The sequence below is a fragment of the Pantoea sp. Lu_F5_004 genome (assembly GCF_051136245.1).
In the GTDB taxonomy this organism is placed as follows: Bacteria; Pseudomonadota; Gammaproteobacteria; order Enterobacterales; family Enterobacteriaceae; genus Pantoea; species Pantoea agglomerans.
The window spans coordinates 2,804,258-2,918,828 of the sequence record NZ_CP194946.1 but is presented as its reverse complement, the minus strand read 5'-3'; the positions used below and the strand labels follow the sequence as shown (position 1 = coordinate 2,918,828).

The 114,571-nt window shown below is 57.0% G+C and carries 102 protein-coding genes, 3 tRNA genes, 1 other RNA gene and 1 riboswitch (1 of these 107 only partly in view); of the genes, 68 read left to right on the top strand and 38 right to left on the bottom strand.

The window, feature by feature from the left end:
* Positions 1-278 precede the first annotated feature (278 nt).
* Positions 279-1,562 carry a citrate synthase gene (locus tag ACR8BN_RS13555; RefSeq protein WP_010260725.1) on the bottom strand — a complete coding sequence of 428 codons (1,284 nt, stop codon included), beginning with the start codon at positions 1,560-1,562 and terminating at the stop codon, positions 279-281.
* Positions 1,563-2,195: 633 nt separating this feature from the next.
* Here ACR8BN_RS13555 and sdhC point away from each other — a divergent pair.
* The 23 genes from sdhC to ACR8BN_RS13440 all read left to right on the top strand — a co-directional run bounded on the left by sdhC (position 2,196) and on the right by ACR8BN_RS13440 (position 22,010).
* Positions 2,196-2,585, top strand: coding sequence for a succinate dehydrogenase cytochrome b556 subunit (gene sdhC / locus ACR8BN_RS13550; protein ID WP_029519433.1), 390 nt, complete (start codon positions 2,196-2,198; stop codon positions 2,583-2,585).
* A complete protein-coding gene (gene sdhD, locus ACR8BN_RS13545; protein WP_009091417.1) occupies positions 2,579-2,926 on the top strand; it encodes a succinate dehydrogenase membrane anchor subunit in 348 nt (115 codons plus the stop codon). Before sdhC ends, sdhD begins: the two co-directional genes overlap by 7 nt.
* Positions 2,927-4,693: a succinate dehydrogenase flavoprotein subunit gene (gene sdhA, locus ACR8BN_RS13540; protein WP_022626042.1), complete on the top strand. Its 1,767-nt coding sequence runs from the start codon at positions 2,927-2,929 to the stop codon at positions 4,691-4,693.
* Between the two features lie 14 nt (positions 4,694-4,707).
* Positions 4,708-5,424: a succinate dehydrogenase iron-sulfur subunit gene (locus tag ACR8BN_RS13535; RefSeq protein ID WP_434747022.1), complete on the top strand. Its 717-nt coding sequence runs from the start codon at positions 4,708-4,710 to the stop codon at positions 5,422-5,424.
* A gap of 200 nt (positions 5,425-5,624) precedes the next feature.
* Complete coding sequence (gene sucA / locus ACR8BN_RS13530) at positions 5,625-8,432, top strand: 2-oxoglutarate dehydrogenase E1 component (protein WP_010260738.1); 2,808 nt, start codon at positions 5,625-5,627, stop codon at positions 8,430-8,432.
* A 15-nt stretch (positions 8,433-8,447) separates the two neighbouring features.
* On the top strand, positions 8,448-9,671 hold the full coding sequence (gene odhB / locus ACR8BN_RS13525) for a 2-oxoglutarate dehydrogenase complex dihydrolipoyllysine-residue succinyltransferase (RefSeq protein ID WP_064704662.1): 1,224 nt from the start codon (positions 8,448-8,450) through the stop codon (positions 9,669-9,671).
* A 70-nt stretch (positions 9,672-9,741) separates the two neighbouring features.
* Positions 9,742-10,908 (top strand): ADP-forming succinate--CoA ligase subunit beta, encoded by a 1,167-nt coding sequence (gene sucC / locus ACR8BN_RS13520; protein ID WP_003853151.1) that lies wholly within the window; start codon positions 9,742-9,744, stop codon positions 10,906-10,908.
* Positions 10,908-11,783 (top strand): succinate--CoA ligase subunit alpha, encoded by an 876-nt coding sequence (gene sucD / locus ACR8BN_RS13515; protein ID WP_434747021.1) that lies wholly within the window; start codon positions 10,908-10,910, stop codon positions 11,781-11,783. Before sucC ends, sucD begins: the two co-directional genes overlap by 1 nt.
* Positions 11,784-12,356: 573 nt before the next feature.
* Complete coding sequence (cydA, locus tag ACR8BN_RS13510; RefSeq protein ID WP_010260749.1) at positions 12,357-13,928, top strand: cytochrome ubiquinol oxidase subunit I; 1,572 nt, start codon at positions 12,357-12,359, stop codon at positions 13,926-13,928.
* 11 nt (positions 13,929-13,939) lie between these two features.
* The gene (gene cydB, locus ACR8BN_RS13505; protein ID WP_010260752.1) at positions 13,940-15,079 is read left to right on the top strand and encodes a cytochrome d ubiquinol oxidase subunit II; all 1,140 of its coding nucleotides are present in this window, start codon (positions 13,940-13,942) and stop codon (positions 15,077-15,079) included.
* A gap of 15 nt (positions 15,080-15,094) precedes the next feature.
* Positions 15,095-15,199 (top strand): cytochrome bd-I oxidase subunit CydX, encoded by a 105-nt coding sequence (cydX, locus tag ACR8BN_RS13500; protein WP_010260755.1) that lies wholly within the window; start codon positions 15,095-15,097, stop codon positions 15,197-15,199.
* Positions 15,199-15,492 (top strand): cyd operon protein YbgE, encoded by a 294-nt coding sequence (gene ybgE / locus ACR8BN_RS13495; RefSeq protein ID WP_031593673.1) that lies wholly within the window; start codon positions 15,199-15,201, stop codon positions 15,490-15,492. Before cydX ends, ybgE begins: the two co-directional genes overlap by 1 nt.
* Positions 15,493-15,670: 178 nt before the next feature.
* Positions 15,671-16,075, top strand: a complete 405-nt coding sequence (gene ybgC / locus ACR8BN_RS13490) for a tol-pal system-associated acyl-CoA thioesterase (protein WP_010260759.1) — start codon at positions 15,671-15,673, stop codon at positions 16,073-16,075.
* On the top strand, positions 16,072-16,758 hold the full coding sequence (gene tolQ / locus ACR8BN_RS13485; RefSeq protein ID WP_010260762.1) for a Tol-Pal system protein TolQ: 687 nt from the start codon (positions 16,072-16,074) through the stop codon (positions 16,756-16,758). Before ybgC ends, tolQ begins: the two co-directional genes overlap by 4 nt.
* Positions 16,759-16,771: 13 nt before the next feature.
* Positions 16,772-17,200, top strand: a complete 429-nt coding sequence (gene tolR, locus ACR8BN_RS13480; protein WP_010260764.1) for a colicin uptake protein TolR — start codon at positions 16,772-16,774, stop codon at positions 17,198-17,200.
* 27 nt (positions 17,201-17,227) lie between these two features.
* Positions 17,228-18,529 (top strand): cell envelope integrity protein TolA, encoded by a 1,302-nt coding sequence (gene tolA, locus ACR8BN_RS13475; protein ID WP_434747020.1) that lies wholly within the window; start codon positions 17,228-17,230, stop codon positions 18,527-18,529.
* 115 nt (positions 18,530-18,644) lie between these two features.
* A complete protein-coding gene (gene tolB / locus ACR8BN_RS13470) occupies positions 18,645-19,940 on the top strand; it encodes a Tol-Pal system beta propeller repeat protein TolB (protein WP_010260769.1) in 1,296 nt (431 codons plus the stop codon).
* A 50-nt stretch (positions 19,941-19,990) separates the two neighbouring features.
* Positions 19,991-20,521 (top strand): peptidoglycan-associated lipoprotein Pal, encoded by a 531-nt coding sequence (gene pal, locus ACR8BN_RS13465; protein WP_010260771.1) that lies wholly within the window; start codon positions 19,991-19,993, stop codon positions 20,519-20,521.
* Positions 20,522-20,530: 9 nt separating this feature from the next.
* Complete coding sequence (cpoB, locus tag ACR8BN_RS13460; RefSeq protein ID WP_033766697.1) at positions 20,531-21,325, top strand: cell division protein CpoB; 795 nt, start codon at positions 20,531-20,533, stop codon at positions 21,323-21,325.
* A gap of 164 nt (positions 21,326-21,489) precedes the next feature.
* Positions 21,490-21,565 (top strand) — tRNA-Lys (locus tag ACR8BN_RS13455).
* Positions 21,566-21,635: 70 nt separating this feature from the next.
* Positions 21,636-21,711, top strand: a tRNA-Lys gene (locus tag ACR8BN_RS13450).
* A gap of 46 nt (positions 21,712-21,757) precedes the next feature.
* Positions 21,758-21,833, top strand: a tRNA-Lys gene (locus ACR8BN_RS13445).
* A 43-nt stretch (positions 21,834-21,876) separates the two neighbouring features.
* Positions 21,877-22,010, top strand: a non-coding RNA gene (locus ACR8BN_RS13440) — RtT sRNA.
* Between the two features lie 454 nt (positions 22,011-22,464).
* Here ACR8BN_RS13440 and ACR8BN_RS13435 read toward each other — a convergent pair.
* A complete protein-coding gene (locus ACR8BN_RS13435) occupies positions 22,465-23,940 on the bottom strand; it encodes an AlkA N-terminal domain-containing protein (RefSeq protein ID WP_031593676.1) in 1,476 nt (491 codons plus the stop codon).
* A 158-nt stretch (positions 23,941-24,098) separates the two neighbouring features.
* Between ACR8BN_RS13435 and ACR8BN_RS13430 the strand changes: the two genes are divergently transcribed.
* From ACR8BN_RS13430 to pnuC, 3 genes are all read left to right on the top strand, one after another.
* The gene (locus ACR8BN_RS13430; protein WP_010260149.1) at positions 24,099-24,641 is read left to right on the top strand and encodes a methylated-DNA--[protein]-cysteine S-methyltransferase; all 543 of its coding nucleotides are present in this window, start codon (positions 24,099-24,101) and stop codon (positions 24,639-24,641) included.
* A gap of 126 nt (positions 24,642-24,767) precedes the next feature.
* Positions 24,768-25,829 carry a quinolinate synthase NadA gene (gene nadA, locus ACR8BN_RS13425; protein WP_250327324.1) on the top strand — a complete coding sequence of 354 codons (1,062 nt, stop codon included), beginning with the start codon at positions 24,768-24,770 and terminating at the stop codon, positions 25,827-25,829.
* A 24-nt stretch (positions 25,830-25,853) separates the two neighbouring features.
* Positions 25,854-26,576 carry a nicotinamide riboside transporter PnuC gene (gene pnuC, locus ACR8BN_RS13420; RefSeq protein WP_010260155.1) on the top strand — a complete coding sequence of 241 codons (723 nt, stop codon included), beginning with the start codon at positions 25,854-25,856 and terminating at the stop codon, positions 26,574-26,576.
* On the opposite strand, the gene zitB is transcribed toward pnuC, so the two are convergent.
* The 4 genes from zitB to ACR8BN_RS13400 all read right to left on the bottom strand — a co-directional run bounded on the left by zitB (position 26,570) and on the right by ACR8BN_RS13400 (position 31,638).
* Complete coding sequence (zitB, locus tag ACR8BN_RS13415) at positions 26,570-27,553, bottom strand: CDF family zinc transporter ZitB (protein WP_122889089.1); 984 nt, start codon at positions 27,551-27,553, stop codon at positions 26,570-26,572. The two genes, pnuC and zitB, sit on opposite strands and share 7 nt — an antisense overlap.
* A complete protein-coding gene (locus ACR8BN_RS13410) occupies positions 27,531-30,575 on the bottom strand; it encodes an ATP-binding protein (RefSeq protein ID WP_434747590.1) in 3,045 nt (1,014 codons plus the stop codon). Before ACR8BN_RS13410 ends, zitB begins: the two co-directional genes overlap by 23 nt.
* 14 nt (positions 30,576-30,589) lie before the next feature.
* Positions 30,590-31,171, bottom strand: coding sequence for a response regulator (locus ACR8BN_RS13405; protein ID WP_434747019.1), 582 nt, complete (start codon positions 31,169-31,171; stop codon positions 30,590-30,592).
* 98 nt (positions 31,172-31,269) lie between these two features.
* On the bottom strand, positions 31,270-31,638 hold the full coding sequence (locus ACR8BN_RS13400) for a YbgS-like family protein (RefSeq protein WP_022626030.1): 369 nt from the start codon (positions 31,636-31,638) through the stop codon (positions 31,270-31,272).
* A gap of 287 nt (positions 31,639-31,925) precedes the next feature.
* Between ACR8BN_RS13400 and aroG the strand changes: the two genes are divergently transcribed.
* A complete protein-coding gene (gene aroG, locus ACR8BN_RS13395) occupies positions 31,926-32,978 on the top strand; it encodes a 3-deoxy-7-phosphoheptulonate synthase AroG (protein WP_031593826.1) in 1,053 nt (350 codons plus the stop codon).
* 202 nt (positions 32,979-33,180) lie between these two features.
* Here aroG and gpmA read toward each other — a convergent pair whose 3' ends face one another.
* The 6 genes from gpmA to modE all read right to left on the bottom strand — a co-directional run bounded on the left by gpmA (position 33,181) and on the right by modE (position 39,866).
* Positions 33,181-33,933 (bottom strand): 2,3-diphosphoglycerate-dependent phosphoglycerate mutase, encoded by a 753-nt coding sequence (gene gpmA / locus ACR8BN_RS13390; protein WP_033756988.1) that lies wholly within the window; start codon positions 33,931-33,933, stop codon positions 33,181-33,183.
* Between the two features lie 151 nt (positions 33,934-34,084).
* Positions 34,085-35,119 carry a galactose-1-epimerase gene (galM, locus tag ACR8BN_RS13385; RefSeq protein ID WP_010669659.1) on the bottom strand — a complete coding sequence of 345 codons (1,035 nt, stop codon included), beginning with the start codon at positions 35,117-35,119 and terminating at the stop codon, positions 34,085-34,087.
* Positions 35,113-36,261, bottom strand: coding sequence for a galactokinase (galK, locus tag ACR8BN_RS13380; protein WP_434747018.1), 1,149 nt, complete (start codon positions 36,259-36,261; stop codon positions 35,113-35,115). The genes galM and galK overlap by 7 nt, the downstream gene beginning before the upstream one ends.
* Positions 36,258-37,304, bottom strand: coding sequence for a galactose-1-phosphate uridylyltransferase (gene galT / locus ACR8BN_RS13375; protein ID WP_033756994.1), 1,047 nt, complete (start codon positions 37,302-37,304; stop codon positions 36,258-36,260). Before galT ends, galK begins: the two co-directional genes overlap by 4 nt.
* A 237-nt stretch (positions 37,305-37,541) precedes the next feature.
* Positions 37,542-39,014, bottom strand: coding sequence for a molybdate ABC transporter ATP-binding protein ModF (gene modF, locus ACR8BN_RS13370; protein WP_143990549.1), 1,473 nt, complete (start codon positions 39,012-39,014; stop codon positions 37,542-37,544).
* 69 nt (positions 39,015-39,083) lie between these two features.
* On the bottom strand, positions 39,084-39,866 hold the full coding sequence (gene modE / locus ACR8BN_RS13365; RefSeq protein WP_022626025.1) for a molybdenum-dependent transcriptional regulator: 783 nt from the start codon (positions 39,864-39,866) through the stop codon (positions 39,084-39,086).
* 136 nt (positions 39,867-40,002) lie between these two features.
* Here modE and ACR8BN_RS13360 point away from each other — a divergent pair, with 136 nt between their 5' ends.
* The 4 genes from ACR8BN_RS13360 to modC all read left to right on the top strand — a co-directional run bounded on the left by ACR8BN_RS13360 (position 40,003) and on the right by modC (position 42,820).
* Entirely contained in the window at positions 40,003-40,158 is a 156-nt protein-coding gene (locus ACR8BN_RS13360) for an AcrZ family multidrug efflux pump-associated protein (protein WP_010260183.1), read from the top strand.
* A 144-nt stretch (positions 40,159-40,302) separates the two neighbouring features.
* Positions 40,303-41,076 (top strand): molybdate ABC transporter substrate-binding protein, encoded by a 774-nt coding sequence (gene modA / locus ACR8BN_RS13355; RefSeq protein WP_039391185.1) that lies wholly within the window; start codon positions 40,303-40,305, stop codon positions 41,074-41,076.
* The gene (modB, locus tag ACR8BN_RS13350) at positions 41,073-41,762 is read left to right on the top strand and encodes a molybdate ABC transporter permease subunit (RefSeq protein ID WP_039391186.1); all 690 of its coding nucleotides are present in this window, start codon (positions 41,073-41,075) and stop codon (positions 41,760-41,762) included. The genes modA and modB overlap by 4 nt, the downstream gene beginning before the upstream one ends.
* Positions 41,762-42,820, top strand: a complete 1,059-nt coding sequence (gene modC / locus ACR8BN_RS13345) for a molybdenum ABC transporter ATP-binding protein ModC (RefSeq protein ID WP_434747017.1) — start codon at positions 41,762-41,764, stop codon at positions 42,818-42,820. The genes modB and modC overlap by 1 nt, the downstream gene beginning before the upstream one ends.
* Here modC and ACR8BN_RS13340 read toward each other — a convergent pair whose 3' ends face one another.
* Positions 42,821-43,639 (bottom strand): pyridoxal phosphatase, encoded by an 819-nt coding sequence (locus tag ACR8BN_RS13340; protein ID WP_434747016.1) that lies wholly within the window; start codon positions 43,637-43,639, stop codon positions 42,821-42,823. It lies immediately after the preceding gene.
* 155 nt (positions 43,640-43,794) lie between these two features.
* Here ACR8BN_RS13340 and pgl point away from each other — a divergent pair, with 155 nt between their 5' ends.
* On the top strand, positions 43,795-44,796 hold the full coding sequence (gene pgl, locus ACR8BN_RS13335; RefSeq protein ID WP_022626021.1) for a 6-phosphogluconolactonase: 1,002 nt from the start codon (positions 43,795-43,797) through the stop codon (positions 44,794-44,796).
* A 343-nt stretch (positions 44,797-45,139) separates the two neighbouring features.
* Here the strand turns inward: pgl and ACR8BN_RS13330 are convergent, their stop codons facing one another.
* Both ACR8BN_RS13330 and bioA read right to left on the bottom strand, forming a co-directional pair.
* Positions 45,140-45,616: a kinase inhibitor gene (locus tag ACR8BN_RS13330; RefSeq protein WP_143990550.1), complete on the bottom strand. Its 477-nt coding sequence runs from the start codon at positions 45,614-45,616 to the stop codon at positions 45,140-45,142.
* Between the two features lie 75 nt (positions 45,617-45,691).
* Positions 45,692-46,996, bottom strand: coding sequence for an adenosylmethionine--8-amino-7-oxononanoate transaminase (gene bioA / locus ACR8BN_RS13325; protein ID WP_109653385.1), 1,305 nt, complete (start codon positions 46,994-46,996; stop codon positions 45,692-45,694).
* An 85-nt stretch (positions 46,997-47,081) separates the two neighbouring features.
* Here bioA and bioB point away from each other — a divergent pair, with 85 nt between their 5' ends.
* The 4 genes from bioB to bioD are packed head-to-tail and all read left to right on the top strand — an operon-like array spanning position 47,082 to position 50,671.
* On the top strand, positions 47,082-48,113 hold the full coding sequence (gene bioB / locus ACR8BN_RS13320; protein WP_031593833.1) for a biotin synthase BioB: 1,032 nt from the start codon (positions 47,082-47,084) through the stop codon (positions 48,111-48,113).
* Positions 48,113-49,264, top strand: coding sequence for an 8-amino-7-oxononanoate synthase (gene bioF / locus ACR8BN_RS13315; protein ID WP_275102445.1), 1,152 nt, complete (start codon positions 48,113-48,115; stop codon positions 49,262-49,264). The genes bioB and bioF overlap by 1 nt, the downstream gene beginning before the upstream one ends.
* A complete protein-coding gene (bioC, locus tag ACR8BN_RS13310) occupies positions 49,248-50,003 on the top strand; it encodes a malonyl-ACP O-methyltransferase BioC (protein WP_031593835.1) in 756 nt (251 codons plus the stop codon). Before bioF ends, bioC begins: the two co-directional genes overlap by 17 nt.
* Positions 50,000-50,671, top strand: a complete 672-nt coding sequence (gene bioD, locus ACR8BN_RS13305) for a dethiobiotin synthase (protein ID WP_434747015.1) — start codon at positions 50,000-50,002, stop codon at positions 50,669-50,671. The genes bioC and bioD overlap by 4 nt, the downstream gene beginning before the upstream one ends.
* 128 nt (positions 50,672-50,799) lie before the next feature.
* On the opposite strand, the gene ACR8BN_RS13300 is transcribed toward bioD, so the two are convergent.
* Positions 50,800-51,522, bottom strand: coding sequence for an ABC transporter ATP-binding protein (locus ACR8BN_RS13300; RefSeq protein ID WP_010260222.1), 723 nt, complete (start codon positions 51,520-51,522; stop codon positions 50,800-50,802).
* An 893-nt stretch (positions 51,523-52,415) separates the two neighbouring features.
* Here ACR8BN_RS13300 and uvrB point away from each other — a divergent pair.
* Positions 52,416-54,437 carry an excinuclease ABC subunit UvrB gene (gene uvrB, locus ACR8BN_RS13295; protein WP_010260230.1) on the top strand — a complete coding sequence of 674 codons (2,022 nt, stop codon included), beginning with the start codon at positions 52,416-52,418 and terminating at the stop codon, positions 54,435-54,437.
* On the opposite strand, the gene ACR8BN_RS13290 is transcribed toward uvrB, so the two are convergent.
* Positions 54,421-55,344: a gluconeogenesis factor YvcK family protein gene (locus tag ACR8BN_RS13290; RefSeq protein WP_434747014.1), complete on the bottom strand. Its 924-nt coding sequence runs from the start codon at positions 55,342-55,344 to the stop codon at positions 54,421-54,423. The two genes, uvrB and ACR8BN_RS13290, sit on opposite strands and share 17 nt — an antisense overlap.
* Positions 55,345-55,548: 204 nt before the next feature.
* A riboswitch (molybdenum cofactor riboswitch) is annotated at positions 55,549-55,682 on the top strand.
* Between ACR8BN_RS13290 and moaA the strand changes: the two genes are divergently transcribed.
* From moaA to moaE, 5 genes are all read left to right on the top strand, one after another.
* Positions 55,672-56,658 (top strand): GTP 3',8-cyclase MoaA, encoded by a 987-nt coding sequence (moaA, locus tag ACR8BN_RS13285; protein WP_434747013.1) that lies wholly within the window; start codon positions 55,672-55,674, stop codon positions 56,656-56,658. It overlaps the preceding riboswitch by 11 nt.
* A gap of 14 nt (positions 56,659-56,672) precedes the next feature.
* Entirely contained in the window at positions 56,673-57,188 is a 516-nt protein-coding gene (gene moaB / locus ACR8BN_RS13280; protein WP_022626013.1) for a molybdenum cofactor biosynthesis protein B, read from the top strand.
* A 2-nt stretch (positions 57,189-57,190) separates the two neighbouring features.
* Positions 57,191-57,676, top strand: a complete 486-nt coding sequence (moaC, locus tag ACR8BN_RS13275) for a cyclic pyranopterin monophosphate synthase MoaC (RefSeq protein WP_109653371.1) — start codon at positions 57,191-57,193, stop codon at positions 57,674-57,676.
* Positions 57,669-57,914, top strand: coding sequence for a molybdopterin synthase sulfur carrier subunit (gene moaD / locus ACR8BN_RS13270; protein ID WP_022626012.1), 246 nt, complete (start codon positions 57,669-57,671; stop codon positions 57,912-57,914). Before moaC ends, moaD begins: the two co-directional genes overlap by 8 nt.
* A gap of 1 nt (position 57,915) precedes the next feature.
* Positions 57,916-58,368 carry a molybdopterin synthase catalytic subunit MoaE gene (moaE, locus tag ACR8BN_RS13265; protein WP_083068657.1) on the top strand — a complete coding sequence of 151 codons (453 nt, stop codon included), beginning with the start codon at positions 57,916-57,918 and terminating at the stop codon, positions 58,366-58,368.
* Positions 58,369-58,473: 105 nt separating this feature from the next.
* Here the strand turns inward: moaE and ACR8BN_RS13260 are convergent, their stop codons facing one another.
* Positions 58,474-59,259: an OBAP family protein gene (locus ACR8BN_RS13260; protein WP_311967159.1), complete on the bottom strand. Its 786-nt coding sequence runs from the start codon at positions 59,257-59,259 to the stop codon at positions 58,474-58,476.
* Between the two features lie 106 nt (positions 59,260-59,365).
* Here ACR8BN_RS13260 and ACR8BN_RS13255 point away from each other — a divergent pair, with 106 nt between their 5' ends.
* Both ACR8BN_RS13255 and ACR8BN_RS13250 read left to right on the top strand, forming a co-directional pair.
* The gene (locus ACR8BN_RS13255) at positions 59,366-60,460 is read left to right on the top strand and encodes a DUF1615 domain-containing protein (protein ID WP_311967158.1); all 1,095 of its coding nucleotides are present in this window, start codon (positions 59,366-59,368) and stop codon (positions 60,458-60,460) included.
* 246 nt (positions 60,461-60,706) lie between these two features.
* Positions 60,707-61,414: a Bax inhibitor-1/YccA family protein gene (locus tag ACR8BN_RS13250; protein WP_010260256.1), complete on the top strand. Its 708-nt coding sequence runs from the start codon at positions 60,707-60,709 to the stop codon at positions 61,412-61,414.
* 50 nt (positions 61,415-61,464) lie between these two features.
* Here the strand turns inward: ACR8BN_RS13250 and ACR8BN_RS13245 are convergent, their stop codons facing one another.
* The 3 genes from ACR8BN_RS13245 to ACR8BN_RS13235 are packed head-to-tail and all read right to left on the bottom strand — an operon-like array spanning position 61,465 to position 64,432.
* A complete protein-coding gene (locus ACR8BN_RS13245) occupies positions 61,465-62,430 on the bottom strand; it encodes a lysylphosphatidylglycerol synthase domain-containing protein (protein ID WP_031594393.1) in 966 nt (321 codons plus the stop codon).
* Complete coding sequence (clsB, locus tag ACR8BN_RS13240; RefSeq protein WP_031594394.1) at positions 62,430-63,674, bottom strand: cardiolipin synthase ClsB; 1,245 nt, start codon at positions 63,672-63,674, stop codon at positions 62,430-62,432. The genes ACR8BN_RS13245 and clsB overlap by 1 nt, the downstream gene beginning before the upstream one ends.
* Positions 63,671-64,432, bottom strand: a complete 762-nt coding sequence (locus tag ACR8BN_RS13235) for an endonuclease/exonuclease/phosphatase family protein (RefSeq protein WP_039387699.1) — start codon at positions 64,430-64,432, stop codon at positions 63,671-63,673. Before ACR8BN_RS13235 ends, clsB begins: the two co-directional genes overlap by 4 nt.
* 179 nt (positions 64,433-64,611) lie before the next feature.
* Between ACR8BN_RS13235 and ACR8BN_RS13230 the strand changes: the two genes are divergently transcribed.
* From ACR8BN_RS13230 to ACR8BN_RS13215, 4 genes are all read left to right on the top strand, one after another.
* On the top strand, positions 64,612-65,004 hold the full coding sequence (locus tag ACR8BN_RS13230; RefSeq protein WP_031594396.1) for a YbhQ family protein: 393 nt from the start codon (positions 64,612-64,614) through the stop codon (positions 65,002-65,004).
* 217 nt (positions 65,005-65,221) lie between these two features.
* Complete coding sequence (rhlE, locus tag ACR8BN_RS13225) at positions 65,222-66,601, top strand: ATP-dependent RNA helicase RhlE (protein WP_434747012.1); 1,380 nt, start codon at positions 65,222-65,224, stop codon at positions 66,599-66,601.
* Positions 66,602-66,603: 2 nt separating this feature from the next.
* Positions 66,604-67,554 carry a tRNA dihydrouridine(16) synthase DusC gene (gene dusC, locus ACR8BN_RS13220; RefSeq protein WP_434747011.1) on the top strand — a complete coding sequence of 317 codons (951 nt, stop codon included), beginning with the start codon at positions 66,604-66,606 and terminating at the stop codon, positions 67,552-67,554.
* A gap of 70 nt (positions 67,555-67,624) precedes the next feature.
* Positions 67,625-68,812, top strand: coding sequence for an MFS transporter (locus tag ACR8BN_RS13215; RefSeq protein ID WP_010260279.1), 1,188 nt, complete (start codon positions 67,625-67,627; stop codon positions 68,810-68,812).
* A 21-nt stretch (positions 68,813-68,833) separates the two neighbouring features.
* Here the strand turns inward: ACR8BN_RS13215 and ACR8BN_RS13210 are convergent, their stop codons facing one another.
* The 4 genes from ACR8BN_RS13210 to ACR8BN_RS13195 form a co-directional block, all read right to left on the bottom strand.
* On the bottom strand, positions 68,834-70,435 hold the full coding sequence (locus ACR8BN_RS13210) for an inorganic phosphate transporter (protein WP_052270825.1): 1,602 nt from the start codon (positions 70,433-70,435) through the stop codon (positions 68,834-68,836).
* Positions 70,436-70,622: 187 nt separating this feature from the next.
* Positions 70,623-71,744, bottom strand: a complete 1,122-nt coding sequence (locus tag ACR8BN_RS13205; RefSeq protein WP_010260287.1) for a L,D-transpeptidase family protein — start codon at positions 71,742-71,744, stop codon at positions 70,623-70,625.
* A 214-nt stretch (positions 71,745-71,958) separates the two neighbouring features.
* Positions 71,959-73,773 (bottom strand): glycoside hydrolase family 15 protein, encoded by a 1,815-nt coding sequence (locus ACR8BN_RS13200; protein ID WP_039387692.1) that lies wholly within the window; start codon positions 73,771-73,773, stop codon positions 71,959-71,961.
* Between the two features lie 231 nt (positions 73,774-74,004).
* Positions 74,005-74,586 carry a DedA family protein gene (locus ACR8BN_RS13195; protein WP_010260294.1) on the bottom strand — a complete coding sequence of 194 codons (582 nt, stop codon included), beginning with the start codon at positions 74,584-74,586 and terminating at the stop codon, positions 74,005-74,007.
* 205 nt (positions 74,587-74,791) lie between these two features.
* Between ACR8BN_RS13195 and ACR8BN_RS13190 the strand changes: the two genes are divergently transcribed.
* The 3 genes from ACR8BN_RS13190 (at position 74,792) to ACR8BN_RS13180 (ending at position 79,179) form a co-directional block, all read left to right on the top strand.
* Entirely contained in the window at positions 74,792-75,379 is a 588-nt protein-coding gene (locus ACR8BN_RS13190) for a Yip1 family protein (RefSeq protein WP_010260296.1), read from the top strand.
* Between the two features lie 178 nt (positions 75,380-75,557).
* Positions 75,558-76,505, top strand: coding sequence for a D-alanyl-D-alanine endopeptidase (gene pbpG / locus ACR8BN_RS13185; protein ID WP_434747010.1), 948 nt, complete (start codon positions 75,558-75,560; stop codon positions 76,503-76,505).
* Positions 76,506-76,731: 226 nt separating this feature from the next.
* Positions 76,732-79,179, top strand: a complete 2,448-nt coding sequence (locus tag ACR8BN_RS13180) for a DUF3772 domain-containing protein (protein WP_031591695.1) — start codon at positions 76,732-76,734, stop codon at positions 79,177-79,179.
* Between the two features lie 310 nt (positions 79,180-79,489).
* Here the strand turns inward: ACR8BN_RS13180 and ACR8BN_RS13175 are convergent, their stop codons facing one another.
* The 3 genes from ACR8BN_RS13175 to dld all read right to left on the bottom strand — a co-directional run bounded on the left by ACR8BN_RS13175 (position 79,490) and on the right by dld (position 85,581).
* Positions 79,490-82,141 (bottom strand): beta-N-acetylhexosaminidase, encoded by a 2,652-nt coding sequence (locus ACR8BN_RS13175; protein WP_434747009.1) that lies wholly within the window; start codon positions 82,139-82,141, stop codon positions 79,490-79,492.
* 48 nt (positions 82,142-82,189) lie between these two features.
* Positions 82,190-83,587, bottom strand: coding sequence for a chitoporin ChiP (gene chiP, locus ACR8BN_RS13170; RefSeq protein ID WP_208443125.1), 1,398 nt, complete (start codon positions 83,585-83,587; stop codon positions 82,190-82,192).
* A 290-nt stretch (positions 83,588-83,877) separates the two neighbouring features.
* Entirely contained in the window at positions 83,878-85,581 is a 1,704-nt protein-coding gene (gene dld / locus ACR8BN_RS13165; RefSeq protein WP_115758539.1) for a D-lactate dehydrogenase, read from the bottom strand.
* Between the two features lie 155 nt (positions 85,582-85,736).
* Between dld and bglX the strand changes: the two genes are divergently transcribed.
* From bglX to ACR8BN_RS13140, 5 genes are all read left to right on the top strand, one after another.
* Positions 85,737-88,034 carry a beta-glucosidase BglX gene (gene bglX, locus ACR8BN_RS13160; protein WP_434747008.1) on the top strand — a complete coding sequence of 766 codons (2,298 nt, stop codon included), beginning with the start codon at positions 85,737-85,739 and terminating at the stop codon, positions 88,032-88,034.
* Positions 88,035-88,130: 96 nt separating this feature from the next.
* Positions 88,131-89,003 carry an oxygenase MpaB family protein gene (locus ACR8BN_RS13155; protein WP_134160359.1) on the top strand — a complete coding sequence of 291 codons (873 nt, stop codon included), beginning with the start codon at positions 88,131-88,133 and terminating at the stop codon, positions 89,001-89,003.
* A gap of 242 nt (positions 89,004-89,245) precedes the next feature.
* Positions 89,246-89,659 (top strand): hypothetical protein, encoded by a 414-nt coding sequence (locus ACR8BN_RS13150; RefSeq protein ID WP_434747007.1) that lies wholly within the window; start codon positions 89,246-89,248, stop codon positions 89,657-89,659.
* A gap of 344 nt (positions 89,660-90,003) precedes the next feature.
* Positions 90,004-90,621 carry a hypothetical protein gene (locus tag ACR8BN_RS13145; protein WP_434747006.1) on the top strand — a complete coding sequence of 206 codons (618 nt, stop codon included), beginning with the start codon at positions 90,004-90,006 and terminating at the stop codon, positions 90,619-90,621.
* Between the two features lies 1 nt (position 90,622).
* Positions 90,623-91,120, top strand: coding sequence for a surface-adhesin E family protein (locus tag ACR8BN_RS13140; protein ID WP_434747005.1), 498 nt, complete (start codon positions 90,623-90,625; stop codon positions 91,118-91,120).
* Between the two features lie 254 nt (positions 91,121-91,374).
* Here the strand turns inward: ACR8BN_RS13140 and ACR8BN_RS13135 are convergent, their stop codons facing one another.
* Entirely contained in the window at positions 91,375-91,773 is a 399-nt protein-coding gene (locus ACR8BN_RS13135) for a TonB family protein (RefSeq protein ID WP_434747004.1), read from the bottom strand.
* Positions 91,774-91,954: 181 nt separating this feature from the next.
* Positions 91,955-92,398, bottom strand: coding sequence for an NUDIX hydrolase (locus tag ACR8BN_RS13130; RefSeq protein ID WP_031292560.1), 444 nt, complete (start codon positions 92,396-92,398; stop codon positions 91,955-91,957).
* Positions 92,399-92,705: 307 nt separating this feature from the next.
* Here ACR8BN_RS13130 and ACR8BN_RS13125 point away from each other — a divergent pair, with 307 nt between their 5' ends.
* From ACR8BN_RS13125 to idi, 3 genes are all read left to right on the top strand, one after another.
* The gene (locus tag ACR8BN_RS13125) at positions 92,706-93,815 is read left to right on the top strand and encodes a suppressor of fused domain protein (RefSeq protein WP_022625997.1); all 1,110 of its coding nucleotides are present in this window, start codon (positions 92,706-92,708) and stop codon (positions 93,813-93,815) included.
* Between the two features lie 191 nt (positions 93,816-94,006).
* On the top strand, positions 94,007-95,902 hold the full coding sequence (locus tag ACR8BN_RS13120; protein ID WP_039387674.1) for a methyl-accepting chemotaxis protein: 1,896 nt from the start codon (positions 94,007-94,009) through the stop codon (positions 95,900-95,902).
* A gap of 146 nt (positions 95,903-96,048) precedes the next feature.
* Positions 96,049-96,591, top strand: coding sequence for an isopentenyl-diphosphate Delta-isomerase (gene idi, locus ACR8BN_RS13115; protein WP_010254245.1), 543 nt, complete (start codon positions 96,049-96,051; stop codon positions 96,589-96,591).
* A gap of 136 nt (positions 96,592-96,727) precedes the next feature.
* Here idi and nadS read toward each other — a convergent pair whose 3' ends face one another.
* The 3 genes from nadS to ACR8BN_RS13100 form a co-directional block, all read right to left on the bottom strand.
* A complete protein-coding gene (nadS, locus tag ACR8BN_RS13110; RefSeq protein ID WP_010669711.1) occupies positions 96,728-97,021 on the bottom strand; it encodes a NadS family protein in 294 nt (97 codons plus the stop codon).
* Positions 97,021-97,332 (bottom strand): type II toxin-antitoxin system RelE/ParE family toxin, encoded by a 312-nt coding sequence (locus ACR8BN_RS13105; protein WP_010669712.1) that lies wholly within the window; start codon positions 97,330-97,332, stop codon positions 97,021-97,023. The genes nadS and ACR8BN_RS13105 overlap by 1 nt, the downstream gene beginning before the upstream one ends.
* Positions 97,333-97,510: 178 nt before the next feature.
* On the bottom strand, positions 97,511-98,986 hold the full coding sequence (locus ACR8BN_RS13100) for an MFS transporter (RefSeq protein WP_115764543.1): 1,476 nt from the start codon (positions 98,984-98,986) through the stop codon (positions 97,511-97,513).
* A gap of 306 nt (positions 98,987-99,292) precedes the next feature.
* Here ACR8BN_RS13100 and osmF point away from each other — a divergent pair, with 306 nt between their 5' ends.
* From osmF to ACR8BN_RS13080, 4 genes are read left to right on the top strand one after another with little or no spacing between them, the layout of a single operon-like run.
* On the top strand, positions 99,293-100,204 hold the full coding sequence (osmF, locus tag ACR8BN_RS13095; RefSeq protein WP_033766761.1) for a glycine betaine ABC transporter substrate-binding protein OsmF: 912 nt from the start codon (positions 99,293-99,295) through the stop codon (positions 100,202-100,204).
* A 3-nt stretch (positions 100,205-100,207) separates the two neighbouring features.
* Positions 100,208-101,383 carry an ABC transporter permease gene (locus tag ACR8BN_RS13090; protein WP_434747003.1) on the top strand — a complete coding sequence of 392 codons (1,176 nt, stop codon included), beginning with the start codon at positions 100,208-100,210 and terminating at the stop codon, positions 101,381-101,383.
* Positions 101,376-102,323, top strand: a complete 948-nt coding sequence (locus ACR8BN_RS13085) for an ABC transporter ATP-binding protein (protein WP_010254263.1) — start codon at positions 101,376-101,378, stop codon at positions 102,321-102,323. The genes ACR8BN_RS13090 and ACR8BN_RS13085 overlap by 8 nt, the downstream gene beginning before the upstream one ends.
* On the top strand, positions 102,311-103,042 hold the full coding sequence (locus ACR8BN_RS13080) for an ABC transporter permease (protein ID WP_010669716.1): 732 nt from the start codon (positions 102,311-102,313) through the stop codon (positions 103,040-103,042). Before ACR8BN_RS13085 ends, ACR8BN_RS13080 begins: the two co-directional genes overlap by 13 nt.
* A gap of 175 nt (positions 103,043-103,217) precedes the next feature.
* Here the strand turns inward: ACR8BN_RS13080 and ACR8BN_RS13075 are convergent, their stop codons facing one another.
* Positions 103,218-103,952 (bottom strand): MerR family transcriptional regulator, encoded by a 735-nt coding sequence (locus ACR8BN_RS13075; protein WP_010254274.1) that lies wholly within the window; start codon positions 103,950-103,952, stop codon positions 103,218-103,220.
* A 149-nt stretch (positions 103,953-104,101) separates the two neighbouring features.
* On the opposite strand from ACR8BN_RS13075, the gene ACR8BN_RS13070 reads away from it, so the two are divergent.
* From ACR8BN_RS13070 to ybiB, 4 genes are all read left to right on the top strand, one after another.
* Positions 104,102-104,665 (top strand): XRE family transcriptional regulator, encoded by a 564-nt coding sequence (locus ACR8BN_RS13070; RefSeq protein WP_033771214.1) that lies wholly within the window; start codon positions 104,102-104,104, stop codon positions 104,663-104,665.
* Positions 104,662-105,180: an N-acetyltransferase family protein gene (locus ACR8BN_RS13065; RefSeq protein ID WP_425012617.1), complete on the top strand. Its 519-nt coding sequence runs from the start codon at positions 104,662-104,664 to the stop codon at positions 105,178-105,180. The genes ACR8BN_RS13070 and ACR8BN_RS13065 overlap by 4 nt, the downstream gene beginning before the upstream one ends.
* Positions 105,181-105,384: 204 nt before the next feature.
* On the top strand, positions 105,385-107,553 hold the full coding sequence (dinG, locus tag ACR8BN_RS13060) for an ATP-dependent DNA helicase DinG (RefSeq protein ID WP_031591719.1): 2,169 nt from the start codon (positions 105,385-105,387) through the stop codon (positions 107,551-107,553).
* 26 nt (positions 107,554-107,579) lie between these two features.
* Positions 107,580-108,548 (top strand): DNA-binding protein YbiB, encoded by a 969-nt coding sequence (gene ybiB, locus ACR8BN_RS13055; protein WP_031591720.1) that lies wholly within the window; start codon positions 107,580-107,582, stop codon positions 108,546-108,548.
* A 1-nt stretch (position 108,549) separates the two neighbouring features.
* Here ybiB and ACR8BN_RS13050 read toward each other — a convergent pair whose 3' ends face one another.
* The 3 genes from ACR8BN_RS13050 to hutH form a co-directional block, all read right to left on the bottom strand.
* Positions 108,550-109,707, bottom strand: a complete 1,158-nt coding sequence (locus ACR8BN_RS13050; RefSeq protein ID WP_031591721.1) for a M20 aminoacylase family protein — start codon at positions 109,705-109,707, stop codon at positions 108,550-108,552.
* A 200-nt stretch (positions 109,708-109,907) separates the two neighbouring features.
* Positions 109,908-111,593 carry a urocanate hydratase gene (hutU, locus tag ACR8BN_RS13045; protein WP_022625986.1) on the bottom strand — a complete coding sequence of 562 codons (1,686 nt, stop codon included), beginning with the start codon at positions 111,591-111,593 and terminating at the stop codon, positions 109,908-109,910.
* A 15-nt stretch (positions 111,594-111,608) separates the two neighbouring features.
* A complete protein-coding gene (gene hutH / locus ACR8BN_RS13040) occupies positions 111,609-113,159 on the bottom strand; it encodes a histidine ammonia-lyase (protein WP_434747002.1) in 1,551 nt (516 codons plus the stop codon).
* 326 nt (positions 113,160-113,485) lie between these two features.
* Here hutH and hutC point away from each other — a divergent pair, with 326 nt between their 5' ends.
* Positions 113,486-114,241, top strand: a complete 756-nt coding sequence (hutC, locus tag ACR8BN_RS13035) for a histidine utilization repressor (RefSeq protein ID WP_083068617.1) — start codon at positions 113,486-113,488, stop codon at positions 114,239-114,241.
* Between the two features lie 171 nt (positions 114,242-114,412).
* Here the strand turns inward: hutC and ACR8BN_RS13030 are convergent, their stop codons facing one another.
* Positions 114,413-114,571, bottom strand: the final stretch of a protein-coding gene (locus ACR8BN_RS13030; RefSeq protein WP_031591725.1) for a HutD/Ves family protein. 405 nt of this gene lie beyond the right edge of the window; the window shows 159 of its 564 coding nt (coding positions 406-564); its start codon lies beyond the right edge, outside the window — the gene reads right to left on this strand; its stop codon occupies positions 114,413-114,415.

Here is a 114,571-nt window from a genome sequence, read left to right as displayed (position 1 = left end):
CTCAGGAAACACAGTCAGATCGGAAAGACGCAAAAGCCGTCATCCCTGACCTGCTCGGCCCGCGCGATTACGCACCTCATCCGTGAGGTGCGCCCGTAGCCGGGTAAACGCTTTGCGTTATTCAAAAACGCTCCCGGCGTTTTTGTCCATGGCGCGGGACGCTTTCCTCTTCTGACCGTGTTCCCTGCGCGTTAAACTTCTTCATTGCTGCCAGATGCGCCCTTATGTGGGCTTCTCAACTGGCTGAGCGGAGATCCCTCTCCGCTATCCACTGAACCTTACTTTTTCAGCTGTGAGCTGAATTCGCGCTCGGTATAACCGGTGTAGAGCTGACGCGGACGGGCAATCTTCATGCCTTCGTCGTGCATCTCTTTCCAGTGTGCAATCCAGCCAACAGTACGGGCCATCGCGAAGATCACCGTAAACATGGAGGATGGAATACCCATCGCTTTCAGAATGATACCGGAGTAGAAGTCCACGTTTGGATAGAGTTTACGCTCAATGAAGTACGGGTCGTTCAGCGCAATGTGTTCCAGCTCCATCGCCACTTCCAGCAGATCATCCTTCATACCCAGCTCATTCAGGACTTCATGGCAGGTATCGCGCATTACGGTCGCGCGTGGATCGTAGTTTTTGTAGACGCGGTGACCAAAGCCCATCAGACGGAAGGAGTCATTTTTGTCTTTGGCACGTTTAACAAATTCCGGAATGTGCTCAACGGTGCTGATCTCTTCCAGCATACGCAGGGTCGCTTCGTTGGCACCGCCGTGCGCCGGTCCCCACAGGGAGGCGATCCCGGCGGCGATACAGGCAAACGGATTCGCGCCGCTTGAACCAGCGGTACGAACGGTAGAGGTTGAGGCGTTCTGCTCATGGTCAGCATGCAGGATCAGGATGCGGTCCATGGCGCGTTCCAGTACCGGATTCACTTTGTACTCTTCGCACGGCGTGGCAAACATCATGTGCAGGAAGTTACCCGCATAGGAGAGATCGTTGCGCGGGTAGACAAACGGCTGGCCGATAGAATATTTGTAACACATTGCTGCCATGGTCGGCATTTTAGAAAGCAGACGGAACGCTGCGATTTCGCGGTGGCGCTCAATGTTTACATCCAGCGAATCGTGGTAAAACGCAGCCAGTGCACCAGTAACACCGCACATTACCGCCATCGGATGCGAATCGCGACGGAAGCCGTGGAACAGGCGGGTAATCTGCTCATGAATCATGGTGTGGCGCGTAACCGTGGTGCGGAACTCATCAAACTGTTTCTGGTTTGGTGCTTCGCCGTTCAGCAGAATGTAGCAGACTTCCAGATAGTTAGAGTGGGTCGCCAGCTCAGAAATAGGGAAACCACGGTGCAGCAGGATACCTTCATCCCCATCGATAAAGGTGATTGCAGATTCGCAGGACGCGGTAGACGTAAAACCGGGATCGAAGGTGAACAGGCCACTTGAACCCAGAGTGCGGACATCAACGACATCCTGGCCCAGCGTACCTTTCAGCACGTCCAGTTCAATAGATGTTCCATCTTGCAGGGTTAGCGTTACTTTTTTATCTGTCATTTTCGTCTCCATAGCGCCTTATGTAGGTAAGGATCTTTAGACACCTGAAACGCGTTCATGTTGCGGTTGGCAAAACTACACAGTATCACTCTGCGGGGATAAAACGGGTGCAGGGTACAGAGTGAGCGGCGCGTTCCCAGCGGGAACCGGTGAGCCATGGACATGCTGCATATCGCGGTTGTTAAAGATCCGGTCAGGACATAACTTCTTGGTAACCAATAACCTGATGCTTTTTAATGCTCATTATCGCAATGTTACATAACTTGCGCTTAGGGGAAAGTGTATCCCCATAACTTTTGCGCATCATAGGAATTTACAGGCTTAGTTTGTAACTGAATTGTTGAACTATTGTCAAATCAGATAATTAAAATTGTATCAATTGTGAAAATCGTGAGTAGGATCACTGTTCCACCTAAAATATACCAAAGAGTTTGTAGGGGAATTGTAATCAGAATGTGATCCTCCTATACTCCAGGCAGGTCTCCGGAACACCCTGACACCAGGAGCCACCCAGCGTTTACTACCGCGTCAATTAACACTGGATGTTGCTTTTTTGGTGACGGTTAAAGTCTGCCACGCGTTGTGATTAGACTCCGCCTCAGGTCCGGAGGAAGCAAAATAAAAAAGAGCTGTGTGGGCAAAACCGTGAAAAAACAAAGACCTGTCAACTTGGATCTCTCGACGATCCGGTTTCCCGTTACTGCAATATCGTCCATTCTTCACCGCGTTTCCGGCGTAATCACATTGGTTGCCATTGGCATCCTGCTGTGGCTGCTCGGTCTCTCTCTCTCCTCTCCTGAAGGTTTCCAGCACGCTGCGTCCATTATGGATGGCTTCTTCGCGAAGTTCATCATGTGGGGCATCTTAACGGCGCTGGCCTATCACGCGGTGAGCGGGATTCGTCATATGTTGATGGATTTTGGTTATCTGGCCGAAACGCTGCAGGTTGGTAAGCGTTCCGCTCATATGACTTTTGTGATCACTGTCGTGCTGGCAATTCTGGCGGGAGTCCTCGTATGGTAAGCAATGCATCCGCATTGGGTCGCAACGGCATTCAGGACTGGCTGCTGCTGCGGGCAACTGCAATTCTCATTACGCTCTACATCGTCTACATCCTCGGTTTCGTGGTGATGACAGACACGCTGACTTATGACCTGTGGCGTGGCTTCTTCGCTTCCGCATTCACCAAAGTGTTCACGCTGCTGACGCTGTTCTCCATTCTGATCCACGGCTGGATTGGCATGTGGCAGGTGTTAACAGACTACGTTAAATCACTGCCAACCCGCTTGTTGTTGCAGTTTGTGATTGTCGTAGCGCTGTTGTGGTATGCGATTTATGGATTTGTTGTGGTGTGGGGTGTGTAAATGAGTTTGCCAATCAGAGAGTTCGATGCCGTGGTAATCGGCGCAGGTGGCGCAGGAATGCGAGCCGCACTGCAAATCTCCCAGGGCGGCCAGAGCTGTGCCCTGTTATCTAAAGTTTTCCCAACCCGTTCCCACACCGTATCTGCGCAGGGCGGTATTACCGTTGCGCTGGGTAATACCCATGAAGATAACTGGGAATGGCACATGTACGACACCGTCAAAGGTTCCGACTATATCGGTGACCAGGACGCGATTGAATATATGTGTAAAACCGGCCCGGAAGCGATTCTGGAACTGGAACACATGGGTTTACCTTTCTCGCGTCTGGAAGATGGTCGTGTCTATCAGCGTCCGTTTGGTGGCCAGTCAAAAAATTTCGGTGGCGAGCAGGCGGCACGTACGGCGGCTGCGGCTGACCGTACCGGTCACGCATTGCTGCACACTCTTTATCAGCAGAACCTGAAAAACAAAACCACTATCTTCTCTGAGTGGTATGCACTGGATCTGGTGAAAAACGCCGATGGCGCAGTCGTGGGTTGTACCGCTATCTGCATCGAAACCGGCGAAACCGTTTATTTCAAAGCGAAAGCGACCATTCTGGCCACCGGCGGCGCGGGCCGTATCTATCAGTCCACCACCAATGCACACATCAACACCGGTGACGGCGTAGGTATGGCACTGCGTGCGGGCGTACCGGTGCAGGATATGGAGATGTGGCAGTTCCACCCAACCGGTATCGCCGGTGCGGGCGTGCTGGTCACCGAGGGCTGCCGTGGTGAAGGCGGCTATCTGCTGAACAAACATGGCGAACGCTTCATGGAGCGTTATGCGCCGAACGCCAAAGATCTGGCGGGCCGCGACGTGGTTGCGCGCTCAATGATGATTGAAATCCGTGAAGGTCGCGGCTGTGATGGCCCGTGGGGTCCACATCTCAAACTGAAACTGGATCATCTGGGTAAAGAGGTGCTTGAGTCACGTCTGCCTGGCATCCTTGAGCTGTCACGCACCTTTGCGCACGCCGATCCGATTAAAGAGCCGATTCCGGTCATTCCGACCTGCCACTACATGATGGGCGGTATTCCGACCAAAGTGACCGGCCAGGCACTGCGCGTCAATGAGCAGGGCGAAGATGTGGTGATTCCAGGCCTGTTCGCCGTCGGTGAAATCGCCTGCGTATCGGTGCATGGTGCCAACCGTCTGGGCGGTAACTCACTGCTCGACCTGGTGGTCTTTGGCCGTGCAGCGGGCCTGCATCTGCTGGCGAGTATTCAGGAGCAGGGCGACCTGCGTGATGCCACAGAAGATGAGATCGCCGGGGCGATGGCGCGTTTCAACCGCTGGGAAAATAACACCACGGGTGAAGATCCGGTTGAGATTCGTAAAGCGCTGCAACGCTGCATGCAGAATAACTTCTCGGTATTCCGTGAAGGCGAAGCGATGGCACAGGGTCTGGAAGAGCTGAAAGAGATTCGCCAGCGCCTGAAGTCAGCGCGTCTGGATGACCGCTCACCGGATTTCAACACCCAGCGTATTGAGTGCCTGGAGCTGGATAACCTGATGGAGACGGCCTTTGCCACGGCGGTAGCGGCTAACTATCGCACCGAAAGCCGCGGTGCGCACAGTCGCTTCGACTTCCCGGATCGTGATGATGAAAACTGGCTGTGCCACAGTCTTTATGTCCCGGAAACCGAAAGCATGACGCGCCGTGAGGTGAACATGCAGCCGAAACTGCGCGCGGCCTTCCCGCCGAAAGTGCGTACCTACTAATTTCGGAGACGATCATGAGACTCGAGTTTTCAATTTATCGCTACAATCCGGACGTCGATGACAAACCGCGCATGCAGGATTACACCCTGGAAGCGGAAGATGGTCGCGACATGATGCTGCTGGACGCACTGATTCGCCTGAAAGAGAAAGATCCGACCCTGGCGTTTCGTCGCTCCTGTCGTGAAGGCGTTTGCGGTTCCGATGGCCTGAACATGAACGGTAAAAACGGACTGGCCTGCATTACGCCCGTCTCGGCGCTGGGCAACGGCAAACAGAAAATTGTTATCCGTCCGCTGCCAGGTTTACCGGTGGTGCGTGACCTGGTTATAGACATGAGCCAGTTTTATGCACAGTATGAGAAAATTAAGCCTTTCCTGTTGAATAATGGGGAAAATCCACCAGCTCGTGAACATCTGCAGTCGCCGGATGAGCGTGAACACCTGGATGGCCTGTACGAATGTATACTCTGTGCCTGCTGCTCAACCTCATGCCCATCATTCTGGTGGAATCCTGAGAAGTTCATCGGTCCTGCTGGCCTGCTGGCCGCGTACCGCTTCCTGATTGACAGCCGCGACACCGAAACCGATGCGCGTCTCGACAATCTGAATGATGCTTTCAGCGTATTCCGCTGCCATAGCATCATGAACTGTGTGAGCGTATGTCCGAAAGGGCTGAACCCGACGCGCGCCATCGGCCATATCAAGTCGATGCTGTTGCAGCGCGGCGCATAAGCAGTTTCTGCCGGGAACCTCAGGTTCCCGGTGTTTTACGGAAGCCTTTGTAAGCGCGGTGATTACCACGTTTACAAAGGTTCCCTTACGGGCCACGCGCGCTGCGCAAAGTGCTCGTATCGCTGAACTCACTACGGCAAACCGCGAAAGCGGCAACAAATGAAACCTCAAAAAAGCATAGCAATGCTTAAGGGATCACAATGCAGAACAGCGCGATGAAGCCCTGGCTGGACTCTTCCTGGCTGGCCGGCGCGAATCAGTCTTACATAGAGCAGCTCTATGAGGATTTCCTGACCGATCCTGACTCTGTCGATGCAGTGTGGCGCTCGATGTTCCAGCAGTTACCGGGCACCGGAATGAAACCTGAGCAGTTTCACTCCACCACACGTGAGTACTTCCGTCGCCTGGCGAAAGACGCATCTCGTTACACCTCATCTGTCTCCGATCCTGAAACCAACTCCAAGCAAGTAAAAGTGCTGCAGCTGATTAACGCGTTTCGTTTCCGCGGTCATCAGCACGCCAATCTTGACCCGCTTGGTCTGTGGAAACAGGACCGGGTAGCCGATCTCGATCCCGCTTTTCACGATCTGACCGAGGCCGATTTTCAGGAAAGCTTTAACGTCGGCTCTTTTGCCATTGGCAAAGAGACCATGAAGCTGGCCGAACTGTTCGAGGCGCTGACTCAGACTTACTGCGGCTCGATCGGTGCAGAATATATGCACATCAACAACACTGATGAGAAACGCTGGATTCAGCAGCGTCTTGAGTCAGTCGCGGGCCGTGCAGCCTTCAGCAATGAAGAGAAAAAAGGTTTCCTGAAAGAGCTGACCGCGGCCGAAGGGCTGGAAAAATATCTCGGAGCGAAATTCCCGGGTGCCAAACGCTTCTCGCTGGAAGGCGGCGATGCACTGGTTCCGATGCTGCGCGAAATGATCCGTCATGCCGGTAAGAGCGGAACCCGTGAAGTGGTACTGGGTATGGCGCACCGTGGCCGTCTCAACGTGCTGATCAACGTGCTGGGTAAAAAGCCACAGGATCTGTTCGACGAGTTCGCCGGTAAGCACAAAGAGCATCTGGGCACCGGTGACGTGAAGTACCACATGGGCTTCTCCTCTGACGTGGAAACCGAAGGCGGCCTGGTTCACCTGGCGCTGGCGTTTAACCCGTCGCACCTGGAGATCGTCAGCCCGGTGGTGATGGGTTCAGTACGTGCCCGTCTGGATCGTCTGGATGAGCCAGCCAGCAATAAAGTCTTACCGATCACCATTCATGGTGATGCGGCCGTGATTGGCCAGGGCGTGGTTCAGGAAACCCTGAACATGTCACAGGCGCGCGGTTATGAAGTGGGCGGTACCGTTCGCATCGTCATCAACAACCAGGTTGGCTTCACCACCTCCAACCCGAAAGATGCGCGTTCGACCCCTTACTGCACCGATATCGGCAAAATGGTGCTGGCACCGATTTTCCACGTCAATGCTGACGATCCGGAAGCGGTCGCGTTTGTGACCCGTCTGGCGCTTGACTATCGCAACACCTTTAAGCGTGATGTGTTTATCGATCTGGTCTGCTATCGCCGTCATGGTCACAACGAGGCGGATGAGCCAAGTGCGACCCAGCCGCTGATGTACCAGAAAATCAAAAAACACCCGACGCCGCGTAAAATCTATGCCGACCGTCTGGAAGGTGAAGCCATTGCCACGCAGGAAGATGCGACCGAAATGGTCAATCTCTACCGTGATGCGCTGGATGCGGGTGAGTGTGTGGTGCCGGAATGGCGTCCAATGAGCCTGCACTCCTTTACCTGGTCACCTTACCTGAATCATGAGTGGGATGAACCTTACCCGGCTCAGGTCGACATGAAACGTCTGAAGGAGCTGGCGCTGCGTATCAGCCAGGTGCCTGAAGAGGTGGAAGTGCAGTCGCGTGTTGCCAAGATTTACAACGACCGTCGTCTGATGGCTGAAGGCGAGAAAGCCTTTGACTGGGGCGGCGCGGAAAACCTGGCATATGCCACGCTGGTTGATGAAGGTATTCCGGTACGTCTGTCGGGTGAAGATACCGGTCGCGGTACCTTCTTCCATCGTCACGCGGTAGTGCATAACCAGGCGAACGGCTCAACCTATACCCCTCTGCACCACGTGCACAGCGGTCAGGGCCAGTTCAAAGTCTGGGACTCCGTACTGTCAGAAGAGGCGGTACTGGCCTTTGAATATGGTTATGCCACCGCAGAGCCGCGCATCCTGACCATCTGGGAAGCGCAGTTTGGTGACTTCGCCAACGGCGCACAGGTTGTTATCGACCAGTTCATCAGCTCCGGTGAGCAGAAGTGGGGCCGGATGTGTGGCCTGGTGATGCTGCTGCCGCACGGTTATGAAGGTCAGGGGCCAGAGCACTCCTCTGCGCGCCTGGAGCGTTATCTGCAACTCTGCGCTGAGCAGAACATGCAGGTCTGCGTGCCGTCTACCCCTGCGCAGGTTTACCATATGCTGCGTCGTCAGGCGCTGCGCGGTATGCGCCGTCCGCTGATTGTGATGTCGCCGAAATCACTGCTGCGTCATCCGCTGGCGATCTCCACGCTGGATGAACTGGCTAACGGCAGCTTCCAGCCTGCAATTGGCGAAGTCGATGATCTGGATCCGCAGGGCGTGAAACGCGTCGTACTGTGCTCCGGTAAAGTCTATTACGACCTGCTGGAGCAGCGTCGTAAAAATGAGCAGACCGATGTGGCTATCGTGCGCATCGAACAGCTCTATCCGTTCCCGCATCACGCGGTACAGGAAGCATTAAAAGCGTATGCTCACGTGCAGGATTTTGTCTGGTGTCAGGAAGAGCCACTGAATCAGGGCGCCTGGTATTGCAGTCAGCATCATTTCCGTGAAGTTGTGCCGTTTGGTGCCACTTTACGTTATGCAGGCCGCCCGGCATCCGCCTCACCGGCCGTGGGTTACATGTCCGTACACCAACAACAGCAGCAAGACCTGGTTAATGACGCGCTGAACGTTAATTAATTAAAAGGAAAGATAATGAGTAGCGTAGATATTCTCGTTCCCGACCTGCCTGAATCGGTTGCCGATGCCTCTGTGGCAACCTGGCATAAAAAACCAGGCGATGCAGTCACTCGCGATGAAGTGCTGGTCGAAATCGAAACTGACAAAGTTGTGCTGGAAGTGCCAGCCTCTGCGGACGGTATCCTTGAAGCCGTTCTGGAAGAAGAGGGCGCCACCGTCACTTCCCGCCAGATCCTGGGTCGTCTGAAAGAGGGCAACAGCGCCGGTAAAGAGAGCAGCGCGAAGTCTGAAAGCAAAGAGTCTACCCCGGCTCAGCGTCAGACTGCGTCACTGGAAGAAGAGAGCAACGATGCGCTCAGCCCGGCTATCCGCCGTCTGATTGCAGAGCACAATCTTGATGCCTCGCAGATCAAAGGCAGCGGTGTCGGCGGTCGTCTGACCCGTGAAGATGTTGAAAAACATCTGGCCAACAAACCGCAGGCTGCCAAAGCCGCTGCACCAGTTGCTGATGCGGCCGCCGCGCAGCAGCCAGTGGCTAACCGCAGCGAAAAACGCGTGCCGATGACCCGTCTGCGTAAGCGTGTTGCCGAGCGTCTGCTGGAAGCGAAGAACAGCACCGCGATGCTGACCACCTTCAACGAAATCAACATGAAGCCCATCATGGATCTGCGTAAGCAGTATGGTGAGGCCTTCGAGAAGCGTCACGGTGTACGTCTGGGCTTTATGTCCTTCTACATCAAAGCGGTTGTTGAAGCGCTGAAACGCTATCCGGAAGTGAATGCTTCTATCGATGGTGAAGATGTGGTTTACCACAACTACTTCGACGTCAGCATTGCGGTCTCTACGCCACGTGGTCTGGTTACACCAGTCCTGCGTGACGTGGATGCGCTGAGCATGGCGGACATCGAGAAGAAAATCAAAGAGCTGGCAGTGAAAGGCCGTGACGGCAAACTGACAGTCGACGATCTGACCGGCGGTAACTTTACCATTACCAACGGCGGCGTCTTTGGTTCACTGATGTCTACCCCGATCATCAACCCACCGCAGAGCGCCATCCTGGGCATGCACGCCATCAAAGATCGCCCGATGGCGGTCAATGGTCAGGTTGTGGTGCTGCCAATGATGTATCTGGCGCTCTCCTACGACCACCGTCTGATCGATGGCCGTGAATCAGTTGGTTATCTGGTTGCAGTGAAAGAGATGCTGGAAGATCCGGCGCGCCTGCTGCTGGATGTCTGATTTTCACCGGGCGCGCCTTGCCGCGCGCCCAACCTCATTACTCTTTTCAGACCTGAATGGATAGAACATCATGAACTTACACGAATACCAGGCGAAACAACTGTTTGCACGGTATGGCATGCCGGCACCAACGGGTTACGCCTGCACTACACCACGTGAAGCGGAAGAAGCAGCCTCTAAAATTGGCGCAGGCCCGTGGGTAGTTAAATGTCAGGTTCATGCCGGTGGCCGCGGTAAAGCGGGCGGTGTGAAAGTGGTTAACAGCAAAGAAGAGATTCGCGCATTTGCTGAAAACTGGCTGGGCAAACGCCTGGTCACCTATCAGACAGACGCAAACGGCCAGCCGGTAAACCAGATTCTGGTTGAAGCGGCGACCGATATCGATCAGGAGCTCTATCTGGGCGCAGTGGTCGATCGCGCAACGCGTCGCGTAATTTTCATGGCCTCAACTGAAGGCGGCGTGGAAATAGAAAAAGTGGCGGAAGAGACCCCGCACCTGATCCACAAAATGGCGCTGGATCCACTGACTGGCCCGCAGCCTTATCAGGGTCGTGAGCTGGCGTTCAAACTTGGCCTGACCGGCAAGCTGGTTGGCCAGTTCACCAAGATCTTCATGGGTCTGGCGACACTGTTCCTGGAGCGCGATCTGGCGATGGTTGAGATCAACCCGCTGGTGATCACCAAACAGGGCGACCTGATCTGCCTGGATGGCAAACTGGGTGCCGATGGCAATGCCCTGTTCCGTCAGCCAGAGCTGCGCGAAATGCGCGATCCAAGCCAGGAAGATCCGCGTGAAGCCCATGCGACACAGTGGGAACTGAACTATGTTGCGCTGGAAGGCAACATCGGTTGTATGGTTAACGGCGCAGGTCTGGCGATGGGCACCATGGACATCGTTAAACACCACGGCGGTCAACCGGCCAACTTCCTTGATGTCGGCGGCGGCGCAACCAAAGAGCGCGTGACCGAAGCCTTCAAAATCATCCTGTCTGACGATGCGGTTAAAGCCGTATTCGTTAACATCTTCGGCGGTATCGTACGCTGCGACCTGATTGCCGACGGCATCATCGGCGCAGTCGCTGAAGTGGGTGTGAACGTGCCAGTTGTGGTACGTCTGGAAGGTAACAACGCCGAGCTGGGCGCCCAGAAACTGGCGGACAGCGGTCTGAACATCATTGCAGCAACCAGCCTGACAGACGCCGCACAGCGTGTTGTTGCTGCCGCGGAGGGTAAATAATGTCCATTCTGATCGACAAAAACACCAAAGTCATTTGCCAGGGTTTCACCGGTGGCCAGGGGACTTTCCATTCTGAGCAGGCGCTGGCATACGGCACCCAACTGGTTGGCGGCGTGACGCCAGGCAAAGGTGGCACGACCCATCTCGGCCTGCCGGTGTTCAACACCGTTCGCGAAGCGGTAGAAGCAACAGGCGCGACCGCCACCGTGATCTACGTTCCGGCTCCTTTCTGTAAAGATGGCATCCTGGAAGCGATCGACGCGGGCATCAAACTGATTATCACCATCACCGAAGGCATCCCGACCCTGGATATGCTGACCGTGAAAGTGAAGCTGGATGAAGCAGGCGTGCGGATGATCGGTCCAAACTGCCCAGGCGTTATCACCCCAGGCGAATGTAAAATCGGCATCATGCCGGGTCACATTCACCAGCCGGGCCGCGTCGGTATCGTGTCACGTTCAGGCACCCTGACCTATGAAGCGGTTAAGCAGACCATGGACATCGGCTACGGCCAGTCAACCTGCGTTGGCATCGGTGGTGACCCGATCCCAGGCTCTAACTTCATCGACATCCTGAAAATGTTCCAGGATGATCCACAGACTGAAGTTATCGTAATGATCGGTGAGATCGGCGGTAGCGCAGAAGAAGAAGCTGCAGCCTTCATTAAAGAGCACGTGACCAAGCCGGTTGTAGGCTACATTGCTGGCGTCACCGCGCCGAAAGGCAAGCGTATGGGCCATGCTGGCGCCATCATTGCCGGTGGTAAAGGTACAGCAGATGAGAAATTTGCTGCGCTGGAAGCGGCTGGCGTGAAGACCGTCCGCAGCCTGGCGGATATCGGTGACGCAGTTAAAGCCGTATTACCGGCTAAATAAGTCAGCGTCATCTGAGACTAAGCCACCTTCGGGTGGCTTTTTTTATGCCTGAAATGAGAGGCATAACGCAGGAAGCTAAAGAGAAGAGTGCGCGGTTAAATAACCGGCCCGCGGCTTATCACGTTAAGGAAAAGTGTCAAAGGTAAATTATTTCTTCGCGCTTTATTTCATTACTGACATCTCATTAACAAGAAACCTACCTGACCCTATCTGGAAACTTATTGCGTTAATCCAGATCAATTAATCGCGACTTATATCCAACTATATCTCTGGCAAAGCGCAACGCTAAGGGCGTAAATTGCGCTGCATCAATCCAGCCTTTTACACAAATTTTCAAACGTCTGCTCAACCCGGGATTACACCCGCTTTCCTCCTGTTAAAGCACGCGTTAATGAAAGCGCTGATTGACAATTTTCTGAGCTGCTTCATTCGCTACTCGCCTGTTCGGGCAGCTCACAGACCTGTTCTGCGGGTAATAAAAAACTGGAATCAATAAACAGCCGTTGCTGACTCTGATTGCGTTCGATCTGTTCGCGCGCGTGACGGAGGCAAAGCGAGGAGCAAGGAGTCCTTATGTTAGATATCGTCGAGCTGTCGCGGTTACAGTTTGCCTTAACGGCGATGTACCATTTTCTGTTCGTCCCTTTAACGCTGGGTATGGCGTTTTTGCTGGCGATCATGGAAACGGTATATGTCCTGAGCGGCAAACAAATCTATAAAGATATGACGAAGTTCTGGGGCAAGTTATTTGGTATTAACTTTGCGCTGGGTGTCGCCACCGGCCTGACCATGGAATTTCAGTTCGGGACTAACTGGTCATATTACTCTCACTACGTCGGCGATATCTTCGGCGCGCCGCTCGCCATTGAAGGTCTGATGGCGTTCTTCCTGGAATCCACCTTTGTTGGCCTGTTCTTTTTTGGCTGGGATCGCCTGGGCAAAGTGCAGCACCTCGCAGTCACCTGGCTGGTGGCGCTGGGCTCAAACATGTCGGCGCTGTGGATTCTGGTGGCTAACGGCTGGATGCAGAATCCGATCGCCTCTGAGTTCAACTTCGAAACCATGCGCATGGAGATGGTCAGCTTCTCAGAGCTGGTGCTGAACCCGGTCGCGCAGGTGAAATTCGTTCACACTGTGGCAGCTGGTTACACCACCGGTGCGATGTTTATTATGGGCATCAGCGCCTGGTACATGCTGAAAGGCCGTGATTTCGCCTTTGCTAAACGCTCGTTCGCTATCGCAGCCAGCTTTGGCATGGCGGCGGTACTGTCAGTCATCGTTCTGGGCGATGAGTCAGGGTACGAAATGGGTGACGTGCAGAAAACCAAACTGGCCGCTATCGAAGCGGAGTGGGAAACCCAGCCGGCACCGGCGTCGTTTACCCTGTTTGGCCTGCCCGATCAGGCAACTCAGGAGAACCGATACGCAGTACAGATCCCCTGGCTGCTGGGCCTGATCGCCACCCGATCAACCGATACGCCGGTCACCGGCCTGAAAGATCTGATGGCACAGCATGAAGTGCGCATCCGCAACGGCATGAAAGCCTATGCCCTGCTGAATGAGCTACGCGGTGGCAGCCAGGATCCGGCGGTGCGTGACGCGTTCAACAGTCATAAACAGGATCTCGGCTACGGTCTGCTGCTGAAGCGTTATACCGACAACGTGGCTGATGCGACCGAAGCGCAGATTAAACAGGCGACGCAGGACTCTATCCCGCGTGTCGCCCCGCTGTATTTCGCCTTCCGCATCATGGTGCTGTGTGGCGTACTGCTGCTGGGCATTATCGCACTGGCGTTCTGGAGCGTACTGCGTAACCGCATCGGTAAAAATCGCTGGTTACTGAAAGCGGCGCTGTTTGGTATTCCGCTGCCGTGGATCGCTATCGAATCAGGCTGGTTTGTGGCGGAGTATGGTCGTCAGCCCTGGGCTATCGGTGAAGTGCTGCCGACTGCGGTGGCCAACTCCTCCCTGACCGTTGGCGATCTGCTGTTCTCCATGATCCTGATCTGCGGACTCTACACAATGTTCCTGGTGGCTGAGATGTACCTGATGTTCAAATTCGCCCGTCTTGGGCCGAGCAGCCTGAAAACCGGGCGTTATCATCATGAGCAGATCACGGCAATCACCCAGCCGGTACAGGGATAAGGAGAGCGACCATGTTTGATTATGAAGTTCTGCGCTTTGTCTGGTGGCTGTTGATTGGCGTACTGCTGATTGGCTTTGCCGTCGCAGATGGTTTTGATATGGGTGTCGGGATGCTGACACGCATTCTGGGCCGGAATGATACTGAACGGCGTATCATGATTAACAGTATCGCCCCACACTGGGACGGTAACCAGGTCTGGCTGATCACCGCAGGTGGCGCGCTGTTTGCCGCCTGGCCGATGGTTTACGCGGCAGCCTTCTCTGGCTTCTACGTGGCGATGATTCTGGTGCTCGCGTCGCTGTTCTTCCGTCCGGTTGGCTTCGATTACCGCTCGAAGATTGAAGATAATCGCTGGCGCGGTGCCTGGGACTGGGGGATTTTCATTGGCAGCTTCGTGCCGCCGCTGGTGATTGGCGTAGCGTTTGGCAACCTGTTACAGGGCGTGCCGTTCCATGCCGATGAGTATCTGCGCCTGTTCTATACCGGTAACTTCTTCCAGCTGCTGAATCCGTTTGGTCTGCTGGCAGGTGTGGTCAGTGTGGCGATGATTCTGGCGCAGGGTGCAACCTATCTGCAGATGCGCACTACCGGCGAACTGCATCTGCGTTCACGCACCGCAGCACAACTTGCCGCCCTGGTGATGATGGTCTGCTTTATCCTGGCGGGCGTCTGGGTGAAATATGGTATCGATGGTTATGTGGTGACCAGCACCATGGATCACTTCGCTGCTTCTAACCCACTGGGCAAAACCGTGGTGCGCGAAGCGGGTGCCTGGATGGTCAACTTCCAGAACCATCCTGTGCTGTGGCTGTTCCCGCTGCTGGGCGCTGTGCTGCCGCTGCTGACCATACTCTGCTCGCGGGTTGAGAAGGGCGCCTGGGCATTCCTGTTCTCCTCACTGACGCTGGCCTGCGTCATCATGACAGCCGGCATTGCGATGTTCCCGTTCATCATGCCATCCAGCACGGTGCCGGGTGTGAGCCTGACCATGTGGGACGCAACGTCCAGCCTGCTGACGCTGCAAACTATGACCGTTGCCGCCGCTATCTTTGTGCCGATCATTCTGGCCTACACCACCTGGTGCTACTGGAAGATGTTTGGTCGTATCACCAAAGAGCATATTGAAAGCAACAGTCACTCACTCTATTAATTAAGGAGACGTCGCATGTGGTATTTTGCCTGGATTCTCGGCACGTTGCTGGCCTGTGCCTTTGGTATCGTGACCGCGCTGGCGATTGAGCACATTGAAGCGCAGGATGAGCCTCACTGATGCGAACGCCAATTCGGATGCTGTATGATCTGATGGATAAGGGCCCGTTACGGGCCCTTTCACTGCTGCTGGCGCTGCTGACCGCAGGCGGCGTGATGTGGGATCCGACACGCTTTGCCAGTCAGGCAGGCCAGTTACCGGCTCTGCAGGGTCTGGTGCTGATCTGGGCGGTCTGCAGTGGGGTGATCCACGGTGTGGGCTTCCGGCCACAGCAAACCCGATGGCAGGCGCTGTTTGCCCCGTTACCCGCCATGCTGGTGCTGTTTATTGCGCTTTACCGTTTTTATCTTTAAGACCCCGCCTCATCGGCGCTGTCAGTGAATTTTTGTCAGCGTCTGGTCAATTAATCTCCCTGAAATCGTTCCGTTTGTTACGGAGCGATAATTATTTTCGCCTGGCTCTGACGAGCCATTCCCAACCCCAATTCTCTTGCGTATAGTAACAACGTTTAAAACGAGGCCGGGATGTAGAGTGAGTACAACGCTGTTTCGCTGGCCGGTTCGGGTCTACTACGAAGATACTGATGCCGGTGGTGTGGTTTATCACGCCAGCTATATCGCTTTTTATGAACGAGCACGTACTGAAATGTTGCGACAGCACCATTTCAATCAGCAGACGCTGTTAGAACAGCAGATCGCTTTTGTGGTACGGCGTATATCGGTGGACTATCTGGCGGCGGCGCGTCTTGATGACCTTCTGGAGATCCAGAGCGAGGTCACATCAATGACACGGGCTACCATGACGTTCACTCAGCGTATCGTGAATACTGAAGGCAAAGTGCTCAATGAGGCAGAAGTCCTGATTGCCTGCATTAACCCACATCTAATGAAGCCGATTGCGCTTCCCAAGTCTATTGTCGCGGAGTTCAAGCAGTGACTGACATGAACATTCTTGATTTGTTCCTGAAGGCGAGCCTTCTGGTCAAACTTATCATGTTGATTTTGATCGGCTTTTCTATTGCCTCCTGGGCCATCATTATTCAGCGCACACGTATTCTGAATGCGGCGGGAAGAGAAGCGGAGGCGTTTGAAGACAAATTCTGGTCCGGCATCGAACTCTCGCGCCTCTATCAGGAGAGCCAGGAGCGCCGTGAAGAACTGGGCGGTTCGGAGCAGATTTTCTATTCTGGCTTTAAAGAGTTCGCCCGCCTGCATCGCGCCAACAGCCATGCGCCGGAAGCGGTCATTGATGGTGCGAGCCGTGCGATGCGTATCTCAATGAACCGTGAGCTGGAAGCGCTGGAAAACCACATCCCATTCCTCGGCACCGTCGGTTCTATCAGCCCTTATATCGGACTGTTCGGCACCGTCTGGGGGATCATGCACGCGTTTATCGCACTGGGTGCCGTGAAGCAGGCAACCCTGCAGATGGTTGCACCGGGTATCGCTGAAGCGTTGATTGCGACCGCTATCGGTCTGTTTGCCGCGATTCCGGCGGTGATGGCGTACAACCGTCTGAACCAGCGCGTGAACAAACTGGAGCAGGGCTACGACAACTTCATGGAAGAGTTCACTGCCATTCTGCATCGCCAGGCTTTCTCCAGCGATAGCGCTAAGTAAATAGAGGTTAATGATGGCCAGAGTACGTGGTCGCAAACGCCGCGACCTGAAGTCGGAAATCAACATCGTTCCGCTACTGGACGTCCTGTTGGTGCTGTTGCTGATCTTCATGGCAACGGCGCCCATTATTACCCAGAGCGTGGAAGTGGATCTGCCTGATGCGACCGATTCGAAAACCGTTGCCAGCGATGATAATCCACCGGTGATTGTCGAAGTGGCGGGCGTGGGTCAGTACAGCCTGGTCGTGGATCACGATCGTATGGATCAACTTCCGCCAGAGCAGGTAATCAGCGAAGCGCAGCGTCGACTGGAAGCGAATCCTAAGACGGTCTTTTTGATCGGGGGCGCGAAAGAGGTGCCTTACGATGAAATTATTAAAGCGCTCAACCTGCTGCACCAGGCGGGTGTTAAATCTGTCGGTTTGATGACGCAGCCGATTTAAAATCGAACCGTTTTTTGGGAACCGAGTGTGTCGAAGGCAACCGAGCAAAACGAGAAGTTAAAGCGCGCGATAATCATTTCGGTGATTCTGCATATCGTGCTGATCGCGCTGCTGATTTGGAGCTCGTTTAATGAGCACATTGACGCCAGCAGTGCGGGTGGCGGAGGCAGTGATATTGATGCAGTGATGGTCGATCCCGGTGCCGTCGTGAGTCAATACAATCGTCAGCAGAACCAGCAAAGTGACAGCCAGCGGGCTGAGCAGCAGCGTAAAAAGCAGGCGCAGCAGCAGGCTGAAGAGCTGCAACAGAAACAGGCTGCTGAACAGCAGCGTCTGAAAGCGCTGGAAAAAGAGCGTTTAGCCGCGCAGGAAACCGCGAAAGAAGAGGCGAAACAGCAGGCTGAGCAGCAGAAAGCTGCCGAAGACGCTGCTAAGCAGGCGCAGGAGCAGCAAAAAACGGCGGAAGCGACGGCTGCCAAAGCCAAAGCGGATGCAAAAGCTCAGGCAGATGCGCAGGCAAAAGCCGCGGCTGAGCAGGCGAAACAGGCCGCAGCCGAAGCAAAGAAGCAGGCTGATCAGCAGGCGAAAGCCGCCGCTGCCGCTGCAGCAAAAGAGAAAGCCGTTGCGGAAGCGAAGGCGAAATCTGAAGCGGATGCGAAAGCTGCGGCTGAGGCCAAAGTGAAAGCGGCGGCGGATGCCAAAGCCAAAGCGGCTGAAGAGGCTAAACAAAAAGCAGCTGAGGCCAAAGAAAAAGCCGCAGAGGCGGCGAAAGAGAAAGCCGCAGAAGCAGCAAAAGAGAAAGCGGAAGCGGCTAAAGAGGCCGCCAAAGAGAAGGCGGAAGCTGCCGCCAAAGCGAAAGCCGATGCCGCGGCGAAAGCCAAAGCCGATGCTGCCGCAAAGGCCAAAGCGGATGCTAAAGCGAAAGCCGCCGCCGATGCTGCCAACGACAGCGATGTCGATGATTTGCTGGGTGGACTCGCTTCCGGTAAAAATGCGCCGAAAAGCGGCACCTCTGGCGGCGCAGCAGGGCAGGGAAACCAGAAGAAAGCGGGTGCATCAGGCGCGGAAATCAACTCCTACATGGGTCAGGTTGTGAGTGCGATTCAGAGCCGATTCTATGATGCGGATCTGTATCGCGGAAAAACCTGTGATTTGCGGATTAAACTTGCGCCTGATGGCTTGTTGATTGATGTTAAGTCAGAGGGTGGCGATCCCGCGCTCTGTCAGGCCGCGATTGCTGCCGCAAAACAGGCACGTATTCCGAAGCCGCCTTCGCAGGCGGTCTACGAAGTGTTTAAAAACGCCCCAATGCGTTTTAAACCGCAATAATGCAGTAACGGGCGGCAAGTTGATCTATGTTTAGCGTGCCGTACTTAAGTTGTACTCGTGGTTTCCAGGAACAGTGCCAATTATCGTGGACTGAGGTTCAGATAAGGGAGATAAAATGAAGCAAGCTCTTCGCGTTACGTTAGGCTTTTTTATCCTGCTGTGGGCAGCCATGCTGCATGCAGAAGTTCGAATTGAGATCACCCAGGGTGTCAACACTGCGCGCCCGATTGGCGTGGTGCCGTTTAAATGGGCCGGTGCTGGCGCAGCGCCGGAAGATATCGGCGGCATCGTTGCAGCTGACCTGCGCAACAGTGGCAAATTTAATCCACTGGATCGCTCGCGTCTGCCACAGCAGCCTGCCAGCGCGCAGGAAGTTCAGCCTGCCGCGTGGAGTGCTCTCGGCATTGATGCCGTGGTCGTCGGTCAGGTCGCGTCTAACCCGGATGGCAGCTATCAGGTTTCGTACCAGCTGGTCGACACCGGCGGTGCACCAGGTACCGTGCTGGCACAAAACAGTTATAAAGTGACGAAGCAGTGGCTGCGTTATGCCGCTCACACGGCCAGTGACGAAACGTTCCTGAAGCTGACCGGCATCAAGGGCGCTTTCCGTACCCGTATCGCCTATGTGGTGCAGACCAACGGCGGCCAGTTCCCGTATGAACTGCGCGTTGCTGACTACGATGGTTACAACCAGTTTGTCGTGCATCGTTCACCACAGCCTCTGATGTCGCCAGCCTGGTCTCCGGATGGCAGCAAAGTCGCTTACGTGACCTTTGAAAGCGGCAAATCTGCGCTGGTGGTTCAGACGCTGTCGAACGGCGCTATCCGTCAGATCGCCTCCTATCCACGTCACAACGGTGCCCCAGCGTTCTCGCCGGATGGCTCTAAACTGGCGTTCGCGCTTTCTAAAACCGGCAGCCTGAACCTCTATGTGATGGATCTGGCCTCAGGTCAGACGCGTCAGATTACCGATGGTCGCTATAACAGCACCGAACCGACCTGGTTCCCGGACAGCCAGACGCTGGCTTACACCTCCGATCAGGCTGGTGCTCCACAAATCTACAAAGTCGGACTTAACGGTGGCGCGCCACAACGTATTACCTGGGAAGGTGGTCAGAACCAGGATGCGGATGTCGCAACAGATGGTAAGTCTATGGTGATGATTAGCACCAACGGTGGTGCTCAACACGTCGCCAAACAGGATCTGGAAACGGGAGCCGTTCAAACGTTAACGGACACGTTCCTGGATGAAACGCCGAGCCTGGCACCCAATGGCACAATGGTAATCTACAGCTCTACTCAGGGTATGGGTTCCGTGTTGCAGTTGGTTTCTACCGACGGCCGTTTCAAAGCGCGTCTTCCGGCAACTGATGGACAGGTAAAATTTCCTGCCTGGTCGCCGTATCTGTAATGTCTGACAGTTCAGACATCACAAACAATAAACAATAATGGGATTTTGAAATGCAACTGAACAAAGTGCTGAAGGGTTTGATGCTGGCTCTGCCGGTTCTGGCAGTAGCGGCTTGTAGCTCACACAAGAACAACAACAATGACCAGACTGGCATGGGCGCTGATGGCGGCGCTTACGGTGCAAATTCTGGCATGAACGGCAACGGCGGCAACATGTCTTCTGACGAGCAGGCTCGTCTGCAGATGCAGCAGCTGCAGCAGAACAACATCGTGTACTTCGGCCTGGACAAGTATGACGTTCAGTCTGATTACGCACAGATGCTGGATCAGCATGCAACCTTCCTGCGCAGCAACCCGTCATACAAAGTGACCATCGAAGGTCATGCGGATGAGCGCGGTACGCCGGAATACAACATCGCCCTGGGCGAACGTCGTGCTAACGCGGTTAAAATGTACCTGCAGGGCAAAGGCGTGTCGGCTGATCAGATGTCTATCGTATCTTACGGTAAAGAGAAGCCAGCCGTTCTGGGTCATGACGAAGCAGCCTATTCTAAAAACCGTCGTGCCGTTCTGGTCTACTAAGAGAATCACATGGTTAGTAACTTCAGACATCACCTGTTGAGTCTGTCGTTACTGATTGGCGTAGCGGCCCCCTGGGCCGCTAATGCCCAAGCGTCAATCAGTAGCGTTGGCTCCGGCTCGGTCGAAGACCGTGTCACCACTCTTGAACGAATTTCTAATGCCCAGGCTCAGCTGATGCAGCAATTGCAGCAGCAGATGAGCGATAACCAGCGTGATATCGACGCGCTGCGTGGGCAAATCCAGCAAAACACGTATCAGTTGAATCAGGTGGTTGAGCGGCAGAAGCAGCTTTACCAGCAGATTGACAGCCTGAGCAGCGCCAGCACCAGCGGCGGTCAGCAGGCAGCCGGCAGCAATGCCGCAGCGGATACCGGCGCAGCAGCAACCGCAGGCGCGGCAGCATCATCGGATAGCGCACCTGCGCAGACCGGTGACGCTAACAGCGATTACAATGCGGCTGTGGCGCTGATTCTGGAGAAGAAACAGTATGATCAGGCGATCAGCGCGCTCCAGGCGTGGGTAAAACGTTACCCGGATTCGACCTATCAGCCGAACGCCAATTACTGGCTGGGACAGCTGAACTATAACAAAGGCAAAAAGGACGACGCGGCTTACTATTACGCCACGGTAGTGAAAAACTATCCGAAGTCGCCGAAAGCTGCAGAAGCGTTGTTGAAAGTGGGCGTCATCATGCAGGAGAAAAAAGACACAGCGAAAGCTAAAGCGGTCTTCCAGCAGGTGATCAAACTTTATCCAGACACTGAATCTGCTAAGCAGGCGCAAAAACGTCTGACCAGTCTGTAATCTGTACGGTTCAGGCCAGATATCGTGTGATTTCTGGTCTTGCCGTATGAAAGGTAAGCAACTGAAGCATTTAGCAGAAATAAGAGTTGCGCTACCTCGCTAAATCAGTAATATATGCCGCCGTTGCCGGGACACATTGCAAAGTGTCTGGTAAGCCTGAAGATGGGTCGTTAGCTCAGTTGGTAGAGCAGTTGACTTTTAATCAATTGGTCGCAGGTTCGAATCCTGCACGACCCACCATCTTCCTCAGACGCGCTTTTACCGCGCAGTTTTAAGAAGAACACTTCAGCATTGCTTCACAACCTAAGATGGGTCGTTAGCTCAGTTGGTAGAGCAGTTGACTTTTAATCAATTGGTCGCAGGTTCGAATCCTGCACGACCCACCATCTTATCTCAGCCGCCTGGCGTGTTGAACGGTTGTAAGCCCCCAGCGGGTCGTTAGCTCAGTTGGTAGAGCAGTTGACTTTTAATCAATTGGTCGCAGGTTCGAATCCTGCACGACCCACCAATTAAGAAAAAAGCGCCCTCAGGGCGCTTTTTTCGTTTCTGCAGCACTGCGTTCCTCGTGCAGGGTGAGAACCTGCAGCAGGTTCGACTGAATCGCCAGGCGATTCAGGCTGATGCGACAGCATCACCCGAAGGGCGAGGCCCCGGATGGGCCGAGGCAATCCTGCACGACCCACCAATTAAGAAAAAAGCGCCCTCAGGGCGCTTTTTTCGTTTCTGCGGTATCTGATTACTTTTTCAAAGCAAAACGTCATTGGTTTTTGAAGTTGTGAGCAAACTCCGGCCCGTTACGCTGTGAGATCGAGCCTGCGCAGAGAACAGGGTCAGATCGGAAAGACGCTGAAGCCAATCCATGACATGCTCGGCCCGCGCGATTACGCACCTCATCCCTGAGGTGCGCCCGTAGCCGGGCCAACGCTCTGCGTTGTTCAAAAACGCTCCCGGCATTTTTGTCCCAGGCGCGGGACGCTTTCCACTTCTGACCCTGTTCCCTGCGCGTTGAGCTTTTTCGTTGTGGTCAGATTCAGCCGGGTGCGAGTTTGTAAGCAGTCTGGAAGAGGCTCTGCATTTTTAGTTTCTGCGATACCGACTATGCAGGTCAGGGCAGACTATCTGCATCCTTACATCAACCGTCACGGCTTTTTCTTTGCCTTTGCCACTGCCAGGCTCTCCCAGATATGCATCACCGCATAGCTGCGCCAGGGACGCCACGACTGCGATCGCGCCTCCGCTTCTTTCGATGACATGCCGCCCAGGTTATTCCGGATGGCAATATCCTCCTTGGGAAAGGCATCCGGCCAGCGCAGGGCGCGCATCGCGATATAGTGCGCGGTCCAGGGACCAATACCCGGCAGGCTGACCAGTTTTTTGATGACCTCGTCTGGCGCCTGAGCAGCGCTGAGACGCAGATCTCCGCTGGCGCAGGCATTTGCAAAGGCGATGATGGCGCGGGAGCGGGCGGCACTGACAATCCCCATCGGCGCGACATCGTCTACCGTCAGTCCGGCGATACGTTCAGGATGGGCGGTGTAGCGGGTCAGATCGGCGAACGGCGTCTCACAGGGTTCGCCAAAGGCGGCGGCAAAACGGCTGCTGACCGTGGTGGCCGCTTTGACCGTCACCTGCTGGCCGATAATGGCGCGCACGCCCAGCTCAAAGGCGTCGAATGCGCCAGGCACACGCAGACCCGGATGCGAGATCAGGCTGGGTGCCAGCAGGGGATCCTGAGCCAGACAGGCGGCGATACGCTGCGGCTGTGCGTCGAGATCGAACAGATCGCGCAGACGGCGCAGCAGCAGAGGCAGAACCGGCGTCAGCGAGGTTGAGAGTGTCACCTGCAGCGCATTCTTTTGCGGCAGATGCGAAACAGAGACCCAGCCCCGGCAGCGGCCCAGCGCCACGGTGCGTCGCCAGCTGCCATCTTCCACCGCCTCGACCTCCTTCATCAGATGCGTCTGCAAAAACCAGAGCATCGCCGCCCAGTCGTAGGGAGGGCGATAGGCCAGCCGCAGCGTCACGCGGTCGCCGGACTGCGCACACTGAGTGCCCGTATCGTCCCTGCGCAGCGCGCCTGGCGTCATGCGGTAACGGGCCTGGAAGACATCATTAAAGCGCCGCAGGCTGCCAAAGCCGCTGGCATAGGCAACGTCAATAATCGGCAGCCGGGTTTCGGTCAGCAGCTGTTTAGCCAGCAGCATGCGCCGCGTCTGCTTCAGCTCCAGCGGCGAGACACCCAGCTCCTGCTGCACGATACGGCGCAGCTGACGCAGGCTGATACCGAATTCAGCGGCAATCGCCTCCAGTCCTTCACGTTCCTCCAGCATGCCTTCCTCGATACGCTGAACCAGCCGCTCTGCCACACGGTGCGGCTGATCAACCGGTGCATTACCGGGTGCCAGTTCGGGCCGACAGCGCAGGCAGGGGCGAAAGCGGGCTTTCTCCGCCGCTTCGGCGCTGCTGAAGAAAAGGCAGTTCTTCTGCATCGGCGCTTTGACCGGGCAGACCGGACGACAATAGATACCGGTTGAGGTCACGCCAACAAAGAAAACGCCGTCAAAGCGGGTATCACGAGAGGTCAGCGCCTGATAGGCAATGTCGGGATCGAGCATGGCAGTTCTCCGGTAAATAAGCGCAGCCTACACCGGTGAATCCCGGCAGACTGGCTGTTTTCGGACAGCACAACAGTTTATCGCCATGACCGAAAACAGCCAGTCAGGCTGATGAAAAGTGCGATAATAGGCGACAGAACCGTGACGGGAGAATCACCATGTACTACTTCAAACCGATAGTCACCCCGGTGGGTGAACTGAAACTGGTCGCCAGCGATAGCGGCCTGGCGGGTATTTTGTGGGAAAACGACGATCCAAAACGCACCCGGTTTTTGCCGCAAACGCGCGATGACGATCATCCCATTCTGATCGAAACTGAGCGTCAGCTCAGCGAGTACTTCACCGGTGCTCGTCGCTGCTTTGAGCTGCCGCTCGATTTTGTCGGCACTGAGTTTCAGAAAAAAGTCTGGCAGGCGCTGGTGGCGATCCCGTTTGGTGAGACGCGCAGCTACAGCCAGATTGCGCGGGAGATCGGTCATCCGCTGGCGGTGCGTGCCGTCGGGGCGGCCAATGGGCGTAATCCGCTCTCGATTGTCGCACCGTGCCACCGCGTGATTGGGGCCAACGGCAAGCTGACCGGCTTTGCGGGCGGACTGGATATCAAAGCCTTTCTGCTGGCACTGGAAGCGCCGCAAAAACCGCTGGTACTGGCAGATGAAACGCAGCCCGGCAGGGTCGGCGCTGTGATGCAGACAGAATAAATATCGCACGACACAGCCAGGCTTTTCCGCTATCGTGTTTAGCATATAAAACACGATGGCGGATTCAACGCCATAAGTCGCCGGAACAGGCGATTTTCGTTAATTAGACAAAACGAGAGCTGTGTCATGAGTGTGATGTTCGATCCTGAAAGCGCCGTTTATCCCTTTCCGCCCAAACCCGCTCGCCTGAGTGACGACGAGAAGGCGTTCTACCGTGAGAAAATTAAAGCGCTGCTGAAGGCGCGAAACGCGGTGATGGTGGCGCACTACTACACCGATCCGGAAATTCAGGCGCTGGCAGAAGAGACGGGCGGCTGCGTTTCGGACTCGCTGGAGATGGCACGCTTTGGCAGCAACCATTCGGCGACGACACTGCTGGTGGCCGGCGTGCGCTTTATGGGGGAAACCGCCAAAATCCTCAGCCCGGAGAAAACCGTACTGATGCCGACGCTGCAGGCAGAGTGCTCACTGGATCTCGGCTGCCCGATTGAAGAGTTTAACGCCTTTTGCGACGCCCATCCCGATCGCACCGTGGTGGTCTACGCCAATACCTCGGCGGCGGTAAAAGCGCGGGCCGACTGGGTGGTGACCTCAAGCATTGCGGTCGAGCTGATTGAGCACCTCGACAGTCTGGGCGAAAAAATTATCTGGGCGCCGGATCGCCATCTTGGCCGCTACGTTACCCAAAAATCGGGCGCGGACGTGCTCTGCTGGCAGGGTGCCTGCATTGTGCACGACGAGTTCAAAACCCAGGCGCTGCAGCGTATGAAAGCGCTCTATCCCGACGCGGCAGTGCTGGTGCATCCTGAGTCACCGCAGGCGATTGTCGATCTGGCCGATGCGGTCGGCTCGACCAGCCAGCTGATTCAGGCCGCCAAATCCCTGCCGCATCCGCAGATGATTGTGGCGACCGATCGCGGCATCTTCTACAAAATGCAGCAGGCGGTGCCGGATAAAGAGCTGCTTGAAGCGCCGACCGCCGGTGAAGGTGCCACCTGCCGCAGCTGTGCTCACTGTCCCTGGATGGCGATGAACGGCCTTAAAGCCATCGCAGAGGCGCTGGAGTCGGGTGGGGTGGAACATGAGATTCAGGTGGATGAGGCGCTGCGTGAGGCGGCGTTACTGCCGCTTAATCGCATGCTATCCTTTGCAGCGGAACTTAAACTCAACGTGAAGGGAAACGCGTAAGCGTTTTCCGGACAGGTGCTCAGCATGGACTTCTTCAGCACACACAATATTCTGGTTCACATTCCTCTGGGTGCCGGAGGCTACGATCTCTCATGGATTGAGGCTATCGGCACGCTGGCGGGCTTACTCTGCATCTGGTTTGCCAGCCTGGAAAAAATCATCAACTATCCCTTTGGCCTGATTAACGTCACGCTGTTTGCGGTGATTTTCTTTCAGATCCAGCTCTACGCCAGCCTGCTGCTGCAGCTCTTCTTTTTTGCCGCCAATATCTACGGCTGGTACGCCTGGAGTCGGCAAACCTCCGATCATCAGGCGGCGCTGAAAATCCGCTGGCTGCCGCTGCCTAAGGCGCTGGCCTGGACGGCGGGCTGTGTGATTGCGATTGCGCTGATGACCCTCTATATCGATCCGGTGTTTGCGCTGTTAACCCGTGCGGCTGTCACGCTGATGAACGGCCTTGGTCTGTCGGTGGCGATGCCCGCGCTGCAGCCGGATGCGTTCCCGTTCTGGGACTCCTGCATGATGGTGTTGTCGATTGCGGCGATGGTGCTGATGACGCGCAAATATGTTGAGAACTGGCTGCTGTGGGTCATCATCAACGTGATTAGCGTGATGATTTTTGCCCGTCAGGGCGTCTATGCGATGTCGCTGGAGTATGTGATTCTGACGCTGATTGCGCTGAACGGCTCACGCATGTGGATCCGCAGCGCGCGGCAACAGGGTTCCCGCGCGCTGTCGGCTCAGTGAGTGTGCACTTCGCCTTTAGCGTGAGCATGCTTATGGTCGTGTGAATGGCTATGGTCATGGCCGGTGGCGGCAGCGCCGCTTAAACCGAGTTCACACTCGGCACCGGCACAGGGCTGATACTCCATCTGCACGGTTGCGTGCGCAATCTGATAGTGCTGGCGCAGATAGTCGTGGATACGATGCAGCAGCGCATCGTGATCGTAAGGTGGGATCACCTGCGCATGCAGCGTCAGCAGCGGCTTTTCGCCCACCTGCCACAGATGCACATGGTGAACATTGCGCACCTCTGCGATATTCAGGGTGAGATCCCGTATCAGCCGGTTCACATCCAGCGAACGCGGCGCCCCTTCCAGTAACTCCTGCAGACTCTCACGCAGCAGCGCCCAGGCGCTTCGCAGCACCAGCAGTGACACCAGCAACGACAGAATCGGATCGATTGGGGTCCAGCCGGTCAGCATAATAATCACCGCCGCGACAATCGCACCCACCGAGCCAAGCAGGTCGCCCATCACATGCAGCGCCGCGGCACGCACGTTGAGATTCTTCTCTTCGCTGCCGTGATGCAGCAGCCAGAACGACAGAATATTGGCCAGCAGGCCGCCAATAGCAATCCCCAGCATCAGGCCGCCGGTCACCGGTTGCGGGTCGGCAAAGCGGCGCACCGCCTCCCAGACGATCAGTGCGGTAATGCCCAGCAGCGCAATGGCGTTAACAAATGCGGCCAGCGTGGTCAGACGCAGCAGGCCGAAGGTGTGGCGTGCATTGGGTTTACGGCGCGAGAACTGCACCGCCAGCAGGGCCATCAGCAGCGCGGCGGCATCGGTCAGCATATGCCCGGCGTCCGCCAGCAACGCCAGTGAACCCGAGAGCCAGCCGCCAATCACTTCAGCCACCATAAAGACAACGGTCACCCCGAAGGCGGCCGCCAGACGCGTGCGATTACTATCCTGCCCGCTATGAGTGTGGGTATGTGCCATAAGATTCCAGTTTTTTCAGTAACCTGTTTGCTAATAATATCAGTAATTGCCACGTCTCAGACGTGTCCTGATGCTGTTTTGCCTGCTCCGCCAGTTGCTGGCTGAGCTGTGCGCCGTGCTCCAGTCCCACCAGTAACCAGCTTCCTTTCATCCGGTGCGCCGCTTCGGCGAACGGCATCCACTCCTCGCGCTCGCGTGCTTCGCGCATCACGGCCAGATCCTGCGTCACCGTGTTGTGCAGCGTCTGGCTCAGACGGCGGAGGAATTTCTCATTCTGCTGTGCCAGTTGCCACAAATTGTCATCCAGCGCCGCCAGCGGATCTTCCTGCCACTCTGCCAGCAGCGCGCTGAGATCGGCTAACTGCACCGGTTTTATCATTACCCTCTCCCGGGCCTCCAGCGGTCGTGACAGCAGCTGGGCATCAGCGGAGCAGAGCACCCGCATCGCCTGACGCTTCCGCTGACGGTCACGTCGCCGCAATATCCGCAGCAGCAGCGTGCCGTCAGGCCGCGGCATCATCTGGTCGATAAACAGCAGGTCATAAGGCTGCTGCGCATCGGCCTGCAGTAGTGCGCGTCCCTGCTCAAAGATGTCAGCCTGAATCGCAAAACGCGACAGCTGCTGCTGCATCACCAGCAGATTGGTCGGATGGTCATCGACAATCGCCACCCGCAGCGGTGGAAGGTCGGGAAGGGCGGTTTCATCAATGTGGTTTGCTGGTGCGCAGACCTCCAGTGGCAGCGTCACGGTGACCTGGGTGCCGTGACCGGGTTCAGAGGCGAGCCGGATGTCGCCGCCCATCCGCTGCACCATTTCACGGCAGATAAACAGCCCCAGGCCGCTGCCCTGTACCGAAACCGATTTACCGGACGGTGCCTGATACCAGGGATCGAACAGCTTCTGCTGTTCCTCTGGCGGAATGCCGCTGCCGCTGTCGCTCACCGTCAGAATCAGCTGTTGTTGCTGTGCGGCCAGCGTCAGGCGAATCGCGCCGTGGCGGGTAAATTTCAGCGCATTGGTCATCAGGTTGTTGACCACCTGCTGCAGGCGATCGGCATCGATCATCACGGCATCAGGCAGCGGCGTCAGCGCCTCGACGATCAGATGCGGGCCATCTTCGCGCATTAACGGATGATAAAAGTGCTGCTGCTGATTGAGCCACTGCGCCAGCGCCAGCGGACGGGGAGCCAGGGTAAAACTGTTGCTCTCGATGCGCGCATGATCCTGCAGATCATTCAGTAACGTCAGCAGCGATTGCGCACTGCTGTGCAGCAGCGTCAGGTTCTGGCTGCTGTGCTGCTGCTTCTCCAGCTCAAGCAGCCCCAGGATCGCCTGCATCGGCGTGCGCAGCTCATGGCTGACGGTCGCCAGGAACTGGCTCTTCATCGCATTGGCGTGCTCAGCCTGTTCACGCTGCTGACGCTCCCGGCGCTGCTGCCAGTAGCGGCGCGCCAGCAGCAACAGCAGCAGCGCAATGGCCGCACCTGCCACCGCCAGCACCATCATCGGCAGCGAACGCATCACCATCACGCTGCCGGGCTGTGGCGGGGTTGACCAGCTGTCGCGCATCTGGCTCTGCGTGTCAGCCGGGATCTGCTGCAGAGCGCGATCCAGCAGGGTGCGCAGCACCGGCTGTTCAGGCGTCACGCCCAGCGCGATCGGCCAGGCGATGTCGCTGGCAGCGAAGGCGAGATGGATGCGCGTATCATCGCGGCTGGCGATACGCCAGCGGGCGGAGAGCACGTTATCGACCAGCGCATCGATCTGCCCCTTTGCCAGCGCATCATAGAGGCTATTACGATCGGCAAACTGCTGCGGCTGCAGATCCGCAGGCAACAGACGCAGCGCCAGGTCATCCTGCAACACGCCGATACGCTTGCCGCGCAGGTCGCGCCAGTGCGCCAGCGTGTCGGGCTGCAGGCTGTAGATGCCCCACAGCGCGCGCCACACCGGCAGCGAGGTGCTCTGCATCGCATCGCCGTTCAGCGGCTGCATCAGCTGCAGCATCGCCTGCTGCTGGCCGATAAGCGTGTTCGCCTGACGCGGATTGCTGACCCACACCGGTTCAAACTGCAGGCCGGTACTCTGGGCTATCGCTTTCAGCAAATCCACGCCATAGCCTCTGGCGATCCCGCTGGCATCGCGATAACTCCAGGGATAGTTGTCCGGTTCGGCGGTGTAAGTAATACGCGGATGATCGGCAATCCAGGCGCGTTCAGTGGGGCTGAGCATCAGGGTCTGCGTATCCTGATAGCGCGGCAGGGTACTGCTCCAGCGCGCCTGCAGCGTGTTCATCAGTTCTGCTGGCAACTGACGCAGGCTCTGATTAATCCAGCTGATAAGCTCCGGATCGCGGGAGACCGCGCGCAGGTTGAGCTGTCCGGCCTCGATGTGTGAGGCGATCTGATAAATCTGGCCCTGTTGCAGCTGGCTCAGCAGAAATCCGGCGCTGGTTTCATCCGCCACCACATAATCATTCTGCTGATTCAGCAGGGTATAGAGCGCCTGCAGATCACTGCTGTAGCGTCGCCAGCTGTGGCGGGCCGCCAGCGCAGGCGGCAGTTGTGCCAGCGTGCTTTCGCTGATCGCCAGTTGGGCATTCTGGCTGTTAAACATCACGGCACGCTGGTTTTGCTGATTGCGGTAGACCCGAAGCGGACTGCTGTACCAGTTATCGCTGCTCAGGGCGCCGGCTGGCAGAGGGGAAATCCACATGCCAAGCGCAAAATCGATCTGGCCACTGTTCAGCGCCTGCATCAGATGCGGCTGATCGCTGTAGAGGTTGAGGCTGAATTGTGCGCCCGTCAGCTGCCGCAGGGCGGAAAGATAGTCGGCATTGATGCCATACAGATCGTTGCCGATGCGCATCGCCCAAGGGGCGTGGTTCTCTTCCAGCAGGCCAACACGCAGGATTTTGCCCTGCATGGTTTCCGCGTGCGTTACCGGCAGCATCATCGGCAGATTGATGCTGCTCACCGGACGCACCTCAGCCAGAACAGAGCCACACAACAACAGCAGCATCAGCAGGAGAGTTCTCACTGCTGCGCCTTCCACAGGTCAGCCAGTTCCACCACCGAACGGGTACCGGTTTTTTCCAGAATGTTCTTTTTATGGGTGCTGACCGTTTTGTTACTGATGTGCAACTGGGCGGCGATTTGCAGATTGGACAGGCCGCTGGCCAGCAGCGCCAGAATCTGACGCTCTTTCTGGGTCAGCGGAAGTTCCGGCTCATCATCCATCACCGGAAACGCCGTCTGACCGCCCAGCACCGCCAGGATAGCGCTAAGCAGTTGCGCCATGCGCTGGCTCTTCACCACATAACCGGCGGCACCCAGCGCCTTGGCACGACGCACATAGTGGCGGGTCTGCTGAGCAGAGTAGATCAATACCGGGCAGTCGGGCCGATGGATCTTCAGGCGACGCAGGAACTCCAGCCCATCGCTGTCCGGCAGGCCAATATCCAGCACGATGATGTCCAGGGGCTGCTGAAGCAGGGGACGGGCGGCTTTTTCACTGCTGGCAGAAAGGAGCTGAACCGGAAAGGGCGACTGGCTCAGAGCGGCTTCAAGTGCCACTTCAACCAGCGGATGATCGTCAATCAGAAGCAAAACGGCCATGAAGGATTTCCTGTAAATTTCACAGGATTAGCATAGCGGAAGAGTGGGGCAGAGGGGAGAAAAACCAGGAGAGCATCAGCTCTCCTGGTTAAACAGAATTACTGGGTGGTGCCGTCGGTTTTGGTATCTACGTCACCGCCGCCCACTTTAGTCTGAACTTTTTTATTGATGTTCGGACATTTACCATCTTTACACTGGGCGTTCTGGTCCATTTCGTTAGCAGACATATTACCATGGCTGGTGGTGCTGCCAGACGTTGCAGGATTCGTATCGTTGCCAGTGTTATTAATTTTGCTGTTATCGACATTATTTGGCGGCAGATTCTCTTTCGCTCCGCCCGCTGCTGCACCTGCACTGGCTGCCTGATTCGATGTACCGTTATTGCTGCTGCTGTCTGCAGCCAGTACCGCACCGCTGCTCAGTGTCATTGCTGCTGTCAAAAAGAGTAAGGCAAACTTTTTCATCATTATGCTCCCGTTAATAAATGAAGGTGCTTTAAGCCCAGAGGTGCAATTTCGGGTAATAAAATCCCTGACGAAATATAATTCGCCGGTTGGCTTAAACAGGGTGATTTAATCTGGTAAGCGGGACATTCCTCAGTGCTTACCATTAAAAAGTCTAGTCGCTAACCTGATTAATGCAAATATCACCCGCACATTTAACCCGCAGCGGGAATTTACACCCCTGGCGCTTCGGGCTACATTGGGCAGGTTGTGTCCGGCGGGCGCCGGGCCAGAAATAATATGGAATCAGTATGAATTACCAGAACGATGACTTACGCATCAAAGAGATTAAAGAGCTGTTACCTCCGGTTGCGCTGCTCGAAAAATTCCCTGCGACCGATCGTGCTGCACAGACCGTTTCACAGGCCCGTCAGGCGATTCATCAGATCCTGCAGGGCAAAGACGATCGCCTGCTGGTGGTGATCGGCCCCTGTTCGATTCATGACACAGAAGCGGCGAAAGAGTATGCCGACCGCCTGCTGGCGCTGCGTGATGAGCTGAAAGGCGAGCTGGAAGTGGTGATGCGGGTCTATTTTGAAAAGCCGCGCACCACGGTGGGCTGGAAAGGGCTGATCAACGATCCGTATATGGATAACAGCTACCAGCTCAACGATGGTCTGCGTCTGGCGCGTAAGCTGCTGCTGGATATTAACAACAGCGGTTTACCGGCGGCGGGCGAGTTTCTGGATATGATTACCCCGCAATATGTGGCTGACCTGATGAGCTGGGGCGCGATTGGTGCGCGCACCACGGAATCTCAGGTACACCGTGAGCTGGCGTCGGGTCTCTCCTGTCCGGTCGGCTTCAAAAACGGCACCGATGGCACCATTAAGGTGGCGATCGATGCGATTAACGCGGCGGGTTCACCACACTGTTTCCTGTCAGTGACGAAGTATGGTCACTCCGCCATTGTGGAAACCAGCGGCAACGGTGACTGCCATATCATTCTGCGCGGCGGCAAAGAGCCTAACTACAGTGCGCAGCATGTTGCAGAGGTCAAAGAGGGCCTGGCAAAAGCGGGTCTGCCACAGCAGGTGATGATCGATTTCAGCCACGCCAACAGCAGCAAGCAGTTCCAGCGTCAGATGGTAGTGGCAGACGATGTCTCACAGCAGCTGATTAACGGTGAGCAGGCGATTGTCGGTGTGATGATCGAGAGTCATCTGGTGGAAGGCAACCAGAGCCTGGAGAGCGGCGAGCCGCTGGTCTATGGCAAAAGCGTTACCGACGCCTGTATCGGCTGGGAAGATACCGACAAGGTACTGCGTCAGCTGGCAGCAGCGGTTAAACAGCGCCGCGGCTGAGTGGGATAACTGACAAGGTCTGACCCGGTTCGCTTTGAGGATTGTGCCTCTGACCGTGTTCCCTGCGCTTTGAGCTAATCAGTTGTTGCCAGGCTCATTGATCTCTTTATTCTGACAACGAACACAGTGCGCAGCGTTCACGCGCGCAGCCCAATAAAAAAGGCCAGACTTTCGTCTGGCCTTTTTGTATTTCAGCGAGAAATTACTTCGCTTTACCCTGATTCGCAACGGCTGCAGCTTTCGCGGCAATCTCGTCCTGGTCGCCCAGGTAGTAGCGTTTCAGCGGTTTGAAGTTTTCATCGAACTCATAAACCAGCGGTACGCCGGTAGGGATGTTCAGTTCGAGGATTTCATCTTCGCTCAGGTTATCCAGATATTTCACCAGCGCACGCAGTGAGTTGCCGTGTGCGGCAATGATCACTTTCTCACCGCTTTTGATGCGCGGCAGAATGGTTTCGTTCCAGTAAGGGATAACGCGGTCGATGGTCAGCGCCAGGCTTTCGGTGGTTGGCAACTGCTCTGGGGTCAGTTTCGCGTAACGCGGATCATGGCCCGGGAAGCGCTCATCTGAACGATCCAGCTCTGGTGGGGTAACGGCAAAGCCGCGACGCCATTGCTTAACCTGCTCATCACCATATTTGGCAGCGGTTTCCGCTTTATCCAGACCCTGCAGCGCACCGTAGTGACGCTCGTTCAGACGCCAGGTTTTCTCAACCGGCAGCCAGGCCTGATCCAGCTCATCCAGCACATTCCACAGCGTGTGAATGGCACGCTTCAGTACTGAGGTGTAAGCGAAATCGAAAACAAAGCCCTCTTTTTTCAGCAGCTGACCTGCTGATTTGGCTTCGCCACGACCTTTCTCAGAAAGGTCAACATCATACCAACCGGTAAAGCGGTTTTCGTTGTTCCACTGGCTTTCGCCGTGTCGCACCAGAACCAGCTTAGTTACAGCCATAGCTTAACTCCTTAATACTGTGATGTTTCTGTGAGATTGGAAACCTGCTGCTGCCCGCCTGACACGCGAGCTGATTGCGCCATACCATAACGGAAAAGCGGGCAGCGCGTAAGCCTGTGTGTGACGCACTGCGCGTTTTTCAGCCGGAGGCTCAGCGTGGCGTGAAGCGATAACGCGTCACGGATTCCCAGCGATCTCCCGGCTGCAGCCAGCAATCAGGCTGAGGCCACTCAGCATGATTAGGCGAATCCGGTAAAAATTCGCTCTCCAGCGCAATACCCTGAAATGCAGTATAGCTCGCCTGCTCGCGGGCACGGGTGCCCGCCAGGTAGTTGCCGGAGTAGAACTGCAACGCCGGTGCCGAAGTGGTCACGCTGAGCTGCAGTCTGCCATCTTCCGACCAGAGTTCTGCCGCAGGCTGAGTGTCGTCGCCTGCGCTGTTGAGCAGAAACGCATGGTCATAGCCCTTCACCGCCCGCTGGTCGTCGTCTGCCAGAAACTCCTGTGCCACGACTTTGGCCTCGCGGAAATCAAAACTGGTTCCGGCAACCTCTTTCAGCGGCGCATTCGGGATGCCTTCGCTGTCGACCGGCAGATAATGGTCGGCGTGCAGTTGTAAGCGATGCTGGCGAGCGTCGCCATGATGCGCATCAAGGTTAAAGTAGGCGTGGTTAGTCAGATTGACCGGGCAGGGCTGATCGCAGCGCGCTTCATAGCTAATGCTCAGGCAGTTCTGGTCATCCAGCTGGTAGCGCAGATCGGCAATCAGATTGCCGGGATAGCCCTGATCGCCATCAGGCGAATCAATGCGGTAGTGCACCTCACTGTCAGACTGGCTGACAATCTGCCAGCGGCGCTTATCAAAGCCTTCTGGTCCGCCATGCAGCTGATGTGCACCCTGGTTCGGCACCAGCTGGCGATTCAGTTTATTCAGTTTCGCCCCGGCGATGCGGTTAGCGTAGCGGCCGACCGTCGCGCCCAGATAGGCATCCTGATGCAGATAGTCAGAGGGCGTGGCGCAGCCAAGTAGCGCTTCACGCACCGTGCCATCCTGCATCGGCACGCGGGCGGAGAGCCAGGTTGCGCCCCAGTCCATAAAGGTGGCCAGCATGCCGTTGGCATTGCGCAGCACCGTTATGCGCCACGGCTGACCGTCGGGCGCATGGGAGTTGACGTCGTTCAGCATTGGCCGGCTCCTTCAGAGGCTTTGCAGACGTAGAAGGTCTCTTTGATGCCGGTCGCTGCTTCATACTGCTCCGCTACGGCGGCTTTAACCTGATCGACCAGATCCAGTGGCATCAGCGCGACGATACAGCCACCAAAGCCGCCGCCGGTCATACGCACGCCGCCGCGCTCACCGATCTGCGCTTTCACGATCTCTACCAGGGTATCGATCGGTGGCACGGTGATCTCGAAGTCGTCACGCATCGAGGCGTGAGATTCGGCCATCAGCTGGCCCATACGGGTCAGGTCGCCCTGAGTCAGCGCATCAGCCGCTTCCAGGGTGCGGGCGTTCTCGGTCAGGACGTGACGCACGCGTTTTGCCACCTGCGGGTCGAGCTGCGCATGTGCCGCTTCAAACTCGGCCAGTTCAACGTCACGCAGTGCCTTCTTATTGAAGAAACGCGCGCCCGCTTCACACTGCTCACGACGTGTGTTGTATTCGCTGCCAACCAGGGTACGACGGAAGTTGGAGTTGATGATCACCACCGCGATATCTTCCGGCATCGACACCGGACGCGTGCCCAGCGTGCGGCAGTCGAGCAGCATGGCGTGATCTTTCCGGCCCAGCGCTGAGATCAGCTGGTCCATGATGCCGCAGTTACAGCCGACGAACTGGTTTTCCGCTTCCTGACCATTCACGGCAATGGCGGCGCCATCCAGCGGCAGATTATAGAGCTGCTGCACTACGGTGCCGACCGCCACTTCCAGCGACGCAGATGAGCTGAGGCCCGCGCCCTGAGGCACGTTGCCGCTGATCACCATATCGATACCGCCGAAATCGGCATGACGCTGCTGCAGATGTTTCACCACGCCGCGTACATAGTTGGCCCACATCGGTTCCTGCAGGCTGACGATCTCTTCATCCAGCGAGAATGTGTCCTGCGCATTCTCATAATCCGCCGCGACCACCCGAATCTGGCGATCGTCACGGCGGGCACAGGCAATCACCGTCTGGTAATCGATAGCGCACGGCAGCACGAAGCCGTCGTTATAGTCGGTATGCTCGCCAATCAGGTTAACGCGGCCCGGTGCCTGAATAGTATGCGTAGCGGCGTAACCGAAGGTGTCAGAGAAAAGCTGCTGCGTGATGGTTTTTAAGCTCATTGTTGTGCCTCACGGAAGTGAACGTCGCTGACAGAACGCAGACGTTCTGCCGCCTGCTCCGCCGTTAAATCGCGTTGGGTTTCGGCCAGCATTTCATAGCCAACCATAAATTTACGCACCGTTGCTGAGCGCAGCAGCGGCGGATAGAAGTGAGCATGCAACTGCCAGTGATCGTTGGCTTCGCCGTTAAACGGCGCGCCGTGCCAGCCCATGGAGTAGGGGAATGAGCACTGGAACAGGTTGTCGTATCGGCTGGTCAGCAGCTTAAGCGCCAGCGCCAGGTCGGTACGCTGCGCCTCATTGAGGTCGGTAATTCGTTTGACGTGCGCTTTCGGCAGCAGCAGGGTTTCAAACGGCCAGGCGGCCCACCACGGCACAACCGCCAGCCAGTGATCGGTTTCCACCACGGTGCGGCTGCCATCCTGCTGTTCGCGAGCCAGATAATCGACCAGCATCGGCGAGCCATGTTTAGCGAAATAGTCGCGCTGATGATCATCTTCACGCTGCGCTTCATTCGGCAGGAAGCTGTTGGCCCAGATCTGACCATGGGGATGGGGGTTGGAGCAGCCCATCGCCGCGCCTTTGTTCTCAAACACCTGCACCCAGGGATAGTGCTGACCCAGATCGGCGGTCTGTGCCTGCCAGGTACGCACCACCTCTTCCAGTGCGTTCAGCGACATCTCCGGCAGGGTTTTGCTGTGATCGGGCGAGAAGCAGATGACCCGACTGGTGCCGCGTGCGCTTTCACAACGCATCAGGATATCGTCGCTCTCGGGCGCGTCTGGCGTGTCGGTCATCAGCGCAGCAAAGTCATTGGTAAAGACGTAGGTGCCTGCATAGTCCGGGTTTTTGTCGCCGGTGATGCGGGTGTTTCCGGCACACAGGAAGCAGTCCGGATCGTGCGCCGGTAACGTATTGACCGCCGGGGTTTCCTGCGCGCCTTGCCACGGACGTTTGGCCCGATGAGGTGAAACTAAAATCCATTGATCAATCAGTGGATTGTAACGGCGATGCGGGTGATCGACCGGGTTGAATTTTTCCATGTTAGATCCTGGTAAGCGTCAAAAGCCAAAGAGGCATTGGTAAAAAGTAGCACATCATCGCGCCCGAAAGCGTGATCAAGTCTGGATAAATGGTATCGCTTACACAAGCTGAATATTCTTATTTCGTGGCATTGTGTGCGGATATATGGCGTGAAAGGCGATGCCGAATGGTAGCGCTTACACAAGGGCGCTTTAAAACGCCGCAGCAGCGGCGTGGGGTGACCCGTTATAAGAGCCTTAGTGCAGATTTTCCTGCTGATAGTGAAAGCCGCCGTCATGGGCGATAAAGCTCAGGCGATGTGTGATGCAGGCGGGCGCATCTTCCGCGTGATGCGAAACAAACAGCAGCTGAGTCCGTCCCTCGCCAATCAGCACATCGACAAAGCGCCGCACCAGCTGGCGGTTAATCGGGTCGAGCCCCTGTAGTGGCTCATCCAGTATCAGCAGCGTCGGATGCTTAACCAGCGCGCGGGCAATCAGCACCAGCCGCTGCTGTCCCCATGAGAGCGAGTGGAACGGCGCATCGGCCTGTCCGTTATCCATCCCCAGCAGTGCCAGCCACTGCTGCGCCAGCGCTTTTTGCCGGTCAGAAGCTGCCTGATAGAGACCAATAGAGTCGAAAAAGCCTGACAGGATCACCGTGCGCACATTGGTGCTGACGCGATAATCGAGATGCAGGCTGCTGCTGACATAGCCAATATGCTGCTTGATATCCCAGATGGTTTCGCCACTGCCGCGACGGCGGCCAAACAGGGTTAAATCATTGCTGTAGCCCTGAGGATGATCGCCGGTCACCAGGCTAAGCAGGGTCGATTTTCCGGCGCCGTTCGGACCGGTGATCTGCCAGTGCTCGCCGGCGTTGACCTGCCAGTTCAGCCCCTGAATTACTGGCTTATCGTTATACGAGACGGTGCCGTTGCGCAGGATAACGCGCGGCGCATCATCCGCCAGCGATGGCAGCTGATCCGGCGCATCCGCCTCAGGTAACGCCATTCCCATCAGCTGTTCACTATGTGCCAGCTGCGCCACCAGCGCTTCTGTTAAAATGGCCTGGCGTGGCCCGCTGTGGGTGAGGGTGCACTCTGCCAGCACGCCAACCTGCTGAATGAAGTCGGGAATATCGTCAAAGCGATTGAGCACCAGCACCAGGGTAAATGTCGGCTGCTGCAGGCCGCGCAGCGTGTCGGTCAGGCTGGCGCGCGACGCCACATCCAGCCCGTCAAACGGCTCATCCAGAATCAGCAAATCTGGCTGGTTCATCAATGCCTGACAGAGCAGGGTTTTGCGGGTTTCGCCGGTAGAGAGATATTTAAAGCGGCGTGAAAGCAGCGCTTCGATGCCGAACTGCTGTGCCAGCTGCTCGCAGCGCTCGGGCTGCTGAACCTCCGCCTGAATCACCTCTGCCACGGTCAGCCCGGTATCCTCTTCACCTTCGCTGAGCATATCGGTGTTGTTGCGCTGCCACTCCTGCGCCACCAGGGTTTGTAGCTGCTCCAGCGACAGCCGGACCGGACGTCTGAAATCGCTGCTGACTGAACCGGCCAGCGGCGGAAGTTCTCCAGAGAGTGCGCGCGCCAGTGATGATTTGCCGCTGCCGTTGGCACCGACAAACGCCCAGCTTTCGCCGCGCTGCAGTTCCACCTGATTCAGGCTCAGTATCCGGGTATCGCTAAGACGAAATGTGCCTTGCGAAATGTGCAATGAAGCCATGATCTGTTCCATTTTTTGCATCGTGTTACTGAGTTGTAACCATTGCCCGTAATGAAGTCAAATCAACCGCTAGAGCAGGGTGGCGACGATGGCGTGTTCCGCATTGAAACTGGCGATCACGGCGTCGCCGGGCTGCAGCCTGAGTTGCTGTAGCTGATCGTTGCTCAGGGTCGCGCACAGGGTTTCGCCGCTGGCGAGCTTCATCAGCACTTCACTCATCTGCTCGCCGGGTTCGATGGCACTGACCGTCGCTGCCAGCTGATTGTCATCCTGTGCGGCGTCACGACTGATGCGGATCCACGGCGCTTTGATCAGTACCAGCACCTCTTTACCCGCGGCCAGTTGCAGGCGATCGGCGCTGCGCTGGGTCAGCGCCACATTAAGCTGCGTGACGCCATCGGCCAGTTGAATCAGCAGATGCTGGACCACCTGCTGCGCATCGTTACTGACGACGGTGCCAAACAGCTGGTTACGGGCGCTGGTCTGCAGCGAGAAGCGGGCGATGGCCGCCAGCAGACTGTCGAGCGGTAACGTATCCTGCTGCAGCGCATCAAAGGCTTTCTGCTGGATCTGCTCCATCAGCTGGAACAGCTGAATCAGGCGTTCACCGTAGCGGGTCAGCGTTGCGCCACCGCCGCCTTTGCCGCCGGTGGCCCGCTCTACCAGCGTTTCATCCGCCATCTGGTTCATCTCATTAATCGCATCCCAGGCACTTTTGTAGCTGATGCCGGCCAGCTTCGCACCCTGACTGATCGACCCGGTCTGCTGTACGCGTTTCAGCAGCTCAATACGTCGCGGATCGGCAAACAGTTTCTGTTGTAAACGGATATGAAGGGACAGTTCGGCTTCCATGGCAGCTCCGGCAAAGGGTTAAGGCGAAGGCCGATGATAGCGGCGTTTTGTGACCAAAGTAAAAGCACGAAAAGGGCTGCGCAAAATTTTGCTGACCCGTTACAATCTCTTTTTTGTTAGCAGAGTGAGACTCTCCATGCTGGAATTACTTAAAAGCCTCGCCGTCGCCATACTGATGGTGCCTGTGGTGATGGCGCTGATGCTGGGTATGATTTATGGCCTGGGTGAAGTGTTTAACGTCATCTCTAAAATTGGTCATCGCGAAAAATCCTCAGCCCGTTCGCACAATTAATTGCTGCCACGCCCGCCATCTGCGCGGGCGTGGTTGTTTTTAACTCACCTGATTTAACCTTTTGTTCCCCCTGCCGATAATTTACTGAACCTCACTGACATTGCGCTATATTATCCGCTACACAACGAATAGCCGGAGAAAATCATGTCATTTAAACACTATCGCTGGGGCGTCGCGGCCCTGATCACCGTTTCGCTGGCCGGACAGGCTGTGGCCGCCGACAACATTACTGTGTTTGCCGCGGCTTCACTGACCAACGCGATGCAGGATATTGCCAGCCGTTACAAGCAGGAAAAGGGGGTGACGGTGGTCTCTTCATTTGCCTCCTCTTCAACGCTGGCGCGCCAGATTGAGCAGGGTGCACCTGCCGATCTCTTTATCTCTGCCGATCAGCAGTGGATGGATGATGCGGTGGCGAAAAAAAGTGTGATTACCAGCAGCCGCTATACCCTGCTGGGCAACGATCTGGTGCTGATTGCGCCACGCAGTGCCGCAGCCAAAGCGGTGACGCTGGATCCGAAGACTGACTGGAAAACATTGCTGCACGGGGAGCGTCTGGCAGTCGGCGATCCGGACCACGTTCCCGCGGGCATCTACGCCAAAGAGGCGCTGCAAAAACTGGGTGCATGGGAAGGCGTTGCGCCTTCGTTAGCGCCAGCCAATAATGTTCGTGCAGCGCTGGCCCTGGTCGAGCGTAATGAAACGCCCTATGGCATTGTCTACGGTTCTGACGCGGTCGCCAGCGACAAAGTGCAGGTCGTCGGGCATTTTCCGGCAACCAGCCATAAGCCGGTGGAATATCCGATGGCGATAGTTAACGATCACGACAATGCCGCCGTTAAAGCGTTTTATGATTATCTGAAAGGGCCTCAGGCCGCGGCTATCTTCAAACATTACGGATTCACACCGACGAAATGATACTCAGCGATCCCGAATGGCAGGCGGTACTGCTTAGCCTTAAAGTCTCTGGCATAGCCGTGATGGGCAGCCTGCCGTTTGGCATCCTGATGGCCTGGATTCTGGTGCGCTGCCGTTTTCCTGGTAAAGCGCTGCTCGACAGCCTGATCCACCTGCCGCTGGTGCTGCCGCCGGTGGTGGTGGGGTATCTGCTGCTGATTAGCCTTGGGCGGCGCGGCATCATAGGCGAAAAGCTTTATGACTGGTTCGGCTTCAGCTTTGCTTTCAGCTGGCGCGGTGCCGCACTGGCCTCTGCCGTGATCGCCTTTCCGTTGATGGTGCGTGCCATCCGGCTGGCGCTGGAGGCGGTGGATAGCCGGCTGGAGCAGGCGGCGCGCACGCTGGGCGCCGGACGCTGGCGGGTCTTTTTCACCATCACGCTCCCGCTGACGTTGCCTGGCGTCATCGTCGGTACGGTGCTGGCGTTTGCCCGATCGCTGGGCGAGTTCGGCGCCACCATCACCTTTGTTTCCAATATTCCCGGCGAGACGCGTACGCTGCCGCTGGCGATGTTTACCCTGATAGAGACGCCCGGCGCGGAAGGGGCGGCGGCACGGCTCTGCGTCATCGCGATCGTGCTGGCGCTGGCGTCACTGCTGGCGTCGGAATGGCTGGCACGTGCAAGCCGTAAGCGGATGGGAAACTGATGCTATCACTCAACTTTATGCAGCAGCAGGGCGATCACGTGCTGGAGGTCGACCTGCAAATCCCGGCCAAAGGGATCACTGCTATTTTCGGTGTGTCAGGCGCCGGAAAAACCTCGCTGATCAACGCGATCAGCGGGCTGACTCAGCCGCAAAGGGGACGGATCCAGCTACACGATCGCCTGCTGTTAGATGCGGAGCAGAAGATTGCGCTGCCGCCGGAAAAACGGCGTATCGGTTATGTCTTCCAGGATGCGCGGCTGTTCCCGCACTATCGGGTCCGAGGCAACCTGCAATATGGTATGGCACCTAAGATGAAAGCGCAGTTCGACAGTCTGGTTTCACTGCTGGGTCTGGAGGCACTGCTGCCGCGCTTTCCGCTGTCGCTGTCGGGCGGGGAAAAGCAGCGGGTCGCGATTGGCCGTGCGCTGCTGACCGCACCGGATATGCTGCTGCTGGATGAGCCGCTGGCGTCACTGGATCTGCCACGCAAACGTGAACTGATGCCGTATCTGCAAAAGCTGGCGAAGCAGGTCGATATTCCGATGCTCTACGTTTCGCACAGTCTGGAGGAGATCCTGCAGCTGGCTGATAACGTGCTGGTGCTGGATGCGGGCAAGGTCAAAGCCTTTGGTCCGCTGGAGCGGGTATGGAGCAGCAGCGCGATGCGGCCCTGGCTGCCGGTCAGTGAACTGACCAGCGTGCTGCGGGTGCAGGTGCTGGAGCAGCATCCCGACTATCCGATGACCGCCCTGTCGCTGGGCGATCAGCACATCTGGGTCAGCCGGGTGAACCAGCCGGTTAAAACTCCGCTGCGTATTCGCATTGCCTCGGCCGATGTCTCGCTGGCGCTGCAACCGCCGCAACACAGCTCGATCCGCAACATTTTACCGGCACAGGTGGTGGAATTGCTGGAGGTCGGGGACCAGGTTGAGGTGAAGCTGCGCATCGGCATTAGCGAACTCTGGGCGCGCATCACGCCGTGGGCGCGGGATGAGCTGGGCATCCGGCCGGATCAGTGGCTCTATGCCCAGATCAAAAGCGTCTCTGTGACGCCCTGATTACAACACGTACTGATAGAGGGTATCGGCAATACCGGTTTCAAGGTTGGTGCCGATGACCATTTTCGCCCGCGCTTTAATCGCCTCATCGGCATTGCCCATCGCCACGCCCAGTCCGGCCGTTTCCAGCATGCTGAGATCGTTATAGTTATCACCGAATGCGATCACATCGGACATACTCAGCCCCAGTGATTCAACCCACTGCGCCAGTCGTTTGCCTTTGCTGTTGCCGCCTTTGGCGATATCCACCTGATCGTGCCACGACCATTCACAGGCCAGCCCCAGTTCCGCTTCCACCCCGGTGGCGAACTGCTGCAGTTCCGGGATGTTGTTGTGCGACAGGGCAAACTTCCAGATCGAACCGGCGTCGCGTGCCGCCTGGGCTAAGTCGGGCACCTTGCGGAACAGTGGACGCTGGTGGGCAGGCAGCGATTCGGCCCATTTCAGGGTGCGCATCACGTGGCCGGTCGGGGTCTGATAGAGCATCGCATCATCCACGTAGAGCAACCCGTGAATCTGCTGCTGATTCAGCATCTCAATTACCTGCAACGCCAGTTGCGGGTCGAGGGGATCGGACGCCAGCACCTTTTTCGCCTGGTAATCATACAAATAGGTGCCATTACAGCAGATTGCGGGTGTATCCAGCTGTAACGCCTGATAAAAAGGGTGGATAGCGCAGTGATGGCGTCCGGTCACGATAGCGACATGAACGCCCGCCTGGCGTGCCTGATTTAGCGCTTCGATTGACTGCGGCAGAATCGTTTTGGCTGGGGTCAGCAGCGTGCCGTCGAGATCGAGGGCGATTACACGGTAGCTCATTAATCCTCTCGTTTTTCCTGGTTTGCAGGGGCTGAAGTCTACACCTCACCACGGTCCGGAGACAAAAAACAGGGCACAAATGATCCCAGCGTAGGGCAATAAAACAGGCTACAGTGATTCACAAATCATGATCAGGCAGCAAAAAAGGAGAATGCATGAAACAAGTTGTCTACACCGCCAGTCCCGAGAGCCAGCAGATCCACGTCTGGCAGATGAATGATGAGGGTGGGCTGACGTTGCTTCAGGTGACCGATGTCGCCGGCCAGGTTCAGCCAATGGTGGTGAGTCCGAACCGCGATTTTCTCTATGTCGGTGTGCGTCCCAATTTCCGCGTGCTGGCGTTTCGCATTGCCGCCGATGGCACGCTGACCGAAGCGGGTCAGGCGCCGTTGCCCGGCAGCCCGACTCACATTTCCACCGATCGCCAGGGCAGGTTCCTGTTCTGCGGCTCCTACAATGATGCCTGCGTCAGCGTCAGCCCGATTGGCGATGACGGCATTCCGCAGGCCCCGCTGCAGGTGATCAGCGGACTTGATGGCTGTCACTCGGCCAACATCGATAATGACAACAAGACGCTCTACGTGCCGGCTCTGAAGCAGGACCGTATCTGTCTGTTTAAGCTGGGCGAAGACGGTCAGCTGACGCCGCGTAAACAGGCTCAGGTCACGACAGTAGAAGGCGCTGGCCCGCGTCATATGCAGTTCCATCCGGGCGGCCAGTACGCTTACTGCGTGAACGAGCTCGACAGTACGGTTGAGGTCTGGGCATTAAATACGGGCGAAGGTGAAGCAGAAAGCGTGCAGACGCTGGATATGATGCCGCCTGATTTCAGCGGTACGCGCTGGGCAGCCGATATTCATCTGACGCCGGATGGCCGTTTCCTCTATGCCTGCGATCGCACCAGCAGCACGCTGGCAGTCTTCAGCGTCAGCGACCTGGGCGATGAGCTGACCCTGGAAGGGTTCCAGCCGACGGAAACGCAGCCGCGCGGATTTAATATCGATCACAGCGGACGCTATCTGGTGGCGGCGGGACAGAAATCTCATCACATCGAAGTTTATGCGATTACCGAACCGAAAGGGCTGTTAAAGCCGCTGGGACGTTATGCGGTGGGGCAGGGCCCGATGTGGGTTGTGATTCATCAGTTACAGGCGTAACCCGCTACGAAAAACGCCTCTCCTGTCAGGGAGAGGTATGAGATAGTTGACGAAGTCTGCCACAGCCCAGCTGTGAGATCGAGCAGACACAGGGAATGGCGTCAAATCGGAAAGACGCAAAAACCGCCATCCATGGCACGCTCGGCCCCCGCGATTACGCACCTCATCCCTGAGGTGCGCCCGTAGCCGGGCCAACGCTTTGCGTTGTTCAAAAACGCTCCCGGCGTTTTTGTCCCTGGGCGTGGGACGCTTTCCTCTTCTAACGCCGTTCCCTGCGTTTTGAGCTAATACGTTGCTGCCAGGTCACCCAGCCTTGGGTTTGCCAGTAGTCTGTCGTGCTGAATTACTGATAATTCACGGTCAGCGAGGCGCTCGCCAGTGCGTGGAAATGCACATTAAAGCCGACCATTGCGCCACTGGCGCCTTCATCTACTTCAATCGTCTCCACATCCAGCGCATGCACGGTGAAAATGTAGCGATGGGTTTCGCCCTGTGGCGGTGCCGCGCCACCGTAGCCCGCCTGACCGAAATCGGTACGGGTCTGGATTGCGCCTGCTGGCAGTGACGCTTTGCCGGAGCCGGCACCCTGCGGCAGTGACGTCGTGCTGGCCGGAATATTCGCCACCACCCAGTGCCACCAGCCGGAACCGGTCGGGGCATCAGGATCGTAGCAGGTCACCACAAAACTTTTGGTGCCTTCCGGCGCTGCTTCCCAGGCAAGGTGGGGGGAGATATTCTCGCCCTGATAACCCATGCCGTTGAAAACATGCTTTTCAGGCATCTTATCGCCGTCATTAAAATCCTGACTAAAAACGCGCATCACATCTCCTTAATTGTCGATGAATAGCCTGCCATCATAACTAAAAGTGTCGCCAGTGCCAGCGGTCAGCCTGCTTCAGGCGGCAAAATGTTGAGAATGCTCCAGCGCGCCGCCAATCGCCTGCACCAGCCTGCTCAGCGCCTGTGGTGTGATGATGTAGGGTGGCATCAGGTAGATCAGCCGGCCAAAAGGCCGGATCCAGACGCCCTGTTCAACAAAGAACTGCTGCAGCGCCGCCATATTAACCGCCTGATGGGTTTCCACTACGCCAATCGCGCCCAGCACGCGCACATCGGCCACCTGCGGTGAACTGCGCAGCGGCAGCAGCTCAGCCCGTAACTGCTGTTCGATCGCCGCCACCTGGCGCTGCCAGTGACCTTCCGCCAGCATGGTCAGGCTCTCCGCCGCTACCGCACAGGCCAGCGGATTGCCCATAAAGGTCGGGCCATGCATAAAGCAGCCCGCCGCGCTGCGGCTGATGGTGTCCGCGACCTCGCGGGTAGTCAGGGTCGCCGCCAGCGTCATCATGCCACCGGTCAGCGCTTTGCCGACGCAGAGAATATCCGGGGTAATGCCCGCATGCTCGCAGGCAAAAAGTTTGCCGGTACGGCCAAACCCGGTGGCGATCTCATCCGCAATCAACAGCACGCCATAGCGATCACAGGCTTCCCGTACCTGCTGCAGATAGCGCGGATGGTAGAAACGCATGCCGCCCGCACCCTGCACAATCGGCTCCAGAATGACGGCTGCCAGTTGCCGGTGATGCTGTTCTATCAGCCTGGCAAAATCATCGAAATCAGGCTTGTGCCATTCATCATCAAAGCCGCAGGCCGGGGCAGCCGCAAAGTGATGCTCGGGCAGATAGCCGCGCCACAGGCTGTGCATCGAGTTCTCGGGGTCGCATACCGACATTGCTGCAAAGGTATCGCCGTGATAGCCACGTTTCAGCGTCAGGAACTGCTGGCGCGTCTCGCCACGCCCCAGCCAGTACTGCAGCGCCATCTTCATCGACACTTCCACCGCCACCGAGCCTGAGTCGGCCAGGAAGACGCACTCCAGCGCCTCAGGCGTCATCGCCACCAGCTGACGGCAGAGCGCTACCGCCGCCGGATGGGTAATGCCGCCAAACATCACGTGCGACATCTGTGTGACCTGCTCTGTCAACGCCCGGTTCAGGCGCGGATGGTTGTAACCGTGAATCGCCGCCCACCACGAGGACATCCCATCCACCAGCTCACGGCCATCGGCCAGCTGCAGCTGAAAACCCTGTGCGGCGACCACCGGATAGCAGGGCAGCGGATCCTGCATGGAGGTGTAGGGATGCCAGATATGCTGGCGGTCAAAGCGGGCATCGTCTGAGGAGAAAACGGGGATAGTCATCGGAGTTGTAAACCAAAATAAAAAAATATAGTTTACAAGTATAACCCTGCTTTTCGTCGGGATGACACCCTTTTTGGAGTAAGTAATGGCTCAACGCTGGACAATTGCACAGGCGCAAGCGCTGTTTGATCAACCTTTTCTTGAACTGATGTTTAACGCACAGCAGGTGCATCGGCAGCACTTCGATCCGCGCCAGGTGCAGGTCAGTACCCTGCTGTCGATTAAAACCGGCGCCTGTCCGGAAGATTGTAAATACTGCCCGCAGAGCGCGCGCTACAAGACCGGCCTGGAGTCGGAGCGGCTGATGGAAGTGGAAGAGGTGCTGACCTCAGCGCGTCAGGCCAAAGCCGCCGGTTCAACCCGTTTCTGCATGGGTGCCGCGTGGAAAAATCCGCACGAGCGCGATATGCCCTATCTGGAGAAGATGGTGGAAGGCGTGAAGGCGATGGGAATGGAAACCTGCATGACGCTGGGCACGCTCAGCGACGACCAGGCGCAGCGACTGGCGGGCGCGGGTCTCGATTTCTACAACCATAACCTCGACACCTCACCGGAATTCTACGGCTCCATCATCACCACCCGCAGCTATCAGGAACGTCTGGATACGCTGGGCAAAGTGCGCGACGCCGGCATCAAAGTCTGTTCGGGTGGCATTGTCGGCCTGGGCGAAACCGTTAACGACCGCGCCGGTCTGCTGGTTCAGTTAGCCAACCTGCCAACGCCGCCGGAGAGTGTACCGATCAACATGCTGGTGAAGGTTAAAGGCACGCCGCTGGCGGATAATGATGATGTGGAACCGTTCGATTTTATCCGCACCATCGCGGTGGCGCGCATCATGATGCCGACCTCGCATGTGCGCCTCTCTGCGGGCCGTGAGCAGATGAGTGAGCAGACCCAGGCGATGTGCTTTATGGCCGGGGCGAACTCGATTTTCTACGGTTGCAAACTGCTGACCACGCCGAATCCGGAAGAGGATAAAGACCGCGTGCTGTTCCGCAAACTGGGTCTTAACCCGGAGCATACTCACACTCAGCACGGCGATCAGCAGCAGGAGCAGCAACTCAGCGAGCAGCTATTCCATGCCGACACTGAACAGTTCTACAACGCGGCGCTGTAATGGGCTGGCAGCAACGTATCCGTCAGGCGCTGACGCAGCGCCGGGCGGCCGATGGCTGGCGGCAGCGACGGGTGATCGATCAGCAATCGACCCGCACGCTGCACAGCGGCGGCCGCAGCTATCTCCACTTCTCCAGCAATGATTATCTCGGCTTAACCCAGCATCCGGCGGTGATTGCGGGCTGGCAACAGGGCGCGGCGCGGGCGGGCGCAGGTGCGGGTGCTTCAGGGCATGTCACGGGTTATCACCGTCAGCACGCCGATCTTGAGGCGCAGCTGGCCGACTGGCTCGGCTACGACCGTGCGCTGCTGTTTATCTCTGGCTTTGCGGCCAATCAGGCGGTCATTCATCTGCTGGGCGAGAAAAACGATCGCATCCTGGCCGATAAACTCAGCCACGCCTCGTTGCTCGACGCCGCCAGCCATAGTCCGGCACAGCTACGACGTTTCCATCACAACGCGCCGGAGAGCCTGGCATTCCGGCTCGCCTCTCCCTGCGAGGGCGAAACGCTGGTTGTGACGGAAGGTATTTTCAGCATGGATGGCGACAGTGCGCCGCTGGCCGCCCTGGCGCAACAGACGCGACAGGCAGAGGGCTGGCTGCTGGTGGATGATGCACACGGCATCGGCGTGGTGGGTGAGCAGGGGCGCGGCAGCTGCTGGCAGCAGGGCGTTAAACCGGAACTGCTGGTTGTCACCTTTGGCAAAGCCTTTGGCGTCAGCGGTGCCGCGCTGCTGTGTGACGCAGCCACCGCCGACTATTTCCTGCAGTTCAGCCGACATCTGATCTACTCCACCGCGATGCCCGCGGCGCAGGCTAGCGCGCTGCAGGCGTCGCTGCGTGAAGTTCAGCAGGGCGATGCCCTGCGCCAGCAACTGCAACAGAACATTGGCCATTTCCGGCGCGGTGCGGCCTCGCTGCCGTGGCAACTGATGGACTCCGGCAGCGCGATTCAGCCGCTGCTGGTGGGCGAAAATGGCGATGCGATGGCGCTCTCCCAGCGGCTGGCTGAGGCGGGCTGCTGGGTCAGCGCGATCCGGCCACCGACCGTGCCGCCGGGGACGGCCCGGCTGCGCATCACCCTGACAGCGGCTCATCATCCTGAGGATATTGACCGGTTACTGGAGGCGCTGCATGACGCTGCGGGTTGACAAACAGGCGGTGGCACGCGCCTTTGGCCGGGCGGCCAGCCATTACGATGCCCATGCTGCGCTGCAACGCCTCAGCGGCGATGCCCTGCTGGCACTGGCGCCCGCACAAAGCGGTCTGCAGCTGCTGGATGCCGGTTGCGGCACCGGCTGGTATAGCAGGCTGTGGCGCGAACGTGGCAAACAGGTGACGGCGCTGGATCTCTCTCCGCAGATGCTGCAACAGGCGCGGGACAATGACGCGGCGCAGCACTATCTGGCCGGTGATATCGACGCGCTGCCGCTGGCGGATAACACGATTGACCTGGTGTGGAGCAACCTGGCGGTGCAGTGGAGCGAGGATCTGCCCGGCGCGCTGAGCCAGTTCCGGCGGGTGCTGCGGCCCGATGGCACGCTGCTGTTTTCCACTCTGGGCGACGGTTCGCTGCAGGAGGTTCATGAAGCCTGGTCCCATCTGGATGCGCTGCCTCACGCCAACCGCTTTCTCAGCGAGCCACAGATTGCGGCGGCCTGCCACGCAGAGCACCTGCGCTGTACCTCAGAGGTGGTGACCCTGCATTTTCCCGATGCGCTCAGCGCCATGCGCTCCCTGAAAGGGATTGGCGCGACCCATCTGCACCAGGGGCGTGACGGGCAGGTATTAACCCGACAACGGCTCAACCAGTTAGAGGCGCACTGGCCGCGCGATCGGCACGGCTATCGCCTGAGTTACCATTTAATCTATGGAGTAAGTGCATCATGAAATGCCTGTTTATCACTGGCACCGACACCGAGGTCGGTAAAACCGTGGCCAGCGGCGGGCTGCTGCAGGCCGCAGCCGCAGCGGGCTATCGCTGTGCGGGCTATAAGCCGGTTGCCTCAGGCTGTGAGATGACGCCAGAGGGCATCCGTAACAGCGATGCCCTGGCGCTGCAGCGCTACAGCAGCGTGCCGTTAACCTATCAGCAGGTCAATCCGCTGGCGTTTCTCGAGCCGACTTCGCCGCACATCGTCAGCGCCGAAGAGGGCAGGCCGATCACCCATCCGGCGCTGTCGGCGGGTCTGGCGGCGCTGCAACCGCTGGCAGACTGGATTCTGGTAGAGGGCGCGGGCGGCTGGTATACCCCGTTGTCGGAGACGCACACCTATGCGGACTGGGTGGTCAGCGAAAAGCTGCCCGTGATTCTGGTGGTGGGGATTAAGCTCGGCTGCATCAACCACGCTATGCTCACCGCTGACGCGGTGCGGGCAAGCGGACTGCCGCTGGTGGGCTGGATCGCCAACACCGTTGAACCCCCGGGTAAACGCTATCAGGAGTATCTCACCAGCCTGAAAAATAGGTTACCTGCCCCCTGTCTGGGCACCATCCCGTTTCTCACTGATGCGTCGCAGCAGGCGTCCTGTGGTCAATACCTGACGCTGCCGGAGTAACCGCCTGGCCTGGCTATTTTATTTGTCACGCTGAGTCCGGGCAGTGCTCACCAACCTCGCGCTGTGTATGCGCTCCGGTGGTTCTGCGCGCTCCATTTCCAGCCTGCCTGCAACCGTTACGCCCGGTGTCAGGCTACCGTCAGCCATTTATCGACGGTGTGGTCATCAAGCTGTTCCATGCTGCCCTGCGCCACATTGCGACCGCGGTGCAGCAGCAGAAAATAGTCCGCCACGCGACGGATCAGCGACAGGCGCTGCTCCAGCAGCAGGATGGTCAGCCCGTAGTCGAGGTTAAGCCGACGGATCAGATTGCCCATCTCCTCTTCCAGCCACGGCGACATCCCGTCGGTCGGCTCATCCAGAATCAGCAGTTTGGGCTGCAGCACCAGCGCGCGCGCCAGGGCCAGCTGTTGCTGCTGATCGATCGGCAGATCGCCGCTGCGCTGCTGGCGCAGAGAGTAGAGCGCCGGGAAGAGGTCGAACACCATTTCGGGAATGGCGCGATGGCGGTCGCGCTGGCTGGCACCCGCCAGCAGGGCAATCAGCAGATTATCTTCCACGCTCATCTGAGTAAAAATATGGCGGCCCTGCGGCACATAGCCAATCCCCATCTGCGCCCGTTGTTCAGCCGGTTGCAGCAGCAGATCTTCCGGCGGCGAGCCATCCTCTTTCCAGGAGATGGAGCCGCTGTTAATCGGCAATCTGCCCATGATGCAGTTCACCAGCGTGGTTTTACCCATGCCAGGACGGCCCAGAATGCCGGTGCAGGTGCCAGGCGACAGATCCAGGTCCACATCCCACAGAATATGGTTTTGACCGTAAAATTGATTTACCGAACGTAAACTCAGCATCTGACACTCTCCTTCCCGATCATTAGCCTGATTGCTTCCGCGCTCTGTCGTCTGGCAAACAAGTCATCAGCAACGGCAGCCTCGCCATTGCAGCACAGTGCGCATTCAGCGCGGTAACGCTACTGACTCCTGCAATTCCCAGGCCAGATCTAAAAACGGCCCTGTTTCCTGCCGGAGCGCCTCGTGTCAGGGAAGAAAGGTGAGAAAAACTTATCAATTCCCCACGGTGATCACGCGCCTGCACTTTTGCAGTGCCTCGGGGCGCTGTTTCTGGTGCAGACGTACTCTGACGTGGCAGCAAGTCCGATTAAGAATCTTAGTATGAGGCGTGAAAATTTGCGTACGGCACCCGGTGACAGATTAAAATTGCAGAATAATCCGGCAGCAGGCGACGCGAAATTTAACGCAAAAAAAATTATTTTCACGGTAGTGAGAAGGCAGGGAAAAATTATACACAGCTGATGGCGTCGGGGCTGCCATCACTTATCCACCATTCCTGTGGATAACCTTGTGCATTAGGTAATGAAAACCAGTTGGAAGCGAGGAAATACGCGGCCTGGTAACATAATGACGAGAATCTGGCCTCATAGCCTTATTTCAATAAAATCAGTTTGTTATCAAAAAACAAGCCTGAGAATTATCTGTCAGGTAACGGTACTGTAATTTTGTGACACTCTATTGACAAATGTTAAATCAGATCTCTGCCTGGGGATAACATTGCGCAACAAGCTGAGCGATAACGCTGCCAGCCTGCAGGGACAGCAGGTGCCATCCTGCTGGCGTTAACATTGCACCAATACTGTTTTTATATCCAGTATTATTTTCTGGCAAAATCACCATAGCAGAGTAAAATGAGTGCCTGCCCGCCGACTTCTCCAGCAGGAACTGCATTCATGAGCAAAGCCTTTAAATTGAACTCCGCCTTTAAACCTTCGGGCGACCAGCCTGAGGCGATACGTCGCCTGGAAGAGGGGCTGGAGGATGGACTGGCCCATCAGACCTTATTAGGCGTAACCGGCTCTGGTAAAACGTTTACCGTCGCCAACGTGATTGCCGACCTCAACCGTCCGACCATGGTGCTGGCGCCCAACAAGACGCTGGCCGCCCAGCTCTATGGCGAGATGAAAGAGTTTTTCCCGGATAACGCCGTCGAGTTTTTCGTCTCATACTACGACTATTACCAGCCAGAAGCCTATGTGCCGAGCTCCGACACCTTTATCGAAAAGGATGCGTCGGTGAACGAACATATCGAACAGATGCGTCTGTCGGCCACCAAGGCGCTGCTGGAACGGCGCGATGTCATTGTGGTGGCGTCGGTTTCGGCTATCTACGGTCTGGGCGATCCCGATCTCTATCTGAAAATGATGCTCCACCTGACCCGCGGCATGATTATCGATCAGCGCAGTATTCTGCGCCGTCTGTCAGAGCTGCAGTACACCCGCAACGACCAGGCGTTCCAGCGCGGTACCTTCCGGGTGCGCGGCGAAGTGATCGATATCTTCCCGGCGGAGTCGGACGACATTGCGCTGCGCGTCGAGCTGTTTGACGAAGAGGTTGAGCGTCTGTCGCTGTTTGACCCGCTGACCGGCCAGATCGATTCGGTCGTGCCGCGCTTTACCATCTACCCCAAGACGCACTACGTGACGCCGCGTGAGCGTATTCTGCAGGCGATGGAAGATATCAAAGTCGAGCTGGCGGACCGCCGCCGGGTGCTGCTGGAGAACAATAAGCTGCTGGAAGAGCAGCGCATTACCCAGCGTACCCAGTTTGACCTGGAGATGATGAGTGAGCTGGGCTACTGCTCCGGCATCGAGAACTACTCACGCTACCTCTCCGCACGCGGACCGGGCGAAGCGCCACCGACGCTGTTTGACTATCTGCCCGCCGATGGCCTGCTGGTGGTGGATGAGTCGCACGTGACCATTCCGCAGATTGGCGGCATGTATAAAGGCGACCGGGCGCGTAAAGAGACGCTGGTGGAGTATGGCTTCCGCCTGCCGTCGGCGCTGGATAACCGTCCGATGAAGTTTGAAGAGTTTGAGGCGCTGGCACCACAGACCATCTATGTTTCGGCGACGCCGGGCAAATATGAGCTGGAAAAGTCGGGCGACGAAGTGATCGATCAGGTGGTGCGTCCTACCGGTCTGCTGGATCCGATCATCGAAGTGCGTCCGGTCGGTACCCAGGTCGACGATCTGCTGTCAGAAATCCGTCAGCGCGTGGCGATCAACGAACGTGTACTGGTGACGGTGCTGACCAAACGTATGGCGGAAGATCTCACCGAATATCTGTCTGAGCATGGTGAGAAGGTGCGTTATCTGCACTCTGATATCGACACGGTAGAGCGTATGGAGATTATTCGCGACTTACGTCTGGGCGAGTTTGATGTGCTGGTGGGCATTAACTTACTGCGTGAGGGGCTGGATATGCCGGAAGTGTCGCTGGTGGCGATTCTCGATGCGGATAAAGAGGGCTTCCTGCGCTCCGAACGCTCGCTGATTCAGACCATTGGCCGTGCGGCGCGTAACATCAATGGTAAGGCGATTCTCTACGGCGATAAAATCACGCCGTCGATGGCGCGCGCCATTGAAGAGACCGAGCGCCGCCGTGAGAAACAGCAGCTGCACAACGAAGAGAACGGCATCGTGCCGCAGGGCCTGAATAAGAAGATCACCGATATTCTGGAACTGGGCAAAAACGTGGTGAAAACGCGCGGCAAAGCGAAACCAGCCCGCCCTGGCGAAGCCCAGGCGCTGGCCGATTTCCAGCTGTTAACGCCGCAGGCCCTGCAGAAGAAAATCCACGAACTGGAAGGGCAGATGCAGCAGCATGCGCAGAACCTGGAGTTCGAACAGGCGGCCAACGTGCGCGATCAGCTGCATGAACTGCGAACGCTGTTTATTGCGGCCTCGTAACGCCGTTAAAGCCCTGAATGGCGTGTTCCAGCGCCACCCGTAACAGCTGGCGGTCGTGACGATATTGGATATCGGCGGCCTCCAGCGGTTCACGGACAATCAGCCGGTTTTCAATGCCACGGGTGTCCACCGCCGGGCTGACGACCAGCGCATCAATCACGCGCTTGCCGATATAACGCTCCATCATCTGCAGCTTATCAGCCACTGACAGACTGGCGGCGGCAGGACTCAGCTCGCGGCCCAGATTGCCAATAAACACCATGGTGGCAGGCGTGCGACGCAAGGCCTGCGCCATCTCTTCCATCAGCAGAATCGGCATCAGGCTGGTGTAAAAACTGCCGGGTCCAATCAGGATCAGATCCGCTTCAGCAACCGCCTGCAGCGCTTCCCGCGTTGGCTGGACGTTGGGATGCAGCATCAGCTCCTGCGGCGGCTGCTTCATCTCGTCAATCGCCGTTTCGCCATAAACCATGTTGCCTTCAACATCCATCGCCACCAGATCCACCGGCTGCTCAGACATCGGAATTAAAAAGGCGTCGACTTTAAGCAGGTTACGGATGATGTTGATCGCTTCCAGCGGTCGAACGCTGAGATGATCCAGCGCCCGCAGCATCAGATTACCCAGGTTGTGTCCGGCCAGTTCGCCATTACCGGCAAAACGGTACTCAAACATCGCCGAGGCGACGCTGGGTTCAGCAATCAGCTGGTTAAGGCAGTTACGCATGTCGCCCCAGGCGATGCCGCCTTCTGAGCGACGAATACGGCCGGTTGATCCGCCGTTGTCGGTGGTGGTGACGATGCCGGTGAGACGCGAGCCCAGCGGGGAAAGGGCAGACATGACGCGGCCTAAACCGTGTCCGCCTCCCAGTGCCACAACGCGATCAAGATCGGCCAGTGTGCGATTCATACTTCTCCTTAATATCCCTTCGCGTGGCGTGGCTCTAATCGCTAAGCCCGCGCGGATGACTTACGTCAAAATCTGGATCGCATTTTAACGTATCCTGTCGCGAAAATGCGGTGAAAATTCGATATGTATAAGAATATATAGCGAAAACAGCAAATGGAAGAGTGGCGAAAATCACGCTACCATCATGCTTACCGCGCTGATCAACGGGTCAGCGTACACTCAAGCCTGAATGCCTACGTCTGCGGATAGGGGGTTCAGGCCGTAGCCATCGAGCTGCCAGGGTGCAGGAAGAAATGACTGCATCTCCCAATCTGGAAAGGTGTTCTGGTGTCACAATTTACTGATGCATACGCGCGTAAGTTCTATTACCTGCGCCTGTCGGTCACGGATGTTTGTAATTTCCGCTGTACCTACTGTCTTCCTGACGGCTACAAGCCGCAGGGAATTCGTAACAAAAGCTTTCTCTCGCTGGATGAAATCCGCCGCGTCACGCGGGCCTTTGCCGCTGCCGGAACGGAAAAAGTGCGGCTGACCGGCGGTGAGCCGTCGCTGCGCCGTGATTTCACCGACATCATTGCGGCGGTGCGCGAAAACGCCTCCATTCACCAGATCGCGGTAACCACCAATGGCTACCGGCTGGCGCGCGACGTGAAGCAGTGGCGTGACGCGGGGTTAACCGCACTCAACGTCAGTGTCGACAGTCTGGATGCCCGTCAGTTTCACGCCATTACCGGTCAGGATAAATTCCATCAGGTGATGAGCGGCATTGATGCCGCGCTGGACGCTGGTTTTCGCCAGGTCAAAGTCAACAGCGTGCTGATGCGCGATCTCAACAGCCGTAATCTGGCCACGTTCCTCGACTGGATCCGTACCCGTCCGATTCAGCTGCGCTTTATCGAACTGATGGAGACCGGCGACGGTGGCACGCTGTTCCGCGATCAGCACGTTTCCGGCATGGTCATCCGCGATCAGCTGATCGCCCAGGGCTGGCAGCGTCGTGAGAGCGGACGCAGCGACGGCCCGGCGCAGGTCTTTTACCATCCCGATTATGTCGGCGAGATTGGTCTGATCATGCCTTATGCCAAAGATTTCTGTGCCAGCTGCAACCGTCTGCGCGTTTCGGCGCACGGTAATCTGCACCTTTGCCTGTTTGGTGACGGCGGTGTGCCGCTGCGCGATCTGCTGGCGTCAGACGACCAGCAGGCCGAACTGCAGGCGCGCATCGCCAGCAGCCTGGGGCAGAAAAAGCAGACGCACTTTCTGCATCAGGGCAACACCGGCATCACACAGAATCTCTCTTACATTGGCGGCTAATTTCAGGAGGCAGTATGGGTAAACCAGCCAGCGAATTTCAGGCAGTGCAGATTGCGGTGATGACAGTGTCAGATCGTCGCGATGCCAGTGACGATACCTCCGGCGACTATCTGCGCGAAGCCGCCGCGGAAGCGGGGCATGAGGTGGTCGATCACGCCATCGTGCCGGATAATCTCTATCGTATTCGCGCCACCGTGTCGCGCTGGATCGCCAGTGAAGATGTCCAGGTCGTGATTATTAATGGCGGAACCGGCTTTAACCTGAAAAACAGCACGCCGGAAGCGCTGCTGCCGCTGTTCGACCGCGAGATTGATGGATTTGGCGAACTGTTCCGGATGATCTCCTATGAAGAGATTGGCGGTTCGACATTGCAGTCGCGCGCGATTGCCGGTCTGGCTAATCAGACGCTGATCCTGGCCGTGCCGGGTTCCACCAGCGCCTGCCGCACCGCCTGGGAACGCATTATCGCTGACCAGCTTGATGCGCGCACCGCGCCCTGTAATTTTGTCTCACATCTCAAGAAACGGTAAGTATGTCTCAACTCACACACATTAACGCCGCAGGCGAAGCGCACATGGTGGATGTCTCCGCCAAGGCGGAAACCGTGCGCGAAGCGCGGGCAGAAGTGCTGGTGCTGATGCAGCCGGAAACGCTGCAGATGATTATCGAAGGCAGCCACCACAAAGGGGATGTCTTTGCCACCGCGCGCATCGCCGGTATTCAGGCGGCGAAACGCACCTGGGAATTGATTCCGCTCTGTCATCCGCTGATGCTGAGCAAAGTGGAAGTGAACCTGGAGGCTGAAGCTGACCATAGCCGGGTTCGCATCACCACGCTCTGTCGCCTGACCGGCAAAACCGGCGTGGAGATGGAAGCGCTGACGGCCGCGTCGGTTGCCGCGCTCACCATCTACGACATGTGCAAAGCGGTGCAGAAAGATATCGTTATCGAACAGCTGCGCTTAATCAGCAAGAGCGGTGGCAAAAGCGGCGATTTCCAGGCGGTCTCGCATGATTAAGGTGCTGTTTTTCGCCCAGGTCCGTGAGCTGACCGGCACCTCATCGCTTGAGGTCGGTGCCGATTATCCGGATGTGGCCGCGCTGCGCAGTGCGCTGGCAGAGCGCGATGACCGCTGGGCGCTGGCGCTCGAGTCAGGCAAGCTGCTGGCGGCGGTTAATCAGACGCTGGTGCCGATGAGTCACCCGCTGCACGCCGGTGATGAAGTGGCCTTTTTCCCGCCCGTGACCGGAGGCTAAGATGGAAACGCAGATTCGCGTCGGCCCCGCGCCCTTTGATATGGCGGAAGCCTATCGCTGGCTGGCGGCCTGTGATGAAGATGGTGCGGTCGTGACCTTTACCGGCAAAGTCCGTAACCACAATCTGGGCAACGACGTCGCGGCACTGACGCTGGAGCACTATCCCGGCATGACCGAAAAAGCGCTGCAGGAGATTGTTGATGCGGCGCGCGAACGCTGGCCGCTGCAGCGCGTCACGGTGATCCATCGCGTGGGCGAACTGTTTCCCGGCGATGAAATCGTGCTGGTGGGCGTGACCAGCGCCCATCGCGGCAGCGCCTTTTCCGCTGCCGAGTTCATTATGGATTACCTGAAAACCCGCGCGCCGTTCTGGAAGCGAGAAGCGACAGAGCAGGGCGATCGCTGGGTGGATGCCCGCGACAGCGACCACCAGGCGGCTCAGCGCTGGGAGTAAGCTGCGTTAACGGCTCAGTGGGCAAAGGTGTCTGCGCCCGCTGAGCAGTTAACCGCATACATGCCGCTGCCCGCATCCCCAGACATCACGACGCTTAGCGCGGGATTAAGGCTGCTTTAGCTGCTCAGCCGCGCCAAACCCGGTCTGACCGTGGCTGTGTTCGCCGCCGCCGGCGGTGCGCTTCAGCTGAATGACCTGGCCCTGTTGCCAGGCGTTGGCACCTGCTGCGGCAGGATGCGCCACGATATCCGCACGCTGGGCGCGGATCTTTTTGCTGTCGATGTCAAAACGACGATCGCGGTCCGCCAGCAGTCGCGAGTCCATCTGACCATCCTCCGTAAAGCCCATCATCAGCGCCGGAATGCCGATCGGCAGCGTTTTGTCGCGATCGGTGTGCCAGGTGTGCCAGGTTTTCCCGTAGGTGTTCACAATGCGCTTCATCAGGGCGTGGTCGGCGGCTTCCGGTAAGCCTGGTGCAATCAGCGTGCCCGATTTCACCTCATACTGATGGCTGTGCCAGAGCTTCTTCTCTTCGGGCGGCAGGGTGTTAAACAGCCGTTCGCTGATAATGTACTCCACGCCCATCAGCCGTGCGTCGCGCGTGTTGCCGTCGTAAATCACCGCCTGCATCACATCGTCGTTCAGCACGGTGACATAGTGGTGCGCCTCCATCTGACCGTTCTTATCGCCGTTATAAAAATGGAATCCGTCGAGATAGGTGTTGATGGCGTCGATGGGCGGACGTGACTGCATCACGCTGGCGCCGGTCTCCAGCACCTTAAGCGAGGAGGAGGTGGGTGCGCCCGGCGATTTTACCTGGGCAGGCGTATTATTGGCGCCGCAGCCGGTTAATAACAGGCTGAACGCCGCAACTGGCCAGAGTTTAAACATCGTAAGTTCCTTTAACGGTAAAAAAGATAACCTTAGTTCAGTTCTCGCCTGCCTGTGAAACTCTGGCGATGGTAGAGTAGAGCTTTGGTTCATTCTGAGGACAGGCATGTCATCCACCCCGATTCTGCAACGTCTGACACTGGTCGCCGCACTGGTGCTGGCAGGTTGTAGCAGCAAGAAAACCCCTGAGGCGCCTGTGCGGCAGCCTGAAGATGTCAAAGCGCAGATCCAGCGGCTGCTGCCGTCGCACGTAAGCAATAAAGCGGCGTGGAGCGACGATATCTACACCACCTTCCGCACTCAGCAGATCGATCCCAGCGCCAGTAACCTCTGCGCGGTAATCGCCGTGACGGATCAGGAGAGCAACTTCAGCGCCGAGGCCGCCGTGCCGGGTCTGCCAAAAATCGCCTGGGGCGAGATCAACCGCCGTGCGGCGCAGGTGCACGTCCCGGCATTCCTGGTGCGTACCGCGCTGCAGATCAAATCGCCCACCGGTGAAAGCTACGCCGCCCGGCTGGACAAAGTGCGCAGTGAGAAAGAGCTGAGCGCTATTTTCGATGACCTGATTGATATGGTGCCGATGGGCCAGACGCTGTTTGGTAATCTCAATCCGATCCACACCGGCGGGCCGATGCAGGTCAGCATTGCGTTTGCCGAAGCGCATGCCAAAGGCTACCCGTGGCCGATCGATGGCACTATCCGGCGTGAAGTCTTTACCCGCCACGGCGGGATCTACTTCGGGACGATGCACCTGCTCGGCTATCCGGCTGACTACAGCCAGCCGCTCTACCGCTTTGCCGACTACAATGCGGGCTGGTATGCCAGCCGCAATGCGGCCTTCCAGGCGGCGGTGTCGCGCGCCACCGGCATGAAGCTGGCGCTGGATGGCGATCTGATTCTTTATGGATCGGATGCGGCGGGCGGCACCGAACTGGCGGTGCGCACGTTGTCGAAGCAGATCGATATGAGCAACAGCGACATTCGCCGCGATCTGGAGAAAGGGGAGAAAGCGTCGTTCAGCGACAGCGAACTCTGGAAACAGGTCTTTACCCTGGCGGATAAAATGGCGGGTCGAAAGTTACCGCGTGAAATGCTGCCGGGCATTAAGCTGGAAAGCCCGAAAATTACCCGTAATCTCACCACGGCGTGGTTTGCGCAGCGTGTCGACAGCCGTTATCAGCAGTGCCTGTCGCGACGTTAAGCGGCATGTTGTGGCACAGTTGAGCTGAGCTGTGCCACACTTAGAGCCAGTTCCGGACGACTTTTATTGTTATTCTGGCCCTGAACTGCGCGCATCCTCATAAGGCCGTACGGGCCCGTGGCGGTTGTGTCGCGCTGTCGCTGGCCACAGGGGCTGAAACAGAAACAACGTATGCCTGCCAGACCAGGTGATTCATCCGGTTCCCTGTGTGGAGCCGATCCTAATCCGTTTAACAAGAGGTGCATCATGGACCGATATCCACGAAATGATTCCATCGTTCAATCCGCATCTCGCGGTTTACAAGCCTATATGGCGCAGGTTTATGGCTGGATGACCTGCGGTCTGTTACTGACGGCGTTTGTCTCCTGGTACGCTGCACGCACGCCAGCGATCATGGAGCTGGTGTTTGCTAACCGCATCACCTTCTTCGGACTGATTATCGTGCAGCTGGGGCTGGTCTTCTTCCTGTCAGGTATGGTGCATCGCCTGAGCGGGGCCGTGGCAACCGGGCTGTTTATGCTCTACTCGGCGCTGACCGGCCTGACCATGGCGAGTATCTTCCTGGTTTACACTAACTCCTCGATCGCCAGCACCTTCTTTATCACGGCGGGGATGTTTGGCGCGATGAGCTTCTACGGCTATACCACCAAACGCGATCTCAGCCGTTTTGGCAGCCTGCTGTTTATGGCGCTGATTGGCATCGTGCTGGCGTCGCTGGTGAACTTCTGGCTGAAAAGCCCGGCGCTGATGTGGGCGATTACCTACATCGGGGTGGTGGTGTTTGTGGGGTTAACGGCCTATGACACGCAGAAGCTGAAAAATATCGGTGAGCAGATCGATGCCCGCGATACGGAAAACCTGCGTCGCTACTCGATTATGGGCGCACTGACGCTGTATCTCGACTTCATCAACCTGTTCCTGATGCTGCTGCGGATTTTCGGCAACCGCCGTTAAGTCTGAGGGAGTAGCGGGGGAGGCGCACTGTCTGCGCCTCCCCTTTTTTATTACGACTTCTGCAACTTCTGCTCATTCTTCTGGCGCAGATGTTTCGCCCGACTCTCCAGCCCCAGATAGAGCACCAGCGCTAGCAGCAGCGGCAGGATAAAGTAGAGCACGCGATAAGCCAGCAGCGCCGCAATGATAGTGCCATGCGAGGCGTGCTGACCGCTAAGCAGCGCCAGGAAGACCGCTTCCAGTACGCCAATGCCCGCCGGAATATGAATGATTACCCCGGCAATACTGCTGATCAGCAGCACGCCCAGCACCATCGGATAACCGACGTCTCGTCCCAGCAGCAGCCAGATAATCGCCCCCATCACCATCCAGTTGGCACAGGAAACCGCAAACTGCAGCAGCGCCATGCGCAGCGAGGGCAACTGCAGCGTCTGGCCTTTGATCGTCCAGCGACGCTGCTTTGAAAAGGCACAGGCCCAGAGGTAGACCGCCACCAGCACCAGCAGAGCGCCACCAATCAGCCGCAGTGTGGTTTCACCAATAAACCAGCCGCTGGGGATCGACACCATGCCCGCACTGAATACCACGCCCGCCAGCAGAATATAGCCCAGCCAGTTAGTGGCGATGCTCAGAGAGAAGATGCGGGTGATGGTGCCGCTATCCAGCCCTAACCGTGAATAGAGCCGGTAGCGCATCGCGACGCCACCTACCCAGGTACTCAGCGTCAGGTTGAAGGCGTAACAGATAAACGACACCAGCATCACCTGCCGCTTCGCCAGCTTATGGCCGCAGTAGGCGCGTCCAATCAGGTCATAGCAGCCATACACCAGGTAACTCAGCACCACCAGTCCGGCGGCGGTCAGTACCACAAAGCGGTTGTAGTTAACGATGACGTCATAAACATCTTCCCAGTTCACTTTGCGGGCATAGACCACCAGCAGAACCACCACCGCGATGAAAAAGAGCACGGTGAGGATTTTTTTCGCCAGTTGCCAGCGTGGATGTTTTTTTGCCATCAGGATTTTGCTCCCGGGTTATCAGTTTCAACGCGATCCTGCGTCTCCATTTCAGGCTGTACCGGCTCACCCACCTGGGCCAGCAGCGGCGTATGCGCCGGCAGCCAGCCAGCGATGGCCGGGAAATGGCGCAGGAAGTGGAATACCACCACGCTTTTACTCAGTTGCCACCAGTTGCGCGGCGGTAAGCGATCTTCCTGCACGCGCTGGCAATCGTTGGCCAGCAGCGCTTCCAGGTTATCACGCAGCGTCTGGTTAAACGGCCTGTCGTGGATGATCAGGTTGGCTTCAAGGTTAAGTGACAGGCTAAGCGGATCGAGATTGCTGGAGCCGACGGTGGCCCAGTAGTCGTCTTTTACCGCGATCTTGCCGTGCAGCGGGCGACGGATATATTCGTAGACTTCGACGCCGCCATCGACCAGATAGTTATAGAGCAGTTCCGCGCCCACTTTCACAATCGGCATATCCGGCTCGCCCTGCACAATCAGTCGCACCCGGACGCCACGCTGCGCGGCGTTGCGCATCTCACGCAGCAGCCGGTAACCCGGGAAGAAGTAGGCGTTGGCGATAATCACATCCCGCTTCGCCTCGCGCAGCATCTCCAGGTAGTGGACTTCGATGTCGTCGCGATGCTCGTCGTTATCGCGATAAACATAGAGCACCTGAGCATCGCCGGGCGTGGCGTTCACCGCCGGACGATGAGAGCGCGATCCCCACCAGCGGCGGGTATTCTGTTCGCTGCCAATCGCCTGTTGCAGATAGCGGGCGATGTCATCCACCACCGGGCCTTTGACCTGCACCGCATAATCCTGTTTGGCTTCCGGGCCATAATCGGTGTTGTGCTCGGCCGAGAAGTTAATGCCGCCCACAAAGGCCACCACGTCATCCACCACCACGGTTTTGCGGTGCAGACGGCGGAAAACGTTGGTGCGCATCCCCATCACCAGCGGACGCGGATCGTAATAGATGAAACGCACGCCAGCGCTGGTCAGGCTGTTAACAAATTTGTCAGAGAGTTCGGCAGAGCCATAACCATCGACCATCACTTCGACCCGCACGCCGCGCTGGGCTGCCGCCAGCAGTTCGCGGTGCAGGGCGTTGCCCACGTCATCCTCAAACAGAATAAAGGTTTCGATTAATACCGTACGTTCCGCCCGCTGGATCGCGCCAAAGACCCGCGGGAAAAACGCTTCGCCATTTTCCAGCAACAGCAGCCGGTTGCCTTCCTGCCAGCTAAAATTCATAGGTGAATCTCCACCGCCAGCGGCGCATGGTCGGAAAGATGGGACCAGGGCTTGCGCGGCAGCGCCCACGGATGACTGACGGTGGCGTTGCGGACATAGATGCGGTCGAGCCGCAGGATCGGGAAGCGCGCCGGGAAGGTGCGCGCCGGGCGTCCGGTTTTCATGCTGAATACCTCTTTCAGGCCTGCGCCATGTTTCAGGATAGCGTTAGCGCGTCGCTGCCAGTCGTTGAAATCGCCCGCCACCACCACCGGCGCGTCGGGCGGCAGTGAGTTAACCATTTCACATATTTTCTTCATCTGCGCGTGACGATGCGCCTCTTTCAGGCCCAGATGAACACAGATGACATGCAGCGTGCCGTGCGGCTCGGGCAGGGCGATCTGGCAGTGCAGCATGCCGCGGTTTTCACTGCCCGCCACCGAGATATCACGATTCTCATAGTCGGCGATCGGGAAGCGAGACAGCACCGCATTGCCGTGATGCCCCTCCGGATAGACCGCATTACGCCCATAGGCAAAATCGTTCCATATGGTGTCGGCCAGAAACTCATAATGAGGAGACTCGGGCCACTCCTCATGGTTAAGGGAGTGGATGGCATGCGTGCCCATCACCTCCTGCAGAAAGACAACATCCGCCTCCGTTGCGCGAACGGCGTCGCGTAATTCGGGCAGGATGAAGCGGCGATTGAAAGGGGCGAAACCCTTGTGTGTATTGATCGTCAGGACTTTTATTGAAAATCCTTGCTTGTTTTGTGGCATACTCGCGACGCACTCCTTTTCATCATCAATAGAATCAAAGTGTAGTCTTTGTCACAAATGGGTGGTGAAAGAGGGCGAAAATTAGGGCGTTATCCGAAAATTGTTTTACATTGAGGAAATCGTTTCCGGCTTGTGCCGGTAGCACTTGGGCGACCTGTTGGGTCTGCCAGGAGAACTGAATGAAATGGTCTAATCGTATTCAAATCATCACGGGTCAGACGTTGTTGCATATTGCTATGCATCTGCTGGTCATCGCTGCACTGATCTGGGGCTGGAAACACAAAGCGCTGGTTGATGTCTGCAGCACGCTGGTGGCGATGTACGCACTGGTTTTTGTTGCCATGCTGGTGACACAGCGCATTGCCCGTTTACGTACTCTCGGCGATTATCTTGAAGAAGCGACCACCACTTACTACTTTGGCGCCGCCATGATGACACTGTTCCTGGTGTCGCGGATTTACCACAACAACCTGCTGCTGGCGTGTCTCGGCGTAGTGATGTTGCTGGGTCCGGCGCTGGTCTCGCTGCTGGCGAAAGAGCCACCGCGACGAATCGAAAACAAACGTAGTTAAGTTGAAGGCCACCGGAAGGTGGCCTTCCTGTTTTCAGGCGGTTAAGTTGTGTCAGGAAATGTGAGCTATCTCGCACACTTCTCTTAAAGCTGTTACACTCGCCCGCTTACGCATCGTAGTTTGCGCCCTTTTCACGCGTCAGCCCTGGCTGGCGTCACTATCCCTCTGAAAACTACACCGTGAATCACGGTCAGAGCGGACCGGAGTAAATCACTTAATGTCTTTTGACTCTCTCGGCCTGAGTGCCGATATTTTGCGCGCGGTCGCCGAACAAGGCTACAGCGAACCCACACCTATCCAGCGCCAGGCGATTCCTGTTGTGCTGGCAGGCCGCGATCTGCTGGCGAGCGCCCAGACCGGCACCGGCAAAACAGCCGGCTTTACCTTACCGATGTTACAAAAACTCTCTGCCACTGCCACGCCCATCCGCGGTCGTCGCCCGGTGCGCGCCCTGATCCTGACCCCAACCCGTGAACTCGCGGCGCAGGTCGGCGAAAACGTCAGCGACTACAGCAAATATCTCTCGCTGCGTTCTATGGTGGTGTTTGGTGGCGTCAGCATCAATCCACAGATGGTCAAACTGCGTGGCGGCGTCGATATCCTGGTGGCAACGCCTGGACGCCTGCTGGATCTGGCACAACAGAATGCGGTTGACCTGTCACAGGTCGAAATTCTGGTGCTGGATGAAGCGGACCGTATGCTGGATATGGGCTTTATCCACGACATCCGTCGCGTACTGGCGCGTCTGCCGGCTAAACGTCAGAACCTGCTGTTCTCTGCCACCTTCTCTGATGAGATCAAAGGCCTGGCTGAAAAGCTGCTGACCAACCCGGAAATGATTGAAGTGGCTCGCCGCAACACCGCCTCCGAGCAGGTCGCGCAGCAGGTGGCTTTCGTTGATAAGAAGCGTAAGCGTGAATTGTTGTCGCAGCTGATTGGCGAAGGCAACTGGCAGCAGGTGCTGGTCTTCACCCGGACCAAACACGGCGCGAACCACCTTGCCGAGCAGCTGGGCAAAGATGGCATCTCCGCCGCCGCGATCCATGGCAACAAAAGCCAGGGAGCACGTACCCGCGCGCTGTCCGACTTCAAATCAGGCGGTATTCGCGTCCTGGTTGCCACCGATATCGCGGCCCGTGGCCTGGATATCGAAGAGCTGCCACACGTCGTGAACTACGAGCTGCCTAACGTCGCCGAAGATTACGTTCACCGTATTGGCCGTACCGGCCGTGCAGCTGCGACCGGTGTCGCACTGTCGCTGGTTTGCGTCGATGAGCATAAACTGCTGCGTGATATCGAACGTCTGCTGAAGCGTGAAATCCCGCGTCTGGCCGTTGAGGGTTATGAACCCGATCCGAGCATCAAAGCGGAGCCGATCATCAACGGTCGTCAGCAGCAGTCTCGCGGCGGTGCAGGTGGCGGCGGCGGCGGCCGTGGTCGCAGCCAGGGCGGACAGGGTGCAGGCGCATCGCGCTCATCTTCATCCGGCGAAAAGCGTCCTCAGGCGCGTCGTCAGAGCCAGGCCGCTCCTCAGGGCGATAGGCCCGCAGCCCGTCCGCGTCGTCCGGCAGCAGCGAAGCGTACCGGAAACGTCTGAGTATGAGGGTTTTACTGGCACCGATGGAGGGCGTGCTGGATTCACTGGTGCGCCAGCTGTTATCGGAAGTGAACGACTACGATCTCTGCATTACTGAGTTTTTGCGCGTGGTCGATCAACTGCTGCCGGTAAAATCTTTCTACCGTCTCTGCCCCGAACTGCATAACGCCAGCCGCACGCCTTCCGGCACGCGGGTGCGTATGCAGCTGCTGGGGCAGCATCCCGAATGGTTAGCCGAGAACGCCGCACGTGCGGTGGAACTGGGCTCATGGGGTGTGGATCTCAACTGTGGTTGTCCTTCTAAACTGGTCAACGGCAGCGGAGGCGGCGCAACTCTTCTTAAAGATCCCGATCTGATCTATCGCGGCGCGAAAGCGATGCGTGAAGCGGTGCCTGCAGATTTGCCGGTGACGGTGAAAGTGCGGCTCGGCTGGGACTCCAGCGCCCGCAGTCTGGAGATTGCCGATGCGGTGCAACAGGCCGGTGCCAGCGAACTGGTGGTGCATGGGCGGACCAAAGAAGAGGGCTATCGCGCAGAGGCGATCAACTGGCAGGCGATTGGCGATATTCGTCAGCGGCTGCGCATTCCGGTGATTGCCAATGGCGAAATATGGGACTGGCAAAGCGCGCAACACTGTATGGCGGTAACCGGCTGCGATGCGGTGATGATTGGCCGTGGCGCACTGAACATCCCCAACCTGAGCCGGGTAGTGAAATATAACGAGCCGCCGATGGCCTGGCCTGATGTGGTGCGGTTATTACAGAAATACAGCCAGCTGGAAAAGCAGGGCGATACCGGCCTCTACCACGTGGCGCGTATCAAACAGTGGCTCGGTTATCTGCGCAAAGCTTATGGCGAAGCCGATGGCTTATTCAGCGAAATCCGTGCGTTAAAATCGTCGGGCGACATTGCACAGGCGATTGATCGTCACGCGCATGTTCATGGTTTGTGATAAAAAATCAGGCGACCCCTTAGCGGCCTGACGGTATAGTGGGGAAAATTTCCTGGACCCCTTGCCTGCTATGTCTGACTCCGCTGTGTTGAGCAACAGCCAGCTCAACAAACGAATCCTCTCCGTTATTATCTTCACCTTCTTCTGCTATCTCTCTGTCGGACTGCCGCTGGCCGTGCTGCCAGGCTTCGTCAAAAATCATCTTGGCTTCAGCTCCTTTATCGCCGGACTGATTATCAGCATTCAATATTTTGCAACACTGCTCAGCCGTCCGCAGTCGGGCCGTCTGGCCGATCGCCTTGGGCCAAAGCGGGTGGTGATGCTGGGACTGCTCTGCTGCGGCATGAGCGGGGTGCTGACTATCGTAGCCGCACTGCTGAGCGGCTGGCCATGGCTGAGTCTGGCGCTGCTGGCCATCGGACGGCTGTTTCTCGGCGTAGGTGAAAGCTTCAGCAGCACCGGGTCAACCCTGTGGGGCATGAACATCGTCGGGCCAATGCAGACCGCGCGCGTGATCTCCTGGAATGGTGTTGCGACCTATCTGGCAATGGCCGTCGGTGCACCGCTGGGTGTGCTGCTGAACAGTGAATTTGGTATGAGTGGATTTGCCGGGCTGATTGCGCTGATGGGCGTGGCGGGCTATCTGATGGCCAGCCGCAAACCGGCGGTGACGGTCAGTGTGGGCGAGCGCATTCCGTTTCACCGCGTCTTTTCGCGCGTCTGGCTTTATGGCCTGGCGCTGGGCTTCGGCACCATCGGTTTTGGCGTTATCGCCACCTTTATCACCCTCTATTTTGCCAGCCGTGACTGGCAGGGCGCGGCCTATGCGCTGACGCTGTTCAGCCTGGGTTTTGTGCTGGTGCGTCTGGGGTTTGGTCGCTTTATTACCCGTTTCGGCGGGCTGCGCGTGTCGCTCTTCTCTTTCCTGCTGGAGTGCCTGGGACTGCTGATTATCTGGCAGGCGGACAGCGCCTGGCTGGTCGGGGCGGGCGCATTCCTCACCGGCAGCGGATTTTCGCTGGTCTTTCCGGCGCTGGGCGTTGAGGCGGTTAAACGGGTTGAGCGCCAGGATCAGGGCTCTGCGTTGGGCACCTATTCCGCTTTTCTCGATCTGGGCCTGGGCTTAACCGGCCCGGTGGCGGGATTGCTTATCGGACACTGGGGGATGCAGTCAGTCTATCTGGCGGCGGCGTTGATGGTGCTGGGAGCGCTGCTGATTACCCTGCGGCTTTACTGGCAGCAGCGGCTTATCGCCTGAATGACGATAAGCCGCAGACCGTTAAAAATGGCTGAACGCCCAGTAGAGCAGGGCAGAGAGCAGAATAGAAACCGGCAGCGTTAAAATCCAGGCGACGGCCAGGTTACGCAGCGTCGAGAGCTGCAAGCCGGAACGGTTCGCCGCCATGGTGCCCGCCACGCCGGATGAGAGCACGTGGGTGGTAGAAACCGGTAAACCGAAACCGTCTGCCGCGCCAATGGTCATCATCGCCACCAGTTCGGCGCTGGCGCCCTGGGCATAGCTCAGATGGGTTTTACCGATCCGTTCTCCCACTGTGACTACAATCCGGCGCCAGCCGACCATGGTGCCCAGTCCCAGCGCAATCGCCACCACCACTTTCACCCACATCGGAATAAAGCGGGTGGCGCTGTCGAGTTCCGTTTTCACTGCCTTGAGGTTGCGTTCCGTCTCCTGCGGCAGTCTGACCTCGGCGCTCTGCAGATGCTTGATCGATTCTGACGCCAGATACATCTGGTTGCGGGTATTGGTCACCGCCTGAGCTGGAATGTTTTCCATTGAACCGTAACGACGAATCTCATCGCCGACTTCGCGCAGCGTCATCGCCAGCGCGGGCAGCACGTCGGGATTCATGCTGTTGCTGCCAACAAAGCCGGTCAGTACCTCACGGGCCGGTGGAGGATTGGCTGACGCGGGCTGCAGTTGCAGCAGCTGATGGGCGGTCACTTCGTTCAGCGCCGCGACGCGCGGGATCTGATCGGGTGGCAGCGATCGGTTCAGGGCGTAGGCGATCGGCATGGTGCCCACCAGGATCAGCATAATCAGCCCCATCCCTTTCTGACCATCGTTGGAGCCGTGCGCAAACGACACGCCGGTACAGGTCAGGATCAGCAGGCCGCGGATCCAGACCGGTGGCGGCTGATTGCTTTCCGGCGCCTGATAAAGCTGGCGATTGCGGATAAACAGTTTCATCACCCACAGCAGCAGCCCGGCGCAGACAAAGCCGACCACTGGCGACAGCAGCAGTGCATAGCCGACCTTCAAGGCCTGATCCCAGTCAACCCCGCTCAGACCGCTGCGTCCGTGCAGCATCGCATTGGCAACGCCGACGCCGATGATTGAGCCGATCAGCGTATGGGACGACGACGACGGCAGCCCTAAATACCAGGTGCCCAGGTTCCAGATAATCGCTGAGAAGAGCAGCGCATAGACCATGGCAAACCCGCTGCCGCTGCTGGCCTGCAGGATCAACTCCACCGGCAGCAGTGAGATAATGCCAAACGCCACCACGCCGCTGGAGAGCAGCACACCCAGAAAGTTACAGAAACCGGACCAGACCACCGCGATGCCGGGCGTCAGCGAATGGGTGTAGATCACGGTCGCCACGGCATTGGCGGTATCGTGAAAGCCATTCACAAACTCAAAGCCGAGCGCAATCAGCAATGCCAGCCCCAGCAGAAAGAACGGCAGATAGCTGGTGACCGGCATATTGGTCTCTTCAACATCGCTGACCAGATTGAGGCCAGCGAACGCCAGTCCGGCAACCAGCAGAATAAAGAACAGCGGTTTACTGAAACGGCTATTTTTGCCGTTGAAATCGGGGCGACCTCGGGCTGATGAGGAGGAGAGACTGTTTTCGCTCATGGTGTACCTCTGGTGGCTGATGCCGGCTGCTGATTTGCACCGGGTCAACGCAGTGTGATACGCGCTTTATATGACAGATTAATGATCGTCGGACGGGGCATTCTGAGCGGAGTGAGCGGGAAAACGCGGAAACGCAGGCAATAAAAAAGCCAGCGACAGGCGCTGGCTTCTGAAAGCAGGGCGGCAATTACGAGCTGGTATTGGCCGCGGCTGCAGGTGCTGCTGGTGTTACCGGAGCGGCCGGAGCGGCTGGCTCAGTGGCCGGCTGCTGTGGCTGCGCGGCATCACTGTTTGCACCCTGAGAGGTGACCGGCGTCATTGGCTCTTCCTGTGGCACAGCCTGCGGGTTTTCCGGCATCGGAACTGGCGCAGTCTGGATGTTGTTCTCCACGCCGTTCACTTTTACTGGCATACCGGTACGGCCCTGAATCGCGCCATTAACCTGATCCTGATTGACGCTGGCATCAACCAGAACTTTGCTCACCGCCTGATTCAGCGTAATCGGCACCAGCTCACGCGAGTTGAACTGCTCTTCGGTGGTCGACAGCGGGTTATGCACTTCTACATAACGTGAACCGTCTGGCTCCACGGTCGCTTTTACCGGCTGATCAACGAACTGTACGCGCGTACCGACCGGCACGTTCTGATACAGCCATTTGATATCGTCAGCGCGCAGACGCACACAACCATGGCTCACGCGCAGGCCGATACCGAAGTTGGCGTTGGTGCCGTGAATCGCATAGAGGCGACCGATATAGAGCGCATACAGGCCCATCGGGTTATCCGGGCCTGGCGGGAAGACCGCTGGCAGGGTTTCACCGCGCGCCGCGTAATCCGCATGCATGCCTTTGGTTGGCGTCCAGGTCGGGCCATCTTTTTTACGTTCTACCGCTGTGGTCCAGTTAATCGGGGTATCTTTACCCAGTTCACCGATACCAATAGGCAACACTACCACGGTTTTGCTGCCTTTCGGATAGTAGTAAAGACGCATCTCCGCGCTGTTAATCACAATGCCTTCACGCGGTGCGTCCGGCAGGATCAGCTGCTGTGGGATGATCATTTTGCTGCCAGCCTTAGGCAGATAAACGTCAACGCCCGGATTGGCTTCCAGCATATTGCTGAGGCCCATCTGGTACTGCGCCGCAAAAGCTTCCAGCGGCAGTTTGCTGTCTTCAGGGACAGTAATTTCGATATTTTCGCCGATCAGACGGCTGTTGGCCGGCGGTAACGGGTAAACCACAGCAAAGGCTGACTGGCTGAAGGCCGCCAGAGCCAGTGCGATTGAAGCGAAAGCGCGAATGATTTTCATATTTTACAATTCTTTATCGCCATATTTCAGGCTGTTCAGTGTGTCGAATTCATGCTGGCCACTGTGACCTGCTGCGCATTATATGTTCATTAATCTGACGTTGTGAATCGGGATTTTAACCTGCCTGCAATACTTTACGTAAATTCACCGCGGATGTTAGCGCATTTCCGGAAAGCAGGGCGCTAAAAATGGGGCTTTCCGGGGTTATCCCTGACTAAGGTTGCCACTGCGTTTGTTCGCCGCTGAGTTTGCGGTTCAGGAAAAAGGCGGCACTGATTAACGCCAGATGGGTCAGCGCCTGCGGCGTGTTGCCCAGCGCATGGCCGTGGCTGTCAAACTCCTCCGCGTAGAGGCCCAGTGGATTGGCGTAGCTCAGCAACTTTTCAAATTCAAAATGCGCTTCCTGAATCCGGCCCGCGCGCGCCAGACACTCGACATACCAGAAGGAGCAGGCTCCGAAGGACCCTTCTGAGCCTTTCAGGCCATCGGCGGGCGTCTCATGCGTATTGTAACGGCGCACCATACCGTCGCTGACCAGATTAGTTTTGATCGCATCCAGCGTGGCAATCCAGTCCGGGTCGGTGGCTCCCACAAAACGCACCAGCGGCATCAGCAGCATTGAGGCGTCGAGATGTTCGCCATGACGGGTCGAAGAGAAGTGACCCCGCTCACTGTTCCAGAAGTTAGCCCAGATATCTTCGCGGATCTCCCGGCGCGCCCGATCCCAGCGTTCATAAGGCATCGGCAGCGATCGCTTCATGCCCAGACGCAGCGCGCGATCCATCGCAACCCAGCACATCAGACGTGAATGCAGGAAATGTTCCGGTTCACCGCGCATCTCCCAGATACCGGCATCAGGCTGATTCCAGTTGTCACACAGCCAGTCGATCATTTTGACGACATGTTCCCAGCCGCGCTGGGAGATCGCCTCACCATATTTATTGGCCAGATAGACCGCATCCATCAGTTCGCCATAGATATCGAGCTGGGTCTGCTGCCAGGCGTCATTGCCGATGCGCACCGGACGGGAGTCGGCATAGCCGGAGAGATTCAGCAGCTCCATCTCGTGTAGCTCGGTGCCGCTGTCCAGCCGGTACATGACCTGCAGGCGCATCTCATCGTGATGGCTGTTTTCAACGCAGCGACCAACCCAGTGGGTAAAGTGTTTGGCTTCATCGGTGTAGCCTAGCCGCATCAGGGCATACATGCTGAACGAGGCGTCACGGATCCAGGAGGCGCGATAGTCCCAGTTGCGTTCGCCGCCCAGCTCTTCAGGCAGGCCAAAGGTCGCTGCCGCCGCAATAGAGCCGTGCTGATGTGAAGTCAGCAGTTTGAGGACCAGCGCCGAACGCTGCACCATTTCGCGCCAGCGTCCCTGATAGTTACTGTGGGCGCTCCAGCGTCGCCAGTAGTTCAGCGTCTCTTCAAAGCAATGTTCGGTGGTCAGCGCTTCGATATGCGCATCATCCACGCTGCCAAATTCAAACTGCGCATGTTCACCGGGTTGTAACGTGAAGAGGGCGGTCGCGCTCTCATCCTCCAGCGTCATCACCACGCTGGCGGCGAGGCGTAGCGACGGCTGGCCTTCGGCATGAAAATCGATACAGCCGTTGTGCGCCTCTGCGCGGGTCTGCGCCCGGGCATAGTCGTGGCGCGGTGAACAGCGCAGGCTAAAGGTCGCGCTGCCGCGTACCATTTTGACCCGCCGGATCAGACGCGGCAGCTTGTCCTTGTCATCACAAATCGGCATGTAGTCGGTGATCTCCGCCACGCCTTCATCATCCAGCCAGCGGGTCTGCAGGATGTTGGTATCGGGCAGGTAGAGCTGCTGACGTCGCGCATTGGGCCAGTCCGGGGCCAGGGAGAAAAGCCCGGCATCATCGCTGTCGAGCAGGGCGGCAAAGACCGACGGGCTGTCGAGTTCCGGCCAGCAGAGATAATCAATGGTGCCATCATTCGCGACCAGTGCGCAGGTGCGCAAATCTCCGATCACGCCATGGTCTTCAATCTTACGTTTTACCTTACTCATCCTCATCTCCCTGTCAGTGTCCATCCTAACTATAGCTGAGCCATCTGATGCGGCTTCGTTTGGGCACAGATGGTTAACGTACGGTTGAATGAGGCAGGGAAGGGGTGAGGGCGGGTGAGACATGGGAAATCGCCAGCAGGGTCGCCTGGCGCTGCTCAGCGTCGGCGACCTGTGCCACCGGTCAGCTCTCTCTCATAGCCGGTGGCGTCTGCTGGCGAACCCGTGGTTCATTTATTCCTGGTCGGCACGACGGTTGTGCCAGCGGCGGATTACCCAGCGCAGCGCAAAGGCGAATACCACTGCGCCGACCAGCCACAGCAGATGCTTCAGATGTTGGTCGAGTTTATGCAGCCACGGCGCGATGATGCCGCCCGCGAAATAGCCCAGGGTGACAAAGATCAGCGCCCAGATGGCCGCCCCGATGACGTTAAGAATAAAAAACTTCATCGGATTGAGGCGGCTGGCCCCGATGATGATTGGGCCAATCAGTCGAAAGCCATACATAAAGCGCACGCCAATCACAAACAGGCTGGGACGGCGTTTAATCAGGCGGTTCGCCTTGACCACTTTATCCTGATGCTTTTTAAAGCGGCGCAGGATCTGCGTGCCCCAGCGGCGACCGACCCAGTAGAGCAGTTGATCGCCGACAATACCGCCACCCATGGCGGCCAGCACCACACCCACGTAATGCAGCAGCCCCTCATGCGCGGCGACGCCGCCCAGCAACGTAAATGTTTCCCCCTCGGCGATACAGCCAATAAAAAGTGCCAGATAACCGTACTGCGTAATTAATGCGTTGATATCCAGATGCAAAATGACCCTCCCTGTTCAGTGACTGTTTCTTCCAGTCTATACGCGATTTGGCTTCGCTTCCGCCCGTGCCTCACGGGTCCGTTTATTTATGCTGTTTTTTTGTCCGGTCACCACGAAAGTTTCGCTGCCGTTTATACTTGAGAGGACGCTGCCCCCAAAGACGGATGCATCATCGGGCGGCCCACTGCATCAGAGGAGTGAATCTATGAATCATGTCTGGGGTCTGCTGGCGCATCCGAATCAGGAAATGCGTCATATCAAGCAAGAGAATGAGAGCGTATCGCACCATTACACCCACCATGTTCTGCTGATGGCGGCGATTCCGGTGATCTGCGCCTTTATTGGCACAACTCAGCTGGGCTGGAATCTGGGCGAGGGGCAATATGTGCAACTCAACCTGTTAACCGGGATTGGGCTTGGCATTCTGTTCTATCTGATTATTCTGGGTGGCGTCGCAGTAATGGGACGCGTGATTCACTGGATGGCACGTGATTATCCGCAGCGCCCCGGCGTACAGCGCTGTACGGTGTTTGCGGGCTATGTGGCTACGCCGCTGTTTCTCAGCGGGCTGGTGGCGCTCTATCCGCTGGTCTGGCTCTGCGTACTGGCGGGCGCGCTGGCGCTGCTCTACACCGGTTATCTGCTCTATATCGGCATTCCACTGTTTCTTAATATCGACCGCGAAGAGAGTCTGCGCTTTTCCGGTTCAACGCTGGCCATCGGCGTGCTGGTATTTGAAGTGTTACTGGCATTAACCGTGGTGCTGTGGGGATATGGACCGCATCTGTTCTGACCGACCGCTGCCGCCGCTCTGGCGGCAGTTCTCTTTTTACGCCCGGAAACACTCTCACCAGGAAATTTCTTAACCTTACGGGTATGATATCGCCGCCAGCCCGCGCTCCGACCTCACTGAAGCGGGCGGCCTGTGTCGGTCTGACACAGTACATATTCATAACCGGGTTTTTTCTACGATGCCTGCAAAAATTCGTTCCACCCTGCTTTCGCTGGCGCTGCTCGTTTCAGGGCAGATTGTTTCACTTCCGGCGCAGGCGACGACGTCGCTGTCGCAACTGGCGCCTATTGCTCAGCCGCAGATCGCCTCTGGCAGTGCGATGATTGTCGATCTCACGACCAATAAAGTGCTGTTTTCCAGCCACCCTGATCGGGTCAGGCCCATTGCCTCCATCACCAAGCTGATGACCGCTATGGTGGTGCTGGATGCGCATCTGCCGATGAACGAGATGATAACTGTCGATGTCAGCCAGACGCCGGAAATGCGGGGTGTCTTCTCACGCGTTAAGCTCAATAGCCAGATTAGCCGCCGGAATATGCTGTTGCTGGCGCTGATGTCCTCGGAAAACCGCGCCGCCGCCAGCCTGGCTCATGCTTATCCGGGCGGCTATAACGCCTTTATCCGGGCGATGAACGCGAAAGCGCGGTCACTGGGCATGAAACAGACCCGCTACGTGGAGCCAACCGGCCTGTCGACGCAAAACGTCTCCAGCGCGCAGGATCTGGTTAAATTACTCAAAGCAACGCGGGAATATCCGCTGCTTGGCGCGCTCAGCACCACTAAAGAGGAGACGGCGGTTTTTGCCCATCCGAGCTATGTGCTGCCGTTCCGCAACACCAACCATCTGGTCTATAAAAATGACTGGCATATTCAGCTGACTAAAACCGGTTACACCGATGAGGCGGGTCACTGCCTGGTGATGCGCACCATGATTAATAATCGCCCGGTGGCGCTGGTAGTGCTGGATGCCTTTGGCAAATATACCCACTTCGCCGATGCAAACCGTCTGCGCAGCTGGATTGAGACCGGTAAAGCGGCTCCGGTGCCGGCCGCCGCGCTGGCGTATAAAAAACAGAAATCGGGCCAGGTTGCCAGTAATGGGGCCAGCAGCGCCGACGTTGAGTAGAAAATGGCCGGTGTTACGCGCTGCGGACACTGGCATTACCTGCAGGCTGAGCGGGTATCCGGGATGATGCAGGCAGAGGCGTACAGCGATTTTTACGTCTCTGTCTGTGCCGAATTAGCCCGAAAAATGCCCGTTATTCCTATATTGCCATCCCTTGCAAAGCCCTACACTACGCGCGACTGGCGAGGGACGATCGCCTGATTTAAGCTGCCGGAATCTTACTCATATGTTTAAGCTACGATCCTTTTTTGCATTGTTAATGCTGGCGCTGGTGGCATTTGCCCCGGCGCTGACGCTGGCCGCGGATGATAAGGCCAGTGCTGCTCAGGAACAGGATGCTCCGCCGAAGCTGAATGCTGCGGTTGAACTGCCGAAAATGCAGAAGATCCTCGATAAAATCAAAAGTCAGGTCTCCGTTGATGCTGGCGAAAACAAGCTCACTCAGCTGAATGAAATGGCGCTTGAGCTCTCAGGCAGTGCCGACACGCTGGGCCAGGCGCTGCTCCCCGATCGCCAGCAACTGGACGCCCAGTTGCAGGTTCTGGGGCCGGCACCTAAAGCCGACAGCGGCGTAAAAGAGACGTCGGAAGTGACGCGCAAGCGTAACGCGCTGGAGAGTCAGAAAAGCAAACTCGACGATCAGATTAAACAGGCCGAAGGCATTAAAAATGGCGCGCTGATGCTCTCCTCGCAGATTGTTAACCTGCGCCGCGATCAGCTGAAAAGCCAGCTGGCGCTGAACTCCGGCACCATTCTGGGGCCGCGCTTCTGGTCACCACTGCTCAATAGTCAGGATCTGGATGGCGAGAAAATCGGTGAATTCCTGCAGGAGTTGCAGGACACCGCGGCACTCTCATGGGAGCCGGGCTGGCGCGTGGGCAGTGTTTTCTGGCTGCTGGCTGCCATGCTGGTGATGACGGCTGGCCGTCGTTACAGCGAAGAGTTTCTGGCCTGGATCAGCATTCACAAACTGCCGGAAGGGAAGCTGCGCCGCAGTTTCCTGGCGGCAGCGATAGCCCTGACCACCCTGGTGGCCGTCGTCCTCACCTTTAACTTTATCGCCCTGGCCTTTACCCGCCGTGATGAGGTTTCTGAAAACGTTCAGGACTTTGTGGATCAACTGGTTCGGCTCAGTGTCTTTTGTGGCCTGATTGCCGGACTGGGACGCGCTTTCCTCTCTACCCGTCGCCCCAGCTGGCGTTTACCGACCATCTCTAATGAAGTGGCGATGGCGTTAAAACCGTTTCCACCGATTACCGCCGTGCTGGTCTTTATCTTCCAGACGGTCGAGGCGTTTAACTACAGCGTCGGCACCAGCCTGAATACCACTATTTTTGCCAACGGGCTGACGGCACTGCTGATTGGTACTACCGCGCTGGCGATCAGCATGCGCACCAACCGGGTTCGTCGCCGTATGACCCAGGCGGGCACACCACCGGAGGCCCGTTCCACGCTGGTCGGATTGATCCAGATGGGCCTGACGCTGACCGGCATCGCCATTCTGGTGTCGCTGCTCATCGGTTACGTCACGCTGGCGCGCTTCCTGAGTTATGAAGTGATCTGGTGCGGCCTGCTGTTTGGTTCGTTCTACTTCCTCAGTCATCTGCTCAACGATGGCTGTGAGAGCCTGTTCTCGACCAGTAATGCAACCGGTCGCCGTATTCAGAGTTCGCTTAACATCAATGAGCGTCATCTGCAGCAAACGGCTACGCTGCTGACGGCCATCGGTAAAACCTTCCTGGTGCTGGTTGTGGCGCTGGCGCTGGTTAACGGGACCTTTGCCTCTTCAACGCCGATTGAGCTGCTGCAAAAAGTGATTGAGTTCTGGGGCGGTAAAGGACTTGAATCCCTGAATATCGTCCCGGCGCACATGGTGAATGCGATAATCTGCCTGATCGTCGGCATCTATGTGCTGCGAACGGTGCGCCGCTGGCTCGATACCGATTTTCTGCCGAAAACCACCATGGATGTGGGCATGCGGGTGTCGCTGGTGACGCTGTTCAGCAACATCGGTTATGTACTGGTCATCCTGCTGACGTTGTCGATCATGGGTCTGCAGTGGAATAAGCTGGCCTGGATCGTCAGTGCCTTGTCGGTTGGTATCGGTTTTGGCTTACAGGAGATTGTGAAGAACTTTATTTCGGGGCTGATTCTGTTGACCGAGCGGCCAGTGAAAGTTGGCGATCTGGTGAGCATCAGCGGTATCGAAGGGGATATCCGCCGGATTAACGTGCGCGCCACCGAGATCCAGCTGGGCGATAAATCTACGGTGATTGTGCCGAACTCGCAGTTTATCTCGCAGAACGTGCGCAATGCCACCATGGGTAATGCGCAGGGGGTGGTCACGATTACGCTGACTTTCCCGCTCGACATCGATCCGGCAAAAGTGCGCGATATCCTGCTGGAGGTCTACAACGAAAATGAACGCATTCTGGAGACGCCAGAGCCATCCGTTTCGTTTAAAGATCTGACTCAACAGGGAATTATACTGAGCGTCACCGGGAACGTGGCGGGTCAGCGCCAGATCGCAGGGGCGAAGAGCGACCTGCTGTTCGATATTCTGACGCGTCTGCGTAAAGAGGGCATTCTGCTCTCCACACCGCAGACCATGATTATCGAGCGCCGTCAGCAGATGGCGGGTGCGGAGCCGGTCCCCGAAGAGAAGCTGGTTTAGGTGTGTAAAGGCCGACTTCTGTCGGCTCTGATGGTAAATACAGTGTAGCCCGGTTAGCTGTGTAATCGAGCTGGCACAGGGAACACGGTCAGATCGGAAAGACGCAAAAGCTGTCATCCATGACATGCTCGGCCCACGCCATCCCTGGCGTGGGACGCTTTCCTCTTCTGACCGTGTTCCCAGCGCATTAAGTTTCTTTATTGCTGCCAGATTCACCCTGCTTCAGGATTGGCAGCAATCAAAGGGCTGACTTCTGTCGGCCTTTTTCATATTCAAACGCTGGCTTCTCAGCCCGTTCACACTTCGCTTTCTACAGAGATTCAACGCGGCTGGTGTGCTGCCCGTCGCGGCTCACCGAGCGGATTGCCACCGCACCGCTGACCTGCGGTGGTCTGGTAGCATCGTAGCGCTGCCAGTTTGTGCCCTTGTCCAGACTGTACTCCAGCGTAACGCCCGGTAAGGCCACATTCATCGACAGGATGCCATCAACGATTCTGGCTCCCGGCACCGGCAGGCGATAATCGATGCCCGCCTTATCCAGCTTCGCCAGTTCCCGCTGTCCCAGCAGATTGGCAAATCGCTGCCAGTCATTCAGGCGCGCCTGCTGATCGACGAGATGGGTTTTATCCCCCGCATACTCCTGACCCGCCTTGTAATCCTGCTCCCAGCTGGCGCGGTGCCAGCTTCGTTCCGCTACCGAAAACAGGCGAGGGTAGATCATGTGCTCCATTTGAGCGTCAGTGCGCACCGTTTCGCTCCACAGCTGGGCCGAAATGCCGTAAGCACCGCTCCAGGGCTTCTCTGATTTGGCGCTGAAAAAGTTGCCGTCGCGATCCACCGAGGTTTCAGCATTCTGCGGCAGGTTGTCCGGCGCGAAGCCAAAGATTTTGCGCTCGTCGTTGAAGCGCGTGCCCCAGTAATAGCCGCGCTCCAGCGGGTTAACTTCATACGGAAAATCCAGATAGAGATAGTCGGGGCTGGAGATCACCACGTCGTAGCCTTTCTGTGACCAGTCACTGGCTGTGTCAAAACCGCCCCAGTAGAGGGTGTCCCAGAAGTTGACCGCGACGCGCGGTGTGGCAAAGGCTGCTGAATCTTTGGCATGTTTTAAACCATCCTGCCAGGCCTGCATTTTGCCAATACCGTGCCGGTTAACAATGTCACTGACGGTCAGGGCAAAGTAGCTCGGCAGGTGCGCCAGATCGTCCACTTTGCCGCTCTTCACCAGCGCCTGACAAACCTGCGATTTCGCCCACGGCAGATCTTCTTTACTCCAGTCGCGCAGACCGGTGCCCGATTTAGGGTCGCGTTTATCCGAGTAGCCAGCACCCAGCCGGATATTCTTCGCTTCATCACCGCCAAAATGCCAGACGCCGAGCGGCTGTCCCGCTTCCCGGTGCATTGCCTGAACCTCACCGATCACTTTATCGACAAACCGCTGAGAACCCGTAATGCAGGGATTGAGATAGCTGGTGCGGTCATAGAGCTGGACCGAGGTGGTATTGGAGTCGTCAGTGGGATCGATCAGGCGATACGCACTGGCCTGTTCAGCTTCTCCCTCCTTCATCAGCCGCTGATAGCGCGCTTCCATGGCGATGACGGCGGCACGGGCATGGGCGGGCATATCAATTTCCGGGATCACCTGGATGTGACGGGCCTGCGCATACTTCACAATCTCGATGTAGTCGGCACGGCTGAAATAGCCGCTGCCGTTGTTATCGCTGAACGGACCGGAACCGAGTTGCGGCAGCAGGCAGCGCTGTTCGCTCAGGTCATGGCAGCGCTTAGCCCCCACGTCAGTCAGTTCCGGTAAGCCAGGAATCTCAATCCGCCAGCCCTCATCGTCACTGAGGTGAAAGTGGAAGCGGTTCATCTTCCAGGCCGCCATCTGATCAAGCAGCCGCATGACCGCCTGTTTACTGTGAAAGTTACGGGCAACGTCGAGAAACGCGCCGCGATAGGCAAAGCGGGGCGAGTCATGGGCTTCCAGGGTGGCAATATGCGGCGCGCCTTCTGTAGGGATCAGCGAGAGAATCGACATCAGACCATAGAACGCACCGGCAGCATCGTAGCCCACCACGATGGCACGGCGAGGGGTGATATCCAGATCGTATGCGCCCGGTTTAGCCTGTTTGCCGCTGAAGTGACCCGGTTTGATCTGTGTCCTGATGGCAAATCCATCAGGCGCTTCTTTCAGGCCAAGCAGGGCCAGACGCTGCTTTACCGCCTCACCGGTTTCGCGGGTCAGCCCGGTCAGAGACAGACTGACGCCACGGCTGAGATCGGCATCCTGCGGACGCAGTTTCACCTCAAGCGGCGTGGGTGTGATTTGACCGCGCAGCGCGGAAGCGGGCAGGGTGGCAACATCGCTGTTTTTATCAAACCGGCTGGCGGGTTGCATCAGGATATTCCGGTCATCGGCACTGCGTCGCCAGTTATCCCCCAACGGCAATACAAACTGGCTGGGATCTTCATGATCGGTGCTGGCAATAATTTTGGGGGTGGCCTGCCCGGATGTCACATACCAGCGCGGCATCACATCCGTGACAAACAGCTGCCAGTATTCGTTAACGATCGGAATCTGCACCGATTCGCCCGCGCCAATGCCGGTGAACTTCTCAGTCGGCTCCAGCCGGGTCAGGTCGCCGACCAGATGGGTCATTTTGAACTGTTCGTTATCGACCCGCAGCGTCTGGTGGACGTTGCTCATGTAGATTGCCCAGTGTTTATCGGTCAGGGCAGGGCCGTTATTGGTCAGGGTAATGGTGGCGCGATTGCAGGCGGCATAGTCGGCACCCAGCGCGGCGCAGTCGGTGCCATGAAGGGCGGCCTGATTATCGTTCACCTGATAAGTGACGCCAAACTGGCTGATCTGATTCACCACCTGCTGCGCTGACGAGCTGGCGTGGCCTGTGGCTGCAGCGCCCAGCAGAGTGAGCGCGATAAGGCTTAACTTAAACATATTGATTCATCCTTGCTGCTGAAGAGATATCCGGGAGTCTGCAGGGCGTCAGAACAGCGTAAACGGCACGATAACCATAAATTTGATGTCCTTCTCGTCCTGAAAAATGTTGCCGTAACCGCCGCTGTAACTGGGCAGATTGCTGTGATTGTCGTAGCGGGTGTAATGCAGTTTAAACAGGGTATCTTTGGCGCGGCCCTGCTGGATTTGATAGATCAGATCAAGGTTCCAGGCGGACTCTTTCAGCCGCTGGCTCTGGTCAACGGTGGGCAGCGTGGCGGGTCTGGCATCCCAGCCCCAGACGTACGATGCGCCCACTTTCCATCCCGCCAGTTGCCACGGCGTTAAGTCGAGCATCGCCCCGGCAAAGATCGCTTTTTCGCCATTGGCGTTCCAGTCGGAGCGGGCATCCCACCAGATATCCAGTCGTCCATTGGAACTGGCGTAGCCTGGCGTCATGCGCTGCAGGAAGAAGCCCTGATTCCCCTCTGCTTTGACCCAGCTGCCTTCGAGTCGCAGATCAACCGGGCCGACGGTATAGCCGACCGTGATCGCCTGTAACCAGGCCAGGCCGTCATAGACATCACGCGGATTAGCGGCACCGCCCGCTACTTTGTCGTGTGCGCCGTAAAACTGATAGCTGGTGTTAAGTGCATTGCCACCGGGCGTGGCTGACCACGAGGCTTTGGCAAAATATTGATCCATATAATCCGCCGCCTGGCCAAATGCGCCCTCAAGCACCAGGTTATTCCTGAAGTCATATTTCATGCCGAACGAATGCAGGTAGCTGACAGATGTTTTGCTATCAGCCTGGCGGAAATTATATAAATCACGATACCAGGGCGCTTTATATTTGTCGCTCCACATCCAGGAGAGTGATAATGCACCGGCCTGCTGGAAATCATACAGCGCACCGACTTCGATGCCGCGATAGGTTCCGGGTAAGAAACTCCAGTGTGGCGCAATAATTGTCTGGCCGGTTGGCTGAATATAACCGGCGCGCAACCAGTAATCGTTATATTTTACTTTCAGTGCGGCTTTATAAACAGAAGCACCGCCGCTGTCGCCATTCCACTTTTCATCCCAGCGGGTACGCGCCTTACTGAATCCAATTTCATTGGGTGCGGCGGGGCCGCTGCTGGAAAGCTCAGCAGCACCGAAAATGGCGAGGTCCAGACCAATCCACTCTCCGGCATAGCCTGACTGATAGTCGAGATTACTGTTGAGCGAGGCATGATGTAAATTAGCCCGATACTGTCCCTGATATTCACTGGCGGGATCGGTGTCTCTGCGATCTCGCTGACGCTGCCAGTAAAAAACATTACCTTTCAGCGATGAGTCCTCAATAAATCCGCTGGCGTAGGCCGGTGATGAACTTATTGCAGTTAACGCTATTAATGCGGTGGCTATTTCAATTAACGCTAACGCGTAATTAATTTTTCGCATGATCATTCTTCCCTGAATGCAATTAAGATGCTTGCTATGAATTTTTTTATGGCGACAATCTATTTTTCGCGACGCGAAATATCAATTGGTGGCAGAATTTTTTGTGAACTATTGCGCATAACCCGATGAGATAAAATAAAGCAGGTGCGATATGGGAAGGGGAATTAATTATTTGATAAAGATGTTAGTCATTTGCAGGGCCGCTGCAACGGGAGGCTGGCGGTGTGAACGGGCTTCCCGGTAGTGTGAAAATCAGCCTGCTCAGATAAGCAGGCTGACCGATAAGGCGATTAAACCTGCTTCACTGCCCATCCCTTTTGCTTACTGGTTTTGCCAATCCCAGGATTGAAGCTGTTGGTGGGATCCAGCTGGCGATAGAACGCCGCCAGCTGCGGTTTGGCCTGATAGAGATGCCCTACATTATGTTCAGCGGGATATTCCGCGCCCCGCGCCTGAAGGATCTCCAGCATCTGCGCTTTGAGCGCATGCACATCGACGCCTTTTCTGACGATGTAATCCTGATGAAACACATGACAGAAGAAGTGGCCATAGTAGAGACGATGGCTCAGCGAGGCGCGGATCTCATCGGGCAGGGTTTCGAACCAGTCCGCATCGTTACGACGCAGGGCGATATCCAGCGCCAGAATGTCCTCGACCTCATCAGAATGCACCGCGTGGTAGCGCACCGCCGCACCCGCCGCTGCAAAGCGATGCAGAAAGGCGTGCGCACCTTCTTTGCCTTCACACTCGAAGAATTCGCCACCGCCTTCGCGGAAGTAGTCACGCAGATAGTTACGCGCTTCCGCCACGCCGTCGCCAGACATCTTCAGCATCAGATGATGTTCATATTTATCGCGATACTGCTTCATGCGTTTCGGCAGATGCGCCGGAAACAGTTTACTCAGGCGCTGCAACAGGCGATCGCTGAAGTGCGGTTTAACGAAGGAGAGTTTGCTCAGCCAGGCATCAACCCGCCCCTTCAGCGTGAAAAACAGCGGCATCTTGTCGGTGCCCAGCTTGTCGATCATCAGGAAGGTATCTTTGCCGTAGACTTCCGCAATGTCATAGATGTCGCGGTGCATATATTCGCCCGCCACAGGCAGATGGGTGAAATGCGCCAGCATGTGACGGCGGATATCGCTGAGAACGCCGGGCTCGTTGGTGCCGATGTAAAACACCTGCTGCTGCGGTTCGCTGGCGAAGGTATCAAGTCGCACCGCGAAGACCGCCAGCTTCCCGGCACAACCGGAGGCTTCAAACAGGCGACGCGCATCGGCGTTATAGCGGGCGGGCGTATCCGCATCCACTTCACGAACCCGGTCGGCATATTCATGATCGGAGGCGTGACGGCCATCGTGCTGCACATCTTTGGGCTGCCAGCGGTCATCATCCAGCCGCCCCAGAATCTCTTCCGGTGACGCCCCAAGATCGATACCGAGATGGTTCACCAGCTTCAGTTTTCCCTGCGCATCAATCTGGGCAAACAGCGCCATTTCACTGTAGGCCGGTCCGCGCTTGATCAGCGATCCGCCGGAGTTATTACAGATGCCGCCGAGCACCGAGGCACCAATACAGGAGGAGCCAATCACCGAGTGGGGTTCACGCCCCAGCGGCTTCAGTGCTTTTTCCAGCTGATAGAGTGTGCTGCCGGGGAACGCCAGCACCTGCTGGCCTTCGTCGATCAGCTGAAGCTTATCCAGCCGCAGGGTACTGACAATCACCAGCGGACGATCATAATCGTCGCCATGCGGCGTCGAGCCCTCGGTCAGGCCGGTATTCGCCGCCTGCATCAGGATAATGACATCGGCATTTACCAGCGTTTGCAGTACCCGCCAGAGCTCCAGCAGCGTACCGGGAAACGCCACCGCCAGCGCCTCGCCTTCGCCGGAGCGAAAGCCTTTGCGATAGCGCGCGGTCTGTTCAGGTTCAGTCAGCAGATGGGTAGGGCCGACCAGGCGGCGCAGGTCAGAAAGCAGGGCAGAGGTTTGTATCATGAGCAATTCCCTTGTCTTATCAGTGCGTCCTAACTGTAGCACGTCAACTCACCTCAACGCAGTGTGACAGCGGCAGCTACCTGCTATTCTCATCTTGTGGCACACTGCCGCCTGTTAATTCGATATTGCGCAGTTACTTAAGAGAACCCAACCTGATGAAATGGATTTACTCTGTTAGTCTCGCTGTCTCCCTTGCGATGCAACCGGCATTGGCTGAGACAGTGCCAGGTAACCACCCGATGACCGAACAGGCGCGGGATGCCTTCGTCAACCAACTGCTTAAAAAAATGACGCTGGACGAGAAGATCGGCCAGCTGCGTTTAATCAGCGTCGGACCTGATAATCCGAAAGAAGTGATTCGCGACATGATTCAGAAGAGTCAGGTTGGCGCGATTTTTAATACCGTAACCCGTCAGGATATTCGCGCGATGCAGGATCAGGCGATGCAGCTCAGCCGCCTGAAGATCCCGCTGTTTTTCGCCTACGACGTTATTCATGGTCAGCGCACCATTTTCCCGATTCCTTTAGCCCTGGCGTCAAGCTGGGATCTGGATGCGGTGAAAGAGGTGGGGCGCGTCTCTGCCTATGAAGCGGCCGACGATGGCCTGAACATGACCTGGGCGCCGATGGTGGATGTCAGCCGTGAACCGCGCTGGGGCCGTGGCTCCGAAGGTTTCGGTGAGGATACGTATCTCACCAGCGAAATGGGACGCAGCATGGTGCAGTCGATGCAGGGCAAAAGTGCTGCCGATCGCTACAGCGTGATGACCAGTGTGAAGCACTTCGCGCTCTATGGCGCAGTTGAAGGCGGACGCGATTACAACACCGTGGATATGAGCCCGCAGCGCATGTTCCAGGACTATCTGCCGCCATACAAAGCTTCACTGGATGCGGGTAGCGGCGGCGTGATGGTGGCGCTGAACTCGATCAATGGCGTGCCCGCCACGGCGGACAGCTGGTTGCTGAAAGATCTGCTGCGCGATAAGTGGAAGTTCAAAGGCATCACCATCAGCGACCACGGCGCAATCAAAGAGCTGATCAAACATGGCGTCGCCAGCGATCCGCAGGAAGCGGTACGCATCGCCCTGAAGTCGGGCGTCGATATGAGCATGAGCGACGAATATTACAGCAAGTATCTGCCCGCTCTGGTGAAGAGCGGCGACGTCACCATGGCGGAGATTGATGATGCGGCGCGCCATGTGCTCAACGTCAAATATGACATGGGCCTGTTTAACGATCCCTACAGCCATTTAGGTCCGAAAGAGAGCGATCCGCAGGACACCAATGCGGAAAGCCGTCTGCATCGGGCTGAAGCGCGCGACGTCGCGCGTAAAAGCATCGTGTTGCTGAAAAACCGCCTGGAAACGCTGCCGCTGAAAAAATCGGGCACCATTGCCCTGATTGGTCCGCTGGCAGACAGTCAGCGCGACATTATGGGCAGCTGGTCCGCAGCTGGCGTGGCGAAGCAATCCGTTTCGCTGCTGCAGGGCATGCGCAATGCCACCGAAGGCAAGGCTACGCTGCTCTATGAGAAGGGCGCCAACGTCACCGACAATAAAGGGATTCAGGACTTCCTGAACCTCTATGAGCAGGCGGTTTCCGTGGATACGCGTTCACCGCAGCAGTTGATTGATGACGCGGTCGCCAAAGCGAAGCAGGCCGATGTGGTGGTTGCCGCCGTGGGTGAAGCGCAGGGTATGGCGCACGAAGCCTCCAGCCGCAGCGACCTGGTGATCCCGCCGAGCCAGCAGAAGCTGTTAGCGGCACTGAAAGCCACCGGTAAACCGCTGGTGATTGTGCTGATGAACGGACGCCCGCTGTCAGTGGTGAATGAAGATCGGATGGCCGATGCGATGCTGGAAACCTGGTTCAGCGGCACTGAAGGCGGCAACGCCATCGCCGATGTGCTGTTCGGCGATTACAACCCGTCGGGCAAACTGCCGGTTTCCTTCCCGCGTTCAGTAGGTCAGATTCCGATCTACTACAACCATCTGCCAACCGGTCGTCCTTACAACTTTGCTAAGCCGAACAAATACACGTCGCACTACTACGACGCGGCTAACGGTCCGCTCTATCCGTTTGGTTACGGCCTGAGCTATACCACTTTCACCGTGTCGCCGGTAAAAATGTCCTCACCGACCATGCCGCTTAACGGCAGCATTGAAGCCAGCGTAACGGTGACCAACAGCGGTAAACGCGATGGCGCGACGGTGGTGCAGATGTACCTAAACGATCCGGTCGCTTCCATCAGCCGTCCGGTGCAGGAGCTGCGTGGCTTTAAGCGCATCATGCTGAAAGCAGGCGAGTCGCAAACCGTGACCTTTAAAATCGACGTGGATGCGCTGAAGTTCTGGAACCAGCAGATGCAGCATGTTGCAGAGCCCGGCAAATTCAACGTGATGATTGGACTCGATTCCGTTCGTACCGAGGATGGGCAGTTCAACTATTTATAACCGTCAGCCTTTCCCCTGACGTCAGGGGAAGGTGATGCGGCGTGTCGTTAGCGTCCTGCTACGGCGCGCCGCGTCATATCCACTATCAGAGCCGCCATGATTAATCTGCGTGACCGCATTCAGCAGCAGGTATTCCGCCTTAACGGCCTGTCGATGAATGAATTTGATCTCTCTCAACCGCCTGGCGATCCTGGCCTGTTTGGGCCGGACAGCGTGATCTGGCGCGTCCACGGTGACTTCACCTCCATGATGTGTGGCGGGATCAGCGCGCTGCTGTTGCAGATGCTGCATCCGGCGGCGCTGGCGGGCGTCTGGGATCACTCCAATTTCCGTGAAGATATGATGGGCCGCCTGCGGCGCACCAGTCAGTTTATCGCGGTGACCACCTACGGTAATTCGCAGGATGCACAGACGCTGATTGACCGGGTGAAACGCATTCACCTGAAAGTCAGTGGCGTTGACAGCGAAGGCAAACCCTATGCCGCCAGCGATCCGCATCTGCTGACCTGGGTGCATGTGGCGGAGACCAGCCGTTTTCTGGCCGCCCATCTGCGCTACAAAAATCCACACCTCAGCCGCGCCGGGCAGGATCAGTACTATCAGGAAGCGGCGCAGATTGCCGAAGCGCTGGGGGCGGAGAAGGTACCGAAAAGCGTCGTCGACGTCGCGGATTACCTGCAACAGATGCGTTCAGAGCTGCGCTTTGATCAGCGCACTGCCGAAGTAACGCGATTGCTGATGAATGCCCCTGCACCCAGCTGGCAGGCAAAACCGGTGATGAAAATCATGCTGAAGTCGGGATTCGGGCTGATGCCAGCCTGGGCGCAGGCAATGTCCGGTACGGAAATTGGCCGCTTTCAGCAGGCGATTATTGACCGGAAGATTAATGCGATTGCGGTGGGATTAAGGTGGTCGATTCAGCGTGGTGCCTGGTATCGGGCAATGGTGCGGATGGGAAGGGTGGGGTGAGATGTTCACGGGTAAAAAGGTGGATTGCTGTAGCCCATAAAAGATTACGCAACTGGAGTAGTTGATATCTGCACCTGGATACGTGCTTTGTTAAGGCAGCCAATTTGTCGGAGTTAGGTACAATAGGCTGATTGAAGTAGATACCAACGTCCACTTTGTGCCAAAAGTGGACATAACGATGCTGATTATCTGGTTTTCAATGTATTGTTAAAAGACAGAACTTGACTAAGAAGGAGTGAGAGTTGTCACGCGATATCGGTATTTACATAGCTAAAAAAAAATTCCCTCCTACTTATCTCCTCAGGGATTCAATCATTCATGCAGGGTTTCCCTGCGTACTGGACGACGAATTTGATCCTTTAACGTTCAGCGGCTTCTTACCTTGTCCTGTTAATGGTTCGATTTCAGGCTTCGAGTATTATGTACATGAAGTGGATGATGATGAACTTAATGAGTTAAATGCTACCTTCGTTCCGGATTTAGCAATTGTTTTATCAACAGGCAGATATGAACTTGAGTGGATCTCTGCCTTAGCGACAGCATCCTGTATTGCAAGTCTTGCAGGAGGACTTGTAGTTGACTATTTAACTGGTAATCAATACTTTGCTGATGATGCGGTTAAATGGGCTAAAGCTAAGGTTTCGAAAATACAATAGTAGACTGATAAGGTTCAGTCTTTCGTTACCTGCTAACGCCAGTCAATTGCATCTTTTATTTTCGGAATGCCATATGGGATGTTCTTGAATTTATCAGACTACAAAGTCCGCTTTTCGCACATAGCGGACATTAGCCTATACACAGTCCGCTATGTGCCAGGGGCGGCCGTTGCTTGCATCATGGTAAGTTAGTTTACCATGAGCAGGTCACAGCCTGACAATGACGATCCAGACTTACTGTTATTGCACTAACAAAATTAACATGAAAGACATTTAATGGAAACTATAAAGTTTCATCAACTCGTGCCGATACTGAAAGTGTTTTTTCTAAATAAGGATATAACGTGCGTAAAATTTTATATATAACCGGCATGATACTTAGTATGGGATGCGCAGTATCTTCTGTTCAGGCCAGCACATTGACGAAAAGCCTTTCACGTTGCGACGCGAGTTTTTTCCAAGAAATCTATCACCAGGAAAGCAAACTTAACGGTTTGGTTCCTCTCGCTATAGGCGAGCATCATCTGGCATGGTTCAAAGGGCCAGCCGATGGTAATGGCAGAATATGGTTCGCCCAGCCTTTGAAAGAACTAAATCTGACGATTTCAGGCTATTATCTTCAAACCAGCGATCTCGACGAGATCAATGACGGGAAATTTTATTACTGGGGCATGATTATGCAAAATTCGCCTCAAGAAGTGATGAACGCACTTAACCATCTGAAGTGGGTAAAAACAGGCGATGACTTTATTTCTCAGGCAATGATAAAAGAAGGGCCTGACAGCAACTGGAAAATCAATAATCAAGCTGTTAGTGGTATTGCCCCCGCCAAAGAAAGCACTGAGAAGCTTTTGATTCTGAGCAAAGATAAGAATGGTTCGTTATTACTTTGCTCAATTCAAGGCTATGTCACGCCTGATATGCTTGCAGAGTTTAGACCTGATTTAAAGGGAAAAAAGTAATATGAAAATTCTACTATGTATTATGTTTTTTTTACTATCAGGGTGTGCTTTGAAAAATACATCATCACCTGATACACCCGCAAAAAAACCTGCAGGCTTGATTAAAGTATTGACAGATAATCATGCCATTTCCTATGCGGACCTGCGGATAGTTTCAATGTATCAAGGTAACAATCATTTGCGCAGATTTTATATGATCAATAATTATAAAGAAACGAAGCGTATTAGTTCTCATCCTCCCGTTTACGCAAACAGCTCACGAACAATCAATGTTATTAATTGTGATCAAAATCAACGTTCCGTCATGGGATGGACTCTGTTTACTAAACCTTATGCCGAAGGCGATATCATTTACGCAAAACCTGATATTGGGCAATGGGAGAATTTCCCGCCCCAATCAATTATCGGCATGATAGCTCAGTTACTGTGTAAAATACCTCCCGACAGGCTGAAGCCGGAACCTGGTGAAGATATACGTAAGCCTTTATTAGATAATTAAGCATAATTAAAGTCGCGGATTGATCTGCTTACTTTTGATTAATACACGACTGCGTTACAACTCTATTTAATGTAGAAAAACTGCGAATGTCCGTTTTTCGCTCAAAGCGGACCTTTAGTGCCGACCGTCCACCTTGTGCCAGAAGCGGATATCGGATAATAATTTATGTTAATATTTAGAAGTACAACATTCAGCCATAATAACATCCTGAATTACAGTCATTAATTTTCATTTATACAGCCTTAAAAGTAAATCTATTTTTGCACTTTTAATTTTACAGTCATGGGAAGATTCCTGGCAGGTTTGCTCTTTTCAAAACGCCATTTTGATACGGCTGTTATTACAGCATTATCGAACAAGTGGTCTGGCGTAGACTCGACAATTCTCATCTGACTTACCCTGCCTTCTGCATCAACGTCAAAGTTAAACTTAACCATACCTTCTATCCGGTTCTTAGCCGCATAGTATGGGTAAACGGGTCGATCTTGTCGAATGGGCTTTGGTTGTTCAACTTTAACAGGTGAATAAGTAGTACATGCATTGAGTACAAGAACAGCCAGAATCATCATAAACCCATACATAACAATATCCTTTTGTTGATAAACATTATCATTATACTTAAACATCAACGGAAGGACATTTGCTGAACTCATCGGATATCGCGTTATAACCCAAAAAAGCAGTGGATATAACCCCAATAAATCCTGGCCCCGTCTTGCTGCAAGCTAGTCATCCGCTCCTCGCTCATAGCAGACGTTAACCTGACTTCAGTCCGCTTTGTGCCATAAGCGGATGTTCAGGGTATCATGTTGCAGTTAATGTTGAAGGTCCGGCTTACTCCCTTTCAAGTATGTTAATGATTAAATCGCGTGGAAAAATTGTCTCATTGGTGTGTATGAGCTCTTCAATTGTCCACCAATGATAATCGCGTATGACTTCCTGTTCATTGCTACTCCACCCTGAGCGGTCGAGCTCAACTGTATTTGCATCAATCATAAAGAAACGCTCTTCAGCAAGTACAGTCTCCCCACTGGGTAGCATCATTGTGAAGTTTTGGGACGCTATCTGTGGTCCTGTTAATGTCCTTATCAAACCCGTTTCTTCAAATAATTCGCGTATAGCGGCCTGCTCAAAAGATTCATTTTTTTCAAGCCCTCCACCCGGTGTTGCCCAGTATGTTTTTCCTCTCAGAGCTCCATCTTTATGACAGAACCTAAAGAGCAGGACGCGATTATCAGGCGAAACAATGATCAGTCGAGATGATGGTCGAATGCGCACGTACCCCCCTTAAAAAAGCTTAAATACTAATTCTTGATATTTATATAAACATAAATTGCAGCCTGAATCGGCCTATAGGTCTGTATTTTCTTACAGCTTTAATCTTACACAACGTCCGCTCCTCGCTCATAGCGGCCTTTGAGACCTACAACGGCCACAATTCCAAAGCGCAGCACTTCACCAAAAACCCTCACCACCCCTCCAACTCCCACACTTTGAGACTATTACCCTTGTCTCAGATAGCCGCAGCCAGGATCCTGCTCTATTCTCGGGGAAAATGGATTCCTCCAGGCTTTGTCGAGGCACTATGACGTACAAATCCCTGATTGCTGAAGTCCACAATCAGCAGCGCACCCTGACCGCCATTGTCGAACAGGATGAGCGCACTGCCTATTTTTACATCTGGCCAACCGATCTGTTCCGCAGCCAGTATGCGGTGCGCGGCTGCTGGCTACGAAACCTGCTGCCGGCACCGGCGCAGGAAGATCGCGAGGCGATGGAGCAGGGCATAGCGCCGCTGCTCAGCGCCGAGTATTGCCGTAATCTGGAAGCGGAACCCGCGCTGGATCCAGCCGGTCTGCAGGTGCTATGGGAGCCGAGCGATGATGGCGCGGCGCTGTGGTACTACGGCCAGCTACTGGCGGTGATCCCCGGCTGGAGTCTCTATCAGGAGAAGCAGGTGAGCTTCTCCGCGGGCTGCATCAAAAAGAACCGGCTGACGGCACCGCTGGGATCGGCATCAACCAATGACTACTACGCCCGTGCAGAGCATCAGCGTCAGTTCTGGCGCGAATGGCACGACGGCAGCGAGTGGGATAAGGTGCAGAACGATCTGATGGCCTGCTATCAGGCGCGCTTTGGCGAGTCAGTGAAATATTACGCTATCGATCAGGGCAGCTGGCCGCCGATGGCGATCTCCCAGCACTGGCATCAGGGCGTCTGGTATTTCCTGACCATCGGCATGAGCATCCGGCCGATGCCGCAGGTCGATTATCTGTTTGATGAGCTGGCGCCGCAGTATCGCCGCATTGAACTGGGCATGGCGGTTGACGGTGAAGTTATGACCGAAGGCAACGCGGTGCAGATGGCCAGCGCGCTGGCGGAGTTCGTGCATCTGCCGTGGGCGCGGCTGACCTGGCTGGGCGAGGGCCATACGCTGGCGTCGGAAGTGGCACCCGTTGGCTTTGAAAGCTTCCTGCTGGCTAATGAGCTGGCAACCGAACAGGCGCAGTTCTCGTTGCCAAAACGCGACGGCGATCGTCCGACTCTGCTCTGGACCACGCCGATTACGGAAGCGGAGCGGCAGTTCGCCCAGGCGGATGAACATGGCGGTCAGAAGTTACGGGAATTGTTAACGGCGGATGGCAATAATCACATCTTCCGTCCGCGCCAGCAGGTCGTCAGTTCAGAAGAGTAGGCCAGCAATAATGCGCCTGTTCGCCCATTCCCCGGCGCTCGCCGGGGATGTGATAGTTCCGCGCTGAAATTAAATTTTTACATAAATCAAACATTTCTCAAATATGTGATCTTGCCCATCTCAAGTTCCTGTTTGCCGTGCCGTTAAACCCGATCAGGCAATCGCGCCGCACCAGGTTCAGGGGAACAAAGATGTTTAAAACAACACAATCCCGCTTCACCGCAACAATGATCGCGTTCTTTGTTGCGCTTTTACTCGTTACAGTCTGGGTTATTAATCAGTTTGTCGCGCCACAGCTGGTCGATAGCGAAAGCCGTCTGGTTCGCTATCAGGTGGATTCGCTGGCTTCCGGTATCGTTGAACAGATGAACCGCGTTCAGGCCCAGCAGCGCGCCATTACCGAAGCCGCATCCGTTATGGAGAGCGCCACCATCGACACCCTGTTACCGACGCTGGTTAACCAGTATCAGGACAGCAATGTGTTTGGCGGCGGGATCTGGCCACTGCCAAACCGTCGTGACCCGGCCAAAGAGAAGGACAGCAGCTTCTTTGCCCGTAATGCCAGCAATGACCTGCAGGTGAACACCTACTGGAACTCCGACGCGGCTGACAAATACTGGGAGCAACCCTGGTACAAAGATGGCATGGCCGCTCCGAAAGGCCAGTGTGCCTGGGCAAAAGCCTATCAGGATGCCGCCAGCCCGCAGCCGCGCACCAACTGTGCTATGGCTATCTACAAAAACGGCACGGCCTGGGGTGTCGCCACCATCGATGTGACGCTGGGGTTCTTTAACCAGCTGGCGAAGCAGATGGGTGAAACCATTCAGGGCAACGTCCTGATCGTTGAAGCCGATGGTAAAGTCGTGGGCAATGGCGCGCTGGTGAATGCAGCACCGAAGCTGGAGAACCTGGCTGACGTGCAGATGCCGATGGCAGCACCGCTGAAAACGCTGCTTAACGGTGTTGGCAATCAGCCGCTGGAAACCACCTATGACAGCAGTGAAGGCGAGCAGACGCTGTTCGTGCAGGCCATTCCAGGCAGCCCGTGGTATCTCGCCAGCAGCCTGCCAACCAGCCTGCTTAAAGCGCAGTCTCACAACATGCTTACCCGTCTGGGTCTGGTGCAGATCCCTCTGGCGGTAATCCTGCTACTGGTGTCGCTGGGCTTTGTCCGCGCCATGATGAAACGCCTCAACGTGCTGAACAGCAACATTGAAGCGCTGTCGACCGGTGGTGCCGATCTGACTCAGCGTCTGCCAGCCAGCAACAGCCCGGAGTTCAACGCCGTCGCGCAGAGCTTTAACCAGTTCATCAGCTATCTGCAGGGGCTGCTCCAGCAGGTGGGCGACAGCGCGCTGGCGATCACCGCCGCGTCGCGGGAAATTGCCAGCGGCAACGCCAATCTCTCCTCCCGTACCGAAGATCAGGCCAGCTCGATTGTGGAAACGGCCGCGTCGATGGAGCAACTGACCGGCACCGTGCGTCAGAACGCCGACAACGCTACCCACGCTAACCAGCTGGCGGGTGATGCCTCGCAGGTGGCCGCACGTGGCACCGAAGTGGTCCGTCAGGTGGTGACCACCATGGGCGAGATTCATCACTCATCCCGTAAAGTGGTCGATATCATCAGCGTGATCGACAGCATCGCATTCCAGACCAATATCCTGGCGCTGAACGCCGCAGTAGAAGCTGCACGGGCCGGTGAACAGGGCCGCGGTTTTGCGGTGGTGGCATCGGAAGTGCGCAACCTGGCACAGCGTTCAGCCAACTCGGCGCGTGAGATTAAAAAGTTAATCGAAGAGTCGGTGGCGAACATCGATACCGGCAGCGCGCTGGTCGAGCAGGCGGGTCAGACCATGGATGAGCTGATGAAGGGCGTGAGCAGTGTGACAACGCTGATGAGTGAAATCATGTCAGCCAGCCGCGAACAGAGCCTGGGCATCGAACAGGTTAACGTTGCGATTACCCAGCTGGATGGCACCACGCAGCAGAACGCCGTGCTGGTGGAGCAGGTTTCTGCTGCCGCGCAGGCCATGGAATCGCAAAGCACCCAGCTTGAGCGGGTGGTTCAGAGCTTCCGACTGTAATCCCTCTCCAGGCCAGCCTTGCTGGCCTGATTTTCTCCCTGCTTCATCCGCTTATCTCCGCCTGACCCGGGTAATAAATCCTTGATGATCCGCCCAAACCGATAATTCTGTGCCAGAATAGTTGGGAATAATCTCAAGGAAACGCCATGTCTGCTATTGAAGTTATCCTCGTTGACCACCTCGATCGTCCCACCGGCAAGATGGAAAAGCTGGAAGTGCATGAAAAAGGATTACTGCACCGCGCGGTGACGGTCTACGTCTTCAATTCCCGGCAGGAGCTGTTGCTACAACGGCGTGCCAGCGATAAATATCATTGTGGTGGCTTGTGGAGTAATACCTGCTGTGGTCATCCTTATCCTCATGAATCAACCCGCGACGCCGCCGAGCGCCGCCTGCGTGAAGAGATGGGAATGGTGGTGACGCTGACGCCGGTGTTTGAGCTGAGCTACAACCTGAAGCTGAGCAATGGCCTGACTGAACATGAGTATGGTCACGTCTTCTTTGCCGTCTGCGACAGCCTGCCGCAGCTGAATCCGCAGGAAGCGGATGCCTGGGATTATCGCCCGATGGCGCTGATTGAGCAGCAGATGCAGCAGCAGCCACAGCAGTTCACACCGTGGTTTTTGCATACCTTCCCGCGCATCCCGGACTATCTGGAGCAGTTTCCTTTCCCGCAAGTTACCGCATAAAAAAACCGCACTAAGGTGCGGTTTCAATGCTGGCCGGAGAAGCCGGGCCGGGGTAAACAATGCGTCAGGGTTATGAGCCCGTTTGCTCCCGCTCTTTATCCCTGCTAACCGGCACAAAGGCCGGTTTCTTCAATGATTATTTATCAGCAAGCGCTGGGATCACATGCTGCGGATCGCGTTCTATGGCCCGGAGTAAAGCTTTAGCCGGGCCGGTTGGCTCACGTCGTCCCTGCTCCCAGTTTTTTAGCGTGTCTACATTCACGGAAATCAGCTTAGCGAACCCGCTTTGCGAAAGACCAGTAGCGTTTCTGATAGCTTTGACTTTAACCGCAGTGACTGTGCTTTCGCGGGCAGGTGCTCGGGAGCCTTCGACGATCTCATTCATCTGAGTCATGCTTTCTTTCAAACGCTCAAACAGTTTTTTGTCCATTACCAGCCCTCGTTCAACGCCCTTAACAGATGTTTTTCATCCTCGGATAAATCATCCTGGACGCCTTTTTTATAAATCAGCAACAGCCTGATTTGTGATTCAGAGACTTTGTAATAGTAAATCACCCGAACGCCGCCACGCTTACCTTTGCCTTTGGCCGCCCAACGAACTTTACGCAGGCCACCCGTATTCTGGATAACATCACCCCAGCCTGGATTGTCAGCCATGAATTGTTGAAACTCGCGATATTCATCATCGCTGAGTAGTTCCTTTACATCTTCCGTGAATACAGGAGTCTCAATGAATAACATGTCTGTACGTCATTGGCGTAGGGTAGAATCATATTATCATGCAAGGAGGGTAAGTCAATGGCGTACAGTGAGGTGTGTAATCGCCCGCGCTGAGCATTGCCTTAGAGGGCATTTTATGCGTCTTTGCGGAGGACTTTTGCTCCCTGAGCCTGCGCGCTATCCACGCCCTGGCCGTTGATTATCGCTGCAGCTCGAAATCTTCCGCATCCACATCATAACCCGACGGTTCCCAGCGGATCGCCAGCAGCGCCAGCAGGCCCGCCAGTGGTGCCAGGAAGATCACCCAGAACACGCCTGTGCCCAGCGCCGCAACCAGCACCGGAAACAGAAACAGCGAAACGGTAGAACTGCCGCGCATCAGCGTCTGGTTAAAGCCGACACCCACGCCGCGCAGCGACGTCGGATAGCTCAGCGACGCAAAAGTCATAGTATGGGAGCCAGGCCCGAATCCCTGTCCAAACAGGAACAGCGCCAGCATGCCGATCGCCAGCGCGGCTTCCTGGCCGCCTTCCGGACGACCAATCAGCGCCAGCCCGAGCAGCGCCACGCACTGACAGGCATAACCCGCCACCGACATCTTCCACGCCCCGAGGCGCGGCACCAGTCGCACCGCCAGTATCCCGCCGACAAAGGCGAACAGCAGATTCAGCGCCAGCGACACCAGAATGGTGGTAAGCATTGACTGGGCAAAGAAGCTGGAGATGATCACCGGCAAGCCAAACGCCACTGCGTTATAAGCAAAGGATGAGGCAATGGAAGTGATGGTCGCCAGCAGGGTACGGCGGCGATAAACACCCTGTAACAGCGCACCATAGTTACGCCAGCTCGCCTTGCGCACCGGCGTGGCAGGCGTCAGCGCGGCGTCGGCTGCCACCTGGGCATTAATATTCCACGCACTGCGTAAAATCGCTGCGGCACCTTTCAGGTCGCCCTGATTCGCCGCCCAAACCGGGGATTCGCTCATGTAACGGCTACGGATGGCGATGATGATAATCGCCGGAACGGCACCAAAACCAAGGATCAGCCGCCAGAGCCAGTCGGTGTGGCTTTCGGGTAGCACGGCATAGAGCAGCAGCACCAGCAGATAAGAGATGCTGATCGCCGCATACCAGGTTGGGCACCACATCGCCACGCTGGCCGCTTTATTTCCCTTGCCACGCAGCCGGGAAAACTCCGCCAGAAACGCCATCGCCACCGGCAGATCGATTCCGACCCCCAGGCCCATCACAAAACGCGCGCCGGCCAGCACATACTCATTGGGGGCAAACGCACAGGCGATAGCCGCCACCACGAAAAAGAACATATCGGCCATAAACACCCGATAACGGCCAATTTTATCCGTGAGATAGCCGCCGATCAGTGCGCCGATAATGGCCCCGAAGGTGATTGCCGAGGCGACCATGCCGGTGCCGGTCGGGGTGAGATTGAATTCGCGCGTGATGTCTTTGATGCCAAAGGCCAACGCACCCAGGTCGTAGGCGTCAAGGAAGACGCCCCCCAGCGCAATCGCCACCACAATACGGGCATTATTACGGGCGCTGTCGCCACTGTTCACTAATCGGGAGACGTCAGCTGCGCTGCGGATCCACTGTGTTTCGCCACCGGGCGAACTCCCTGCTGTTGCCACGTGGGCGGAAGAGGTCAGGTCGGACATGATGTTGTGCGTCTTTTATTATAAAAACAGATTTCCGAGGATAGCCGTTTAGACGCCCAGACGTAAATTCATTTCGGTTATATGAGATGAATTTATAATCTCAAATCGTTATCAATTTGCGATAAAGTCAGCTACATCGCCGCTGCGCCAGGCTACGCTTTTAAGGCAGATAATTTCCGCTGCACGCCTTGCCAGCCTCCCGCAGAGCGGCAGGAGGGCAGCCTGAACGCGCAGGCGCACAACGCCTTGTGAATCATCACGCACGAACAAAACGTAAAAACAACACACTGCGATAAGGAAAAAGCCATGGTCAGAATTCGGGGTTGGATGGGCGTCAGCGCTTTGCTGCTCAGCATGGGGATAGCACAGGCGGCGGACCCGGTGCGGGTCGGCTCAAAAATTGATACCGAAGGATCGCTGCTGGGCAATGTGATCCTTCAGGTGCTGGAAAAGCACGGGGTAAAAACCGTCAATAAAATTCAGCTCGGCACCACGCAGGTGGTGCGCGGTGCTATCACGGCGGGCGAACTTGATATCTATCCGGAATATACCGGCAATGGTGCATTTTTCTTCAATGATGAGAAAGACAGCGCCTGGAAAAATGCCGCTGAAGGCTACGAAAAGGTTAAGAAGCTTGATGCGGAGAAAAACCATCTGGTCTGGCTGACGCCCGCTCCGGCCAATAACACCTGGACTATCGCTGTGCGAAAAGATCTGGCTGAAAAAAATCAGCTCAACTCTCTGGCGGATCTCAGCGCCTGGCTGAAAAAAGGCGGCACTTTCAAACTGGCGGCCTCAGCAGAATTTATTGAACGCAGCGATGCCTTACCCGCCTTTGAAAAAGCCTATGGCTTTGATCTCAAGCAGGACCAGCTGCTGTCGCTGGCTGGCGGCGATACCGCTGTCACCATCAGCGCAGCGGCACAGCAGACTTCCGGCGTAAACGCGGCGATGGCGTACGGCACCGACGGTCCGGTGGCGGCATTAGGTCTGCAGACGCTCAGCGATCCTAAAGGGGTTCAGCCGATTTATGCGCCGACGCCGGTGATCCGTGAATCGGTACTCAAAGCCTATCCACAGATTGCAGAGTGGCTGAAGCCGGTGTTCAGCGCGCTTGATGAGAAGACGCTGCAACAGCTCAACGCCAGAATCGCGGTCGACGGTCAGGATGCCAGCAGCGTAGCGACCGAATGGCTGCAGCAGAAAAAGCTGCTGTAACCGATGCAGATATCGCGGGAAGCGATACGCCGTCCGGTTGAGCAGCCGGTGGCACTGCTGCTGCTGACGCTGCTGAGTCTGGCGCTGGTGGCATTGCCGTTTCTGAACTTAGCCCCGAACCGTCTGGTAGCGGGTGAACCGCTGATGGGCTGGCAGATTAGCCGCTTCGGGCTGTTGCTGCTGCCGCTGGTGACGCTGTGGCTGCTGCTGTGGCGGCATCCGACCCGCATCACGCTGATGCTGGCGCTGCTGGCGGCAGAACTGATGCTGGCGGCGATTATCTGGCTCAGCGGGCATCAGGCCACCTTACTCAGCCAGCAGGGCAGCCGTCTGGCGCGCACCAGCTTTGCCAGCGGCCTGTGGTGCAGCGGCGCGCTACTCTTGCTGCTGATCACCGATCAGGTGCGGCAACTGACCCGTCATCGGCTGGCACAGCTGCTGCTCAATCTGCAGGTCTGGCTGTTGCCGCTTTTGCTGCTGTTCAGTGGCCAGCTCAGCGATCTCTCCCTGCTGAAAGAGTATGCCAACCGCCACGCGGTGTTTGATGCCGCGCTGAGCCGTCATCTCACCCTGCTGGCGGGAACGGTGCTGCCTGCGCTGATGATTGCGCTGCCGCTGGGCGTCACGCTATTCCGGCGACCTGGCTGGCAGGGTGGGGTGTTCGGCGTACTAAATGTGATTCAGACGGTGCCTTCGGTGGCATTGTTTGGTCTGCTGATTGCGCCGCTGGCCGGACTGGCTCAGCATTTTCCGTGGCTCGGCGACTGGGGCATCAGCGGCATTGGGATGGCTCCGGCGCTGATCGCTCTGGTGCTTTACGCCCTGTTGCCGCTGGTGCGCAGCGTGGTGGTGGGGCTGCAACAGGTGCCGCACGAGGTGCGGGAGAGTGCACGCGGCGTCGGCATGAGTGGCTGGCAGCAGTTTTTCGCGGTGGATGTGCCGCTGGCGCTGCCGGTCTGGCTGGCGGGCCTGCGGGTAGTGGTGGTACAGACGCTGGGCATGGCGGTGGTCGCGGCGCTGATTGGCGCGGGCGGCTTTGGCGCGATTATTTTCCAGGGACTGCTAAGCAGTGCGCTTGATTTGGTGTTGCTGGGGGTGATCCCGGTGATTGCACTGGCGGTGATCATCGATGCGCTGTTCCGCCTGCTGATCTCACTGCTGGAGAGAAAAGATGATTGAGTTTGACGGCGTTTCCCGCGCGTTTAACGGTAAAGCGGCGGTGAAAGATCTGTCGTTACAGGTGGCGAAAGGGGAGTTTTGCGTGCTGCTTGGCACCTCCGGTTCGGGCAAATCGACCACCCTGAAGATGATCAACCGGCTGGTGGAGTTTGACAGTGGTGAAATCCGCTTTGCCGGAGAGTCGATTCGCCAGCTCGATGCCCGCACGCTGCGACGGCGCATGGGCTACGCCATTCAGTCGATTGGCCTGTTCCCGCACTGGACGGTGCGGAAGAATATCGCCACGGTGCCAGTGCTGCTGGGCTGGCCCCGGGCACAGGTCAATGAACGTATCACGGCGCTGCTGGCGCTGCTGAATCTCGATGCGCAACTGCTGGACCGTTATCCGCATCAGCTCTCGGGTGGTCAGCAGCAGCGCATCGGCGTGGCGCGGGCGCTGGCGGCGGATCCGGAAGTGTTACTGATGGATGAACCGTTCGGCGCACTTGATCCGGTGACGCGCGGGGTGCTGCAACAGGAGATGTTGCGCATTCATCAACTGTCGGGCCGCACCATCGTGCTGGTGACGCACGACATCGACGAAGCGCTGACGCTGGCAGACCGCATTGTGCTGATGGATAACGGCGAGATTGTTCAGCAGGGCAGGCCAGTGGAGCTGCTGACCCAGCCGAAAAATGATTTTGTGCGCGACTTCTTTGGTCGCAGCGAAATGGGAGTACGGCTGCTGTCGCTGGAGCAGGTCGGTAATGCTGTGCGGCGCGGCGAGTGGCTGCCGGGCGAACCGATCGCTGCGGCACTGACGCTGCGGGACGCCCTGTCGCAGTTTATCGCCCGGCGTACCGATAAATTGCCGGTCATCGACGATCAGCAGCGGCCGCTGGGCGTGCTCCACTTTGGCGATCTGCTGCAACTGCGCGAGGATTTAACATGCGCAGGCTAAGGGATCCTCTGCTGTGGCTGGTGCTGTTCTACGGCGCGCTGCTGACCCTGATGCCTTACAGCGGGCCGCTGTTTCACCGCTGGTTTCCCGAACTGGCGCGGCCACTCTATCAGCAGGAGAGCTTCTGGCAACTGACGCTGGCGCATCTGTTTCTGGTGATCACCGCCAGCCTGCTGGCGATTGTGATTGGCATTGGCAGTGGTGTGCTGGTGACGCGGCGGGCGGGGCGGGCCTTCCGGCCGCTGATGGAAACCATTGTGGCGGCAGGGCAGACGATTCCGCCGGTGGCGGTGCTGGCGATTGCGGTGCCGGTGATGGGATTTGGTGCCTGGCCTGCGGTTGTGGCGCTGCTGCTCTACGGATTGCTGCCGATTTTACAGGGGACGCTGGCGGGTATTGATAGCGTACCGGCCAGCAGTCGGGAGATCGCCATCGGGGTCGGCATGAGTAGCTGGCAGCGGCTGTGGCAGATTGAGCTGGCGCTGGCTGCGCCGGTCATCATCGCCGGGATACGCACCTCGGTGATTATCAACATCGGCACCGCTGCCATCGCCTCGACGGTCGGCGCGAAAAGTCTGGGATCGCCGGTGATTATCGGCTTAAGCGGTTTTAATACAGCCTATGTCATTCAGGGGGCATTACTGGTGGCGCTGCTGGCGATAGTCAGCGATCGCCTGTTTGAACGCCTGCAGCGCTGGCTTAGCGTGAGTGAACGATGAGAGAGTATCCCACCAGCATCAGACCGCCGGTGCCACCTGCCGCCATAATAAAAAACAGCGTGGCGAAGAAAGCTTTTTTACAGTTCATGGGTAAAACCTGAGCTCGTTAACAGTGAGGCGGGGATAATAGCGCGCGCAAGGCAGCAGGCAAAGTGCCCGGCGTGCGTTTTTGTTATCAGGCGGGGTCGTGCAACCGCACGGCATAGCCCTGTTCCTGCCAGTGTGACAGCTGTTCCTGCTGGCGGCGGGTCAGTTTTTTACCGGTAAAGACAAACATATTCATGCCGGGAAAGAGTTCAGGACGCGGTAAATCCAGCGGTTCTGCCAGCACATCAATGCGCCAGCCATGCTGCGACAGACGCCAGCCTTCCAGCCAGATGCGGGTACGATCGTCAATACCCCAGCCAATAATCAGCGCATCTTTACCCGATTTTTTGCGGCTGCCGGTCAGGCAGAACGCGACATAATCGATCAGCAAACCATCCAGCAGACTGCACATGGTGCGGGCGGTGTTCTGGTCCAGACTCAGCTTCTGGCGCACCGGCATAAAAACATGGTCGATCAGCGCATCAATCGGATGTTCGCGACCAATCGCGGCAATTTTATTACGAAGTTTAGCGGGTCTGACGTGACGCAGGACGCTGATCAGCTCATCCTGGAGTGTGGTCCAGCCGTCATGGGCATCTACATCGCCACCTTCCAGCAGTGCCTTAACTTTACCGACCGGCACGCCGCTTTCAATCCAGCGCATAATCTCTTCGATGCGATGAACATCCTCTTCGTCAAACTGACGATGTCCGCCTTCGGTACGTTGCGGCTTCAGTAAGCCATAACGACGCTGCCAGGCGCGCAGGGTGACTGGGTTTATGCCACAGCGCTCGGCGACGTCACCGATACTGTATAAGGTCATAAATTCCTCTTTCGATTGGTCTGAGTGTAATTACCATAACGAAGCCGACTAAGTTGTACAATACATTTCTCGATGTACAACTTGACTGATACGCCGTTTCTCCGTTATATCTCATATAAGAGAATTATTCCCAAATATGAGAAATCACCATGTCAGAGCTGAATACGGAGCAACGACTGGCGGTGAGGCTGGCAGAGTTACGCCTGCAACGCGGCTGGTCGCTGGATGAACTTGCTGTCGCAACGGGCATCAGTCGTGCGTCATTATCGCGCATTGAGCGAAGCGAGACCAGCCCTACTGCTGCGCTGCTTAACCGTCTGTGTGTTGCCTACGGATTAACGATGTCGCGCCTGCTCAGTGAAGTGGAGGAGGAGTCCAGTCTGCTGATCAGAGATGACCAGCAGCCCGTGTGGCAGGATGAATCCAGCGGATTTATTCGCCGGAATGTTTCACCCCCTGCGCTTCATTTCCGATGCGAACTGGTTGAGGGCAAATTACGGCCTGGTGCACGTATAGATTACGATGCGCCACCCATTCAGGGTCTGGAGCAGCATATCTGGCTGCGCGAGGGCGGCCTCACCGTCACGATGGGGGCGCAGCAGTGGGCGCTGAAGCCCGGTGACTGCTTACGTTTTCATCTGGTCGGGAAATCGGCTTTTGAGGCACACCTGACTGACGGCGCGCGCTATTTACTGGTGGTGGCGAAACCATGATCGATTACACAATACTTCGCGCCGACGAAGCGCAACAGCAACTGGGCGAACTTACAGCGGTGCTGCAGGCCTGTGTGGCAGACGGCGCCAGCGTCGGCTTTATTAATGCCGCAGACGAAGAGGTGATGACGCGATTCTGGCAGCAGCGGATCGCCGGTCTGGCAGACGGCGACAGCGAACTATTCGTTGCGCGGCAGCACGGTCGCATCGTGGGCACTGTCATTCTCAGTGGCAGCGCGATGCCTAATGGCCGCCACCGGGCGGAGATCAGCAAACTGCTGGTGCATCCGCAGGCGCGCCGTCAGGGCATCGCGCGTGAGCTGATGCAGCGCGCTGAGCAGCAGGCCCGTGCGCAGGGCAAAACGCTGCTGGTGCTGGATACGCGCAGCGGCGATGTCGCCAGCGATCTCTATCGCTCGCTGGGCTGGCAGGTGGCGGGGTCGATCCCGTTTTATGCCGAATCCACCGCGGGCGTGCTGGATGCCACCACCTATATGTACCAGGTGCTGGCGTAGCCAGGCGCCGACGCCAGCCGCTAGCTCATGCGGCTGGCCTTTCTTTATGCCTGAGCGGCCCGGGTTGACGGGTTGCCCGCACGACCCTGAAACGGGCAACCGCTGAAATTTACGACGTCGCACGAAAAATTCGGCGCGAAAGCTGACGCCAACAGGATACTGTGTAAAAATACAGGCCATATTTTCGGTGTGGTAACGCAAATCATGGCCCTGACAGCCGCAGTAAAAAGCCAGATAGCGCAGTGGTATAAAGCGCTTCAGCAGCAGGTGCCTGACTTCATCCCACGTGCGCCGCAGCGCCAGATGATCGCCGAAGTGGCGAAGTGCCTGGCGGGCGACGATTCGCGCCATCTGGCGGTTGAAGCGCCAACCGGCGTGGGCAAAACCCTCTCTTATCTGATCCCGGGCATCGCGGCCAGCCGTGCCCAGGAGAAGCGGCTGGTGATCAGCACCGCCAACGTGGCGCTGCAGGATCAAATCTTCACCAAAGATCTGCCGCTGCTGAAAAAAATCATTCCCGATCTCACCTTTACTGCCGCCTTTGGTCGCGGGCGCTATGTCTGTCCGCGTAATCTGGCGGCGATGGCGGCCGATGACGATGAGCAGGGAGATCTGCTGCTTTATCTGGACGATGATGCCGTCAGCAGCACTAAAGAGGAGCAGACGCAGTGTGGCCGGTTGCAGAAATCGCTGGATCGCTATCAGTGGGACGGCCTGCGCGATCACAGCGAGGAGAACGTCAGCGACAGCCTGTGGCAGCGGCTCTCCACCGACAAAGCGAGCTGCCTTGGCGCACACTGTCGCTGGTATCGTGAATGCCCGTTCTTTGTGGCGCGGCGCGAAATTGAGCAGGTCGATGTAGTGGTGGCGAACCATGCGCTGGTCATGGCCGCAATGGAGAATGAGTCGGTGCTGCCACCGGCAAAAAACCTGATGCTGGTGCTGGATGAAGGGCATCATCTGCCGGAAGTGGCCCGCGATGCGCTGGAGATGAGCGCCGACATTACGCCGGGCTGGAGCAGCCTGCAGCTCGACCTCTTTATCAAGCTGGTAGAGAGCATTATGACGCAGATGCGGCCAAAATCACCGCCGCCGCTGGCTAACCCGGAGCGGCTGAAAGCGCATTGCGATGAACTGCGCGAACTGCTGACGATTACCGCTCAGGCGCTGAATCCGCTGCTGCCACCGCATAATCAGCCGGGTGAATTCCGCTTTGTGCTGGGCGCGCTGCCGCAGGAGCTGCTGGATCTCTGCGCCCGGCTCTTTAAGCTCAGCGATGCGCTGCGCGGCCTGAGTGAAGGTTTGATTAATGCGCTGAGCGAGCAGACAGGTAAAGTGGATGTGGTGCGACTGCATCGCAATCTGCTGCAGCTCAATCGCCAGTTTGGCTGGTTCGAATCGGTCAGCAAACTGTGGCGGCTGGCGGCGATGGAAAAAGCCTCTGGCGCGCCGGTGTCAAAGTGGATCACCCGTGAGCTGCGCGAAGGTCAGGCGCACCTGCTGTTTCACTGCGCCGGCATCCGCGTCAGCGACCAGCTGGAGAAGATGCTGTGGCGTAAAATTCCGCACGTGGTTGTGACCTCCGCCACCCTGCGATCGCTTAACAGTTTCAACCGCCTGCAGGAGATGTCGGGACTCAGCGAGAAGGCGGGCGACCGCTTTGTGGCACTGGACTCCCCGTTTAACCACGTGGAACAGGGCAAGCTGGTGATCCCGCAGATGCGCTATGAGCCGCTGATGACGCACGAAGCGGAGCATATCGCGGAGATGGCCGGTTTCTTCCGGCAACAGATGGCGGAGAAAAAGCACAAAGGCGTGCTGGTGCTGTTTGCCAGCAACCGGGCGATGCAGCAGTTTGTCGCCTGTCTGCCCGACCTGCGCCTCTCAATGCTGGTTCAGGGCGATCAGCCGCGCAGCCGCCTGGTCGATCTGCATCGTCAGCGTGTCGCCAAAGGGGAAACCAGCATCCTGATTGGCCTGCAGTCTTTTGCCGAAGGGCTGGATCTCAAAGGCGATCTGCTGAGTCAGGTGCATATCCACAAAATCGCTTTTCCCCCGGTAGACAGTCCGGTAATTTTGACCGAAGGCGAGTGGCTGAAAAGCCTGAAACGCTATCCGTTTGAGGTGCAGAGCTTACCCAGCGCCTCTTTTACCCTGATTCAACAGGTCGGACGCCTGATTCGCAGCCATCAATGTTATGGCGAAATCGTTATTTACGACCGCCGTCTGCTGAGCAAATCCTACGGCAGCCGGCTGTTAGCGGCGCTGCCGATCTTCCCGATTGAGCAGCCGGAAACGCCAGAGCCGGCAGCGATACCGGCCACCGTGGTGCCAAAAAACACGGTGCGTAAACGACGTCCCACGCGGCGCTGAGCCGCGCACTTAACCGGAAGCGAGTGATGGAACTGAATAAAATCATTAAAGAGATTGGTCGCGGTAAAAATCATGCCCGCGATATCGACTTTGATACCGCCGTGGCGCTCTATGGCGCGATGCTGGCGGGCGAGGTGCCGGACCTGGAGCTGGGCGGCATTCTGATTGCGCTGCGTATTAAAGGCGAAGGCGAAGCGGAAATGCGCGGCTTTTATCAGGCGATGCAGGCGCAGATGATGCAACTGCAGGCGCCGGAAAACCGCCCGATGCCGGTTGTGATCCCCAGCTACAACGGAGCGCGGCGGCAGGGCAATCTCACGCCGTTGCTGGCGCTGCTGCTGGTAAAACTTGGCTTCCCGGTGGTGGTGCATGGTGTCAGCGACGACGCGACGCGCATCACCAGTGAAGCGGTGTTTGCCGCGCTGGGTATTGCCCCCGTCACCACCGCAGAGGCGGCGCAGGCAAAACTCGATCAGGGCGAACTCGCCTTTATCACCATCGATCATCTCTGCCCGCCAATGGCGAAACAGCTGTCGCTGCGCTGGCGAATGGGCGTGCGTAACAGCGCGCATACGCTGGCAAAACTGGCGACCCCGTTTGCCGAACGTGCGGCGCTGCGTCTGTCGAGCGTGTCGCATCCGGAGTATGTGCCGCGTGTGGCGAAATTCTTCAGTGACATCGATGCGCCTGCGATACTGCTCAATGGCACCGAAGGGGAAGTCTATGCCAATCCACAGCGCTGCCCGGCGATCAGCATGATTCAGGGCGCAGGCGCAGAAGCGGAAGTGTGGGTTGAGCGTCAGCCTGAAGTGGCCGTTGAACTGCCGGCGGACAAGACGGCAGAGGTAACTGCGCGCTGGATTGAGCAGGTGCTGAATCAGCAGCGGCCGGTGCCCGCATCACTGCGACTTCAGCTCGCCTGCTGCCTGCGTGCCAGCGGTCAGTGCGACTCGCTGGCGGCGGCAGAGCAGCAGATCCTCGCCGCCGGTTACTGACTCAGGCTGCTGGCAGCGCCTGTTCAACCAGGTTCTGCCAGAAAGTAATGCCAATTGGCAGCAGCGCGTCGTTGAAGTCATAGCGGGCGTTGTGCAGCGGGGCGGAAGGCGTATCGCCATCCGCGCCCAGCCAGAAGTAAGCACCCGGACAGGCCTCCATCATGCAGGCAAAATCTTCAGACGCCATCGACGGATTGACCTGCCACTGAACCTGTTCGGCTCCCAGCGTCGCCAGCGCCACCTCGCGCACCTGCTCAGCCGGGGCAGCATGGTTGGCGGTCACCGGATAACCCGGTAACCACTCAATCTCACCGCTGACACCAAACGGACGTGGCAGGGTAGCGACAAATTCATCAATCAGCCCGCGTACTTTTTCGCGCACGCTGGTCTGCAGGCAACGCACCGTGCCGCGCAGCACAATCTGTTCCGGGATCACGTTGATTGCTTCGCCACCGTGGATCTGCGTCACGCTGACCACCGCCGAGGCGAGCGGCGAGAGCCGACGTGACGGAATTGTCTGCAGCGCCAGAATCAGCTCGGCCGCCACCACCATTGGATCGGCACCGCTTTCCGGCATCGCCGCGTGGCAGCTTTTGCCGTGCAGGGTAATCTCAAACGAATCCAGCGACGCCATCATGGCGCCAGGGTTAACCGCCAGTGACCCCAGCGGCAGTCCCGGCCAGTTGTGCATCGCATAGATCGCATCCATCGGGAAGCGCTGGAACAGTCCCTCTTCCACCATTTTGCGCGCACCGCCCAGGTTCTCTTCGGCAGGCTGAAAAATGAAATGTACCGTGCCGCGGAACTGGCGTGTGGCGGCCAGCTGTCGGGCGGCGGCCAGCAGAATGGCGCTGTGACCGTCGTGCCCGCAGGCGTGCATCACGCCAGGAGTCGCGGAGCGCCATTCAGTGTCGCCTTTTTCCGTAATCGGCAGCGCATCCATATCCGCACGCAGCCCGATAACCGGGCCGGGACCGTTTTCCAGCGTGCCGATTACGCCGGTGCCCGCCAGACCGCGAAACACCTGCAATCCCGCCCGCTCTAACTCATCAGCGATAAACTGGCTGGTTTGCTGTTCCTGGTAACCTAATTCGGGGTGGCGATGAAACTCACGGCGCCAGCGCAGGGCATCTTCAAGCAGGGCAGGGGAAAGGGTCATGCAGAGTCGCGCTCCATACAGAATGAGAAGATTTCACTTTAGAGGTCGGGTGGCGCTGCGTCTATCGCCGGCAGGACGAAATCTGGCTATAGGCTAAATCAAAATGGAATAAGTAATAAGGAAGTGATGTCCGGGCAGGGCTTAAGAATGGAAAAACGCGAAGAAAACGGGGCAAGTCGCTGCCCGCCCCGTTCAGCGTATTACTTCTGCATCGGCAGGTTCAGATCGTGCTCTGCCGCGCAACTTTGTGCCAGCTCATAACCCGCGTCGGCATGACGCATCACGCCGGTGGCCGGATCATTCCACAACACCCGACCCAGACGCGCATCCGCCTCTTTGCTGCCGTCACAGACAATCACCATACCGGCGTGCTGCGAGAAGCCCATGCCGACACCGCCGCCATGATGCAGGCTGACCCAGGTCGCACCGCCTGCGGTGTTCAGCAGCGCGTTGAGCAGCGGCCAGTCTGAGATTGCATCCGAGCCATCCTTCATCGCTTCGGTTTCACGGTTAGGTGAGGCAACCGAGCCGCAGTCGAGATGGTCGCGGCCAATCACCACCGGCGCTTTCAGCTCGCCGTTGCGGACCATTTCATTGAACGCCAGACCGGCAAGATGCCGTTCGCCCAGTCCCAGCCAGCAGATACGTGCTGGCAATCCCTGGAAGGCGATGCGCTCCTGCGCCATATCCAGCCAGCGATGCAGCGTTTTGTGGTGCGGAAACAGTTCTTTGAGTTTCGCGTCGGTCTTGTAGATATCTTCCGGATCGCCGGACAGCGCCACCCAGCGGAACGGGCCTTTTCCTTCGCAGAACAGCGGACGGATGTAGGCCGGTACAAAGCCTGGGAAGTCGAAGGCGTTGCTGACACCCTCATCCAGCGCGACCTGACGGATATTGTTGCCGTAGTCAACGGTCGGGATGCCCATATGACAGAAGTCGAGCATCGCCTGCACGTGGACCGCCATTGACGCACGTGCCGCTTTCTCTACTGCCTTCGGCTGTGAGACGCGCTCCTGCTGCCAGCGCACCAGATCCCAGCCAGCCGGCAGATAGCCATTAATCGGATCGTGCGCCGAGGTCTGATCGGTGACGATGTCCGGTTTTGGCCCGCCCGCCCGGGCGCGCTTCACCAGCTCCGGCAGGATCTCGGCGGCATTGCCCAGCAGCCCGACCGAAATCGCTTTTTTCGCCGCGGTCGCTTCGCTGATTAACGCCAGCGCTTCATCCAGCGTGGTGGCTTTGTAATCTACATAGCGGGTACGCAGGCGGAAATCGATGCGCGACTCCTGACACTCAATCGCCAGCACACAGGCCCCGGCCAGAACACCCGCCAGCGGTTGCGCGCCGCCCATGCCGCCCAGCCCGGCGGTGAGGATCCAGCGTCCGCTGAGGTCGTTGTTGTAGTGCTGACGTCCCGCTTCCACGAAGGTTTCGTAGGTGCCCTGCACGATGCCCTGCGCGCCGATATAGATCCAGGAACCGGCGGTCATCTGGCCGTACATCATCAGGCCCGCTTTATCCAGCTCATGGAAGTGATCCCAGGTTGCCCAGTGCGGCACCAGATTGGAGTTTGCCAGCAGTACGCGGGGTGCATCCGCGTGGGTGCGGAAAATGCCGACCGGCTTGCCGCTCTGGATCAGCAGGGTTTCATCCGGCTGCAGTGCCCGCAGCGAACGCAGGATCTGCTCGAAGCACTCCCAGTTACGCGCCGCCTTACCGATACCGCCGTAAACCACCAGATCTTCCGGTCGCTCGGCAACATCGGGATCGAGGTTGTTCTGAATCATGCGGTAAGCGGCTTCAATCAGCCAGTTGGCGCAGTGCAGCGTGGTACCGTGAGGCGCGCGAATTTCACGTGCCACAGCCTGAGAAAGAGTTTCGCTCATGAAAGATTCCTTAATTCAACAAGTTGGGCGCATGCTCGGCAGCAGCGCGGTCAATGCCTGAGGCCAGTCAGTGCGACTTGCCCACTGACGCATTGCCTCGATATCGGGAGCCAGCAGGCGATCCTCCTCAAGGAAGGCGACCTGCTCGCGAATGGTGTCGATGGCCTGCTCAATCAGCGCAGAGCTTTTCAGCGGCCGGTTGAATTCAATGCCCTGTGCAGCGGCCATCGCCTCAATGCCCACGACCGCGGCGCTGTTAAAGCACATGCTGCCGAGACGGCGCGCGGCGTAGGTCGCCATCGAGACGTGATCTTCCTGATTAGCGGAGGTCGGCAGGCTGTCGACGCTGCCCGGATGGGCCAGCGATTTATTCTCAGAGGCCAGGGCTGCGGCGGTCACCTGGGCGATCATAAAGCCGGAGTTTACGCCGCCGTCGCGCACCAGGAAGGGCGGCAGACCCGACAAGCCGCTGTCCAGCAGCAGCGCCAGCCGCCGCTCGGAGATGGCCCCGACTTCGGCAATCGCCAGCGCCAGGATGTCCGCAGCAAAGGCCACCGGCTCGGCGTGGAAGTTGCCGCCGGAGATCACATCGCCGCTGTCGCTGAACACCAGCGGGTTGTCAGAGGCCGCGTTCGCTTCGATTTCCAGAATCCGCGCCGCGTGGCTGAAGTTGTCCAGGCAGGAACCCATCACCTGTGGCACGCAGCGGATGGAGTAGGGATCCTGAACGCGGCCACAATGCGTATGCGACAGCACTATTTCACTGCCCTCAATCAGGGTACTGACGGCAGCGGCGACCGCAATCTGACCATGCTGGCCGCGCGCCTGATGGATACGGGCGTCGAACGGTTTCAGTGAGCCTTTAATCGCCTCCAGCGACAGCGCACCGGCCATCAGACCGGCGGCAAACAGGTTTTCACCCTCAAACAGGCCGCGCAGCGCCAGCGCAGTTGAGACCTGAGTGCCGTTAAGCAGCGCCAGTCCCTCTTTCGGGCCGAGTACAAACGGCGACAGGCCCACGCTTGCCAGTCCTTCGGTGGCCGGGATCAACTCACCCCTGAGCCGGACCTGACCTTCGCCCAGCAGCATCAGGGACATGTGCGCCAGCGGTGCCAGATCGCCGGAGGCACCGACCGAGCCTTTTTCCGGGATGCAAGGCATTACGCCCGCATTGAACAGTGCCAGCAGCGCCTCAACCAGTTCGATTCGCACGCCAGAGTGACCGCGTGCCAGGCTGATGATTTTGGTGGCGACCACCAGACGGGTAACATTGTCGGGCAGCAGATCGCCCAGCCCGACGCTGTGTGACAGCACCAGATTACGCTGCAGATCCGCCAGCCGGCTGGCCGGGATTTGCGTCTGCGCCAGCTTGCCGAAGCCGGTATTAATGCCATATACCACGTTGCCGGAGGCGACAATCGCATCCACGGTTTGCTGCGCCGCCGCAATGGCCTGACGCGCGGGCTCATCAAGCGTCAGCGTGACGTTACCCTGATAGATAGCGCGTAATGTGGCGAGGTCCACCTCGCCTGGCACCAGGCGCAAAACCTGAAACGAACCTGACATAGTCTACTCCTGTCTATACAAGTGTGCTGGCGTGGCTAAACTGCTCTCCTTGCCCTGATCCAGCGGAATAATACGAGTGAAACATAAGCGTTAATTCTTGTCTATGCTTGTCTATACAATCAAAGGGAGTAAGCAAGTGCCGTGCCAGGCCGATCACAAAAATCGATTGCCCGCCGGCTGCGGGTTGACTATTTAGCGCTACTCAGAGCCTGCACCATCAGGATGCGCAGGCTGCACCATTGGGGCGCCGTGCACCGTACTGGATGTATATACATTCACACGGTGAGACAGTAAACTTAGGGGACTTTCAGCATAAGGAACAGCAAATGGTTGAGCATACGGCACTGGCACAACTGGCGGCGGCAATGAGCGATGAGCCTGCCCCGATTTATCAGCGGGTGAAGCAGGCCATCGTCAGCCAGATCCGTGAAGGGTTGTGGAAAGCGAATCAGCGTGTGCCATCAGAAAGTGAACTGGTGAATGAACTGGGCGTCAGCCGCATGACCATTAACCGGGCGCTGCGTGAACTCACCAGCGAAGGCTTTCTGGTGCGGATGCAGGGCGTCGGAACCTTCGTGGCGGAGATGAAAGGCTACACCGCCATGCTGGAGGTGCATAACATCGCCGATGAGATCGCTCAGCGCGGCCATCAGCACAGCTGCAAAATTCTCGCCATCGGCCAGGACAAAGCCGATCCTGAGCAGGCGGCGGTGCTGGGACTGACCACCGGGCAGATGCTCTATCATTCGCTGATTGTGCATTATGAAAATGATCTGCCGGTGCAGCTGGAGGACCGCCTGGTCAATCCGCTGGTCGCGCCCGATTACCTGACGCAGGATTATCAGCAGATGACGCCTTACACCTATCTGATGCGCGTTGCGCCGCTGACGGCGGGCGAGCACATTGTTGAAGCGGTGTTGCCCGATGCGCGTCAGCGTAAACATCTGTCGGTGGATGAGCATGAACCCTGCCTGCTGATTCGCCGTCAGACCTGGAGCGACACTAAAATCGTGACCTATGCGCGGCTGCTCTATCCTGGCTCACGTTACAAATTACTGGGCCGCTTCAGAGGACATGGTTAAGAGCCGAGCCCATCAGGCTATTTTATTTGTCATTCTGAACCTGGGCAGTGCTCACACAGGCTGCTTTAGCAACCTGAACGCCCGTCAGGGCGGCCCCGAAGGGGCGAGCGCAGCGAGTCATCCTCACGGACTACGTGTACTACGGATTGTTCCGCGCTGTCCGTGTCCAGACTACCTGCAACAATTACGCCTACTGGGATAGGCTCTAAGACGGGTAAACAGCAGCCGGGCATCGGTATCGCACGGGCTGAGTTCTGTTTCTTCATCGACCCACCACGCGCCCTGTTGCGCGGTCAGCCGTTCCCCGTCAGCCGTCTGCCAGGCGCCAGC

Excerpts from the sequence above, each read along its gene's own strand:
- ACR8BN_RS13555 (WP_010260725.1), bottom strand. The coding sequence starts at position 1,562 with ATGACAGATAAAAAAGTAACGCTAACCCTGCAAGATGGAACATCTATT.
- sdhD (WP_009091417.1), top strand. The coding sequence starts at position 2,579 with ATGGTAAGCAATGCATCCGCATTGGGTCGCAACGGCATTCAGGACTGG.
- sdhA (WP_022626042.1), top strand. The coding sequence starts at position 2,927 with ATGAGTTTGCCAATCAGAGAGTTCGATGCCGTGGTAATCGGCGCAGGT.
- ACR8BN_RS13535 (WP_434747022.1), top strand. The coding sequence starts at position 4,708 with ATGAGACTCGAGTTTTCAATTTATCGCTACAATCCGGACGTCGATGAC.
- sucA (WP_010260738.1), top strand. The coding sequence starts at position 5,625 with ATGCAGAACAGCGCGATGAAGCCCTGGCTGGACTCTTCCTGGCTGGCC.
- odhB (WP_064704662.1), top strand. The coding sequence starts at position 8,448 with ATGAGTAGCGTAGATATTCTCGTTCCCGACCTGCCTGAATCGGTTGCC.
- sucC (WP_003853151.1), top strand. The coding sequence starts at position 9,742 with ATGAACTTACACGAATACCAGGCGAAACAACTGTTTGCACGGTATGGC.
- sucD (WP_434747021.1), top strand. The coding sequence starts at position 10,908 with ATGTCCATTCTGATCGACAAAAACACCAAAGTCATTTGCCAGGGTTTC.
- cydA (WP_010260749.1), top strand. The coding sequence starts at position 12,357 with ATGTTAGATATCGTCGAGCTGTCGCGGTTACAGTTTGCCTTAACGGCG.
- cydB (WP_010260752.1), top strand. The coding sequence starts at position 13,940 with ATGTTTGATTATGAAGTTCTGCGCTTTGTCTGGTGGCTGTTGATTGGC.
- cydX (WP_010260755.1), top strand. The coding sequence starts at position 15,095 with ATGTGGTATTTTGCCTGGATTCTCGGCACGTTGCTGGCCTGTGCCTTT.
- ybgE (WP_031593673.1), top strand. The coding sequence starts at position 15,199 with ATGCGAACGCCAATTCGGATGCTGTATGATCTGATGGATAAGGGCCCG.
- tolR (WP_010260764.1), top strand. The coding sequence starts at position 16,772 with ATGGCCAGAGTACGTGGTCGCAAACGCCGCGACCTGAAGTCGGAAATC.
- tolB (WP_010260769.1), top strand. The coding sequence starts at position 18,645 with ATGAAGCAAGCTCTTCGCGTTACGTTAGGCTTTTTTATCCTGCTGTGG.
- pal (WP_010260771.1), top strand. The coding sequence starts at position 19,991 with ATGCAACTGAACAAAGTGCTGAAGGGTTTGATGCTGGCTCTGCCGGTT.
- cpoB (WP_033766697.1), top strand. The coding sequence starts at position 20,531 with ATGGTTAGTAACTTCAGACATCACCTGTTGAGTCTGTCGTTACTGATT.
- ACR8BN_RS13435 (WP_031593676.1), bottom strand. The coding sequence starts at position 23,940 with ATGCTCGATCCCGACATTGCCTATCAGGCGCTGACCTCTCGTGATACC.
- ACR8BN_RS13430 (WP_010260149.1), top strand. The coding sequence starts at position 24,099 with ATGTACTACTTCAAACCGATAGTCACCCCGGTGGGTGAACTGAAACTG.
- nadA (WP_250327324.1), top strand. The coding sequence starts at position 24,768 with ATGAGTGTGATGTTCGATCCTGAAAGCGCCGTTTATCCCTTTCCGCCC.
- pnuC (WP_010260155.1), top strand. The coding sequence starts at position 25,854 with ATGGACTTCTTCAGCACACACAATATTCTGGTTCACATTCCTCTGGGT.
- zitB (WP_122889089.1), bottom strand. The coding sequence starts at position 27,553 with ATGGCACATACCCACACTCATAGCGGGCAGGATAGTAATCGCACGCGT.
- ACR8BN_RS13410 (WP_434747590.1), bottom strand. The coding sequence starts at position 30,575 with ATGCTGCTGTTGTTGTGTGGCTCTGTTCTGGCTGAGGTGCGTCCGGTG.
- ACR8BN_RS13405 (WP_434747019.1), bottom strand. The coding sequence starts at position 31,171 with ATGGCCGTTTTGCTTCTGATTGACGATCATCCGCTGGTTGAAGTGGCA.
- ACR8BN_RS13400 (WP_022626030.1), bottom strand. The coding sequence starts at position 31,638 with ATGATGAAAAAGTTTGCCTTACTCTTTTTGACAGCAGCAATGACACTG.
- aroG (WP_031593826.1), top strand. The coding sequence starts at position 31,926 with ATGAATTACCAGAACGATGACTTACGCATCAAAGAGATTAAAGAGCTG.
- gpmA (WP_033756988.1), bottom strand. The coding sequence starts at position 33,933 with ATGGCTGTAACTAAGCTGGTTCTGGTGCGACACGGCGAAAGCCAGTGG.
- galM (WP_010669659.1), bottom strand. The coding sequence starts at position 35,119 with ATGCTGAACGACGTCAACTCCCATGCGCCCGACGGTCAGCCGTGGCGC.
- galK (WP_434747018.1), bottom strand. The coding sequence starts at position 36,261 with ATGAGCTTAAAAACCATCACGCAGCAGCTTTTCTCTGACACCTTCGGT.
- galT (WP_033756994.1), bottom strand. The coding sequence starts at position 37,304 with ATGGAAAAATTCAACCCGGTCGATCACCCGCATCGCCGTTACAATCCA.
- modF (WP_143990549.1), bottom strand. The coding sequence starts at position 39,014 with ATGGCTTCATTGCACATTTCGCAAGGCACATTTCGTCTTAGCGATACC.
- modE (WP_022626025.1), bottom strand. The coding sequence starts at position 39,866 with ATGGAAGCCGAACTGTCCCTTCATATCCGTTTACAACAGAAACTGTTT.
- ACR8BN_RS13360 (WP_010260183.1), top strand. The coding sequence starts at position 40,003 with ATGCTGGAATTACTTAAAAGCCTCGCCGTCGCCATACTGATGGTGCCT.
- modA (WP_039391185.1), top strand. The coding sequence starts at position 40,303 with ATGTCATTTAAACACTATCGCTGGGGCGTCGCGGCCCTGATCACCGTT.
- modB (WP_039391186.1), top strand. The coding sequence starts at position 41,073 with ATGATACTCAGCGATCCCGAATGGCAGGCGGTACTGCTTAGCCTTAAA.
- modC (WP_434747017.1), top strand. The coding sequence starts at position 41,762 with ATGCTATCACTCAACTTTATGCAGCAGCAGGGCGATCACGTGCTGGAG.
- ACR8BN_RS13340 (WP_434747016.1), bottom strand. The coding sequence starts at position 43,639 with ATGAGCTACCGTGTAATCGCCCTCGATCTCGACGGCACGCTGCTGACC.
- pgl (WP_022626021.1), top strand. The coding sequence starts at position 43,795 with ATGAAACAAGTTGTCTACACCGCCAGTCCCGAGAGCCAGCAGATCCAC.
- ACR8BN_RS13330 (WP_143990550.1), bottom strand. The coding sequence starts at position 45,616 with ATGCGCGTTTTTAGTCAGGATTTTAATGACGGCGATAAGATGCCTGAA.
- bioA (WP_109653385.1), bottom strand. The coding sequence starts at position 46,996 with ATGACTATCCCCGTTTTCTCCTCAGACGATGCCCGCTTTGACCGCCAG.
- bioB (WP_031593833.1), top strand. The coding sequence starts at position 47,082 with ATGGCTCAACGCTGGACAATTGCACAGGCGCAAGCGCTGTTTGATCAA.
- bioF (WP_275102445.1), top strand. The coding sequence starts at position 48,113 with ATGGGCTGGCAGCAACGTATCCGTCAGGCGCTGACGCAGCGCCGGGCG.
- bioC (WP_031593835.1), top strand. The coding sequence starts at position 49,248 with ATGACGCTGCGGGTTGACAAACAGGCGGTGGCACGCGCCTTTGGCCGG.
- bioD (WP_434747015.1), top strand. The coding sequence starts at position 50,000 with ATGAAATGCCTGTTTATCACTGGCACCGACACCGAGGTCGGTAAAACC.
- ACR8BN_RS13300 (WP_010260222.1), bottom strand. The coding sequence starts at position 51,522 with ATGCTGAGTTTACGTTCGGTAAATCAATTTTACGGTCAAAACCATATT.
- uvrB (WP_010260230.1), top strand. The coding sequence starts at position 52,416 with ATGAGCAAAGCCTTTAAATTGAACTCCGCCTTTAAACCTTCGGGCGAC.
- ACR8BN_RS13290 (WP_434747014.1), bottom strand. The coding sequence starts at position 55,344 with ATGAATCGCACACTGGCCGATCTTGATCGCGTTGTGGCACTGGGAGGC.
- moaB (WP_022626013.1), top strand. The coding sequence starts at position 56,673 with ATGGGTAAACCAGCCAGCGAATTTCAGGCAGTGCAGATTGCGGTGATG.
- moaC (WP_109653371.1), top strand. The coding sequence starts at position 57,191 with ATGTCTCAACTCACACACATTAACGCCGCAGGCGAAGCGCACATGGTG.
- moaD (WP_022626012.1), top strand. The coding sequence starts at position 57,669 with ATGATTAAGGTGCTGTTTTTCGCCCAGGTCCGTGAGCTGACCGGCACC.
- moaE (WP_083068657.1), top strand. The coding sequence starts at position 57,916 with ATGGAAACGCAGATTCGCGTCGGCCCCGCGCCCTTTGATATGGCGGAA.
- ACR8BN_RS13260 (WP_311967159.1), bottom strand. The coding sequence starts at position 59,259 with ATGTTTAAACTCTGGCCAGTTGCGGCGTTCAGCCTGTTATTAACCGGC.
- ACR8BN_RS13255 (WP_311967158.1), top strand. The coding sequence starts at position 59,366 with ATGTCATCCACCCCGATTCTGCAACGTCTGACACTGGTCGCCGCACTG.
- ACR8BN_RS13250 (WP_010260256.1), top strand. The coding sequence starts at position 60,707 with ATGGACCGATATCCACGAAATGATTCCATCGTTCAATCCGCATCTCGC.
- ACR8BN_RS13245 (WP_031594393.1), bottom strand. The coding sequence starts at position 62,430 with ATGGCAAAAAAACATCCACGCTGGCAACTGGCGAAAAAAATCCTCACC.
- clsB (WP_031594394.1), bottom strand. The coding sequence starts at position 63,674 with ATGAATTTTAGCTGGCAGGAAGGCAACCGGCTGCTGTTGCTGGAAAAT.
- ACR8BN_RS13235 (WP_039387699.1), bottom strand. The coding sequence starts at position 64,432 with ATGCCACAAAACAAGCAAGGATTTTCAATAAAAGTCCTGACGATCAAT.
- ACR8BN_RS13230 (WP_031594396.1), top strand. The coding sequence starts at position 64,612 with ATGAAATGGTCTAATCGTATTCAAATCATCACGGGTCAGACGTTGTTG.
- rhlE (WP_434747012.1), top strand. The coding sequence starts at position 65,222 with ATGTCTTTTGACTCTCTCGGCCTGAGTGCCGATATTTTGCGCGCGGTC.
- dusC (WP_434747011.1), top strand. The coding sequence starts at position 66,604 with ATGAGGGTTTTACTGGCACCGATGGAGGGCGTGCTGGATTCACTGGTG.
- ACR8BN_RS13215 (WP_010260279.1), top strand. The coding sequence starts at position 67,625 with ATGTCTGACTCCGCTGTGTTGAGCAACAGCCAGCTCAACAAACGAATC.
- ACR8BN_RS13210 (WP_052270825.1), bottom strand. The coding sequence starts at position 70,435 with ATGAGCGAAAACAGTCTCTCCTCCTCATCAGCCCGAGGTCGCCCCGAT.
- ACR8BN_RS13205 (WP_010260287.1), bottom strand. The coding sequence starts at position 71,744 with ATGAAAATCATTCGCGCTTTCGCTTCAATCGCACTGGCTCTGGCGGCC.
- ACR8BN_RS13200 (WP_039387692.1), bottom strand. The coding sequence starts at position 73,773 with ATGAGTAAGGTAAAACGTAAGATTGAAGACCATGGCGTGATCGGAGAT.
- ACR8BN_RS13190 (WP_010260296.1), top strand. The coding sequence starts at position 74,792 with ATGAATCATGTCTGGGGTCTGCTGGCGCATCCGAATCAGGAAATGCGT.
- pbpG (WP_434747010.1), top strand. The coding sequence starts at position 75,558 with ATGCCTGCAAAAATTCGTTCCACCCTGCTTTCGCTGGCGCTGCTCGTT.
- ACR8BN_RS13180 (WP_031591695.1), top strand. The coding sequence starts at position 76,732 with ATGTTTAAGCTACGATCCTTTTTTGCATTGTTAATGCTGGCGCTGGTG.
- ACR8BN_RS13175 (WP_434747009.1), bottom strand. The coding sequence starts at position 82,141 with ATGTTTAAGTTAAGCCTTATCGCGCTCACTCTGCTGGGCGCTGCAGCC.
- chiP (WP_208443125.1), bottom strand. The coding sequence starts at position 83,587 with ATGCGAAAAATTAATTACGCGTTAGCGTTAATTGAAATAGCCACCGCA.
- dld (WP_115758539.1), bottom strand. The coding sequence starts at position 85,581 with ATGATACAAACCTCTGCCCTGCTTTCTGACCTGCGCCGCCTGGTCGGC.
- bglX (WP_434747008.1), top strand. The coding sequence starts at position 85,737 with ATGAAATGGATTTACTCTGTTAGTCTCGCTGTCTCCCTTGCGATGCAA.
- ACR8BN_RS13155 (WP_134160359.1), top strand. The coding sequence starts at position 88,131 with ATGATTAATCTGCGTGACCGCATTCAGCAGCAGGTATTCCGCCTTAAC.
- ACR8BN_RS13140 (WP_434747005.1), top strand. The coding sequence starts at position 90,623 with ATGAAAATTCTACTATGTATTATGTTTTTTTTACTATCAGGGTGTGCT.
- ACR8BN_RS13135 (WP_434747004.1), bottom strand. The coding sequence starts at position 91,773 with ATGAGTTCAGCAAATGTCCTTCCGTTGATGTTTAAGTATAATGATAAT.
- ACR8BN_RS13125 (WP_022625997.1), top strand. The coding sequence starts at position 92,706 with ATGACGTACAAATCCCTGATTGCTGAAGTCCACAATCAGCAGCGCACC.
- ACR8BN_RS13120 (WP_039387674.1), top strand. The coding sequence starts at position 94,007 with ATGTTTAAAACAACACAATCCCGCTTCACCGCAACAATGATCGCGTTC.
- idi (WP_010254245.1), top strand. The coding sequence starts at position 96,049 with ATGTCTGCTATTGAAGTTATCCTCGTTGACCACCTCGATCGTCCCACC.
- nadS (WP_010669711.1), bottom strand. The coding sequence starts at position 97,021 with ATGGACAAAAAACTGTTTGAGCGTTTGAAAGAAAGCATGACTCAGATG.
- ACR8BN_RS13105 (WP_010669712.1), bottom strand. The coding sequence starts at position 97,332 with ATGTTATTCATTGAGACTCCTGTATTCACGGAAGATGTAAAGGAACTA.
- ACR8BN_RS13100 (WP_115764543.1), bottom strand. The coding sequence starts at position 98,986 with ATGTCCGACCTGACCTCTTCCGCCCACGTGGCAACAGCAGGGAGTTCG.
- osmF (WP_033766761.1), top strand. The coding sequence starts at position 99,293 with ATGGTCAGAATTCGGGGTTGGATGGGCGTCAGCGCTTTGCTGCTCAGC.
- ACR8BN_RS13090 (WP_434747003.1), top strand. The coding sequence starts at position 100,208 with ATGCAGATATCGCGGGAAGCGATACGCCGTCCGGTTGAGCAGCCGGTG.
- ACR8BN_RS13085 (WP_010254263.1), top strand. The coding sequence starts at position 101,376 with ATGATTGAGTTTGACGGCGTTTCCCGCGCGTTTAACGGTAAAGCGGCG.
- ACR8BN_RS13080 (WP_010669716.1), top strand. The coding sequence starts at position 102,311 with ATGCGCAGGCTAAGGGATCCTCTGCTGTGGCTGGTGCTGTTCTACGGC.
- ACR8BN_RS13075 (WP_010254274.1), bottom strand. The coding sequence starts at position 103,952 with ATGACCTTATACAGTATCGGTGACGTCGCCGAGCGCTGTGGCATAAAC.
- ACR8BN_RS13070 (WP_033771214.1), top strand. The coding sequence starts at position 104,102 with ATGTCAGAGCTGAATACGGAGCAACGACTGGCGGTGAGGCTGGCAGAG.
- ACR8BN_RS13065 (WP_425012617.1), top strand. The coding sequence starts at position 104,662 with ATGATCGATTACACAATACTTCGCGCCGACGAAGCGCAACAGCAACTG.
- dinG (WP_031591719.1), top strand. The coding sequence starts at position 105,385 with ATGGCCCTGACAGCCGCAGTAAAAAGCCAGATAGCGCAGTGGTATAAA.
- ybiB (WP_031591720.1), top strand. The coding sequence starts at position 107,580 with ATGGAACTGAATAAAATCATTAAAGAGATTGGTCGCGGTAAAAATCAT.
- ACR8BN_RS13050 (WP_031591721.1), bottom strand. The coding sequence starts at position 109,707 with ATGACCCTTTCCCCTGCCCTGCTTGAAGATGCCCTGCGCTGGCGCCGT.
- hutU (WP_022625986.1), bottom strand. The coding sequence starts at position 111,593 with ATGAGCGAAACTCTTTCTCAGGCTGTGGCACGTGAAATTCGCGCGCCT.
- hutH (WP_434747002.1), bottom strand. The coding sequence starts at position 113,159 with ATGTCAGGTTCGTTTCAGGTTTTGCGCCTGGTGCCAGGCGAGGTGGAC.
- hutC (WP_083068617.1), top strand. The coding sequence starts at position 113,486 with ATGGTTGAGCATACGGCACTGGCACAACTGGCGGCGGCAATGAGCGAT.